This is a genomic window from Rhizobium sp. G187 (assembly GCF_051549525.1).
GTDB lineage: Bacteria > Pseudomonadota > Alphaproteobacteria > Rhizobiales > Rhizobiaceae > Allorhizobium.
In genome coordinates, this window is sequence record NZ_JBPUGM010000010.1 from 1 (window position 1) to 81,689 (window position 81,689).

At 59.1% G+C, this 81,689-nt stretch carries 77 protein-coding genes and 2 pseudogenes; 40 read left to right on the forward strand and 39 right to left on the reverse strand.

The window, feature by feature from the left end; genetic code table 11:
* Nucleotides 1–337 precede the first annotated feature (337 nt).
* The 6 genes from ACSV9I_RS20985 to ACSV9I_RS21010 all read right to left on the reverse strand — a co-directional run bounded on the left by ACSV9I_RS20985 (nucleotide 338) and on the right by ACSV9I_RS21010 (nucleotide 5,821).
* Nucleotides 338–1,648: an HlyD family type I secretion periplasmic adaptor subunit gene (locus ACSV9I_RS20985; protein WP_438330690.1), complete on the reverse strand. Its 1,311-nt coding sequence runs from the start codon at nucleotides 1,646–1,648 to the stop codon at nucleotides 338–340.
* Entirely contained in the window at nucleotides 1,645–3,336 is a 1,692-nt protein-coding gene (locus ACSV9I_RS20990) for a type I secretion system permease/ATPase (protein WP_438330691.1), read from the reverse strand. The genes ACSV9I_RS20985 and ACSV9I_RS20990 overlap by 4 nt, the downstream gene beginning before the upstream one ends.
* A 343-nt stretch (nucleotides 3,337–3,679) precedes the next feature.
* Entirely contained in the window at nucleotides 3,680–4,198 is a 519-nt protein-coding gene (locus ACSV9I_RS20995; protein WP_438330692.1) for a DUF4019 domain-containing protein, read from the reverse strand.
* Nucleotides 4,195–4,416, reverse strand: coding sequence for a hypothetical protein (locus ACSV9I_RS21000; RefSeq protein ID WP_438330693.1), 222 nt, complete (start codon nucleotides 4,414–4,416; stop codon nucleotides 4,195–4,197). The genes ACSV9I_RS20995 and ACSV9I_RS21000 overlap by 4 nt, the downstream gene beginning before the upstream one ends.
* Before the next feature lie 98 nt (nucleotides 4,417–4,514).
* Complete coding sequence (locus ACSV9I_RS21005) at nucleotides 4,515–5,582, reverse strand: hypothetical protein (protein ID WP_438330694.1); 1,068 nt, start codon at nucleotides 5,580–5,582, stop codon at nucleotides 4,515–4,517.
* On the reverse strand, nucleotides 5,579–5,821 hold the full coding sequence (locus tag ACSV9I_RS21010; RefSeq protein WP_438330695.1) for a hypothetical protein: 243 nt from the start codon (nucleotides 5,819–5,821) through the stop codon (nucleotides 5,579–5,581). Before ACSV9I_RS21010 ends, ACSV9I_RS21005 begins: the two co-directional genes overlap by 4 nt.
* Before the next feature lie 621 nt (nucleotides 5,822–6,442).
* On the opposite strand from ACSV9I_RS21010, the pseudogene ACSV9I_RS21015 reads away from it, so the two are divergent.
* Nucleotides 6,443–6,550: pseudogene (locus ACSV9I_RS21015) on the forward strand (transposase); the annotation flags it as partial.
* A 51-nt stretch (nucleotides 6,551–6,601) separates the two neighbouring features.
* On the opposite strand, the gene ACSV9I_RS21020 reads toward ACSV9I_RS21015, so the two are convergent.
* Genes ACSV9I_RS21020 through ACSV9I_RS21035 form a run of 4 tightly spaced genes read right to left on the reverse strand, consistent with a single transcriptional unit; the run spans nucleotide 6,602 to nucleotide 8,655 of the window.
* On the reverse strand, nucleotides 6,602–7,732 hold the full coding sequence (locus ACSV9I_RS21020; protein WP_438330697.1) for a site-specific integrase: 1,131 nt from the start codon (nucleotides 7,730–7,732) through the stop codon (nucleotides 6,602–6,604).
* Complete coding sequence (locus tag ACSV9I_RS21025) at nucleotides 7,729–7,977, reverse strand: type II toxin-antitoxin system Phd/YefM family antitoxin (RefSeq protein ID WP_438330698.1); 249 nt, start codon at nucleotides 7,975–7,977, stop codon at nucleotides 7,729–7,731. Before ACSV9I_RS21025 ends, ACSV9I_RS21020 begins: the two co-directional genes overlap by 4 nt.
* Nucleotides 7,978–7,987: 10 nt before the next feature.
* Nucleotides 7,988–8,365: a type II toxin-antitoxin system VapC family toxin gene (locus ACSV9I_RS21030; protein ID WP_438330699.1), complete on the reverse strand. Its 378-nt coding sequence runs from the start codon at nucleotides 8,363–8,365 to the stop codon at nucleotides 7,988–7,990.
* Nucleotides 8,362–8,655 carry a type II toxin-antitoxin system Phd/YefM family antitoxin gene (locus ACSV9I_RS21035; RefSeq protein ID WP_438330700.1) on the reverse strand — a complete coding sequence of 98 codons (294 nt, stop codon included), beginning with the start codon at nucleotides 8,653–8,655 and terminating at the stop codon, nucleotides 8,362–8,364. The genes ACSV9I_RS21030 and ACSV9I_RS21035 overlap by 4 nt, the downstream gene beginning before the upstream one ends.
* 189 nt (nucleotides 8,656–8,844) lie before the next feature.
* On the opposite strand from ACSV9I_RS21035, the gene ACSV9I_RS21040 reads away from it, so the two are divergent.
* From ACSV9I_RS21040 to ACSV9I_RS21060, 5 genes are all read left to right on the forward strand, one after another.
* The gene (locus ACSV9I_RS21040) at nucleotides 8,845–9,978 is read left to right on the forward strand and encodes an RHE_PE00001 family protein (protein ID WP_438330701.1); all 1,134 of its coding nucleotides are present in this window, start codon (nucleotides 8,845–8,847) and stop codon (nucleotides 9,976–9,978) included.
* A gap of 145 nt (nucleotides 9,979–10,123) precedes the next feature.
* Entirely contained in the window at nucleotides 10,124–10,957 is an 834-nt protein-coding gene (locus ACSV9I_RS21045) for a DUF5131 family protein (protein ID WP_340584193.1), read from the forward strand.
* Nucleotides 10,958–10,996: 39 nt separating this feature from the next.
* Nucleotides 10,997–12,268 carry a three-Cys-motif partner protein TcmP gene (locus tag ACSV9I_RS21050; RefSeq protein WP_340584192.1) on the forward strand — a complete coding sequence of 424 codons (1,272 nt, stop codon included), beginning with the start codon at nucleotides 10,997–10,999 and terminating at the stop codon, nucleotides 12,266–12,268.
* 152 nt (nucleotides 12,269–12,420) lie between these two features.
* Nucleotides 12,421–13,335 carry a TIR domain-containing protein gene (locus ACSV9I_RS21055; protein ID WP_438330703.1) on the forward strand — a complete coding sequence of 305 codons (915 nt, stop codon included), beginning with the start codon at nucleotides 12,421–12,423 and terminating at the stop codon, nucleotides 13,333–13,335.
* 3 nt (nucleotides 13,336–13,338) lie between these two features.
* Nucleotides 13,339–14,046 carry an adenylate/guanylate cyclase domain-containing protein gene (locus ACSV9I_RS21060; RefSeq protein WP_340584190.1) on the forward strand — a complete coding sequence of 236 codons (708 nt, stop codon included), beginning with the start codon at nucleotides 13,339–13,341 and terminating at the stop codon, nucleotides 14,044–14,046.
* 532 nt (nucleotides 14,047–14,578) lie between these two features.
* Here ACSV9I_RS21060 and ACSV9I_RS21065 read toward each other — a convergent pair.
* Together ACSV9I_RS21065 and ACSV9I_RS21070 are read right to left on the reverse strand one after the other, a co-directional pair.
* Nucleotides 14,579–15,469, reverse strand: a complete 891-nt coding sequence (locus ACSV9I_RS21065) for a hypothetical protein (RefSeq protein WP_438330704.1) — start codon at nucleotides 15,467–15,469, stop codon at nucleotides 14,579–14,581.
* A gap of 25 nt (nucleotides 15,470–15,494) precedes the next feature.
* Nucleotides 15,495–16,790 (reverse strand): HEPN/Toprim-associated domain-containing protein, encoded by a 1,296-nt coding sequence (locus ACSV9I_RS21070; RefSeq protein ID WP_438330705.1) that lies wholly within the window; start codon nucleotides 16,788–16,790, stop codon nucleotides 15,495–15,497.
* Between the two features lie 823 nt (nucleotides 16,791–17,613).
* On the opposite strand from ACSV9I_RS21070, the gene ACSV9I_RS21075 reads away from it, so the two are divergent.
* Entirely contained in the window at nucleotides 17,614–18,732 is a 1,119-nt protein-coding gene (locus ACSV9I_RS21075; RefSeq protein ID WP_438330706.1) for an HPP family protein, read from the forward strand.
* Nucleotides 18,733–18,821: 89 nt separating this feature from the next.
* Here ACSV9I_RS21075 and ACSV9I_RS21080 read toward each other — a convergent pair whose 3' ends face one another.
* From ACSV9I_RS21080 to ubiT, 5 genes are all read right to left on the reverse strand, one after another.
* Entirely contained in the window at nucleotides 18,822–21,014 is a 2,193-nt protein-coding gene (locus tag ACSV9I_RS21080) for a methyl-accepting chemotaxis protein (protein WP_438330707.1), read from the reverse strand.
* 493 nt (nucleotides 21,015–21,507) lie between these two features.
* Nucleotides 21,508–22,179: an iron-sulfur cluster repair di-iron protein gene (gene ric, locus ACSV9I_RS21085; RefSeq protein WP_438330708.1), complete on the reverse strand. Its 672-nt coding sequence runs from the start codon at nucleotides 22,177–22,179 to the stop codon at nucleotides 21,508–21,510.
* A gap of 108 nt (nucleotides 22,180–22,287) precedes the next feature.
* Complete coding sequence (ubiV, locus tag ACSV9I_RS21090; protein ID WP_438330709.1) at nucleotides 22,288–23,205, reverse strand: ubiquinone anaerobic biosynthesis protein UbiV; 918 nt, start codon at nucleotides 23,203–23,205, stop codon at nucleotides 22,288–22,290.
* A gap of 2 nt (nucleotides 23,206–23,207) precedes the next feature.
* A complete protein-coding gene (gene ubiU, locus ACSV9I_RS21095) occupies nucleotides 23,208–24,185 on the reverse strand; it encodes a ubiquinone anaerobic biosynthesis protein UbiU (RefSeq protein ID WP_438330710.1) in 978 nt (325 codons plus the stop codon).
* Entirely contained in the window at nucleotides 24,185–24,688 is a 504-nt protein-coding gene (gene ubiT, locus ACSV9I_RS21100; RefSeq protein WP_054149246.1) for a ubiquinone anaerobic biosynthesis accessory factor UbiT, read from the reverse strand. Before ubiT ends, ubiU begins: the two co-directional genes overlap by 1 nt.
* Nucleotides 24,689–24,796: 108 nt before the next feature.
* On the opposite strand from ubiT, the gene ACSV9I_RS21105 reads away from it, so the two are divergent.
* Together ACSV9I_RS21105 and ACSV9I_RS21110 are read left to right on the forward strand one after the other, a co-directional pair.
* Nucleotides 24,797–26,320: a UbiD family decarboxylase gene (locus ACSV9I_RS21105; RefSeq protein WP_110792595.1), complete on the forward strand. Its 1,524-nt coding sequence runs from the start codon at nucleotides 24,797–24,799 to the stop codon at nucleotides 26,318–26,320.
* Complete coding sequence (locus tag ACSV9I_RS21110; RefSeq protein ID WP_110792341.1) at nucleotides 26,317–26,886, forward strand: UbiX family flavin prenyltransferase; 570 nt, start codon at nucleotides 26,317–26,319, stop codon at nucleotides 26,884–26,886. Before ACSV9I_RS21105 ends, ACSV9I_RS21110 begins: the two co-directional genes overlap by 4 nt.
* An 18-nt stretch (nucleotides 26,887–26,904) precedes the next feature.
* On the opposite strand, the gene ACSV9I_RS21115 is transcribed toward ACSV9I_RS21110, so the two are convergent.
* The 8 genes from ACSV9I_RS21115 to ACSV9I_RS21150 form a co-directional block, all read right to left on the reverse strand.
* Entirely contained in the window at nucleotides 26,905–28,095 is a 1,191-nt protein-coding gene (locus ACSV9I_RS21115) for an NnrS family protein (protein ID WP_438330711.1), read from the reverse strand.
* A 1-nt stretch (nucleotide 28,096) separates the two neighbouring features.
* Entirely contained in the window at nucleotides 28,097–29,317 is a 1,221-nt protein-coding gene (locus ACSV9I_RS21120; protein WP_438330712.1) for an NnrS family protein, read from the reverse strand.
* Complete coding sequence (locus ACSV9I_RS21125; RefSeq protein ID WP_438330713.1) at nucleotides 29,314–30,063, reverse strand: ABC transporter ATP-binding protein; 750 nt, start codon at nucleotides 30,061–30,063, stop codon at nucleotides 29,314–29,316. The genes ACSV9I_RS21120 and ACSV9I_RS21125 overlap by 4 nt, the downstream gene beginning before the upstream one ends.
* The gene (locus tag ACSV9I_RS21130; protein ID WP_438330714.1) at nucleotides 30,060–30,866 is read right to left on the reverse strand and encodes an ABC transporter permease; all 807 of its coding nucleotides are present in this window, start codon (nucleotides 30,864–30,866) and stop codon (nucleotides 30,060–30,062) included. Before ACSV9I_RS21130 ends, ACSV9I_RS21125 begins: the two co-directional genes overlap by 4 nt.
* Before the next feature lie 12 nt (nucleotides 30,867–30,878).
* On the reverse strand, nucleotides 30,879–31,916 hold the full coding sequence (locus tag ACSV9I_RS21135) for an ABC transporter substrate-binding protein (RefSeq protein WP_438330715.1): 1,038 nt from the start codon (nucleotides 31,914–31,916) through the stop codon (nucleotides 30,879–30,881).
* Between the two features lie 103 nt (nucleotides 31,917–32,019).
* Nucleotides 32,020–32,703 carry an NnrU family protein gene (locus tag ACSV9I_RS21140; RefSeq protein WP_438330716.1) on the reverse strand — a complete coding sequence of 228 codons (684 nt, stop codon included), beginning with the start codon at nucleotides 32,701–32,703 and terminating at the stop codon, nucleotides 32,020–32,022.
* Nucleotides 32,700–33,176: a hemerythrin domain-containing protein gene (locus ACSV9I_RS21145; protein ID WP_438330717.1), complete on the reverse strand. Its 477-nt coding sequence runs from the start codon at nucleotides 33,174–33,176 to the stop codon at nucleotides 32,700–32,702. Before ACSV9I_RS21145 ends, ACSV9I_RS21140 begins: the two co-directional genes overlap by 4 nt.
* A gap of 10 nt (nucleotides 33,177–33,186) precedes the next feature.
* Nucleotides 33,187–33,342, reverse strand: coding sequence for a hypothetical protein (locus tag ACSV9I_RS21150; protein ID WP_171901537.1), 156 nt, complete (start codon nucleotides 33,340–33,342; stop codon nucleotides 33,187–33,189).
* 124 nt (nucleotides 33,343–33,466) lie between these two features.
* Here ACSV9I_RS21150 and ACSV9I_RS21155 point away from each other — a divergent pair, with 124 nt between their 5' ends.
* The 6 genes from ACSV9I_RS21155 to ACSV9I_RS21180 all read left to right on the forward strand — a co-directional run bounded on the left by ACSV9I_RS21155 (nucleotide 33,467) and on the right by ACSV9I_RS21180 (nucleotide 39,051).
* On the forward strand, nucleotides 33,467–34,012 hold the full coding sequence (locus ACSV9I_RS21155) for a cytochrome c oxidase subunit 3 (RefSeq protein WP_112241173.1): 546 nt from the start codon (nucleotides 33,467–33,469) through the stop codon (nucleotides 34,010–34,012).
* 8 nt (nucleotides 34,013–34,020) lie between these two features.
* On the forward strand, nucleotides 34,021–34,296 hold the full coding sequence (locus ACSV9I_RS21160) for a cytochrome C oxidase subunit IV family protein (protein ID WP_054149254.1): 276 nt from the start codon (nucleotides 34,021–34,023) through the stop codon (nucleotides 34,294–34,296).
* Between the two features lie 155 nt (nucleotides 34,297–34,451).
* A complete protein-coding gene (locus ACSV9I_RS21165; RefSeq protein WP_185812283.1) occupies nucleotides 34,452–34,904 on the forward strand; it encodes a c-type cytochrome in 453 nt (150 codons plus the stop codon).
* 27 nt (nucleotides 34,905–34,931) lie between these two features.
* Nucleotides 34,932–36,278, forward strand: a complete 1,347-nt coding sequence (locus ACSV9I_RS21170; protein WP_438330718.1) for a cbb3-type cytochrome c oxidase subunit I — start codon at nucleotides 34,932–34,934, stop codon at nucleotides 36,276–36,278.
* Nucleotides 36,279–36,339: 61 nt separating this feature from the next.
* Nucleotides 36,340–37,143: a CbbQ/NirQ/NorQ/GpvN family protein gene (locus ACSV9I_RS21175; protein ID WP_110792352.1), complete on the forward strand. Its 804-nt coding sequence runs from the start codon at nucleotides 36,340–36,342 to the stop codon at nucleotides 37,141–37,143.
* 9 nt (nucleotides 37,144–37,152) lie between these two features.
* Nucleotides 37,153–39,051: a nitric oxide reductase activation protein NorD gene (locus ACSV9I_RS21180; RefSeq protein ID WP_438330719.1), complete on the forward strand. Its 1,899-nt coding sequence runs from the start codon at nucleotides 37,153–37,155 to the stop codon at nucleotides 39,049–39,051.
* 72 nt (nucleotides 39,052–39,123) lie between these two features.
* Here ACSV9I_RS21180 and hemN read toward each other — a convergent pair whose 3' ends face one another.
* The gene (gene hemN / locus ACSV9I_RS21185; protein ID WP_438330720.1) at nucleotides 39,124–40,476 is read right to left on the reverse strand and encodes an oxygen-independent coproporphyrinogen III oxidase; all 1,353 of its coding nucleotides are present in this window, start codon (nucleotides 40,474–40,476) and stop codon (nucleotides 39,124–39,126) included.
* Between the two features lie 195 nt (nucleotides 40,477–40,671).
* Here hemN and ACSV9I_RS21190 point away from each other — a divergent pair, with 195 nt between their 5' ends.
* Together ACSV9I_RS21190 and ACSV9I_RS21195 are read left to right on the forward strand one after the other, a co-directional pair.
* A complete protein-coding gene (locus tag ACSV9I_RS21190) occupies nucleotides 40,672–40,953 on the forward strand; it encodes a DUF2249 domain-containing protein (RefSeq protein ID WP_054149260.1) in 282 nt (93 codons plus the stop codon).
* Between the two features lie 87 nt (nucleotides 40,954–41,040).
* Nucleotides 41,041–41,565, forward strand: coding sequence for a DUF2249 domain-containing protein (locus ACSV9I_RS21195; RefSeq protein WP_234905995.1), 525 nt, complete (start codon nucleotides 41,041–41,043; stop codon nucleotides 41,563–41,565).
* Here ACSV9I_RS21195 and ACSV9I_RS21200 read toward each other — a convergent pair.
* Nucleotides 41,529–42,773 (reverse strand): NnrS family protein, encoded by a 1,245-nt coding sequence (locus tag ACSV9I_RS21200; protein WP_438330721.1) that lies wholly within the window; start codon nucleotides 42,771–42,773, stop codon nucleotides 41,529–41,531. The two genes, ACSV9I_RS21195 and ACSV9I_RS21200, sit on opposite strands and share 37 nt — an antisense overlap.
* Nucleotides 42,774–43,003: 230 nt before the next feature.
* Here ACSV9I_RS21200 and nirK point away from each other — a divergent pair, with 230 nt between their 5' ends.
* The 4 genes from nirK to ACSV9I_RS21220 all read left to right on the forward strand — a co-directional run bounded on the left by nirK (nucleotide 43,004) and on the right by ACSV9I_RS21220 (nucleotide 46,450).
* The gene (gene nirK, locus ACSV9I_RS21205; protein WP_166599139.1) at nucleotides 43,004–44,143 is read left to right on the forward strand and encodes a copper-containing nitrite reductase; all 1,140 of its coding nucleotides are present in this window, start codon (nucleotides 43,004–43,006) and stop codon (nucleotides 44,141–44,143) included.
* 69 nt (nucleotides 44,144–44,212) lie between these two features.
* Entirely contained in the window at nucleotides 44,213–45,109 is an 897-nt protein-coding gene (locus tag ACSV9I_RS21210) for an SUMF1/EgtB/PvdO family nonheme iron enzyme (protein WP_165222466.1), read from the forward strand.
* Nucleotides 45,110–45,203: 94 nt separating this feature from the next.
* Entirely contained in the window at nucleotides 45,204–45,905 is a 702-nt protein-coding gene (locus ACSV9I_RS21215) for a Crp/Fnr family transcriptional regulator (protein ID WP_165222469.1), read from the forward strand.
* A gap of 104 nt (nucleotides 45,906–46,009) precedes the next feature.
* A complete protein-coding gene (locus ACSV9I_RS21220) occupies nucleotides 46,010–46,450 on the forward strand; it encodes a pseudoazurin (RefSeq protein ID WP_438330722.1) in 441 nt (146 codons plus the stop codon).
* A 387-nt stretch (nucleotides 46,451–46,837) separates the two neighbouring features.
* On the opposite strand, the gene ACSV9I_RS21225 is transcribed toward ACSV9I_RS21220, so the two are convergent.
* The 5 genes from ACSV9I_RS21225 to ACSV9I_RS21245 form a co-directional block, all read right to left on the reverse strand.
* Nucleotides 46,838–47,473 (reverse strand): helix-turn-helix domain-containing protein, encoded by a 636-nt coding sequence (locus tag ACSV9I_RS21225; RefSeq protein WP_215569669.1) that lies wholly within the window; start codon nucleotides 47,471–47,473, stop codon nucleotides 46,838–46,840.
* Between the two features lie 67 nt (nucleotides 47,474–47,540).
* Entirely contained in the window at nucleotides 47,541–47,921 is a 381-nt protein-coding gene (locus ACSV9I_RS21230; RefSeq protein ID WP_215569618.1) for a hypothetical protein, read from the reverse strand.
* 179 nt (nucleotides 47,922–48,100) lie between these two features.
* A complete protein-coding gene (gene fixJ / locus ACSV9I_RS21235) occupies nucleotides 48,101–48,712 on the reverse strand; it encodes a response regulator FixJ (RefSeq protein ID WP_215569620.1) in 612 nt (203 codons plus the stop codon).
* Nucleotides 48,702–50,183, reverse strand: coding sequence for a PAS domain S-box protein (locus tag ACSV9I_RS21240; RefSeq protein ID WP_438330723.1), 1,482 nt, complete (start codon nucleotides 50,181–50,183; stop codon nucleotides 48,702–48,704). The genes fixJ and ACSV9I_RS21240 overlap by 11 nt, the downstream gene beginning before the upstream one ends.
* Nucleotides 50,184–50,517: 334 nt before the next feature.
* Nucleotides 50,518–51,450, reverse strand: coding sequence for a DMT family transporter (locus tag ACSV9I_RS21245; protein WP_438330724.1), 933 nt, complete (start codon nucleotides 51,448–51,450; stop codon nucleotides 50,518–50,520).
* Between the two features lie 273 nt (nucleotides 51,451–51,723).
* Between ACSV9I_RS21245 and ACSV9I_RS21250 the strand changes: the two genes are divergently transcribed.
* The 7 genes from ACSV9I_RS21250 to ACSV9I_RS21280 are packed head-to-tail and all read left to right on the forward strand — an operon-like array spanning nucleotide 51,724 to nucleotide 60,388.
* On the forward strand, nucleotides 51,724–53,880 hold the full coding sequence (locus ACSV9I_RS21250; protein ID WP_438330725.1) for a 4Fe-4S binding protein: 2,157 nt from the start codon (nucleotides 51,724–51,726) through the stop codon (nucleotides 53,878–53,880).
* A 35-nt stretch (nucleotides 53,881–53,915) separates the two neighbouring features.
* On the forward strand, nucleotides 53,916–55,844 hold the full coding sequence (gene nosZ, locus ACSV9I_RS21255) for a TAT-dependent nitrous-oxide reductase (protein ID WP_438330726.1): 1,929 nt from the start codon (nucleotides 53,916–53,918) through the stop codon (nucleotides 55,842–55,844).
* A 3-nt stretch (nucleotides 55,845–55,847) separates the two neighbouring features.
* The gene (locus ACSV9I_RS21260; protein WP_438330727.1) at nucleotides 55,848–57,176 is read left to right on the forward strand and encodes a nitrous oxide reductase family maturation protein NosD; all 1,329 of its coding nucleotides are present in this window, start codon (nucleotides 55,848–55,850) and stop codon (nucleotides 57,174–57,176) included.
* Nucleotides 57,142–58,041, forward strand: a complete 900-nt coding sequence (locus ACSV9I_RS21265) for an ABC transporter ATP-binding protein (protein WP_438330728.1) — start codon at nucleotides 57,142–57,144, stop codon at nucleotides 58,039–58,041. Before ACSV9I_RS21260 ends, ACSV9I_RS21265 begins: the two co-directional genes overlap by 35 nt.
* Nucleotides 58,038–58,859 (forward strand): ABC transporter permease, encoded by an 822-nt coding sequence (locus ACSV9I_RS21270; RefSeq protein WP_438330729.1) that lies wholly within the window; start codon nucleotides 58,038–58,040, stop codon nucleotides 58,857–58,859. Before ACSV9I_RS21265 ends, ACSV9I_RS21270 begins: the two co-directional genes overlap by 4 nt.
* Nucleotides 58,856–59,467: a nitrous oxide reductase accessory protein NosL gene (locus tag ACSV9I_RS21275; protein ID WP_438330731.1), complete on the forward strand. Its 612-nt coding sequence runs from the start codon at nucleotides 58,856–58,858 to the stop codon at nucleotides 59,465–59,467. The genes ACSV9I_RS21270 and ACSV9I_RS21275 overlap by 4 nt, the downstream gene beginning before the upstream one ends.
* 3 nt (nucleotides 59,468–59,470) lie before the next feature.
* Nucleotides 59,471–60,388, forward strand: coding sequence for an FAD:protein FMN transferase (locus ACSV9I_RS21280; protein WP_438330733.1), 918 nt, complete (start codon nucleotides 59,471–59,473; stop codon nucleotides 60,386–60,388).
* 118 nt (nucleotides 60,389–60,506) lie between these two features.
* Here the strand turns inward: ACSV9I_RS21280 and ACSV9I_RS21285 are convergent, their stop codons facing one another.
* Nucleotides 60,507–61,673, reverse strand: coding sequence for an ATP-binding protein (locus ACSV9I_RS21285; protein WP_438330734.1), 1,167 nt, complete (start codon nucleotides 61,671–61,673; stop codon nucleotides 60,507–60,509).
* Between the two features lie 450 nt (nucleotides 61,674–62,123).
* Between ACSV9I_RS21285 and ACSV9I_RS21290 the strand changes: the two genes are divergently transcribed.
* From ACSV9I_RS21290 to ACSV9I_RS21330, 9 genes and pseudogenes are all read left to right on the forward strand, one after another.
* Nucleotides 62,124–62,300, forward strand: coding sequence for a hypothetical protein (locus ACSV9I_RS21290; RefSeq protein WP_438330735.1), 177 nt, complete (start codon nucleotides 62,124–62,126; stop codon nucleotides 62,298–62,300).
* Between the two features lie 189 nt (nucleotides 62,301–62,489).
* Nucleotides 62,490–63,458, forward strand: a complete 969-nt coding sequence (locus tag ACSV9I_RS21295) for a DUF3991 and toprim domain-containing protein (protein ID WP_438330736.1) — start codon at nucleotides 62,490–62,492, stop codon at nucleotides 63,456–63,458.
* Between the two features lie 119 nt (nucleotides 63,459–63,577).
* Nucleotides 63,578–64,180, forward strand: a complete 603-nt coding sequence (locus tag ACSV9I_RS21300; protein WP_438330737.1) for a DUF1419 domain-containing protein — start codon at nucleotides 63,578–63,580, stop codon at nucleotides 64,178–64,180.
* A gap of 87 nt (nucleotides 64,181–64,267) precedes the next feature.
* Nucleotides 64,268–69,385: pseudogene (locus ACSV9I_RS21305) on the forward strand (DEAD/DEAH box helicase family protein).
* A gap of 671 nt (nucleotides 69,386–70,056) precedes the next feature.
* A complete protein-coding gene (locus ACSV9I_RS21310) occupies nucleotides 70,057–71,733 on the forward strand; it encodes a ParB N-terminal domain-containing protein (protein ID WP_438330738.1) in 1,677 nt (558 codons plus the stop codon).
* Nucleotides 71,730–72,623 (forward strand): DUF7007 domain-containing protein, encoded by an 894-nt coding sequence (locus ACSV9I_RS21315; protein ID WP_438330739.1) that lies wholly within the window; start codon nucleotides 71,730–71,732, stop codon nucleotides 72,621–72,623. The genes ACSV9I_RS21310 and ACSV9I_RS21315 overlap by 4 nt, the downstream gene beginning before the upstream one ends.
* On the forward strand, nucleotides 72,620–73,000 hold the full coding sequence (locus ACSV9I_RS21320; protein WP_438330740.1) for a hypothetical protein: 381 nt from the start codon (nucleotides 72,620–72,622) through the stop codon (nucleotides 72,998–73,000). Before ACSV9I_RS21315 ends, ACSV9I_RS21320 begins: the two co-directional genes overlap by 4 nt.
* Nucleotides 73,001–73,336: 336 nt before the next feature.
* Nucleotides 73,337–73,924 (forward strand): hypothetical protein, encoded by a 588-nt coding sequence (locus tag ACSV9I_RS21325; RefSeq protein WP_438330741.1) that lies wholly within the window; start codon nucleotides 73,337–73,339, stop codon nucleotides 73,922–73,924.
* A 291-nt stretch (nucleotides 73,925–74,215) separates the two neighbouring features.
* Nucleotides 74,216–75,142 (forward strand): ArdC family protein, encoded by a 927-nt coding sequence (locus ACSV9I_RS21330; RefSeq protein WP_438330742.1) that lies wholly within the window; start codon nucleotides 74,216–74,218, stop codon nucleotides 75,140–75,142.
* A gap of 49 nt (nucleotides 75,143–75,191) precedes the next feature.
* Here the strand turns inward: ACSV9I_RS21330 and ACSV9I_RS21335 are convergent, their stop codons facing one another.
* Entirely contained in the window at nucleotides 75,192–75,371 is a 180-nt protein-coding gene (locus ACSV9I_RS21335; protein WP_438330743.1) for a hypothetical protein, read from the reverse strand.
* Nucleotides 75,372–75,816: 445 nt separating this feature from the next.
* Between ACSV9I_RS21335 and ACSV9I_RS21340 the strand changes: the two genes are divergently transcribed.
* A complete protein-coding gene (locus tag ACSV9I_RS21340; protein ID WP_438330744.1) occupies nucleotides 75,817–76,125 on the forward strand; it encodes a DUF736 domain-containing protein in 309 nt (102 codons plus the stop codon).
* 320 nt (nucleotides 76,126–76,445) lie between these two features.
* Nucleotides 76,446–76,616: a hypothetical protein gene (locus ACSV9I_RS21345; protein WP_438330746.1), complete on the forward strand. Its 171-nt coding sequence runs from the start codon at nucleotides 76,446–76,448 to the stop codon at nucleotides 76,614–76,616.
* A gap of 510 nt (nucleotides 76,617–77,126) precedes the next feature.
* On the opposite strand, the gene ACSV9I_RS21350 is transcribed toward ACSV9I_RS21345, so the two are convergent.
* The gene (locus ACSV9I_RS21350; protein ID WP_438330747.1) at nucleotides 77,127–77,528 is read right to left on the reverse strand and encodes a Fic family protein; all 402 of its coding nucleotides are present in this window, start codon (nucleotides 77,526–77,528) and stop codon (nucleotides 77,127–77,129) included.
* Nucleotides 77,529–78,293: 765 nt separating this feature from the next.
* Here ACSV9I_RS21350 and ACSV9I_RS21355 point away from each other — a divergent pair.
* Nucleotides 78,294–78,551, forward strand: a complete 258-nt coding sequence (locus ACSV9I_RS21355) for a type II toxin-antitoxin system prevent-host-death family antitoxin (RefSeq protein WP_438330752.1) — start codon at nucleotides 78,294–78,296, stop codon at nucleotides 78,549–78,551.
* A 106-nt stretch (nucleotides 78,552–78,657) separates the two neighbouring features.
* Here ACSV9I_RS21355 and ACSV9I_RS21360 read toward each other — a convergent pair whose 3' ends face one another.
* The 4 genes from ACSV9I_RS21360 to traC all read right to left on the reverse strand — a co-directional run bounded on the left by ACSV9I_RS21360 (nucleotide 78,658) and on the right by traC (nucleotide 81,522).
* On the reverse strand, nucleotides 78,658–78,915 hold the full coding sequence (locus ACSV9I_RS21360) for a WGR domain-containing protein (RefSeq protein WP_438330748.1): 258 nt from the start codon (nucleotides 78,913–78,915) through the stop codon (nucleotides 78,658–78,660).
* 205 nt (nucleotides 78,916–79,120) lie between these two features.
* Nucleotides 79,121–81,040, reverse strand: a complete 1,920-nt coding sequence (gene traG, locus ACSV9I_RS21365; protein WP_438330753.1) for a Ti-type conjugative transfer system protein TraG — start codon at nucleotides 81,038–81,040, stop codon at nucleotides 79,121–79,123.
* On the reverse strand, nucleotides 81,033–81,245 hold the full coding sequence (traD, locus tag ACSV9I_RS21370) for a conjugal transfer protein TraD (RefSeq protein ID WP_438330749.1): 213 nt from the start codon (nucleotides 81,243–81,245) through the stop codon (nucleotides 81,033–81,035). The genes traG and traD overlap by 8 nt, the downstream gene beginning before the upstream one ends.
* A gap of 4 nt (nucleotides 81,246–81,249) precedes the next feature.
* Entirely contained in the window at nucleotides 81,250–81,522 is a 273-nt protein-coding gene (gene traC / locus ACSV9I_RS21375; protein ID WP_438330751.1) for a conjugal transfer protein TraC, read from the reverse strand.
* Nucleotides 81,523–81,689: the final 167 nt, after the last annotated feature.

Consider the following 81,689-nt stretch of genomic DNA (forward strand, 5'->3'; position numbering starts at 1 on the left):
ACCATCAGACAGCGCCGCTTGAACCACCAAGCCAAAGCGGCTTAAATCAACCCGCAAACCGAGCCGGAAACTCCATTCTTCCAAAGCCCAAAACGTCTCAAATCATTCGACGACGGACAAATTGCCATGAAACGTCTCTTTAGGCTCTAGACCTTCAAAGGGTAGCGTCTCATAACTGGCAAATCAACCCAAATGATACACTGATTTGCGTCTCACGGAGATTGTCTCAGCAGGTATACCCAAAGATACATTTGCTGTGGCTACCAAGCAGCCGCTTTATCGGCAGACCTTGAACGATCACGGCATCTTTTAACGAAACTTGTTAGAAGCCTACTTTTCACTCCTCGTTCATCGCCCGCGCCAGCTGGTCCGATAGTGGCTTGAGCAGATAGGACATCGCCGTCCGGTCGCCCGTCTTGATGAACACCTCCACCGGCATGCCCGAGAGCAGGGTGAGGTTTCCGAGCTTTGCCATCTCATCGGCCGGGATCCGGGTGCGGATCGAATACCAGGCCTCGCCGGTCTGCGGATTGGTGACCAGATCGGCAGCGACCGTTTCCACCTTGGCGAAGACCTCCGGCGTGATACGCTGGTTGAACGCGGAAAAGCGTAGAACCGCATCCTGACCCTGATGAAGCTGGTCGATATCTGCAGGCAGAATGCGCGCTTCGACGACAAGGCTGTCGTTGATCGGAACGATCTGCATCACCGTCTCGCCAGGCGCAATCACGCCGCCGATCGTGTGAACGGCAAGCTCATGCACGATCCCGTCCTGCGGGGCACGGATCTCGACCCGCTTAAGCTCATCCTCAGCCGTGACCTGCTGCTCCTCGAGCTCGGCTAGTTTGTTATCGACATCGCGGAGCTCGGTGACGATTTCGGTCCGCCGATCCTGGTCCAGCTGGAGGATCTGCAATTCGGTCTCCGTGATCCGTGCCCCTGCCCGGGCGATCTCGGCGATCAGTTGTCCGCGCTCGCCGTCGAGCTGCGCCCTCAGCCGCTCCAGCTCGGCAAGGCGGTTGAACTGGATCAGCTGCTGACCGCTGAGGTTGCGCACCCGCACAAGCTCCTGCTCCACCCAGGACAGTTCCTGCTCCTTCGCCCTCAGCCGCACGGTCAGCCCGCCGGTTTCCTGCCCGATCTGCCCGATCCGTTGGCGGAGCTGGCTCTGTTGGCTCTGAAGCGTCTCGCGTCGCGCCGCAAACAGCGCTTGCTCGGCGCAGATGTAGCTTTGACCATCTTCCGTTCTGTCGAGACCGGACGCCTCAGCCGTCGCCATCGTTGCCAATCCATCGCGTTCCGCAATAAGACGCAGTCTGAGGGCTGTCAGTTGATCGACCTGTTTGGTGACTATGGCAAGATTGGCGCGTGTGATCGTGTCATCCATCCTGATCAGCAGATCGCCTTGAGCCACGCGGGTTCCATTGCGGACGAGGATCTCGCCGACGGTGCCGCCAGCAAGATGCTGAATCTTCTTGACGTTGCCATCCACCACTACGACGCCGTGACCTATCACGGCCCCGGAAAGCTTGGCCGTTGCAGCCCAGCCGCAGAAGCCGATCACCAGGACCAGGATGGTGACGAAGGCGAGAAGCGAATAGTTTCGGATCGAACGCGCAATCGGCGTCATGCTTTGCTTGTCGGTCATTTCTCGGCCACCGCCCGCATGGTTGTCTTGCGCAATACCTCGTCACGCGGCCCGAAGGTGACCATCGTGCCCTGCGCCATCACCAGAACCTGATCGACCGCCGCCAGCGCGCTCGGCCTGTGTGCAATCACGATGACGATTGACCCCGCTTGGCGCAGCGCCAGCATGGCGTTTGTCAGCGCTGTCTCGCCTTCCGCATCAAGGCTGGCATTCGGCTCGTCGAGCACAATCAGGAACGGTTTGCCGAACAGCGCGCGCGCAAGCCCAACCCGCTGCCGCTGACCGGCCGAGAGGATCGCGCCACTCGCACCAATCCGCGTGTCGTAACCATCCGGCATCGACAGGATGAGATCATGCACACCGGCAAGTCTGGCCGCCTCGATGATCTGCTCAGGCTGGGCATCAGCAGAAAATCGGCAGATGTTCTCGGCGATCGTGCCGTCGAACAGTTCGACGCCTTGCGGCAGATAGCCGATGGAAGGCCCCAGCGCCTCCGGGTCCCATTGGTCGAGTTCAGCACCATCCAGCCGGACGCTGCCCCTCGCTGGCGGCCAGATGCCAACAAGAGCCCGCGCCAGCGAAGACTTTCCGGAACCACTGGGCCCGATGATCCCAACACCTTGGCCCCCGCTGACGCTGAAGCTGATGTCGCGGATAACAGGCGCATTAGCGCCAGGCGCCATGACAGTCAGGCCTGCAGCAGCAAACGAAGCCCCTGGCTTCGGCAGCGCCATGCGCGGGACATCCTTATGGAACTGCTCCAGAAGCTTGTAAAGTCGATCCCTCGCCTGCCTTGCATTGATGAAACCACGCCACTGGCCAATCGCCTGTTCGATCGGCGTCAATGCGCGTGCGGTCAGGATCGAGGCGGCGATCATCGCACCCGGAGAAGCCATCCCGTTGATCGCAAGCCAGGCACCAAGTGCCAGAACGGCCGACTGAAGGGCCAGTCGGAAGATCTTTGATGTCGTTGAGAAGCTGCTGATCGCATCGCCCGTGCGCTGCTGTTCGGCAAGATACTCCGCATTCGCCCCACGCCAGCGGGCGGTATAGGCCCCGCGCATACCCATGGCCTGCAGGGCCTCGGCATTGCGCCGCCCGGCCTCAAGAAACTCCGCCCGGGCAGCTGAAAACTGCGCAATCCGCCGCATGGGATCGCGCAAGAGAAACTCGCTGGTGATCGTCAGCACAATCAGCACCACCGCGCCGGCAATCGCGAGCCAGCCCAGAAGTGGATGAAAGAGGAAAAGGATGCCGATATAAAGCGGCAGCCAAGGCATGTCGCAAATCGCGACCGGTCCCGGCCCGCCCATGAACTGCCGGATCTGTTCGAGGTCCCGAATCGGCTGCGACACCGCTTCCTTGCGAGACATTCTGAGCGGCAACACCATCACCGCGCGGAACGTCGCGTCCCCGAGATCCTCCTCGATCCGCTGTCCGACGCGTGTGAGGATGCGGGAGCGCAGAAGTTCCAGCACCCCGAGAAACAGGTAGAGCCCGATCGCCAGCAGTGACAGCGCCACCAGCGTTGGCACACTCCGGCTTGCCAGCACCCGGTCATAGACCTGCATCATGAACAGTGGGCTGGTCAGCATAAGAATATTTGTAGCGGTATTGACTGCGCCGATTGTGACGAAGGCTGACCTTACTCTCTTGATGGCGAGTGCGACGATCGATTTTTGGGACACTAAGATGGGGCCTGATGGTTTATTTATTCAGTTTTCTATCTATTTTTTTTGGAAGAGAGCGCAGATTTAGTATGATTTTCCGTCAAGGAAATTGTAAGTTAAGCTCCTGGTTTGGGGAATATTTATTCAACCACTCAGGTTTTCAGCAAAACGGTCCCGACCAGGTGGGAGGACCTAACCAAGTCAGGCTCCGCTTTTCGTGCTAAGTTTTTCCGCCTAAACCTGCGAAAGCTGTAGTCAACGGACTCAATTTCTTCGGTTTAACATGGAAATGCGCAACTGTACCCCAATCGGGGTAGAAGGCGCTTGCGGCCCGCAGCGCGATGGCTGCTCTCTACGACGGTTATGGCGAATTGCAAGGCAGCGTTTTTAGTGCCCTGTCCTCAGCCGGTCCTGACTTGGGGCGCTTCGGATCGTCTGCCAAAAAAATCATCTCTTCTCGCTGGACCTTGTATCCTTCACCCACGGACCAAACTACCAAGCCGCAAAAGTCTTTGAGGCGTTCGAAGCTTGCGCGATAGTCGACGGCAGCATAGAGGCCGGGTTTAGCGTCCATTGGATTTCGATACCATGTGACCTTGCTGATTCTCAGGTGGGTTAGCCTTCCGTACCGTTCACGCAGTGCTGCCCACTGAGATCCAAATTGGGCTAGGGAGACCTGTATCTTTTGCCCATCCGTCAAGAGCATATAAGCTCTCTCGTAGGCTCCCATTTCTCGAAGCTGGAAGTAAATGCTATGGACCTTGACTACGCGCTGATGCGCCTCATGGGCCACAGTTTCTCTTGCGTGAGTCGTGGCCGGGGACATGACGACGATTCCAAGCAGCAAGAATTTAAGAAGGCGACACGAAGCTGGGATCATAGCCTGTCCCGAATAGCACCCAAGATAAAGCACAGCACACCCCAAACGAGTGCGACGCAAGCAGCCATTGCTGTTGGCAACACCTGCGGGACAATAAATGCTGAAAAAAATGGCAGCGAAAAAGCTGATAGATACATCAGCTTTTTGTCCTTGAAAATTAGATTTAATAAAATTCCCAACAACATCGCGGCAGCGATAAAGTCGAGATAACTATTCACTCGATACGCCAATATCAAAATTGACGAAGTGTATATGGCTCCAGCCAATGCGGCTGCAACCAAAGCCCAACACAACCATTTCACGAGGTGAGTAATATTCAAAGGAGTGATTCGTTTGCTGTGCCAAAAATTTCTAAAGCATTTTGATACCATGCGGCGTCCGCCATAATATCGGCGGGCCACTCAACGGCACCTTGCAGAAAGGCGTCACCTTCCCCAAATGTCAAAAGGGAATAGCCATAATCCGCGTCAGTTAAATCATCTGGTGTATTATCATATCGTTGAACCATTCGGGCAACATAACCATTGGCCAGGACATGCTCACCAGCGATCGTATAGTTCACAACGATGTCCGACTGATTTGCATCGGGATTTTCAACGATAAATGAATAGACCAGATTGTCATCTCCATCGAACACCGGACCCAGGTTCCCAGCATCATTGATAGTGCCGTTTATAGTCGCAGCACCGTCGTCACCTGGTGTGGGATTTGAAATCAGCGCATCCTCAAGTGCAGAAAGGCCATCATTGCTGTAGCGCAGAGCTTGATATTCATCCAGCGGTACAGAGGCCGAGGATTCGTAGTCATGGTAAAAAATGCTAGTTGTTGAATATTCGTCTATTCCTGGACGATCTGGAATTGCAAATCTTGGAATAATGTCTGAATTTGGATTTATTAATACAACGCCATTGGTGATATCAATTCCCGGAGAGAATAAAACGTCCCAGGCATTAAAGAAATCGGCCTCTACATAGTCTCCATTCTCATCTACGATGATTACCTCATCTGAAGTTGTGCCGCTTTCGTCCAATTTTGATTGCCCTGAGCTCCCGCGACCGATGGAGTACTCATGAGCGTACATCATATTCAACGTTCCGTTGAAGTGGGAAGCTCCGTTGCTGCTTGTGGATCGAATCTCTATTGTCTCAAGAAACGTTGATCCATCAGGAAGGGTGTCGCCCGCACGATATGTGACGCCATCAATCGTAAACCCATCAGTGTCGGCATCGTCACCATGTGACCCGCCGCTTGACGAACCATCATCTGAACTAGATTCGTCGCTGGTGTCGTCCGGATCTCCCGAAGACTCGCCCTCTGACGCAAGCGCATCGTACCCCTCTTCCCCCAAGAAGATGATCGAGGCATCGGACTTAACATAAGTCACATCTCCCTCAAATACACCTCTTTGCCGTAGCTCATCCGAGACAAATGACCATCGGAACTGTCCACTGACCCGCTAACCAGCATAAAAATTGTAGCGGCATCTGCTCCAGCTCGACCTGAATAAGGAACTGAGTATCCAGCATCCTCAAGCGCATCAAGTATATACGTATCTTCATCGATCACAATTGTTGCATTTGGGAATACACCATTCCCGTTGACCGTCAATTTATACTTAGACATAAAGCGCCCCTGATCATTAAGATTTATGCTTTAATAGATAATATGAATTTATCGGAATTACATCAATGTGTAGATCTATGATTTGACTCAAAAATATACTTTTAGTCTCAATATGATTGTCTTATTTGGGGTTGTGTCACTAATATATAATTCAACATAGAAACAGTGTTAGATAATTCTATCTATCTAAACGCATATATATTCTATAAATATCAATATTTTCAATTTATTAATTAGCCATTTTGAACTTAAGCACATGTATACGCGACGTTGTTTTAAGCAACAAGAATTGTCAAGGCGCGACCGGATGAAATGTCGAATTGGATGGATCGGTGATTTTTTGGCGCCACCGCACGTACGACTGGGCACATCTATCCACATGATAGTGGGCATTGAGCTTGGCTATAATGTCAGACAGGAAAGTCGGGAACTGACGTCCCTCGGTCTAGGGGGGACGGTTGAGTGGTGCGCTGCTTCCAGGCCTATAGGCGGCGTTGCCTTTTACTCTGCTTGGTAGCGCTGTTGAATTGCTCCGATGCCTGCTGGACGGGTAATCCCCCCCGCCAATTAATGGGCTTCAAAAATAGACTTTTCTCGGGCTCTGTATTCGAGCAGATTTTGATTAAGACGAGCAGATTCAGCGAACCCCAAATCCTTGCTATCCAGCGCCATGCAAAGGGCGGCGTTCCTGTGCCGGAGTTATGCCGGGAACACGGGATGAGCACTGCTTGTTGATTATGGGATGGTGGCCCTCCCATAATCAACACGGAGACTTCCAAATCAATCAAGCATACGCGATGCTCTTCCGCTCCGCCGCTGTGCGTGATTGTAGTACTCTGACGCCTGCTGAACGGATCGATGCCTCGACTGTTCCATGGCCTCGGGGAGAGGAATGCCGCGATTGGCGGCTTCGGTCAGATAGCCGGAGCGCAGGCCATGCGCGGAAAACTCCGCCGGATCGAGCCCGGCCAGTTCCGCCCGCTGCTTGACGATGTCATTGATGGCCTTGGGGTCCAGCGGCCGGCGCGAGACATTTCCCCACCGATCAATCGCCCTGAAGACACTGCCCTTGTCGATTTTCGCCGCCGCAAGCCACGCGTTCAGCGCATCGACCGGTCGACCGCTGAGGTAGACCACTTCATCACTGTCGGCACCGCTGGTTTTGGTGCGACCGAGATGAATGGAAAGAGAGAGCAGGGGAGGGGCTCCGTCAATCTGGATCGGCTCTTCCGGCTGCAGCTGCTCGATCCTGAGGCCCGCGATTTCGCTGCGGCGCCGGCCGCCGGAGGCGAAGGCCACCATCAATATCGCACGGTCTCTGACATCACGCAGGCTTGCCGTCGTGCAGGTTGCGATCAGTCTGGACAGGATATCCCCGGTGATGGCCTTGGCGCTTTTACGCTTCCTTGGACGCGGTGTCGCACGCACGGCAAGTCGGATTGCGGATTTGAGGGCAGGGGAGCTGAAAAAGCCATCGAGCCCGCGCCATTTCGTCAGCGTCGACCAGGTCGCCAGGCGGCGTCTTACGGTGTCGGCCGCATGAGGACCGGCTCCCCGCAAATAGCCCTGGATGCGCAGCTTGTCCTCGACCTCAGCCGGCATGCCGTGCTGCTGATCGATCAGGCGCTTTCCCGGATCCCACAGGTGGTGCGCGACAAACTTCAGCAGCAGCGCTTCGGGTGCCGGCCAGGGCAGGGACCTGTCGGTCGCCGCGAGCGACCAGGCCTGCAGATAGGCAAGATCGGAGGTGAGGGCTCGCAAGCTGTTTGCGCCCATGCCCTCATTGACCAGATGCCGCAGCGTCTCGACGTCCTGATCGGTCAATAGCTCGGCCAGCTCGTCGCGGCGCTCCATTGGGAGAACGGCTGCGATCGTGTCGAGATCCCTGACGCGGCGATCAACCGCACTCATTTGGGCAGGCCGTGTTCGTCGTAAAAATCGGAATGGTCGGAGCTTGTGCCGGGCTGCACATTTTTACGCCCCTCCTCCGCCAGAGAGAGAAAATCCTCATGAGAGGTGATCCTTTGAGCGATCGGCGTGAGCATCGCGACGGGTATCTCGTTTCGGCAGATGATGATCTCATCGCCACGGAATGACAGTTCAATCAACTCCTCAAGCCGTTCTGCCGCTTCCGTCACGTCAACGAGAACTCTCACAGTTTTCTCCTCACCAGACCCTATCCTGCAGGACGGCATCGAACACCACGTCCGTCGAGATCAGTGCGCAATGCTCGAGCCGTGTCTGCGCAGCGAGAATCCGGTCCCATGGGTCCCGGTGCTCCCAGTCGAAGGCCGCCGCAAGTTCCGCATGCAAGTCACTGATGGCGAGTGTCTGGAAGCCGCTGGAGGTGATCGCGGCGCGCAGTTCCTGCGGCTTGAGATCAAGCTTCTTCAACCGCATCTTGTTGTCGAGCTCATAGAAGGAGACGGCGCTGACGAGAACGGCGTTACTCTTGTCCTCGATAAGGGAACGTGCATGTGGTGAAAGTCGCGCACTGCCGATCGTCCACCAGTAGACGGCATGACTGTCGAGAAGAAGCTTCAAGAGCGCTTGTCCCCGTTAAGCGCGTCACCTTGGAAGACCCCGACGTCGTCGTTCCAGTCGCCGGCATCGATTGCGGCCTGTTCCGGATCATGCTCGTCAAACAGGTCGTCCGGAAGGCCCCGCCGCGCCAGGAGCCCGAAAGGTCTTTTACCAGCGGGATCTGCCGGACCGATACGGGCATAGATCTCATTGCCGCGCATGATGATGATCTCTTCGCCCTGATTGGCGCGATCGAGAACCTGGGCGAAGTTTTTGCGCGCCTCGCTGATCTTATAGTGCGTCTGGGGCATTGTTGGCTCCGGTTCTTGTGCCTCGACGGCAAGATAGCACTGGAAACGGAAGCGTACAACACGCATGTACAGATAACATCCGATAAGGGTTACTTATCGGCGGTGAGCCACCGCGGGCTCATTAGTGAGAAGTACGGAACCACAATTGTGTTATAGCTTTCGCTTAACGAATCATTTACCATAAATTCAATGACTTACGAACTCGCAAAATTGCCCCTCCAGAGCCTGCTGCGACCGATCTCCGAGGCAGGGGTCGCTCTTGCCCGTCTCGATGAGCGCATCGCCCGCTCTCCTGTCGGCGAAGGCTTTCTTGAGCGCGCGCATTTCCTCGACGCGCATGCCTCACTCTGGGTCGATGGCGAACTCGTCCATCTGGAAGACCTCGTTCTGCATGATGCGCTTCGTGACATCCGTGCCCCCACCCACGAACTCACCATCGCCCGCGACATCCTGAGAACCCGACGCCGCATTGCCGCCCATCCGCCCGCCTGGGCTCTCTCTGATCAAGGCCTCACCTCCCTCCGCGGCCGGCCGTGGGCCGGAGCATCATTGGGTGGAGACGGGGAGGGGGTGCGGGATGGGAATGTTGAGGTCAGCGACACTCGGGCTGGGGTAGGGGAGACCGAAGATCCCGATGCCGACGGTCTGAGTGATGCGTTTGCCGCGATAGATGCGGTGCTCGCCCGCTCCGAGGCCGCGATCAAAGAGGCGAAGAAGCCGGGGCGCACCAAAAGCGCTCCGGACAAAGATCCCGTCGTCTACGATCTCGACTGGGATGAGGACGAGCGCCTGGAGGAGTGGCGGGCCGTGCTGGCGCGGGCCCAGGATCTGCCACCGGTCCTTCAGGCCATCGTGGCGCTCGACGCCTGGAACGAGATTGCCGTTCTCCAGCATGCGCCCTGGCTCGGTCGGCTGCTGGCCGCCTCGATCCTGCGCGAGAGTGGCTTGACTAATGGCGGTCATCTCGCCGCAATCAATGTCGGGCTCAAGGCCATCCCCGTCGATCGGCGCCGGCATCGTGACCGCGAGACACGGTTGCTGGCGATAGCAAGGGCGCTGACAATCTCGGCTGAGACCGGCCTGAAGGAGCATGACCGGCTGGTGCTGGCGCGGCAGATGATGATGCGCAAACTGGAGGGGCGGCGGACGTCATCCAGGCTGCCGGAGCTTGTCGAGCTTGTCATGGCGCGGCCGCTGATCTCGGCCGGCATGGTGGCGAAGACGCTCGAGGTCACGCCGCAAGGGGCGCGGCGGATCGTGCAGGAGCTCGGTCTTCGCGAGATGACGGGGAGGGGGAGGTTTCGGGCGTGGGGAGTAATCTGAACTCACTCGTTCCAGCGAGGGGCCGGGTAGGCCAGCCGGTAATGCTTCCACTAAAGAGCGATCACAACCTTAATCATTTTGTGACAGGAGAGAACGAAAGTAGAATCACCGGGCGATTTGCGGATTTTTGGCGAGGGGTGTCACCATGGCGATGCATTCGACGATCGAATGGACTGACCACACTTTCAACCCGTGGACTGGCTGCACTAACATCAGCCCAGGTTGCGACAACTGCTATGCCGAGGCTTGGGCCAAGCGGTCCGGTCAGGTGAAATGGGGTAACTCACCGCGCAAGCGCACGACAGAGAGCTACTGGAAAGCTCCGCATATGTGGCAGCGCAAGGCCGCAGAATTTGCGAGCGTCCACGGTCGCAGGCAGCGCGTGTTTTGTGCTTCGCTTGCCGATGTTTTCGATAACCAAGCGGATCCCGAGTGGCGTGAAGATCTATTCAAAGTCATCAGTGCCACTCCATCGCTAGATTGGCAGTTGCTGACCAAGCGCCCGCAAAATATCCAGAAAATGCTGCCGGCCGATTGGGGCAGCAAGGGGTATTCGAATGTCTGGTTGGGCTTCACCGCTGAGGATCAATCCCGTTTCGATCAAAGGAAGCGGTTCATCTCTCTCATTCCCGCTCGCGTCTGGTTTGTGTCCTACGAGCCGGCGATTGGTCCGCTTCGGATATCACATGGCGATCCGCGCCCGGACTGGCTTATTTGTGGCGGAGAAAGTGGCCCGCGCGCTCGCCCGATGTTAAGCCAATGGGCGCGAGATATCATCGCCGATTGTCAGGAATACGGTATCGCAGCTTTTCACAAACAATGGGGAGTGCCTGGCAACAATCCGCTTGTGCAAGAGCAAGGAATGTTGCCAGGTCAAGTCAAAGAAGTTGATCCTCATGGAAAAGGGGGAGGTCTTGTTGATGGCAGGTTGGTGAGGCAGTTTCCAAAAGGATGTGAAAAGGTAGAAAAGGCCGCCTGAACTTGACAGTTCTACATGTCGAACGCAACTTAGACTTGGTTGGCATGGGGAGTCGCAACGATCGCCGAATTTGGATGGAAGCTGGGCGGTGAGTTGCCGCCCCTTAGCGCTCACAGCGGCGCAAAATTGCGTCTTATCGAGACCTATCTTCAAAATTATTTCCCAGCAACGCTTGTAAGCCACGCCCAGGAGAGGCAACGCATCACGCTGGTTGACGGATTTTGCGGCGGTGGTCGATTTAGTGATGCTGGTGAGCTTGTCCGCGGCACACCACTTCTCTTCCTGGATGCTGTAAGCAAGGCTCAGGAGCAAGCTAACGTTGGGCGGACAAAGGCGCTCACCATCGATGCCGAATATCATTTCGTTGATAGCGAAAAGGATCATATCGATTTTCTTCGCGAGGAGCTGACGAAGGAAGGACACCTTGCGGCGATCGGGAACTCGATATTCCTTCATCACGCAAAGTTCGAGGTCGTGTTTCCGGACATCTGTCGCAGGATCGAGCATCGCACGCGAGGCGGGGTAGGGCGCTCAATCTTCCTCCTGGATCAAAAAGGCTATTCGGACGTCGCCTTTGAGACCGTTCGAAAGATACTCCAATTCTCAGCGGGCGAGTGCATCCTCACTTTCGCCGTCGGCTGGCTTATCGATTATCTCACTGACAAACCCCATACCGTCAACCGTCTTGCGCCGATTGAGATATCCGAAGATCAGCTTCGGGAATTCCTTCGCCACAAGGGCGAGCATGGTGGACGGTACGTCATCCAACGCCTGCTGCTGCGACATATCTCAGGCATGACAGGCGCGAAATTTCAAAGCCCCTTTTTCCTACGATCAAAAGAAGCTCGGAAGGATTTATGGCTGGTGCATCTCTCGAACCACCTGAAAGCCAGGAACGTGATGGTCGACAGCCATTGGCTGATCAATAACCAATCCCTGCACCAAGGGCATGGTGGATTAGAGATGCTTGGCTTCAATCCGAACCTTGATCCCAGCAATGCTCCGGATTTTTGGTTTGGAACCAAAGACGAGGAAGTCATGAAGGATCGGCTCGCCGACGACTTCATGCGGCGGATTCGCGATGCGCATGGTGACCAACCAGTATCTTATGGTGACTTCGTGACATCGATCGCCAACGAGACCCCTGCTCGCCTAAGCGATATCGATAAGGTTACGGCGCTCCTGGTTGGTGAGAAGGAATTAAGCCTCCGCAACGCGGCGAACTCACCAAAACGCACATCTTCTCCGATCTATAGAGACACGATTGGTGTCTCTCAGCAAACGCGGTTGTGGCCGGCGCGTGCGCTTTGATCTTCGCGATCGCGGGTACGCACAGTCATTCCTCCTGATCTCACAAGGTCATGAAACTGGGGATTGCGCAGCTGAGTTGTCAGCCCATAAACTCGGCACCATTGTCTTCGCCCGGCGGTTGCATTAATTTTCCTCAAAAGGGATGGGGATTTATGAAAGAACGATTTCAGGGCGCCGAAGGGCGCCGTCTTCGTATCGAGGCTTTGGCAGGTCAGAAACTGGTACGTGGAAAAGACGACATTGCGGTCGAGTTGGCCGACCAGTGCACTATCGAGGAGCATCCGGCGGGATATGAGTTGATCCGGCAGGGTGACCACAGCAATGACATCTATTTCATTCTCGACGGAACGCTCCAGATTGTTGTTAATGGCCATCCTGTTGCGACCCGTGGTCCGGGCGACTGCGTGGGCGAGATGGCTGCTATCCAACCTACGCAGAAGCGTTCCGCCACGGTGATTGCACAAACGTCAGTCGTCTTAGCGAAACTGACGGAACCTCAGTTCGACGATATCGCCGGCCGGCATCCACACCTCTATCGCAATATTGCACAAGAGCTTTCCCGGCGTTTGCTAGAACGCAACAAGTTGGTCAACGTTTACCGCGACAAAATCCGCGTCTTCATTATCTCATCGGTCGAAGGCCTGCCTATCGCTCGTGCTATCCAGGAGGCGTTTGAGCACGATCCCTTTACCTGCACGGTATGGACAGACGGTGTTTTCCGCATTGCTAATTACACGATGGAGTCTCTTGAGGCCGCGATTGACGACTCCGATTTTGCAATCGCGGTCGCTCACGCTGACGACATGACGGCGTACCGAGGCCAGGATTGGCCTACGCCGCGTGACAACGTGATCTTGGAGTTGGGTCTGTTTATGGGCCGCCTCGGGCGTGCCCGCTCGATCCTGATGGAACCGCGTGATGAGAAGCTAAAATTGCCAAGCGATATGACCGGGATCACGACCGTGCCCTACCGTTTCGAAGCTGGCAAGGACATGGCTGCCCTCCTAGCGCCGGCGTGCAACAAGCTGCGCGACCACATCAAGACCATGGGTCCAAACAACGGATAACAAATGGGCCTTCTGAAAGACCTTCAAGATCATGCGGCTCAGACGTTTCGTGAACAATGGGCGGCGCGGGCAGGGAAGGTCGTGCCGGCGCCGACCGATCTCAAGCTATCTAATGATGCTGTCGAGTTTGACCGCGCCACGGTTCTCTACGCGGATCTGACTGGGTCCACCAACATGGTGGACACTCTCGGTTGGCAAAAGGCTGCCGAGATCTACAAAACGTTTTTGTTTTGCTCTGGAAAGATCATTCGAGATAGTGGTGGCGTTATCACGTCCTACGACGGTGACAGAGTGATGGCGGTATTTATTGGCAACACTCAAACCTCAGATGCCGCCATTTGCGGGTTAAAAATCAATTGGGCGGTCCAAAGCGTCATCAATCCCGCCCTCACCAACCAGTATTCTGGAAATACATTTGCCGTCAGTCAGGTTGTTGGCATCGATACGAGCCAGCTACGAGCGGCCCGAACGGGTGTGCGTGGCGATAATGATATTGTTTGGGTGGGGCGGGCGGCCAACTATGCGGCCAAGCTTACCGAGATCAAGCTACCGCAGCGGACCTGGATTACGGAAAATGCCTATAATTGGCTGCATGATGAAGCGAAATTTGGTGGGAATCCCAAACAGAACATGTGGAAGAAATTCAATTGGTCGCAGCAGAACAACATCCCAGTATACGGCTCGACCTATTGGTGGGCCATTTCAAATTAGACTTGGACCAATGGACGCCACCGTGCCGATCGGTGGTAGTTGCGCGTCGCCACGCTTGTGATTAGCGCCTCTCACTCTAAGCTGTCCACCGCATCGGAGAGGGTACTTTGCCTGCAGGCAGCGGGATGCAGCCCCAGACAAATCCAACCCGCATTCATGTAGCGCACTAAATTGATTCAACTTTTTGTCTTTAGGACATCAGCGTCCGGCCGGATCGGGGGCTAACCGAAAGGCGATGGAGCCCTCAGAATCCATCAGGAAGGTGAAGAGTTTTCTGTATTCTTCCATGAAGGCTGCGATTTACGGCTAAGGCCGTCTTGCGACAGGGATACTGCCAGCACGAATTTAGAGCGGATCAACGCGGATGACAAAAGATCCTGATTGATAGTCAAGGGTAACCGGTGCTCTGCCCGCGAGCAAGGACGTGGCCAGAGGAACGACTTCGATATTGAGGCGGATCTCGCCCACTTTCAGATTTGCTGAGCCGATGAACACCAGGTCCTTCGCATCCCGTCGGTTGCAGGGCGCGCGACTACGGTCCGGTGACTGAAACGGCGGCGAAGCGCGTACCTTTCAAGGCTGCGATGATCGCGTCTCTATTGCCGCCCGGAGCGACATGCACGCCGGTCAATTGCAGATCGCAAAAGCCATTGGGTTGGTCGATCGGGATCGGCCAGTACTCGGAGGCGCCATCGTTTCGGGCGAGGTCAACACCATCCGGATGCCGTTTGACGAGAAGGCGCACCTCGTCTTCCATTTCAACGGTCCAATCCAGATAAAACGCGCCAGCGCGCGAGATTGTCCAGGGATTGAACGGAGGCTCTCCTGCAGCTCGTAGCGCATCGTTTATTTCTTGTAGGAGTGTCATCGACCCGCTCGTTTCGTAATAGATCGGCCGAAACGCGGCGGCGGGTTTAGGTGTAACCTTGAGTTCGAGACGTACACCGGTGCCTCTGCTAAATGCTCCCCACATCAGCAGTGGATCCTTTGGAGGAATCCGCGTCAGGGAAGCATAAAATAGGTCATCCGATAGGGCCTTATAGAACTCTTCACCCTGTGACGGGTCTAGATAACCGTCAAGTATGTGTGCCTTTGCAAATGCCTCAAGCTCTCCACCCTGGCCAAGCCGGTTGCGGACTGGATAGAGCCGAAGCTCGCCCGATGAGACAATCCCCTGAAATCCGCTGAACCCGGTATAGTGGTAGACCGTGCTCGGAGCGGGTTCATGGGGAAACATGAAATCCAGTACGGTTGCCGAAAGGCGGGCAGGTTGAGACGTGAGTTCGATGATCACTTTCTCGCACAGGTGAAAGTCCATGCGGTTCATGGCCAGCACAATTCCATGACGGGCGAGAACGCGGCGGAAAATATCGACAATATTGTCGCGTCGAGCCATCTCATCAAGAATCGCTGCTGCACTCATATCACGTCCTTCTGACGCCTCCAGGTTAGCGCGGATCTGCCGCGCTTAGCAATGAAACCTCAATGACCATTGCATCAAGGACCTGATGGAGCTTGGAGAGATCATACTTCCCGGACGCTAGTTCGTGAGCATCATGCTTCATGAAATGGCGGTCATACGATTCTTTGTGTTCCAAGGCACCGTGCCACAATGCTATATCGCGCTTGAAATTGCTCCAGATCACCTGCGCCGGCGGATAGCCGGGAAGATTGAGGTCGAGATAGCATTCAATCGCAGCTGCGCGGCCATTGATGTCGCAGTTGGTGAGCCCCTCCGGGCCAAGTGCCGGAAAGCTCCGCAGTTCCTCAACATTCGGCAAAACCATGCTGCGCAGGTTCGCCGGCATATTCAGCTCCTTGAGCTTGCGGTACGCATCCACCCCTTCCGCATCGTTGTCGAGAAGGAACAGCACCTGGTTCTGGATGTCGATCCGAACCAGCCCCTCAGCGAACCGGACCAGATTGCCGGTGCCCCAAAAGTGATGCCGCTCATCGCCGTCAATAAAGCGGAAGAAATCCGCGATGTCGGGCCGAAGGAGGTCGAGCGCACGACGCAGGATACGAGCATCCGACGCACCTTCAGTCGCGACCAAGATCGTCTGCTTTCGGTCCGCGCCGGCGACAAAGTCCCCCCGTGCGGCCCAACCTGCATTCACAATATCGCCGAACTGCCATATCACCTCCGCCTCAGCATTCCGCGGGTCTTGGGCAAAGATCAAGAGCATTGAAGCGGCGCTGAGGATGCAGACTTTTGACGACAGATAGCTCGCCTCGGACCAATACATGTCGGAGTTCTCGGTCCAGGGGACACGGGCAAATCGCTCGGCCTGATCTGCAAAGCGTCCTTGCGAAACGGTGTCGCGGCCTTCGGTTTCATATTCGACATAACCGTCAGCAAGGCTCGTCAGGGGGAAGAGGTTGGCGAGATCGCAAAATTCCTCGAAAGTCAGGTAGTCCGGCTGCAGTCCGTTCGACACCATCTCGAAAATGCTAGCCGCCTCGGACGCGAGTGCCTCATACTCCGACTTGGCGGTCGCCAAGGTGTGGCCAAGGATCTCCAGCCTCGGAACGACACGCGACAGCGGGCGAACGAACGAAAGCTCGCGCTCCGCGAGCTCGTCTTCTTCCTCAGGATGGGCGGCATAGTAGTCGTAGTCTATGCCGTCGCACGGCCGACTCGCCAAATCCTGGCTCTGAAAAAGGTAGCCGTAATCGCTACCCATATTGTTCTTGGCATAGTCGAGGGAGACGCTACTCACCTTCAGTTCAATCGAAGTACCCATAGATCAGATGTTGCCCCCTCCAGAGTCTCTGTGTGTCTTTGACGCCATGTCTTCGATCCCATGCCGCTGCTCGGCGTGTTTCGTGTAGTTTTGCTCCTTCAACTTCTGATACCTTGCAGTTGAGGATCAGGGGCGACCGATAGACACAGCTATAGAAAAGCAACAAAAGTTTCAAATAGCAGTCGACGGTGGGCCGGGAATCTAAATGAAATCAATTTCATGGCTTTCGGATATAAGGGGTCGGAAGTTCAAATCCCTTCAAGGCGAAGACGCCCGAATGGTATTTTCTCGAGCCATATGCGGCTCGTGCGTCACGACCGCTTCGCGCCAAAAGGAGACATGAGCTGCATTGAGGTTGGAGGCTGGAAAGGGGCCGAACTCGGACAGCAGCACCAGATGCATAGATGTCCGCTCTCGCCTTTCGGCGACCCAACATCGGACGGTCTCCTCCCGGCCCCGTTGCGGACACGCTAGACACGCTAGATGATCGAAGTGCCTGATCTGCCCAGTCTATCTGCCAGCCTGCATTTGAACTGACAGGGCAGTGACCCTGACTGCCTTGAGGCGGGGCAGAAATCGCGAAAGATAGGCGATGACAAGGATCGCCATGGTTCCGTAGATCGAGACGCCCACCAGCGCGCGGGAAGCCTAGGCGACGCCGCGATCCTTATCGCGACACTTGGATTTAGGTACGCAATCTTGTCCAGCGCCAGCCCTTTGATACCCCTATTGCTAGTTGAAATTCTGATCATTTGCTGAAAGTTTGTGCTTTCAATCGATCGGGAATATTCAATTGCAGTTTTTACGTTCATTTGGGCCCGCAGTGACTGGCACGGCTCCAAAGGAGGCTCTGCGCGCGGGCCTTGGAGCTTTCATCGGGCTTTGGCTCTCCGGCTATTTCTTGCTGTCTCCCGGCGTCGATCTTGAAAATGGCCTCTACCTCGTCGCACCGCTGGGCGCGACTGCGGTTCTCCTGTTTGCCGTTCCCAACAGTCCGCTTGCTCAGCCATGGTCTGCTGTCATCGGCAATACTGTCGCGGCTCTTGTTGGCGTTGCAATCTCGCTGTTCATCCACGAGCCGACGTTACGGATCGCCCTTGCTGTCTCGATTGCGATTCTTATGACAATCATGCTGCGGGCAATTCATCCGCCGGCAGGAGCAGTGGCCATGACGGCTGCCATGAGCCCGGAAGCTGTGGAGCACCTTGGCTTCTGGTTCGCGCTTGCGCCGATTGCGACGGGCACTGCAAGCCTCGTCCTGATTGCGATCGCCTATGCCAGGCTCACAGGGCGTCGCTATCCATTTCGTCAATTCGACCAGCAGAACAGGCATGGCACCGCTGATCGGATCGCGGTTGAACGGCTGGGCCTTTCCGAGGCTGAGCTAAGCGACATCCTTCAACGCTATCGACAGTCATTCAATCTCGGCGTTGAAGATCTGGCACGCCTTATCGGTGCAGCAGAGCTCCAGGCGGCCGCGCACCAGACCGGCACTCCAACTGCGGGCGCCATCATGTCCTCGAACCTGATCACGGTGAAGGCAAACACGGATTTGGGCACAGTCGCGGATCTCTTCCGGCGTCATCGTTTTACATCGCTACCCGTGGTCGACGATAGACAGCGGTTTCTAGGCATTATCTTCCAGATGCACCTCATCAGCCGCGCAAGAGAAGACGCACTTCGTCTTGATCGAGGTCTCATCCCCGCTCTGCGAAGACTGATCGACCCCGAAAGGGATAAACCAGTCCTGGCAATCGACATCATGAGTGTCACGGTCCCTCGGGCTATTGCGAACACGCCGCTCGGAGCCTTGTTGCCTTTGATGGGCGATACAGATGTCGATGCAGTACCCATTCTGGAATACGGCAAACTCATCGGTATCGTCACCAGAACCGACCTCATCGCCGCGATGGCCCGCGGGATCGCTCGAGCAGAAGTTTGATGGCATCTGCAAGATAGAGCCCGCGCGGGGAACTACGAACGCCATGAATGTCGGCTGCGCACCGCCGTGTCGTCCATCCCTCCATCGACTCAGGCCCTCATCCTTCCTGGCACGATGTTGCCGTCGGAAGGTGAGGTCAAACGGAAGCCAAGAAGCAGGCTCTGAAGAGTGGCGCTTTCGCTGGCTAAGGCTGCGCCAGCAGCGTTCATCTCTTCCACCATGGCCGCGTTCTGTTGTGTCGATTGATCCAGATGGTTCACCGCCACATTGACCTGCGAAAGGCCGACCGCCTGTTCCTGGGCTGCAATGGCGATGGCATCCACATGGCTTGCTGCTTCCTGCACCAGCTCGTCAATCTCGGCCAGTCCGGTACCGGTCTCGGAGACCAGCTCGACCCCCTGGCGAACAGCCAGTTCAGAATTACCGATCAGTCCCGAGATTTCGCGGGCCGCCTGTGCCGAACGTTGTGCCAGCTCCCGGACTTCCTGCGCAACCACGGCAAACCCCTTGCCGGCCTCGCCGGCGCGGGCTGCCTCGACGCCCGCGTTGAGAGCGAGCAGGTTTGTCTGGAAGGCAATCTGGTCGATCACATCGATAATTTGGCTGATCTGGCTCGATGCCTGTTCTATCTTGTCCATCGCCGCCACGGCGTTTCGTACCACTTCACCTGATCGATTTGCCCTTTCGCGTGCGCGCTTCGTCACGCTGCGGGCCAAATCTGAGCGTCTGGACGTGGCTGTCACATTTGCTGTGATCTGTTCCAGTGCAGCGGCCGTCTCTTCAAGCGAGGCGGCCTGCTGCTCGGTGCGCTTCGACAGGTCATCCGATGCTGAAGAAACTTCGGATGCTCCACCGGTGACGGTCGTGACCGATTGGCCAACACCAACCAGCGCTTGCCGCAACTGCACCACCGAGCGATTGAAGTCATGGCGAAGGTCTTCGAACTGCGGCGCGAAAGCCTGGGTCACCTCGCAAAGAAGGTCGCCAGCAGCAAGTTTCCTCAAGGCCTGGGCAAGCGTGCCCGTCGCCTTGTTCATACGCGCTTCGGCCTCTGCCTCTGCTGCGATTTGCATGTCAACTCGGTCGCGTTCGGCCTGTTCGCGCGCACGCTCTGCCTCAAGCTCCAGTTCGCGATTGCGGATCGCAGAGAGCCGGAAGACTTCCACCGCTTTGACCATGTCTCCGACTTCGTCCTTCCGGTCGGCAGACTGCCCCGTTGTCTCAAGGTGCCCCTCCGCCAATCTGCGCATTGACAGTACGAGCGCCTTCAGTGGATGGCTGATGGTGCGTGCCAGGAGCATCGACGAAGCGATGACCAGAACTGCTCCAGCGACACAAAGGAGCAGAACCGTTCCGAGGCGAGTGAATGCGCCTGCGGCGATGGCGCGAGCCTCGCTGCCGAGGCGTTCAAGGCTTGCCGTTTCCAGAGCCTTCATTGCGTCAATGCGCTGACTAGCGGCTGCAAACCAGCGATCAGCACTCAAATCACTGGCCGCTGTTGGACCCATCCCAATCAAGGTCGACCTTGTAGTTTCGATCTCCTGCGACGCTGGAATGGATAGGTGCGAAGCGTAGGCGGATTGCCGTTCCTTCTGTTGCAGGGCGAGGAAGTTATCGATCAACACATTCTGCGCGCCAGCCATGCGGGCAAAGGGAGCAATGCGCTCGGGGTCGATATCCCCGGACGTGATGAAGGCGTTGCCGGTAGCGCGTTCCTGGCCTGCGATCTCCTTTGCCTGCATGAGCAGGTTATAGGCGATCATTTCGGCCGCGATCCTCGACCCGACACCCTGGAGGGACAGTTCCGAGGCGAGGCCCGAGAGCTCACCGATTAGGCCGCTATAGAAGTCGAAGGACTGTTTTCCGGTCATTGACAGATTGTCGATGGATCGCCTGGTGTCGGCGAGGCTTTTCAATGTGTCCTGAGCGAAGCTCCAGCGACGGTTGAGCTCTGTGTTTTCGAATTCCGCCAAGGCATCAGCGAGATCCGGCAACTTTGCCAGAGCCACATCCGTCGATTGACGCGCTGTCACAAGCGGCTGCTTGTCCGCACTTCCCTTTGATCCGATGTATCCAGCGCTCTGCCCGCGCTCTCCCTGAAGGACGTGGATCAGCTCGCCCATCGCCGCGATGTTCTCGCTCACTTTGACCACGGTCTGCATCTGCTGGTAGGAACCCCAAGAGCTTAGAAACTCCATCGAGGCAAGGGTGAGTGCTGCAACCAGGGGGATCATGATCGCAAGCCAGAGGCGTTTGCTGATTGAAAAGTCGGTGATGCGCATCTGCAGGCTGTCCTGAGCTGGGGCATCATGCCGAATATCGTAACATCATGATACGATGTGAATTTTAGCTAGAATTGATGTGATGAGGTAAAAACCTGCCTAACGCATTCTGGCTCGGTTTGACGGATGCCAAGCGTCGAAAAAATAAACCTCAGCGTGCGTCAACCCAATGCAGGTTTGGTGGGGATTTGAAGCGCGAACTGCACATTTACGCGCAAACTCCAGGCGCAATTGAGCGGATGGCATGGAGAGGCCGATCATCGTCTGTCGCCTGTGTATCGAGGATCAAGTGACAGCAGCCGGTCCATGAGATAGGCGACCGTCTCGGGTCCGGCGCAGCCACTGATCACGCATTCATGCATGTCGCAGACGGTGTCACAGACTCGCTCACGCCGCGATCTAAAGACGACCGGAGGAACAAACCTGTCGCGGTCTATGCCTCGGTCCGGCTTCTGGCTCTTCAACATGATTCCTCATCTTCAATAGATTTGTTTTAGAGGGTCCCGCCGGTAAAGCGTGGAAAGAGGACTTCATTTTCCAGATGCATGTGCTGGACCAGATCGTCGGCGAATTTCTTCGCCCCTGCGTAAAGCGCATGCCATGAATTGCATGCGCCGTCCGGCAGATGAAATCCGCCTGTCACGTGCTCGAGTTCTGCCAGATGCCCGGCCTCTACGTCATGTTCGTGGCGCATCTGTTCGATGGGTCTCGTCAGAGCTTGATGGTCGCCGCGTTCCATGAGCGGGAAGAGCATGAGCTCCTCGCGATGCATGTGGCTGTGTAGGTCGCTCTGGATGCGCTCGAGCAGATTTGCCAGGCCGATCGGTGCATCGGGGTGGTCGCCATGCACCCGCTCGACCTTTGCCGCAAGCGGGATCAGCGAGATGAGTTCTGCGCGGTGGGTGTCGTGGTAGCGTGTTCTGAGGTGCTTGATCAGATCGGCAGTTCCATCCGGTGCTTCTGTCGAGGCGGCGTCGACAAGGCCCTGCAATTCGTCCACCAGGGTTTCCGGCGAGAGTCCTGCGGCTTCAGCCGCAACCTCGATGCTATCTGAGCCACCGCAGCAGAAACTGATGCCGTGACTGCGGAAAAGTGCGGCTGCACCGGGGAGGGAGGTCGCAATCTTTCCGACCGTCTGGCTTGCGTCAAGTTCCATCGAGTTCACCTTGCTTTGCGCTTCAATGCGTGATCGCTGTGGTGCCGACTATGGTGAGGAACGCCTATCTGGTCGTTGCGCTTTCGCAAACAAGATGTGCTTGCACTCCCTCGCCCGTTATGGCGCATGGGCATTGCTTTTCGCCCGCGATACCCAGCCAGCTCCCTCTCGCCCGTGATGAAAGCCGTTGGAGAACTTGGCTTTGGGATAAGTATGCCCGATCAGTTCGATGGCCTCTTGGGGTTCCATGCTGCCCGACAGCGTTTCCTGGAAGATGGCGGCGATGCGCGCCATGTCGCAGTCCTGTGGTGAGAGACGGAAGGCATTGACCCCGGCCTCTTGCAAGTCCTTCAGTTCGCTGAGCAGGAGTTGGCACGTATGCGACATTGTCTGCACGCCATTGAGCACCAGGAATGACTGGCGATCGAGTGTCCTGATTGACAGGCCGTCCGGCTCCTCGCCACAGACGAACTGGCAGTTGTCCTTGATCCTGCCCTTGGAACGGGCATGGGCGCAGCGGGCCGATATGGCAAGCGGCATGCGACCGAATACCATCACTTCGAGAGCCACATCCGGCGCGTCGGCGGCGATCCTGGCGATCGAGCTAAAGGGAAGTTCCGGCGGAAGACAGATACGGTCTGCCCCGCGCTGTGCCAGCAAGCGCGCGGTTGGGCCATTATAGACATTGACCAAGGGGCCGACGAGGTGTTGGCGGCCCTTGATCAGGCCGATGGCGGAGAGGTCGTTTACCTCGATGGGGTAGTCCGACGTCTCGATCAGCTCATTCACGATCCGACTTTCTCGCTCCAAGGTGATTAGCGCCAGCGAGGAAAAGGCCACCGACTTTCCCGCCCGTTCCAGGCGCTCCACCACGTCTGCCAAGTATGGCTCGATGAAATGCTGCCGTTTGGAGCAGACAGTCTCGCCGAGGATAATGTGATCCACGGGCGCTTCGTCTGCGATCTGATAATAGAAATCCCGCCATTTCGGGCCGTCCCAGAGATAGTATACAGGGCCCAGTGTCAGTTCAGTCATGCTTATCTCCAGCGCTTCTCATAGGCGCCGACCGTGGTCTTCTGCCCTTCGCTCAGCGCCCTCAGCCGGGTCAACAATGGGCCACGTCCCGAGGGGGCGGTTGCGAGCACTTGGCGCAGCGTTGACACGACTTCGGCCACATAGGCTTTGCCGCGCTGGCGTCCTTCGATTTTCAAGGCGGAGACGCCGGCATCCTTCAAGGCTTCGATTTCGCCCATGACGTCGAGGGACACGGGGTCTTCGAAGGCGTAGCCAAGGGCATCGCCGATGTCGAAGCGTCCCTTGCACAGTGTGGGATAGCCGGCGGCCTCCCCATGGCTGAACCGGTTGATCGTATAAGTGCCGAGCTCCGACACCATGTCGGAGCCGTCCTGTCTGTACCGCACATGGCTCGCCGGGGAGCAGACGCCGTTCATATTAGGCGATTTGCCGGTGGCGTAGGAGGAGAGCGAGCAGCGTCCCTCGGCCATGACGCAAAGCCCGCCGAAAACAAAGACCTCGATCTCGCATTTGACCTTGCGACCAATGCGGGCAATGTCGCCGATCGTCAGCGTTCTCGGCAAGACGACCCGTTTTGCGTCGAAGGCTTCGACGAGAAAATTGATGGCTTCGGGATTGGAAGCAGACGCCTGAACCGAGACATGCAAGCGCTGCTCTGGATAGTGTTCCCGGACATGGGCCATGAGGCCGAAATCGGCCAGGATCAGCGCATCGGCACCGAGCCTTACCGCGTCGGCCGCCGCGCTATACCAGATCTCTTCGTCGCCAGCCCGCATGAAGGTGTTGAGGGCGACAAATGTCATGCAGCCTTTCTTGCGGGCATAGACAATTGCGTCGTGCAGTTCGTCCCGGCTGAAATTGAGGCCGGGGAAATTGCGGGCATTGGTCTCGTCGCGGAAGCCGCAATAGACCGCATCAGCGCCTGCATCGACGGCTTCACGAAAGGCGGCTGGCGTTCCCGCCGGACAGATCAGTTCCATCACTGGATCTCCCTCAGCGACCGGCTTCGGATTTCCACGGCCAGCCTGTGAACGATGGGGGCGGCCGGTCCCCCGATCCGCGCGAGATCACGCGGAAGGTCGATATCGCAGTCATCGAGTGCGTTTCTCATCGCAAGCATGGCCTCCATGTCCCCGATCACCTTCAGGTCGCGGGAAAAGAACAGCGCATCGGCATCGCAGCGCCCCTCAAGGAGCGCCAGCAGCATGACCAGCGGGGCCTCGACACCTGCATCCGCCGTGAAGGTCTCGTCTTTGCGCACCACCTTGAGACGAGGCAGGTCGGGTTCGATCAGGAAGACGAGGGGCAGATCAGTCGGGGCAAACGAAAAGCGGCAGCTTTTGTATGTGCCAAGGCGCTCGAACATATCGCCATGAGCTAGGAGCAGGAGCTTGAAGAGGCGACTTGCCACGAGCTCAATTGATACGAGCGGCATGAGCGGCACGGCTTTCAGCGGGAGAGCCAGAATGGATGTTATCTGCATTGCGCCAATTTGAGTGGTTTGAACCGGCGCAAACCTATGGGAACGGCCGACAATCCAGATTGCTCCAGCGCAAAGACGCAACCGAATTCACAGGTCATAGCGGTCCGCATGACACAGAACGCACCGCCTCGTCGCTACGACGGTCTTCAAGCTTTCATGACCGAACTGGAAAGGCAGGGACGGCTTCTCCGCGTCGCGCAGCCGGTGAGCCTTGTTCATGAGGTAACCGAAATCCACAGGCGCGTCCTGGCAGAGGGAGGCCCGGCCTTGCTCTTTGAGCGCCCGGTCCGGTCGGACGGTGCAGTGTCAGAGATACCGCTGCTTGCCAATCTGTTCGGCACGCGCGAGCGGATCGAACTTGGCTATGGCATCCCTGTCGGCAAGATCGGCGATCTCGCGGACCTTCTGGCCGAATTGCGCGAACCGAGGCCGCCGGCGTCGCTCCGGGATGCCCTGAAGAAACTGCCTGTGCTTCGCTCCGCCATGGCGCTGGGATGCCGCAGGGTCTCTCACGCCGAATGCCAGGATATCGTGTTTGAAGACGAGGCCGTTGATCTCAACCGACTGCCGATCCAGTGGTGCTGGCCCGGCGAACCGGCACCGCTGATCACCTGGGGGCTTGTCGTCACCGCATCGCCCTCCGACCCCAGGGATGTCAATGTCGGCGTCTACCGGCTGCAAGCGCTGGATCGCAAGCGATTGATCACGCGCTGGCTTGCCCATCGTGGTGCTGCAAAACACTTCCGGCAGTGGCAGGCGGTGGGGCAGGATATGCCCATTGCGGTCGTGATCGGCGCTGATCCACAAACAATCCTCTCCGCCGTCATGCCGCTGCCGGAGACAATGAGCGAGCTTTCGTTCGCCGGTGTGCTCAGAGGAAAGCGCGCCCATGTGGTGCGGGCGCTCACCCAGCCCCTTGATATTCCAGCCACTGCAGAAATCGTTCTGGAGGGGACCGTTTCGATCGCGGACACTGCACTTGAGGGTCCCTATGGCGACCACACGGGCTACTACAATTCCGTCGAGCCGTTTCCCGTCATGACCTTGAGGGCGATGACGATGCGGCAGGATCCTGTTTACCTCTCGACCTTCACCGGCCGTCCACCAGACGAGCCTTCGGTGCTTGGAGAAGCGATGAATGCCCTCTTCCTTCCCATCGTCAAGCGCCAGTTTCCCGAGATCATTGATCTCTATCTGCCTCCAGAAGCCTGCTCCTACCGGGCGATCGTCGTCTCGATCGACAAGCGCTATCCAGGGCAAGCGCGTCGGATCATGCTCGGGCTTTGGTCGATGCTGCCGCAATTCAGCTATACCAAGCTCATCATCGTGGTCGATGCCGATGTTGACGTCAGAAACTGGAGCGATGTCATCTGGGCGCTTTCCACGCGGTTCGACGCCTCCCGCGATCTGGTGGTGGTGGATAACACACCCATCGACTACCTCGATTTTGCCTCTCCCAAGCCTGGGCTCGGTGGAAAGCTCGGTCTCGATGCCACCAACAAGCTTGGCGCAGAAACCGATCGGGAATGGGGCCGCGTGCTGCAAATGACGCCGGAGGTCTCGGCGCGCGTTGATGCGATCTGGCGCGAACTTGGACTTGGATCCCTCAAGACAAGGGAAGGTGAGCCATGATGAGGCGTGTCATTCTCGGCATGTCCGGTGCTTCGGGGGCGGCGATCGGTCTTCAGGTCGGCCGGCTCCTGGCGGCCATGGATGATGTTGAACTGCATCTCGTCGTCACGTCAGCAGCGCGCCGGACAATCGCATATGAGGCGGGCAACGAGGCGCTGGGGCGGCTAATCGGGCTCGCCGCTCATTTCCATGCGGAAAGCGATATCGGTGCATCGATTGCCAGCGGATCGTTCCGCACGGCCGGTATGATCGTCGCCCCTTGTTCGATGCGGTCTCTTGCAGCGATCTCGACCGGGATCACAGACAATCTTCTCATTCGCGCCGCCGATGTGCAGCTCAAAGAGCGTCGCAGGCTGGTTCTCCTTGCCCGCGAAACGCCGCTTCACCTCGGGCACCTGCGCAACATGGTGGCGGTGACCGAGATGGGGGCCGTGGTGATGCCGCCGGTCCCCTCTTTCTACCGCAATCCAGCGAGCGTGGAGGATCTCGTCGCTCATATTGCGGCTCGTGCCGTGGATCTGCTCGGGTTGACGGACGCACCCTTGATACCGGAGTGGAGAGGGTGAGGGCGCTCATGGCTCCTCCTATCCCTTTCGCGCTATCAACGGCATGTAAAAGACCACGTAACCCAAGAATGCCACGATCCAGGCAAGACCTGCGATCGGCAATAGCAGCATGGTGTGCTGCGGCCAAATTGCGACCAGGATCCTCAGCAGTGCCGAGAGGATGATTGGTGCATAGATGAGCCAGGTTGTCGAGTGCGGGGACGTCAAAGCCTGGCCCGTATGGCCTCTCGTGGCGCGGGTCATCACCGCCAGCGTCACGACCCCGACCCCACCTGTCGTCCAGGCATGGATGCCTGCCGAAGCGAAGCCGGAGTGGTCCAACAGCATTGACAGGCCGGTCAGCAAAAAGCCTAAGGGAATGAAGAGATAGCCGACATGCAGGATCGTCACGAGGGGCTCCCTGAGCGTGCGCTCGGGGCACCATCTTGCCTGTCGCACGAGATGAGCAAGGCTGGCGACAAGCATCAGCAGCCCCGTGGGAAACCGGAGGCTTTCAAAACCGCCGCCGACAGCGATCCACATCGCCAGTGAAAAGCTTCCAAGGATCATGACGGCGAGATCGAAAGGGGCGAAATTCTGGGGCAGCCGTCCCGGATTGTTCGCCTTCAGCCAGTTGCCGGTAAATGCCGGAATGATGCGCCCTGCGACTAGGGAGATGAGGATTAGGATCGCGGCCAGGGCCAGACGGTCGGCCATCTCGACGCGTCCATAGCGCTCGATCTCGTAATGGAAAAGCATCTGAGCGGCGCTCAGGAGCGCGAGCACTGCGACGATCTTGTAGTTGCGTCGGTTCGAGGCAGCGACAAGTTCTTTCAGAACGAAGATGGCGAGCACTGGCAGGAAGGCCAGCGCAACGAGTGTCGCGCCGAGCATGCCCGTCCATTCAGAGAGACTGATGGCAAGCCGCCCGGCGATCCAGAGAAGAAACAGTGCCAGAAGTGGCATGCCCTTCAAACCGGGCCTGCCGGTCCAGTTCGGCACGGCGGTGAGAAGAAACCCTGCTATCACGGCCGGGACAAAGCCGAAGAGAAGCTCGTGCTGGTGCCAGGCAACCGGGGGCAAGAGGGTCGGAACATGCATGAAGCCGAGGAACCACGGGACCCAGATAGCGATTGAGACGGCGGCCAAAAGCGCGCTGCCCGGGAAGAACAGACGGAACCCGCCAGACAGAAGACGCTGCGGGATGGAGGGGCCGGGAATTGTGGTCATGTCAGCACCTTTCCTGATCCACCGTTGCCGGCGACCAGAGCAGAGGAATATAGGCCTTGGCCCAGAGGAGGAAGGAAAGCGAAAACAGCGCAGAGGAGAAACCGTAAGCGCTGAAGGGCAGGGTGAGCGACGGCGCGAACTCCGAGAGGATCCGCAAAAGAACCGACAGGACCAGAAGCAGGATCGCCATCCGGGTTGTCTTCGAAAAAAGCAGCGGTTGACCGGTATGCAGCAGGCCTGCAATCGAGAGAACCTGCAGGACGCCGAGACCCAAGCCCCCCATTAATGCCAGATGCAGTGCGCCCAGCCACGGCAGGTCCAGGCCAATCAGGGAAAGTCCGCAGACAAGAAGGCCGGTGCCAGCCAGCGCACTCGACAGCCAAAGACCGCCAAGTTCGAAGGAAAAGCCTTCGCGCCCCACAAACCCCTCGGCGACCCGATCGAGAAAGGCTGCACCGGCAGCCAACATCAAATAGCCGCGCACGGCGTCCGAGAGCGTGGCCGCCTCTGCCACGATCACCAGCATGGTCAACCCCGCTGAGAGATGGATCCGGCCCGGATGCGGTCTGTAGGGCGAGGTCTTTTCCGTCGGATCAAGGATCAGATTGGTCACTGGGACGGTGATGCGGGCAAGGGCGAGACCCAGCAGGCCTAGAAGCGAGAGCCCAAGAATTCTGATTGCGCGGTCCGACAGGTCGTAGGCTTCCAAGGCAATCGCGATCCGCAGTAGAGCCGCAGCCGCCGCAAAGGTGGTGACGAACAGGATGAAACCCAGGAGACCGGTGCTTTTCTTGATCCAGGACAGGCGTAGCGCATAGGCGAGCAGGAACAGCATCCACGCCTGATCGAACACGATGCCAAGCAGCCATCCGTTCTCGACGGCGAAGAAGCCCAGCAAGCGGGCACCGGCCCAAAGACCTGCAGCCAAGAACAGGGGGCGTCCACTGAGGCGTTGCGTGTCCGTCCATTCCGGTAGGGCAGAGGTCAGGAAGCCAAAAAGCGCGCCTCCGAAGGAGCCGACCAGCATTTCCTGGGCGTGCCAGTGGCGGGGAAGGGAGGAAACGGCAAAAGGTAGATCGAGAGACCAAACCACGACCCAAAGAAACGGCCACAGTGCTGCATGCAAGGCGGCAAGGGGAAACATCAGTCTGAGGCCTTCGGCGGACATGGCCCTGGCAAGATCGGCCGAGGGAAGCATGCGTATGGCTGGAAGCACACTCATGCCAGCCTCCGCTCGTCATGTTCGTCCACGACGGCAAACAGCGGATGATCGGAAATGAGCCTTCGTGCCGTCTCGAAAATCATTTCCTCACTGCGATGCCCTGGTGTCTCGGGAACAGAGACGCAGTCGAGAATTCCGTGGCCGTAGCGGTCGAGAACCGCGATCCGGTGGCAGATCCGCAGCGCTTCATGGATGTCATGGGTGATGAAGAGCCCGCCCTTGCCGCTGTCTGAGGCCGTGGCGACGACGAGATCCTGCATCCGCCTTCGCAAGGCGGCATCGAGTGCGGTGAAGGGCTCGTCGAAGTAGAGGAAATCGGGGTCGGCGACGAGAGCACGGGCAAGCGCCGTGCGCTGGCGCATGCCACCCGACAACTGCGATGGAAACTTTTGCCAGTCGCTCTCTTCCAGCGATACGCGATCACAGGCCGCTGCAATTCTTGCCCTTCGCTCGGACCGCGCCACGGGGAGGCCAGATAGGCCGAGTGCCACGTTGGCTTCGACCGTCGCCCATGGGAGGAGGCGCGGTTCCTGAAAGACGAAAGCGCAGCGCGCATAGCCTCGCTCGACTTGGCCGTGGCGGGGGATAATCAGCCCGGCGGCGATCTGGGCAAGCGTGCTCTTGCCGCAACCGGACGGTCCGACCAGCGCGACCATTTCCCCCTGGCTGACCTGCAGAGTGACCTGTTCGAGAACGGGGCGGCCGAGATAGACGTGCCCCACGGCTTTGAGCTGAAGGAGGGTCATCGGCGTACGCCCCAGGGTTGGGCGGCTTCCCGCCATGCCTCGGCTTCGGCGCGCAGTGGCTGAACAATTCCATATTCGACACTGATCAGCGCAATGACCGACAGGAGGATCCACGCAAGAGCTGCTTCCACATCGAGTGCGGAACGGGCATTGGCGAGCGCGCCTCCTATACCGCCGGCATTAGCCAGCAACTCGGCCATGACGGCTGCCTTGAAGGCCGTGCCGAGGGCCATTACCAAAGAAGGGAATAGGGAGTGCAGCATTTGCCGTAGGGATATCTGAAACAGGCGGGCCAGCCACGACAGGCCGGCCATACGGGCCATCTCTTCCAATCCCCGGTCTCGTGTCTGGATGCCTTCGGCTGCACCAACAAAGACAAGCGGCGAGGCGGCGATAGCCGCGGTGGCAATGACAGTTCCGGCCCCCATGCCGAACCAGATCATCAGAAGGACGATCCAGGCAATTGGGGGGACGCCGATCAGCAAGGTTACCTGCGGACGCGCAAGCCTCATGATCGCCGGATGGTATCCGGCCACCACGCCTGCCATCGCCCCAAACACGGCGGCGAGTGAAAAGCCGGCGAGCGCCCTCAGGCTCGTCGACACCACCAACATCTGATTGTCGGGGTCTGCTGCTAGCTTGAACAGGGTCTGGATCGTCTCGGCCGGTGCTGGCAACACGAAGCTGCCATAGGCTTCGGCTCCGAGCTGCCAAACGGCTGCAAAGACGGCAAGGCCGCTGAAACCCGCCCAGCCGGACCAGAGGAAGCGCGCCACCCTTCCCGCACGATAAGCTAGGCCCATGATGATCCAGCCCTATAGATAAAGTGACGCGTCCGGCATGCGACCGCCCACCATCTCGGGATGCCTCTCTGCCACGGCTTTGAGCAGGGTCTCGATCGGTCCGTGCGCATCACGCGCGGCAATGGCGACGAGGTTCGAATAGGGGATCGACGCCTCCAGCACAGGCCATGGGAGTTCAAGTGCCGACGCGGCTTGGCTCGCAGCCGCTGCCGGATTGGCGTTCACTTCGACTGCTGCCCGTGCAAGTCCCGCAAGAAGCGCGGTCGCCTGTTCCGGATGATCGTCCAGGAAGTTTTGCGTCAGGGCGAGACCTGCCTGGGGCATGACCGGCGTACTTGCGGTGACCATACCCCATTCCTTCTGCATGTCGATGACGCGGTGAAGCGCCTGACCACCTGTACTGGCCTTGAAGATGGCGGCAGAGACTGCCGGTTCGGGTAGTAGCGCCGTGTCGATACGCCCTGCGAGCAGCATCTGAACGGCTTCGATTGGCGTGCCGGCCCGCTCTACCTTGACCTTGCCGGTCATTCGATGGTGGGCAAGCGCCGCATCGAAGACAAGTTCCGGCGTGTCATTGGGAAATGGCACGGTTACGCTTTGACCTTCGAGATCGGCGAAAGCCGCGATCTTATCGTTGCGCGATACCATATAGAGAAGGCCATTGGTCATTACGCTGGCCAGTTTCAGGCCAAGACCGCGCGTATGGAGATTTGCCGCCGCCGTTGTCGGCATGACTACGGCTCTCATGGATCCGGACGACAGGCCCGCCCGCATTTCATCGGGCGTGCGCCAGACCCTAAACTCCACCTTACCTGCGACGTTGCGCAGCAGGCCTTTACCAACCGCATAGGCCAGCGTGATCGATGGTCCGGCAGGGGGGCCGAAGAGGACGAGGTGGTCGAGGGAGGAAGAGCGTGCCCGTGTGTTGAGGAAGGGAAGGGCAAGGGCCGCTGCGATGCCAGCGCATAAAGTACGACGGGTTGTTGCATAGCCTGCCGCGTCTGCCTCAATGATATTCGCCTTGCTGACCTGTTTCAGGGTGTTGGGCATCCCGCTCTCCGAAAATTGATTTATCTACTCATGTTATAGCCGTCCGCGCGCGGATGTTTGACGTAGAGCAAGTAGCGTGTGGAATTACCGGCTGGAATCGTTCTCAGATGTCGAGCGCGAGAATCGGGTCTGCGCCAAACAGGGCGGCATGGCCTCCCGCGAGCAGCCAAAGTGTGACAAGCAGCGTCACGGCGAGCCCGGCTACCAGATGTCCATCCAGACGCAGCTTGGCGCGTCCGGAGAGCAGGGCGATCAACGGAAATATGGATGTTGATCTCTCGACTGGTAACCAGTCTTCTCCAATCCTGCGTCTCGCGCGCTTTTCCGCGACAAGGATACCGACAGCAGAAAACAGACCGAGGCCACCGAAGACAAGGAGCGATCTGGTATCACCGTTTGCTGCGAGGTGGCCGAGAGACCAGAGGAAAAATCCCCACAAGACCGGATGGCGGGTGAGAGTTGTAATCGCGCCAGGTGTAGTGCCTGTCATGAAGCTGATAGATGCGGGATTGGGACTGATTAGGCCTGCCGTGACCAGAAAGAGCCCGAGTGGCGACAACACGAGATTGGCGAGGATGCTCCGGGAATCCGGCCGCCAGATCTCTACATACTCGGTGTTCCAGGCGGCATGCAGGACCCATATCAGGAGTGCTACGGATGTTGTCGAATAGACTAGAAGGTAGAGCCGTAATCCAAGCGCTGCGGTTAGCCTTCCCCGGATGGTTGGTAAGGCAGGCACCGAATGCAACAACAAGAAGGCTACAAGCGCAAGAACGATCTGGTTCATTTTGGGAACACCTGCGTTTCGGGTTCCACGTTTAGAAGCTGCTGCAGCAGCATCTGCTCCGTAGTGATATGGCGCCGGACAGCTTCCTGAAAACCGCGAACCATATGGGCCACCGTTTCCAGGCTCAGTCTGCATCGTTTGCGAGCGACAGCGGCCAAAGTGAGAGATAGCTCACGGGCCGCGCGACGGTCGACGCGATGTTCGGACTTGACCTGATCGAGAAGAAGAGAGCCGAAGCAGGAGCCGGCATGCAGCTCGAGGTCGGGGTAGAACTTTTGCTCTTCCAGAGTGTGGGCGGCTGCGACCAACGGTTCGATGTGCTTGGCAACCTTCTGGATACCACGTGGAATCTCACCCGTGTCAAAGTCCGCGGCCAATTCCTCCAGCTTCAAGCAGAGAATGAGAAGATCGCGGTGCTTGTTCTCAAGCGCCCTGACCTCGGAGGCCGTCAGGCTGGATCCAGTCGTTTCCATGGTTTTTCCCTTATTGGCCGATGAACAGGATGACGCCGATCGCAAGCGAAGTCAGAACGGCGGCTAGAGTGCCCCCGCCCTGGAGCACCCCCATGCGTTTCAGCATCAGGGCAAAGCCCACGATGACAGGTGTCGCAACGACAAGGCCGATTTGTGCATCCGTCATTTCAGTCGTTTCCTTCTGTTCAGGAAGCACTCTGCCTTGTCTTTCGTCAGTCTTCTTTGCGCTCCCACAAAGAGCGCTTCGGATTTTTCTTTAGAATCGATCCCGACCAACGGGAGATCTGACCATGGCTATGCAAACGAGCCTCCAGGACGAGGCAAAGGACGACCACCTGCTGCTCTGGATACTGGTGTGGAGCGAGCTGATCGCTTTCGGCATCCTGATCCTTGGCTTCCTCGTCGTGTCGACCTTTGATGCCCAGGCCTTCGAACTGGCGCGTCTGCATTTAAGGCCGGGGATCGCCGGCGCGAACACGCTTATCCTGCTGGTCAGTGGGTACTTTGTCGCCGTGGCGATGCGAAGTCGGCTTGATCTTGAGGCGGTGAAACGGCCGTTGACGATTGCAGCCCTGCTCGGCTTCTGCTTCGTGGCGGTCAAGCTCTTCGAATACTGGGGTGAGGTTCGCTACGCTCAGGATGCAACGCTCGACACCTTCTTCGAGCTCTATTTCATCATTACCGGCTTCCATCTGCTGCATGTCTTTTTCGGCGCTATTGCTCTTCTTCTTGTCGCCTGGCGCCCGGCACGGGAAAACCTGGTCCTGATCGCCACACTCTGGCATGTGATCGACCTCGTCTGGTTGGTCATCTTTCCCATTCTCTATCTTGCGTGAGGCTTCTCATGACCCGCAGACAGCACGAGGATTTGGTGGGTGTGCTCGCCATGCTGATGACCTTCGCAATTGGTGGCGCGATTGTTACGGCGCTCGCCGGTCCAACGATCGTACCGATTGCCGCCGTTCTTGCGATTGCCTTTGCCAAGGGACGGCTTGTGGTGCTCGACTTCCTCGAACTCAGGGGCGGACATCATCCCATGCGGATTGCGCTCATATGCTGGTTGAGCATCATTCTGATCGCCGCCCTGTCTCGGTCGCTGGTGGTCCTTCTTTTGGGCTGAACATTCGCGTCGTTGCTTGCCAAAGCGCAAAGAACAACTCCGATCACTCTCTATGAAAAGAACATCCCGCAGAGCCGGCGAGGGGATCGCCGAAGCCTTCGAGGCGGGGAAACCAGGTCGGGCCTTTCAAGCCTGGCAGACGGAAGGACAAGGGCATGGCAGAGCGCCTGACCAAGACCGGAGCGCGCAACGTCTTCTATGGCGGCTCCATATTCTTTTTTGCGATCTTCGTGGGGCTCACCGCCCACAGCCATTACTACATCCGCACTACTTCAACAGATGAAGCGACGCTGACCGACAGCGTCGCGCGCGGCAAGCATATCTGGGAAAAGAACGCCTGTATCAACTGCCACTCGATCTTGGGTGAAGGCGCCTACTTCGCGCCCGAACTCGGCAATGTCTGGACCCGCTGGGGTGGCCAGGACGATCGCGACGGTGCACGCGAGACGCTTCGCTCTTGGATGGCGGCACAGCCCTCTGGTGTCGAAGGTCGCCGCCAGATGCCGCAATTCAATCTGACCGACGAAGAGATCAACGATCTCGCAGACTTCCTCGAATGGACCAGCAAAATCAAGACGCAGAACTGGCCGCCGAACGAGGCTGGCTGAGCCCTTCGTGACCCAAGGAGACACAAAATGAAATATCAAAGCCAGAAGGTCGCGATGCTGTATTTTTACGGTGCGCTCGGCCTCTTTATCGCCCAAGTCCTGTTCGGGGTCGTCGCGGGTACGATCTACGTGCTGCCCAATACGCTCTCCGAGCTACTCCCCTTCAACATCGTGCGCATGATCCACACCAACGCCCTGATCGTCTGGTTGCTGATGGGCTTCATGGGCGCCACCTATTATCTGCTGCCGGAAGAGGCGGAGACGGAGCTCTACAGCCCAAAGCTGGCCATCGTGCAGTTCTGGATCTTCCTCATTGCCGCCGCCGCCGCTGTCGTCGGTTACCTCTTGGGCATTCATGAGGGCCGCGAGTTCCTCGAACAACCCTTCATCATCAAGGTCGGAATCGTCATCGTCGCCCTGATGTTGCTGTTCAACGTCACCATGACGTCGCTGAAGGGCCGCAAGACCGTCGTCACCAACATCCTGATTTTTGGGCTGTGGGGTGTGGCGATCTTCTTCCTCTTCGCCTTCTACAACCCAACGAATCTGGCACTCGACAAGATGTACTGGTGGTATGTCGTCCACCTCTGGGTCGAAGGCGTATGGGAGCTGATCATGGCCTCGGTGCTCGCCTTCCTGATGATCAAGCTCAACGGCATCGATCGCGAAGTGGTCGAGAAGTGGCTCTATGTCATCATCGGGCTGGCGCTGTTCTCCGGCATTCTCGGCACGGGCCATCACTACTATTGGATCGGCGCGCCAGGCTACTGGCAGTGGATTGGGTCGCTCTTCTCGACCCTTGAAGTCGCACCCTTCTTCACCATGGTCATCTTCACCTTCGTGATGACCTGGAAGGCCGGTCGCAAGCATCCGAACAAGGCAGCTCTTCTGTGGTCGATCGGCTGCTCGGTCATGGCCTTCTTCGGTGCCGGCGTCTGGGGCTTCCTACACACACTGTCCTCGATCAACTACTACACCCACGGCACGCAGGTGACGGCAGCCCACGGACACCTCGCGTTCTTCGGCGCCTACGTCATGCTCAACCTTGCGATCATGGCCTATGCCATCCCGGAAATGCGCGGCCGCCAACCCTATAACCAGTGGCTGTCGATCGCGAGCTTCTGGATGATGTGCACGGCGATGTCGGTGATGACCTTTGCGCTCACCTTTGCCGGTGTCCTGCAGGTGCATCTTCAGCGCGTGCTCGGCGAAAGCTACATGGCTGTCCAGGACCAGTTGGCGCTGTTCTACTGGGTGCGCCTCGGCTCCGGCGCCGTCGTGCTGGTCTCGGCCCTGATGTTCGTCTGGGCCGTGTTGATGCCGGGCAAGGAAAAAGAGCCTGCCTTCGGCGGCTATGTCGAGCCTGCCGAGTGAAATAGCGGCCCCGCTGTTTCAAAAAGCGGCGGGGCTCTCCCCAATTTTGAGGATCAGCACCATGAATCTCATCGCCCGCAACATTCAGCCTGAAATCCCGGCCTATTCTCCAGCCGGCAACGAATGCGCCCTGTTCGAAACAGCCTGGACACGGCAACTGCCGCTGCTCCTCAAAGGTCCGACGGGCTGCGGCAAGACCCGTTTCGTCAGCCATATGGCACAGAAGCTCGATCTGCCGCTGACCACCGTCTCGTGCCACGACGATCTGGCCGCTGCCGATCTCACCGGCCGCTTCCTGCTCAAGGGCGGAGAGACGGTCTGGGTCGACGGACCGCTGACCCGGGCGGTCCGGGACGGTGGCGTCTGCTATCTCGACGAGGTGGTCGAGGCGCGCAAGGATGTCGCCGTGGTCCTCCATCCGCTCACCGACGACCGGCGTATCCTGCCTCTGGAACGCACCGGCGAAGAACTCGCGGCGCCGCCGGCCTTCATGCTGGTCGTGTCCTACAATCCCGGCTACCAGAGCCTGCTCAAGGCGCTGAAGCCCTCGACCCGCCAGCGTTTCGTCGCCATTGAATTCGACTTCCTGCCCAAGGCGCGGGAAATCGAGGTTGTCTCGGCCGAAAGCGGATTGCCCGCTGTCACGGTCGAGCCCCTCGTTGAACTCGCCAGACGGCTGCGCGCACTGAAAGGTCATGACCTGGAGGAAGGCGTCTCGACGCGCCTCCTCGTCTATTGCGCCAGCCTGATCGATGCCGGTCTGTCTCCGCGTGACGCCGTTCGCGCCGCCATGATCGAGCCGCTGACCGACGAACCCGACGTGCGCACTGCCCTTCTCGAACTGGCAAAGGCGGTCATCCGCTAGGAGAATGTCATGCTGGACTTTCTGGAGCTCGAGGAAACGGTCGGGCGCGCCTGGCACAGGCTCGCTGGCGATACCCGCACTTGGCCGCGTTACCCAAACGCTGCCGTCATGCTGGAAGAGGTGCTTCCGGTGCTTTCCGTCTGCTTCCGTGGCTTCGGTGGGGAAAAGACGGTGCAACTGGTCCCCGCACGGGGCAAGACCTCGCAACACCGGCTGAAGCTGCGCCAGCGCATGGGGCTCGGCGAGGAAAAGCTCATCCACCCGGCGCGGGACGAAGCAAGCGTGATGTTGCCCCCAGTCTTGGATCTCATGCCGGAGCAGGCGCTCAACCGCGATCTCTATATCTGGCTGGCGGCTGCCATGGCCGTCATGCCGCTTCAGCCAATCACCGAAATCGATCCGCTTAAGGCAGATCTCGCCATGCTGGAGGCGGCGTCGGTGCTTGAAGAGCGGGTGTTGAAGGCTTTTCCCGGTCTCATTGATTGTTATCGCCGGCTTTGCAGCGCCCTCTTGTCGGAGCGCCGGCGTGGCTCTCTGCCAAGGGTCGAGGGGTTGCTGGAGGATCGTATCATCGATCTCCTGCGCCGTGGTGTCGGGCTTGCCCCGCTTTCGGCGGGGGATGATATGCCGGGGAGGGCGCCTCCAGGCTATCTGCCGATGTTGCCCGTGCCGCTTTGGCCGCAAGCCGTCGTCCGGGAAGAATGGGCTGATCGCCAGTACACGGACCAGCCGGTCGGCGCCAGTCAGGCGGATGCACAAGCCGCTGGCCGCTATGTCGCGACGCGCGAAAAGGATTCTGCCGCCAAGGGCGAGCGCAGCCCCTTCATCCTCAACCGCTTCGAAAAGATCCTCGCCATGGCCGAAATGGCCAATGTCGATCGTCCCGCCGATGACAGCGACGATCACGATGCGTCGGCTGCCGATGAACTCGACGAGATGGTGCTTGGCGAACGCAAGGGCCGACCTGCAGCTAAATTTCGGTTCGACCTCGACCTGCCGCCGGAAGTGCTCATCCATTCCGCGATTGAGGCGGAACTCACCTATCCCGAATGGGACTACAGGCGTGGGGTCTATCTCAAGAACCACTGCCGGGTCATTGCAGGTCCGGCGTCTGACGAAGGCCCTTCGCCTATCCTGTCGGCAGAGATGAAAGCGCTGGTTCGTCGTGTGCGGCGGCAGTTCGAGGCGATGCGCCCGCGCCATGAGGTGCTGCGTGCACAGGTCGACGGTGCCGATCTCGATCTCGACGCCGTGGTTCGTAGCCGCACTGAACATGCCGCGAGCGGTGAATGCTCCGACCGCATCCACCTCGCAAGCCGGCCCCAGGCCCATGATCTCGCAGTGACCCTGCTGGTCGACGTCTCATTGTCGACTGACGCCTGGTTCAACGACCGCCGGGTTCTTGATGTCGAAAAGGAGGCCCTTTTGGTGTTGACCGAGGGGCTTGCTGCCTGTGGCGACATGCATTCAATCCTAAGCTTCACGTCGAGACGGCGGGATTGGGTGCGTGTCGAGACGATCAAGGACTTTGACGAGCCGATGAGTGCGATAGTGCGCCATCGCATCGCCGCGCTGAAACCCGGTTACTATACCCGCATGGGGGCAGCACTCCGTCACGCGACGGCCAAGCTTGCTGAGCGCCCCAATCGCAAGCACTTGCTGCTTGTCCTGACCGATGGCAAGCCGAACGATGTCGATCACTATGAGGGACGTTTTGCGCTTGAAGACACGCGTCGGGCCGTGAGCGAAGCAAGGCGACGTGGCATCCATGTCTTCGGCGTCACCGTCGATCAGGATGCCAAAACCTATGTGCCCGCCGTCTTCGGCCATCACGGCTATGCCGTCGTGCCCGATATCCGGCGCCTGCCGGCAGCCCTGCCGCAGATCTACCGCGCGCTCGTTCGCTGATCCGCGATCGCGCAAAGGGAAAGCCCGGACCGAGCAGTCGGACCGGGCTTTCTCGTCTATCGCCGTTTTGTCTCAGGCCGCGGTGGCGTGTGTTCTGCCCGCTTCTCCCAGATAGGCGTCAAAGCAGGACGCTACCGTTCTGACCAGGAACCTGTGCTGTGTGTCCACGCTCAGCACATCGCCACGCCAGGTCACAATGCCTTCGTCCGACAAGGTCTTGAGCAGCAGATTGGCTTTTCCAAAGCTCCCCTCGGGAAGTTCAAAGCCATCTGGCTTGGCTGTAAAATCCACCTGAAAGTCACACATCAACCGTTCGATGATCCAGGCGCGGACGCGGTCCTCCTGTGTGAGGCGGTAGCCTTTCGATGTGGCAAAGTTCCCGGAAGAAATGAGGCTGGCATATCGTCCGATGGCGACATCGTTTTGCGCATAGCCTTCGGCAAGACGTCCGATCGCCGACGAGCCGAACCCGATCAGCGTCGACGCAGTGTCGGTCGTATATCCCTGGAAGTTGCGATGCAGCGCCCGGTGATCGGCGGCAATCGAAAGCTGATCCTCAGGAAGCGCAAAATGGTCGAGACCGATCCGTCGGTATCCGGCTTCGCACAGCGTCGCCGCGATGGCTTCCGCCTGGGCGTGTCGATCATGTGCGTCGCCGAGCGCTGCCGTGTCGATCAGGCGTTGGTGCTTCTTGAAGGCCGGGACATGGGCGTAACCGAAGACGGCAAAGCGTTCAGGGCGCATAGCAGCAGCCATGCGCGCAGTTTCAATTGCAGAGTCTACGGTTTGATGGGGCAAGCCATAGATCAGGTCGAAGTTGACGCTTCTGGCTCCAGCCCTGCGCAGGTTCGACAGGGCCGTTGCCGTCTGCTCTGCCGACTGTATGCGATTGATCGCTTTCTGCACCTTGGGGTCGAAACTCTGCACGCCAAGGCTCGCACGGGTCATTCCCGCTTCTCCGAGTGCTTCTGACATTTCGGGGCTAAGCGTTCTCGGATCGATTTCCACCGCCAGTTCGGTCGCGCCGCCAATACCAAAGGCCGCTGTGAGCGTGGTAGTCAGATCGAGGAACTCCTCCGGCGTCATGATCGTGGGTGTGCCGCCGCCGAAGTGAATGTCGCTGACATCCTGTCGCCGCCCGATGGCTTTTGCTACCAGCCTGATTTCCTGTTTCAGCACGGTCAGATAGTCGAGGATCGGTGCGTCCTTCTGGGTGATCGTGGTGTGGCAGCCGCAATACCAGCACATGGATCGACAGAAGGGCACGTGAAGGTAAAGCGACACCGGTTCGCTTTTGGGGATGTTCGCCAGCCAATCACGATAGGTGCCTGCTCCAATACTGGGCGAGAAGCGGGGCGCCGTCGGATAACTTGTGTAACGGGGCAGGCGGCTTTCGCCATAACGGCGGATAATCTCTGTGTTCATTGTATCGCTCCGGTTCGGTGCCCTAACGATAGTGCCAGGTGCCATCGCTTCGTTGTCGAAAGGCAAACAGGAACACTGCTTTCCTGGTTTTGCTTGTTACAGCACAACGAAGCCTAGGCGCCGGTGCTTCAGTATCCTGCGGTGCAGCTTACGCCGCATGCGACTCCCGCAACTTGCATTGAAGAAAGCCAGCGAATGACTGTTGTTGAAGATCATATTCTCAAGCTCGACGTGCGCGAGATTCCGCGCGTGGAAAGGCATCCCCGTATATTCGGAATGTTGAATTCACTGCTTCCGGATTACCAGTTGATCCTGACCGTCGATCATGATCCGGTTCCGCTCTACTACCATCTCGAGATGCATTATGATGGGATGTTCGGGTGGGAATACCTTTCCCGTGGTCCGGAGATATGGGAAGTCCGCATTCGCCGGAAGAAGCACGAAGGCTGCAACTGCAACTGCGGTGGTGGTCATTGAACTGCATGGGAGCGATCGGGCGATAGCGGTCGCTCCCATGCCGGTTCATCGTGATCAGACAGGTGAAGTTGAAAATTGGGAGGTCAAGTGTCGACAACAGCCAGTTTCAAAGAACTCGACGTCCGGCCCATCCTTCGTGACGGAGGTGAGCCATTTCCCGCAATCATGGATGCAGTTCAGTCGTTAAAGCCAGGGGAAGGCTTGCGTCTGCTTGCGACCTTTCGCCCAGTGCCGCTGTTAAGCGTCATGGCGCGCCGTGGTTATTCGGCCGAGCTCAAGGAGTTGGATGGCGGCGAGTGGGAGGTTCTGTTTATCCCGGCTGCCGAGGCATCGCCAACGGTCCTCGTATCGTTGGGTGCCGAAGAAGCCGCTGCTTGGCCCGATCCGTTGTGGAGGATCGATCTCACTGAACAGGAGCCACCGGCTCCTATGGAGAAAGTTCTCTCGCTTATCGAGCTTATGGAGCCGGGCGAAGTGCTTTTCGCCGTGTTTTCAGAAGAGTCGCGCTTTCTTGGCGCCGAGTTGGAAAAACGCGGTCACCAATGGGTGGGCAATCTCGATGCGTCAAAGCGTGCCTATCGCATGTTGATCCGAGTTGGCGGTGAGGCCTGACGACCTTGTTGCCGCTGAACGTGGCACAGGAGAACTGCATTGTCGCTTAGAAAGCATACAAGGGCGGCAATCCAGAAAAGGCCAGACGTTGCGATAAGTGCCCCATAGTATCCCGGAACGATGTCGGCTGCGGTGCGGCCGCTTGCTGCGAGCAGCAAGAGTGGGACGGACAGCCGTTGACACCAAGAGAACTTTTCATCTCGACCCGTATGAAGCCGGATCGAACGATTCATGATCGCAATCATCATTCCGGTGACGGCTCCGATAGCAAGAAGATGCATTGCAGCGAGCGGGCCGAGTATATCGAGCGCGGTTGCCGCAATTCCCAGCAGGCCGAGAGGGATGAAGCCGTAGCAGACCTGCATCGCTGCGATCATGGACGATCGTAGGATGATTGGCCTGAACCATCTACTTGCGCGGACGAAGTGCGAGCCGGCTGCCACAAGTGCCAAGATTGCCGTGAGTGGGCCGGCCAGCTCAAAGGTCCAGGCCGTCGCAGCAATGAGAGTGGCAATAAGGACGAAACGATCGATCACGCGATTTCCGGGGGCGAGGCGTGGCCTGCCTGCCTGGGCAAGCCAGTTGTTTGTAAAGCTCGGGATGAGCTTGCTCGCGGTCGCCGTGATCAACAGGACATAGACTGAAAGGCCTGCCCGCGCCCAGGCCCCCACATCCCCTCCTGTCATGGCAACGATGTGGAATCCGGCATTGATCAGGGCGAGAGACGTGAGGCAAAGGATTGGCTTCGCATCCGCGACCCTCCTCGCAACCCATACTTCCCTCACGCAGAAATACGCGAAGAGTGGAAGGAAGATCCAATCGATCAGGAGTGTGATCAGGGCAGCTGTGTCTGCGACCATCAGCATGGAGATGCGGCCGGCAATCCAGGTGAGGACGAGGCAACCAAGCGGCTTGCCTGACAGTGGAAAGCGTCCGGTCCAGTTTGGAACTGTTGTCATCAAGTATCCGACCAGAACTGCCGGCATGAAGCCGAACAAAAGTTCATGCGCGTGCCAGACGGATGGACCATAGACTTCCGCCACCTGGAGCCAGCCGTTCATCGCGCAAATCCAGATTGTGACCGTCGCGATGGCCCACAGAGACGCCCCTAGATAGAAGGGCCGAAACCCATAGGACAGCAGGGCGAGACCGTCGCGTTGGAGGCCTCGCGGGATCCCGCGACTGGTCGATTGTTCCTTATGGCCCATGGAAGCGGTTCTCAAAAAATTTTCGATTGATCCTGCCTGAGAGATCTTCAGGCAAAGTAATTGATCTCGATCAAAGGGCTGCAGTAAATCTATTATTTGGTCGGCGGCTGAATGACGCACTGATTACTCAGCAGCTCATTGTTCCAAGTCAAATAGAACGGCGTGTCATGAAGTAAAACAATGTCAACAGTTAGAGCGAAACGCTCGCTGCCGGACAAGGAGAAAAGATCATGACCCAGTGCCTGAATTTGACCAGAAGAACAATGCTTGCGGGGGCTGTCTTTGCAAGCGCGCTTGTGCCCGTTCTGACCGGGACAGTGGCACGCGCCGAAGGCGGCGACATCAAGACCAACGCCGCAGCCGTTGCCGCAGACATCGCTAAGCTGGAGCGAGTGAAGGTCGATCTTATCGCACCTCCCTTCGTCCATGCGCATGCTCAGAAGGCCGAAGGCGGGCCGAAGGTAGTCGAGTTCACGCTCACCATTGAGGAAAAGAAGATCGTCATTGATGACGCTGGCACCGAAGTGCATGCCATGACTTTCAACGGTTCGGTCCCCGGTCCCATGATGGTCGTTCATGAAGGCGACTATGTTGAGCTGACGCTGATCAACCCCGACACCAACACGCTGCAACACAATATCGACTTCCATTCGGCAACCGGTGCGCTTGGCGGCGGTGCGCTGACTCTGGTCAATCCGGGCGAAACGGCGGTCCTGCGTTTCAAGGCCACCAAGGCAGGCGTCTTCGTCTACCATTGTGCACCTCCCGGCATGGTGCCGTGGCACGTCACCTCGGGCATGAATGGCGCGATCATGGTCCTGCCGCGTGAAGGTCTGAAAGACCACAAGGGCAATGATCTGCCTTATGACAAGGTATATTATGTAGGCGAGCAGGACTTTTATGTCCCCAAGGATGCCGACGGCAATTACAAGAAATACGAGAGTGCCGGCGACGCCTATTCGGATGTGCTCGAAGTGATGAACACGCTGACCCCGAGCCACATCGTCTTCAATGGCGCGGTCGGAGCGCTGACAGGCGACAATGCGATGACGGCTGAAGTCGGTGACCGGGTCTTGATCCTGCATTCGCAGGCCAATCGTGACACCCGTCCGCACCTGATCGGCGGCCATGGTGATTATGTGTGGGCGACCGGCAAGTTTGCCAACCCGCCAGAGCTCGACCAGGAAACCTGGTTCATCCCTGGTGGTGCTGCCGGCGCGGCCTACTACACCTTCCAGCAGCCGGGCATCTACGCCTATGTGAACCACAACTTGATCGAAGCCTTCGAAAAGGGTGCCGCCGCCCACTTCAAGGTCACCGGCGACTGGAACGACGATCTGATGACCGCCGTGGTGAAGCCGGAAAGCTGACCCTCGTGAACGCACGGGGTGCTTGTTGAGCACCCCGTGAACTTCCTCTCTAACTCGTTGGAAATCGCCATGCCCGGCGCCGTTCTCACCCCCAGGCCGTCCAATTCTATAGGCTCAGTGCTACTGCCACTTCTGCTCATCAGTGCTCTGTCCACCGCAGTCGTGTTCCAGTCAGGCATCGTCCGGCTGAATGGCGGCGCCGAACTGTCGCCGCCTCCAACCATCTCGGTGGCACCAGGCAGTTTCGTCTATCGTCAGCCTGGCGAATTCTACCGCGCTGGATACGCCGTCGATGGGCCGAAGGCTGACCTTTCCATGACGTCGCCCGTCACCATTATGAAGTATCAGGTCAGCACCCAGGACTACGATGCCTGCGTTGCCGACAGTGCGTGCCCGGCCCGGGAGTCGACCACCCCATCGCGCCCTGACATGCCGGCAACCGGCGTGAGCCATGACGATGCGACACTTTATGCCCGGTGGTTTTCGGAAAAGAGCGGGGGGATCTGGCGCCTGCCGAGTGACGTTGAGTTGGCCTTTGCCGCTGGTGAAAAGTTTCCGGATGACGCCCTTGGTATAGATCCGGACAATAGGAACCCGGCCTTGCGCTGGCTTGCCGACTACGAGCGCGAGGCGGCACGCAAGCGATCCAAAGATCCGGAGCCGCTTCCCTATGGAAGCTTCGGCGAAAGCGAGCATGGCCTTGCCGATTTTGCCGGCAATGTCTGGGAATGGACGACGACCTGCAATCGACGTGTCGATCTCGTCAAGGAAGGGCAGCCAGTCACTACCGAAGCCTGCGGCGTCTACATAGCCGCCGGAAAACACAGATCGCCGTTGAGCTCGTTCATACGCGACCCCAAAAGCGGTGGCTGTTCTGTCGGAGTTCCCCCTGATCATGTCGGCTTCCGACTAGTCGAAGATCGTCGCTGGTACGCTCCTTTACTCTTTTCGATCGGTGCCTTGTGAGGTAGGTTGCCCCTCGATTTGGACACTCGCCACAGCCACTATTGGGTATTCGGGGCCCTGAGAGTGCGCGTTGTTGGCGGGAGAGGGATTTGTTTTGAAACTTGATCGAACGATCATCAAGTCTCTGTCATTATTCGACAAGATGACCGATGACGAGTTGGACGCGCTGCTTGTTCCAGCGCAGACCCGGCGGCTGCCGATCGGGGAGTCCGTATTTGAACAGGGACAGCCCGCCTCATATTTCTTCTTACTCCTGCATGGTCGCCTCAAGGTCACCCAGGTGACGAGCGCCGGTCAACAGATCATCGTGCGTGTCGTTCATCCCGGCGACCTGTTTGGGTTCGCTAAGGCTCTGCAACGACACGACTATCCAGGCACTGCACTTGCCGCTGCTGAAAGCATCGTTCTGTCCTGGCCAACAGAGTTGTGGCCGAAATTCGTAGAGCGAAATCCAAGACTTGCCGTCAGTGCAATGGAGACGATCGGACAGAGGCTAGAGGAAGCGCATGTCCGCATTCGCGAAATGTCCACGCAAGAAGTCGAGAAGAGAGTTGCGCATACCGTGTTGAGGTTGGCGCAAAAGGCTGGTCGCTCGGAGGCTGCGGGAATACGGATCGATTTCCCGATCTCAAGGCAGGACATTGCCGAGATGACCGGAACGACAATTCATACGGTGTCGCGCATTTTTAGTTCATGGGAGAGCAAGGGCCTGATCGAAGGCGGTCGGCAGAAACTCCTGGTGCGCGATATGGCTGAACTTGCGTCGCTGGCGGATTCTCTTCCGGAGCGTCGATAATCAGGTTAAGCGTTGCCGTACTTGATATTGCGCAAAGAAGGCTTGTTCATCCTGGCCTATCACTTCTCCAACGGAACGAGGTGTTCCTGTCCAAGGAGATGAAAATGAAACTGCGTAGTGTAACAATGGCAGCCGTTCTTTTGCTTTCGGCCCCGGCGCTCTCGATCGCTGCCGATTTCGAAGTCAAGATGCTGAACAAGGGTGCAGATGGTGCCATGGTGTTCGAGCCTGCGGGCCTGAAGATTGCCCCCGGTGATACCGTCACCTTCATCCCCACCGACAAGGGCCACAATGCCGAAACCATCAAGGGCATGATCCCGGATGGTGCTGCGGAGTTCAAGGGCAAGATGAACGAGACGATCAAGGTTACCTTCGAGGTTCCCGGTGTCTACGGTGTGAAATGCGCGCCTCATGTCGGCATGGGTATGGTCGCTGCCATCCTCGTTGGGGACGCCCCTGCCGCCAATCTCGACGCCTTCAACGCCGCCAAGCTTCCGAAGAAGGCCCGCGAGCGCATCGACGCTGCTGTCGCCGCAGCGAAGTAAACCGGAAGATTGTTGCAGAATGGAAAATGCCGCCCGGGAGGCCCTGGGCGGCATTTTTTGACTGAACCAGCCTCTATGTGGATCGCGCTTCCGCGCGTTCCGGCAGGCAGAGACCTTCCATGTCGCCTGGGGGGGCGGTGTCGCCTCGGTCACGACGAGCGTCGTGTCGCAAGCGGAGATGAGTGATCTGGTGATCCGTGCGGAGACCGAGCGACGACCGTTTCTCAGGGCCCGGCTTCGGTCCGCTGTTTCGCATATGCCGACGCAGTTTTGCCGGAAAGACTATAGAGCACTTCCGGCGAAAACGGATGCGCCTTCAATGCTCTATCTCTTTGTTTTCACGCAATTTTGGACGCAAAACCGCTTCGCACTTTTGCTGGACTTGCTCTAGTTGCTCAGCATCCGAAGCTTTTCGGGTTTCACGATCTCGATGCTGCGGGCATTGCGCAGCCTGACGATCCCCATATCGCGGAGTTTCGAGATCGTGCGCGAAACGGTTTCGATGGTCAGCCCGAGGTAGTCGCCGATGTCGATACGGCTCATGGGCAGGTCGATCACATCCGCGCCGCCCTCGCGATCGGCGAGGTCCACCAGGAAAACGGCAATCTTCTCGAGCGAACTCTGCCGGCCAACGACCAGCAGGTGCTCCTGGGCGCGAACCATGGCTTTCAAGGCGACGCCGACCAGGCGGTCGTTGAGCTGGCCGCCGGCGTCGCGTTCGATGGAGATCAGACCGGTGTTCACCATGGCCTCGGCATAGAAGCTGTGGGTGTCGTTGATCTCGAAGCCAAAGGTCTCACCGACGAGGTGAAAGGCGACGATCTGACGGCGGCCATCGGCCAGGAGGCGGTAAATGCGCACCGCCCCATATTCGATCTGGTAGAGGGAACGCGTGCGTTCGCCCTGGGCGTAGATCACACAATCCGGCGTATGAAAGGTCACGGGCCTGATATGCGCCTGGCTCCGCGCACGCGGCGGGGCGGAGATACGCGAATTGAGTGTGATCGAAGCGGCGGTCTGCATCGGCATGTCCCCTCTGGTTGAAGAGATCATGTTGGATCGGGGGCTTTGCCGCTATTGAGTTCTTCCACTACGGGTTCTTACGTAGGGCCGATACGGCATTGGCAATATCCGGCCCCTTGAGGGGTTTGGACAGCACACAAATGTCGTCCGGGTTGAAGCCCTCGTAGTCTCTGTCGTCCTCGGCGAGCACGACGACTTTTACGCCGCGGCTGGCCAGGCTGAGGCCGGCCGTCAGATCGGCGGGCGGGAGGCAGGTGTCGAGAATGACGCATTGCGCATGACTGATCGCCTCGGTCGCCATCGTCCAGTCGTTGAACTGCTCCACTGTCTGGCCGTGCGTGTTGAGAGCAAAGCTGATCGACCGCAGCAAGGCCGGGTCTTTGACAACAGCAACAATGGCAGACAGCGTGGACAATGGGATCTCAGAAGCTCGGTCGTAGTCTTTCACCAAGCTTCGTGATCGCATATTGGCAGACGCACGACCTTGTCATGGATCAAGCGTAAGTCGGATTACGCGAGAAATCGGCGGGAGAATTTCCGGTGAAAAGCCGACCACCTGAAATTATATATCTATTTGTTTTTCCGCAGTCCGGATGCAAAACCGCTAAGAGAACTTTGCTGGACAGGCTAGATGCTGACGGTCAGCGACATGCGCACCAGTTCCGGCAGGCTGCGTGCTTTCATCTTCATCATCACATTGGCGCGATGGACTTCGACGGTTCGCGGGCTGATGTCGAGATTGAAAGCGATGGCTTTGTTCGGCTGCCCGGCCACGACGGCTGCCAGGATCTGCCGTTCCCGTTCGCTGAGGCTACCAATGCGTGAGCGGAGATCGTCCACGCTCACCGTGCCCGCAGATGAATCCGCCAGTTTTTCGGCCGCCCGTCGCACCGCTTCAATGATCACGGCCTCTTCGAACGGCTTCTCGATGAAGTCCACGGCGCCGGCTTTCATCGCTTCGACGGCCATCGGGATATCGCCATGCCCTGTTACGATGATCGAGGGTATCGGTGGCGAGATGCTCGATATCTTGCGCACCAGGTCCAGGCCACTCATGTCGGGCATGCGCATGTCCGTGACCAGGACTGCGTTGCGAAGGCTCTGGGCAATCTCCGAAAAGGCGGTTGCGGTCGGATGAAGCCTCACGCCGAAACCGTTCACCGTCAGCATGAACCCCAGCGATTTGCGAAGTGCCTCTTCGTCATCAACGATGTGGACGGTAAAATCGTCAGGCTGCATTCTGGCCCTCGTCGTGCTGCAAAAGGGTAAAACTGAAACAGGCGCCGCCAAGTTCACTTTTGGACACGGTCATCTCTCCGCCATGGGCTTCGACGATCCGCCTGGAGATCGACAAGCCGATCCCCATTCCTCCTGCCTTGGTGGTGGTGAATGGCTTGAAGATATCCTGAGCGACTTCAGGAGATATCCCGGGACCGGAATCCTCAACTCTCACCGTCACCAGTTCCATCTTGTCCGAGCGGACGCTGACGCGGATTTCCTTGTTTTCCGTGTGCTTCATCGCCTCGATCGCGTTGCGCATAAGGTTGGTCAGCACCTGCTGGATCTGGATGCGGTCGACGAAGACCTGATCATTGTCGGAGGTGAAATCGAACACGGTGCGCACGCCCTTTTCCCGTGAGCCGACAAGCGCGAGCGCTCCGGCCTCTTCCACGAGTTGGCGCAGGCTCTCCGCGCGCTTTTCCGTCTCGCCTTTGGTGACGAACTCGCGCAGATGTCGAATGATCTGCCCGGCGCGGATGCTCTGCTCTCCCGCTTCCAGCAAGGCGTCGCGAACCTGGATATCGCGATCGTCAACCGCGTTCTGCAACAAACGCGCACAGCCATGCACATAGTTGGCGATCGCCGACAATGGCTGGTTCAACTCGTGTGCCAGCGTCGATGCCATCTCTCCCATTTCGTTCAATCGGCCGAGCCTTGCGAGTTCGGTCTGGATCTCCTGCAGGCGCGCCGCAGATTCTTCTCGCTCCGTGAGGTCGCGGACAAACCCGGTGAAGAACCGTTTTCCGCCGCGTTTGATCTCGCCGACGGCAAGCTTCATCGGAAAGGTCGAACCGTCCTTGCGCTGGCCGACCACGACCCGGTCGACACCAATAATCCTCTTTTCGCCCGTTTCCATGTAGCGGCGCATGTAGCCGTCATGCTCCAGGCGGTAGGGCTGAGGCATGAGCAGTTTCAGGTTCTGACCGATCGCTTCGTCTTCCGAATAGCCAAACTGACGGACCGCTGCGGAGTTGAACGAAATGATGATCCCGTTCTCGTCGCTGACGATGGTAGCATCGAGCACGGTGTCGAGGATCGACCCAAGCCGCGCCTCGCGGTCGTCCAGTGCTTCTTTCAGTTCCGACTGCGTGTCTCGATTTTCATCTGATCGCCAGGCAAGCCAGACAATAAGCGCGGCTAAGACGGCAAGCGCGCCTGTTTCGAAGCGTGCTGTTTCGGGGAGAGGAAACTGACCGGAAAAGAGCCAACCGGTGAGGCCTAAGATGGCTGCGAGCAGGGCCGGGCCCGCCCCGCCAATCAGAGCTGTGGCGACGACCGAAATCGCCAGAAACAGGGAGAGCGTTTCCGAAGCGGCGTCGCCCATGGCAAAACGTGCGCCACCGATGGCCGCTACCGTTCCGACAACCGCGACGACATAGCCCCGCGCGTTGGGGAGCGATCGGGTGTTCCTCTTTTGCGAGTTTACCATAGCGACCGTGATTTCTAGTTCACTTTACCGAAGCGATTTTGCGCGGGCCGTCATCCGCACCGGTTGCGAACGATTCGCCATTCGTGAGCGGCAACCTAGCCCCTGCCTCCGGTTGATAGAAGTCAAAAAGTGATCCTCATCAGTATTCTCCACCTCCCTTTGCCATGCTGTCCGGTTCGGCAGAGTTGAACGCAGGGGGGGTAACGGGCCTCCTGCATGGACCAGTCAGGATAGTCTTCGCATTGCTGCGCGTCACTTCGATGACATCGTGCTGCGGTGCAAGGTGTGCTCGGTCATCGTTCCGCTGGCGCGGGTAAACAACGTGTCTGCAAGCTCATGGGGTCTTGCTCTTTGAGGGCGAGGCCCGCCGCTTTGCTTCGAGCGCCGCAACGGCGGCCCCCGATAGGACGAGCGGCAGGGCGAGGAGGAAGGGATGCGTCAGCGGCTGACCGAACAGGACGAGATCGGCCAAGATCGGCCACAGGATCGCCAGATATTCGAACGGGGCGAGGCGCGAGGCTTCCGTGTAGCGGAAGGCCAGCGTCATGCAGATATGTGCGAAGCCTCCGAAAATGCCGGCGCCGACGAGACACAGCAATTGGGATAGGCTCGGGACGGCCCAGCCGAAGGGGAGCGTCGCGATGCCGCCGATCATGGATGCCACGACGAAATAGAATGCGATAGCGCCTGGACTTTCCGTCCGGCTGAGGCTGCGCACCATAATCAGAGCGAATGCCGTGAGCAGCCCCATCAGGAGACCGAAGCCGAAGCCGGCTAGACGAGTGTCGTCGACCGTTGTTTGACCAAGTTCCGGCCAGACGAGTGCCAACACGCCGAGAGTGCCCAAGATGACTCCTGCGACCCGCCAGACCGTTGCCCGTTCCGAAAGGATGAGGACGCCTGCAATTGCCGTGAAAACGGGAGAGAGGTAACCCAGCAAGGTTGCCTCCGCGAGTGACAGGCGGGCAATCGAGGCGAAGGACGCAAACATGGCTGCCGCGCCGAGTGCTGATCGCAGCAGGTGATCGAGCGGACGCCTTGTCGCGAGTCCGCCTGGAAACTCTCCTCGTATCCAGAGGAAGCAGACGAGGGGTGCGAGCGCGAATGTCGACCGGAAGAATACGATCTGGCCCACGGGCACATCTGCAGAAACCGCTTTGACGAAAACAGCCATCGCCGCAAAGAGCGCGCCGGAGAGTATGCGCAGGATGATGCCGAGGGCAGGGCGGTCCAGGTGCTGCGGCTTCGCGCTGCTCTCATTCTTCATTTGTCACCGCCACCGACTGTCAAAACGCGAGATGGGATCCGGATCTGCCGGTCGCCGAGGCGTGCAATGTCATTGTTTGCCGGGTAAGTCGAGAGGTTGACCCGCAGTCTGCGGGCCGTCGACAACCGTCGACCGTTGTCGGATCGCGCAACTGATATGCCGCCTTCCAGTCGCCTGCAATCATTCAAGAATTGCTTCAGTGCTTGATCTGGCGCAACGATCCTTAACTCGGAAGACGCCAATGGTCCTGCAACGATTTGCGGGAAATCTGGGATGAAACTCTTCCGTCTGGTTCTTTTGCTCTGTGCCTCTCTCTGCCTGGCTTACTCGGCTAGCGCGGCGTCGGTGCTGCAAAAGTATCTGCCGGCGGCCAAGGTCTCCGATCTCGTGCCGGGGGCAGACGGCTTCGGTCCCATCCGCGCAGATCTGCCGGTCGCGCCCGTACTGAAGGGCGGCGAGACTGTGGGCTGGATCTTCCTCACCTCGGATTTCGTCGGCACGACCGGCTATTCCGGCAAACCCATCCACACCCTGGTGGCCGTTGGTCTCGACGCCAAGATTATCGGCGTGCAGCTGGTGAAGCATTCCGAGCCGATCGTCCTGATCGGTATTCCCGAAGCCAAGGTCAAGGCGCTGGTGTCGGGCTATGCAGGACTGGACCTCGCCGCCGAGGCGAAATCCGGCGGTACGTCCCACGATGTGGATATCATCTCCGGTGCGACGGTCACCGTGATGGTGATCGACGATTCGATCGTGCGCTCCGGCCTGAAGGTGGCGCGGGCGCTCGGGCTTGGTGGCCTGACGCCGGAGAGCGACCAGGCCGGCCCACGCTTCACGGTCAATGTCGATGCGTCTGCGCCGGTCGATTGGACCGAGGCGGAGGGAGACGGGACGATCCGCCGGCTGTCGCTGGACGTGGCGCAGGTCAATGCCGCATTCGCCGAACATGCCGATGTGCGTGCCCGCGAGCGTGCCCTGACGGAGCCGCCTGAAACCACCTTCATCGACATGCATGCGGCGCTGGTCTCGGTGCCTGCCATCGGCAAGGCTCTCCTTGGCCCGGCCGAGGAGGCCAATCTAAAGAGCTGGTTGAAGGAGGGCGAAAGCGCCATCGCCATCGTTGGCAGGGGGCTCTACTCGTTCAAAGGCTCCGGCTATGTGCGCGGCGGCATCTTCGATCGCATCGTGCTGATCCAGGATGACGTTTCGGTGCGCTTTCGCGACCGCGATCATCGCCGCCTGGGCGGGATCGCACTGCCTGGAGCGCCCGAATTCTCTGAGATGGACCTCTTTCGCATTCCTGCGAATGTCGGCTTCGATCCGAGCAAGCCGTTCCGTATCCAGCTTCTGGCGCATCGCGAGGTCGGGCCGATCGAGAAGGTTTTTCATACCTTCGAGCTTGGCTATCAGCTGCCGCAGACGTATCTGAAGGCCGTCGTCGCCCCTCCCGTCGAGGTCAAGGCCGTTGCCGAGCAGGACGAGGGCTCCGCCCAGGCGGATCTTTGGAAGCGTATCTGGCGCGACAAGACGCTGGAGATCACGGTGCTCGGTGCCACGCTCTTCGTGCTGACGGCGGTCTTCTTCTTCCAGACCTATGCCGTCAGAAACGCCCGCGCCTTCTACATCTTCCGGATCCTGTTCCTGACGGTGACACTGGTTTTCCTCGGCTGGTATGCCAATGCCCAGCTCTCCGTGGTCAACCTGATGGCCCTGTTCGGTAGTCTCGTCACCGGTTTCAGTTGGCAGGCTTTCCTGCTCGATCCACTGACCTTCATCCTCTGGTTCTCGGTGGCGGCGGCACTTCTGTTCTGGGGGCGCGGCGCCTATTGCGGCTGGCTTTGTCCCTTCGGCGCGCTGCAGGAACTGACCAACCAGATCGCCCGCAAGCTGCATATCCCGCAATGGACCCTACCCTGGGGACTGCATGAGCGCCTGTGGCCGCTCAAGTACATGATCTTCCTCGGTCTGTTCGGCGTCTCGCTGATGAGTGTGGAGCAGGCCGAGCACCTGGCCGAGATCGAACCCTTCAAGACGGCGATCATCCTGAAGTTCATCCGTGCCTGGCCGTTCGTGGCCTATGCCGGCGCCCTTCTCGTTGCCGGCCTGTTCGTCGAGCGTTTCTACTGCCGCTATCTCTGCCCGCTGGGTGCCGCACTCGCGATCCCGGCCCGCATGCGCATGTTTGACTGGCTGAAGCGCTACCACGAATGCGGAAATCCCTGCCAGACCTGCTCCAACCAGTGTCCGGTGCAGGCCATCCACAAGACCGGCGAAATCAATCCGAACGAGTGCATCAACTGCCTCCACTGCCAGGTGCTCTACCAGTCCGAAACCGTCTGCCCCGTGGTGATCAAGAAGATGAAGTCGCGGGCTAAGCTAGCGGCAAGCCCGGGCGGGGCACCGATCAACCAATCCGCAGCCAAAGTCTAACTGAAGCCAAATCTAACCGAAGGAGGACATCGACGATGAAAACCAAAGAAACCAAGGGCCTGAGCCGGCGAGAGCTGTTCAGCGCCACGGCCGGCAGTGCCGTTTTGGCCGGAAGCATGGGAGCCGGCGCACTGGGCCTCGGAGCCGCCGTCATGGCGACACCGGCGCTCGCGGCCGCGGAAGGCGATGGCTCTGTCGCGCCCGGCAAACTCGATGACTATTACGGCTTCTGGTCCTCCGGCCAGACCGGTGAAATGCGCATTCTTGGCATTCCCTCGATGCGCGAGCTGATGCGCGTTCCGGTGTTCAACCGTTGCTCGGCCACCGGCTGGGGCCAGACCAACGAATCGATCCGCATCCATCAGCGGACGATGTCCGAGAAGACCAAGAAGCAGCTCGCCGCCAACGGCAAGAAGATCCATGACAATGGCGATCTTCACCACGTCCACATGTCCTTCACCGAGGGCAAATATGACGGCCGCTTCCTGTTCATGAACGACAAGGCCAACACCCGCGTCGCCCGCGTTCGCTGCGACGTCATGAAGACCGATGCCATTCTGGAAATCCCGAATGCCAAGGGCATCCATGGCATGCGTCCGCAGAAATGGCCGAAGACCAACTACGTCTTCTGCAACGGCGAAGACGAAGCGCCGCTCGTCAATGATGGCTCGACGATGACGGATGTCTCCACCTATGTGAACATCTTCACGGCCGTCGATGCCGAAAAGTGGGATGTCGCCTGGCAGGTCAAGGTGTCGGGCAATCTCGACAATTGCGACGCCGACTACGAAGGCAAATGGGCCTTCTCCACCAGCTACAACTCCGAAATGGGGATGACCCTCGAAGAGATGACCAAGTCTGAAATGGACCATGTCGTCATCTTCAACCTCGCCGAAATCGAAAAGGCGATCGCCGCCGGGCAATTCGAGGAGGTCAATGGCGTCAAGGTGCTCGACGGTCGCAAGGAAGCCAAGTCACTGTTCACCCGCTACATCCCGATCGCCAACAATCCGCATGGCTGCAACATGGCCCCGGACAAGAAGCACTTGTGCATTGGCGGCAAGCTTTCGCCGACCGTCACCGTGCTTGACGTGACCAAGTTCGATGCCCTGTTTTACGACAACGCCGAACCGCGCAGTGCTGTCGTTGCCGAACCGGAACTTGGCCTCGGCCCGTTGCACACCGCCTTCGACGGCCGCGGCAATGCCTATACCTCGCTCTTCCTCGACAGCCAGGTTGCCAAGTGGAACATCGAGGACGCCATCAAGGCCTATGCTGGCGAGAAGATCAATCCGATCAAGGACAAGATCGACGTCCAGTATCAGCCGGGCCACCTGAAGACGGTCATGGGCGAAACGCTGGATGCTTCGAGCGACTGGCTGGTCTGCCTGTGCAAGTTCTCCAAGGACCGTTTCCTCAATGTCGGCCCGCTGAAGCCGGAAAACGACCAGCTGATCGACATCTCCGGCGACAAGATGAAGCTCGTGCATGACGGCCCGAATTTTGCCGAGCCGCATGACGCGATCGCGGTTGCTCCGTCGATCCTGCCGAATATCCGCTCGACCTGGGATCGCAAGGATCCGCTCTGGGCAGAGACGCGAAAGCAGGCCGAAGCCGATGGCGTCAATATCGATGAATGGACGGATGCGGTGATCCGCGACGGCAACAAGGTCCGCGTCTATCTGACCTCCGTCGCTCCGGCTTTCAGCCAGGAGAGCTTCACGGTCAAGGAAGGCGACGAAGTCACCGTCATCGTCACCAATCTCGATGAGATCGACGATCTGACGCATGGCTTCACCATGGGCAATCATGGTGTGGCGATGGAGATCGGACCGCAGCAGACAAGCTCTGTCACCTTCGTCGCGGCCAATCCGGGCGTCTACTGGTATTATTGCCAGTGGTTCTGCCATGCCCTGCACATGGAAATGCGCGGACGCATGTTCGTCGAACCGAAGGGCGCCTGATCCATGCGGCTGCCCGTCCTCCTGATCAGCCTTGTTCTCGCCTCGCCGCTGGCGGCGGCGGAGCACAGGGTCGCGCCGGGAACGGGCAGCCTTGCCGCCGCCATCGCCGAGGCTGCACCCGGCGATGTGCTGATGCTGACCGACGGGACCTATCTGGGACCCGTCGTTGTCGATCGTGGGCTCGTCGTCACCGGCCCGCGCGGCGCCGTGGTCGATGGCCAGGGCACCGGTAGCGTGATCACCATCACCGCCTCTGACGTCGCCCTCAAGGGCTTTACGGTCACCGGCTCCGGACGCATCAACCAGAACCTCGATGCCGGCGTGAAGATTGACAAGGGCGCAGATCGCGCCCGGGTCGAAGAGCTGCTCGTGACTGGCAATCTGCATGGCATCGATGTGCATGGTGGCCGTGATGCGTTGGTGGCCCGCAACGAGATTATCGGCCTCGATAGCCCCCGCATGAACGAGCGCGGCAATGGCATCTATGTCTGGAACAGTCCCGGCACCTTGCTGGAGAACAATGTCATCCGCTTCGGCCGCGACGGCATCTTCTCCAATGCCAGCTCGAACAGCATCTATCGCGGCAATCTCATGCGCGACCTCAGGTTTGCCGTGCATTTCATGTATACGCGCAACACCGAGGTTTCCGGCAACATCTCGATCGGCAACCATCTCGGCTTCGCCATCATGTTCTCGAACCAGGCGAGGATCCTGAATAATTTCAGCCTCGGCGACCGCGAGCACGGGCTGATGCTGAACTATGCCAACAATGCCGACGTCACAGGCAATCTGGTGCGCGGCGGCACGAAGAAATGCTTCTTCATCTACAACGCCCACAAGAACCTGATCTGGGACAACCGTTTCGAAGGCTGCGATATCGGCATTCACTTTACCGCTGGCTCTGAGAAAAACGTGCTGACCGGCAATGTCTTCATCGCCAATCGCGAACAGGTGAAATATGTCGGCACCCGCAACATGGAGTGGAGCCATGAGGGCAGGGGCAATTTCTGGTCCGACCATCCGGCCTTCGATCTGAATGGCGATGGCATCGCCGACAGCTTTTATCGTCCCAATGACGTGATGGACCAGATCCTATGGTCCCAGCCCGCCGCAAGCCTGTTGATCGGCTCGCCAGCCGTCCAACTCGTCCGCTGGAGCCAGCGGGACTTCCCCGCCACGCTGCCGGGCGGCGTGCGCGACAGTGCGCCGTTAATGCGGCCCCTGACCATTGCCGTTCCCCCCGAAATCCTTGGTTACGAATCCCAGGCCGCCGGCCGCTGGGCCGAAGGACATTACGATGACACCGACGCTGACAATCTCTCGGCTCACTAAGCGCTTCCACTCCGTCGAGGCGCTGAACCAGGTCTCGCTGTCCTTGCAGCCGGGAAAGCGCGCCGCGTTGCTGGGGCATAACGGCGCCGGCAAGTCGACGATGATGAAGATCATTCTGGGGCTGATCCCCTTCGACAGCGGTGACGTCACGGTCTGCGGCGAGGCGCCGGGCTCGGCTGCCGCGCGCATGCAGGTGGCCTATCTGCCGGAAAATGTCGCCTTCCATCCGGCGCTGACCGGCGAGGAACAGATCCGCCATTATCTTTCGCTGCGCGGTGAAAATCCGCGCACCGCGCCGGAGCTTCTGGCCCGTGTCGGTCTGGCCCATGCGGCGCGGCGTCGGATCGGAACCTATTCCAAGGGCATGCGCCAGCGTGTCGGCCTCGCCCAGACCCTGATCGGTCGCCCCCGTCTTCTGGTGCTCGACGAACCGACGTCCGGTCTTGATCCGGTCTCCCGCCGGGATTTCTACGACCTGCTCGATGGTCTTTCCGCCGATGGCACCGCGATCCTGTTGTCCTCCCATGTCCTGACGGAGGTTGAGGCGCGTACCGACACCATCCTGATATTGTCGGGAGGACAACTGGTAGCGGAGGGCACGCTCGGCGATCTGCGGTCACGTGCTGCCCTGCCGATCACGCTCCTCATTCGTCCGGTGGAGGGGCATACCCCTTCGCTTGCTGCGGCCTTTCCGGAAGCCTCTGTGGGTGCCGACGGAATGCTGCGCCTCTGCTGCGCCCAAGCCCAGAAGTTGCCGCTTCTCGCCCGTGTCGCCGCACGCGGCGGGGATGTCGCGGACTTCGATGTGATCCCCCCGAGCCTTGAGGACATCTACAGCCATTTCAGCCGGAGGGACGGTCAATGAGCCGCATCCTCGCCACCGGGATCACCGAATTCCGCATTTCGTTTCGCAATCGCTGGGTGTTGATCGCCACCGGCATGATGGTGCTGTTCGCCCTGGTTCTGGCCGCCGCCGGTTCTGCGCCGACAGGCGATGTCGGCGTTGATCGGCTGTCGGTCACGGTCGCCTCGCTGACGTCGCTGGCCGTCTATCTCGTGCCACTTCTCGCGCTGTTGATGAGTTTCGATGCCGTGGCGGGCGAGGTGGAGCGCGGTACGCTGCCTCTGCTTCTTACCTATCCGGTCTCCCGCCTGGAGATCCTGCTCGGAAAGCTTCTCGCGCATCTGGCAATCCTGGCACTCGCCGTCACGCTCGGTTACGGCGCAGCGCTGGTGGTGGCGATCTGGTCCGATCCGGGCGCGATCCAGGGTATCGGCTCGCTATGGCGGCTGATCTGGTCCTCGGTTCTCTTGGGCGCGACTTTCCTGGGCGCGGGCTATGCACTGTCAGCGCTGGCGCGCCGTCCCTCTGGCGCCGCCGGTCTTGCCATCGCGCTCTGGCTGGTTGCGGTCGTGCTTTACGACCTGGCGCTTCTGGCGCTTATCGTGACGGATGGTGGCGGAGCCTTCACCACGCAAGCCCTGCCTGTCGCCCTGCTGGCCAATCCCGCCGATGCCTTCCGTGTCTTCAATCTCTCGGCAGGCCAAGCGGTCGCCGCCGCCGGCGGTATAGGCGGCGCGGCCGGCGCGATCCCGCTCTGGCAATCGGCCACCTCGCTGTTTGCCTGGCCCTTGCTCGCGATCGCGCTTGCACTCCCCGCGTTTCGAAAGGTCACGCCATGATAGATCCATTGAAAGCACCGTTGAAGGCGCTGCTTCGCCCGATCCTCTTCATCCTTGGGCTGACGCTGTTGGCTGGTTGCCAGCAAAAAACTGCTCAGGATACGACGCCGCAGGATATGACAGCCGAAACGCTCGGTCATTACTGCCAGATGAATCTGCTGGAGCATCCCGGCCCCAAAGGCCAGGTGTTCCTTGAAGGCATGCCTGCGCCCCTGTTCTTCAGCCAGGTGCGCGACGTCATCGCCTATATGCGGGGACCAGAGCAGATGGCGCCGATCGTTGCCGTCTATGTCAACGACATGGGAGCTCGGGGCGCAACCTGGGATCATCCCGGTGACGGCAATTGGATCGCCGTCGACAAGGCCGTCTATGTTGTCGGCTCGACCCGGCAAGGCGGCATGGGCGCGCCGGAGACGGTGCCGTTTTCGAACTCCGAAAAGGCTCAATCCTTCGCCCGCGCCGAAGGCGGCCGGGTCTTGGCATTCGACGAAATCACCGACGACATGGTGCTGACCCCGGTCGATGCCGAGCCCAAGTCGGACGCAGGGAACGGTGATGCCGATCTCCAGAAGCGCTTGCGTGCCCTGCCCAACAAAGCTGGAGGCTGACACATGCCGATAACACGCCGCCGACTGATCACGATTTCTGCCGGATTTGCCTTGCTGCCAGCCGTCACACGTGCCGCCCCACACGCATCGAGAATCTGGACAGGACAGGCGCTCGGCGCGCGTGCCTCGATCCGGATCGACCATCCGGACGGCGACGCGATCGCCGCGCGCGTGATGGCGGAAATCGATCGGCTGGAAAATGTTCTCAGTCTTTATCGCGCGAATAGCGCGCTGGCGCGGCTGAACCGGCAAGGCGATCTCGCCGAGCCGCCCTTCGAGCTCTTGGAATGCCTGTCGCTTGCCAGTGCGGTGAACCATGCCAGCGGGGGACGGTTCGATCCGACGGTGCAACCACTCTGGACGCTCTGGGCTGAAGCTGCCGTGCGTGGCGGGCGGCCGGACCCTGAGGCGATTGCGGCGGCGAAAGCCTTGGTCGGCTGGCAAAAGGTCGAGCTGGATGCGGCAAAAATCGCGCTGCGGCCGGGCATGGCGCTGACGCTGAACGGCATCGGCCAGGGCTATGTCGCCGACCGAGTGGCAGCGTTACTGGAGGCCGAGGGACTGACGGGCATCCTCATCGATACAGGAGAATTTCGTGCTCTTGGCGGCAGTCCAGAGGGGGGCGAGTGGACGGTTCGGCTCGAAGCTGGCGGGTCTCTCGGTTTGCGGCAACGTGCTCTCGCTACTTCGTCGCCACTTGGAACGACATTCGACGCTGCAGGGCGGCACGGCCACATTCTTGATCCAGCGAGCGGAACACCAGCACCGGCGATATGGCGCGCTTTGTCGATCTCTGCGCCCACGGCGGCGGTCGCAGACGCGCTTTCGACGACAGCATGCCTTCAGAAGGATATTGAACAGGTGGAACTCCTTGTCGAATTGTTCCCAGGGGCTCGACTGGAGGCCGCAGATCGACGGTGAAAAATGTTCCATAATAAATCTTATGCCTCATTGTGTTATGAGATAACATTACATATGGTTTCCAGTAATTTTATGATCTCTTGCCTACGTACTCTATCAAAAATGAAGTCGGCCAACGTCACTCTTGATCGCGCAGCAGCATCGCTGCCGCCGCAAGTGACATGGCGCTGATATCATGCTTCAGGGGAAAGACATCCTGTCCGGGATAAATCAGGATCCGCCTTTGCGGCTGGACCTGATCGCAAGCGAGGTAGAAACCTTTCTCGACTTTGGGCGTAAGGCTTCGCTTGATTTCGATTGCCCACAGCGCCTTTCCTGGCAGTGTCAGAAGCAGATCAATTTCGGCGCCAGCGGCGCTACGGTAGAAATGTGCAGATGTTCCTGATGGGGATGCTGCAATCAGTGTTTCAATCACAAAACCCTCCCAGCTTGCGCCGGTGATGGGGTGGCCGAGCAGTTGTTCACTTGCGCCAATCCCAAGCAGGGCATGGACAATGCCACTGTCGCGAACATAGACCTTCGGTGATTTTACGAGGCGTTTCCCGATGTTTGCATGCCATGGCTCAAGGCGGCGCACCAAAAGGAGATCAACGAGGAGATCGAGATAGGATGCCACTGTCTTGCCATCGACGCCAAGCGACCGGGCAAGCTCTGCTGCGTTGTGTAGTCCTGACTGGTGGTGGGCAAGCATTGTCCAGAAACGTCTGAGCGTTTCGGCAGGGATCCTGGGGCCAAGCTGCGGGATATCGCGCTCCAGATAAGTGCGAATGAAATCCTGGCGCCAACGCAGACTGGAGCGATCGTCTGCGGCAAGAAAACTATCCGGGAAGCCACCCCGCAGCCAAAGCTGCTCAAGATCTTTTGACGCGACTTCCAAGCCGTCAATTGGCTGCATCTCAAGGTAGGAGATGCGGCCAGCCAGCGTCTCGCCAGACTGTTTGAGCAGATCTATTGAGGCCGAACCTAGCAGGAGGAACTGTCCGGTGCGTCGGCCGGCGCGGCGGTTTCGATCGATCAGGCCACGAAGCGTCTGAAACAGATTTGGTAGCCGATGGACCTCGTCGAGAATGACCAACTTGTCGGCATGCTGGGAAAGATAGAGCTCAGGTTCGGTGAGTTTCGCCCTGTCAGCCTCGGATTCGAGGTCTAGGTATACGGACGGTCTGCTCTCCCCGACCTCGATTGCGAGTGTTGTTTTCCCAACTTGTCGCGGGCCCAGGAGGGCAACAGCGGGCCCAGAATCGATGAGATTTCGGAGTTCTTTTTCTATTCTGCGCTCAATCATCCCTGCATTTATGGAGTTTAATTCCGAAAATGCAAGGAAAAGATGCTGCTACTGGGGACGCTGCTGTGTCCCAAAGGTAGTCGAAGCGGATCGCCAGACCCGGAACCGGCTCGGGATAATTCACTCTGATGCTTTACCGTGTTCTGCGCTCATGATTGCCGTCAGCATCTGGTCATCCATGTCTCTTGCATGAAGAGATCCGTGCAATCAGCCATAGGCGGCTTGTTCCGACCGAATGGCACATCTGAGCACCAGCCGGAAGCATATCAATCCCGCTCTCATTCGATGGCGTCCTGGCCCAGGTCCGGATCTTCCACGATCAACCCGCAAGGGGTCCGCTAGCCAGCTGCGGCCGCTTTCGGCTGCGCCTTCGCGGTGATCGCGCCCGTTCCCGGGCCTTTTGGGAGCCATCGAGCGGGAATTGACCCGCTCCCGGATGGAGCCCCTGAAATGTCACACGATCTCTCTCTCGCACAGTCCCATGCCTTTCAGCTTTCCCGCGACCTGATGGTCCCCGTCACCGTCTTCGAAGTCGACGGCGAATACGGCGTGCTTCCCTCTGATGAGATTGACTCCGACGACGACCTCGAAATCCTGCATGAATTCTTCCCCTGGCCGGCTCACTGAGCCGGCATTTGCTGTTCCGGGTGCCGCTGGCGAGCTAGCGGCAGCAAGGGAAGCTCCGCCGCGGGCGGTGCAAAACTGCACCTTGCATCCCGCCCCCTTGCCTCCTCTGCTCTTCGCGGCGGCCGGAAGACGACCCGCCGATCATGCGGGGAGTTAAATAGAGGAACGATCGCAGGCGATCGAAAAGTCATGAAAAGAGAAGAAATTGAGAGACTACGGGAGGCGGTCAGTTGCGCTGCCATTCTCGAACAGGCCGGGTTTGCGCCCGACATGAAGGAAAGCACGCGCCGCGCGGTGAAATTCCGCAGAGGCGCGGAAATCATCATCATGACCCATGGCGGTCGAGGATGGTTCGATCCGTTGAGCGACGCAAAGGGCGATGTGTTCTCGCTTGTTGCCACTCTTGAGAATGTTGGATTTGTTGAAGGGGTACGCCGGGTCGCGGCTCTCTGCGGATATTCTCCTTCCTCGCCTGCGTGGCACGATACTGGAGAAAGGATGCCGCAGGCCTCCGTGCTTGATAGGTGGGAGCAGCGCAAGCGCCCCAAGCCCGGCTCCGATACCTGGCGCTATCTCTGCTGGAGCCGTGCCCTTCCGGGCGCCGTCGTTCGCCACGCGGTGCAGGCGGGCGCCCTACGAGAAGGACCGTTCGGAAGCATGTGGGCGGCTCACACGGACAAGGATGGTGCAGTTTCCGGTTGGGAGGAGCGAGGCCCGGACTGGCGTGGCTTCGCATCCGGAGGGGTGAAAATCCTGTTCCGGTTCGGCGCGGTGGCTCCGATTCGGCTCTGCGTCACCGAGGCTGCCATCGATGCGATGAGCCTTGCGGCGATCGAGGGCGTTCGCGGTGGCACGCTTTACGTCAGCACCGGCGGAGGCTGGTCACCGGCAACCGAAGCCGCCTTGAGACAACTCCTGTCCGACACCGGCGCACAACTCATTGCGGCCACCGACGCCAACACCCAGGGAGAGCGCTTTGCCGAACGCCTCCGGGTTTTAAGCGATGAGATGTCCAGCGACTGGCTTCGCCTGCGGCCGCCGGCCGATGACTGGAATGCGGTCTTGCAGGAGAGAAGCGAGGAGAATGCGAAAACGGAAGATGGAAGAAGACGTGCCGCATCTCCATCGACCGCATCAAGGGTGGCTGCGCCCGGCTGACGCCGGCCCTTGACCCGGCCGAGCGGGATGCCGACGGCGCGGAAGATATCACGAGGGACTGAAGAGGAAGATGATCGTACGGTCATCGCTTCGGTCCAGATATCTTGAAGGAGCCGACAATGAACGCTGCAAACTCTGTCCGGAAAGTCTTCGAAGGGGTCTCCACCCGATCGCAGATGTTCAAGCTGTTTGACCGACACAGTCAGCGGCCTGACAGATGGGAGGCAGACCCCGCACCGCTTTACAGCGGTGAGTGGTTCGAGATCGACGAGACGCTCTATGACTACATGCTCGAAATCCTGCCCCCGCTCTGGATGCGCGGACCTATCTTTGCGCTCCGCGAATTTCTGACCGGTTCGGTCACCAGCGTCTTCTTCGCGCTGCGCATCGATGACAGAACGCGCTACTTTCACGGCTACTGCGATGTGTCCGATGGAACTGCGGTCGAGAGAATGCGCAAGGCAATCGTTGAGCGAGAGACCCGGCCTGTTCGCGCCATGACCCGGGCAGAACGGCTTGAGCATATCTGGAGCAGTACAGCCGACGCCTATCGTGGCTATGCCGGCGATGGATTTCCGCAGGCTTTGCGAGGAAGGCGAACCGTCATGTTCTGGAGCGCCGGACATGGCACGCTCCTGAAACTGCTCGACCATCTGACAGACGACGAGATCGCCGCAAAACTGCCGGTTCACATGCGCCATCTCCCGTCCATCGCTGCCTAGCACCAGCCAATCGACCACTTCTCGCGCCCGCGACCCGCCATTTTCTGGCGGGCGGTGGATGGCGCTTGTCCATGAAGGAGATTTAAGATGAGCAACAATACCTATTCGATCGGCCAGCCTGGCACTCTCGACATGTTTGGCAGTTCTGCCCTTTCGTCCGGGCTCGGGCTTGGCCTTGAGGGTCTTGGGGGCTTCGATCCCATCGCCGCCAATGACGGCGATCCGGATCCCACCCCGCCCTCGCCTTCGCCAGCACGTGTGCGTCCAGATGAACGACGGCCCATCCGCAAGCAGAACGCACGTGCCAATTTCTACCTCGATGACAAAGATCGTTCTCTCGCCTCGACCTGGAAGGAGCGAGGGCGGATCAACATTGCAGCCATCCTGACCGCAAACGAGATCGAGCGGAACGAAATACCAGTCACGCGCGAGCATCAGGAACGGCTGATCCGTTTCACCGGCTTCGGCGCGTCAGATCTGGCGAACGGGATGTTTCGGCGCCCGGGTGAGGGCGAATTCCGCGATGGTTGGGAGGATCTTGGTGCTTCACTTCAAACCGCGGTCAGTGAGGCAGACTATGCGTCGCTTGCCCGCTGCACCCAATATGCGCATTTCACGCCGGAGTTTATCATCAGGGCGATCTGGGCCGGGCTTCAGCACCTTGGCTGGCGGGGTGGCCGGGTTCTTGAACCGGGTATCGGCACAGGATTGTTCCCCGCTCTGATGCCGGCGGAGTACCGAGACTGCTCCTATGTCACCGGTATCGAACTCGATCCCGTGACGGCAAGGATTGCAAGGCTCCTGCAGCCCCGCGCCCGGATCATCAACGGCGACTTCGCCCGCACCGATCTGACCGCGATCTACGATCTCGCCATCGGCAATCCACCGTTTTCCGATCGTACGGTCCGCTCGGACCGATCCTATCGTTCGCTTGGGTTGCGACTGCATGACTACTTCATTGCCCGGTCGATCGATCTCCTGAAGCCGGGCGCGCTGGCCGCCTTCGTCACCAGCGCCGGCACCATGGACAAGGCCGACACGACTGCGCGGGAGCATATCGCCAAGTCCGCAGATCTAGTGGCAGCAATCCGTCTGCCCGAGGGCAGTTTTCGGCGCGACGCCGGCACGGATACGGTGGTCGATCTCCTGTTCTTCCGAAAGCGCAAGATCGGTGAGCCCGGTGGCGATGCTCTTTGGCTCGGCGTCGATGAGATCGGGCCAGCATCTGATGACGAAGGTGCGATCTGCGTGAACCGCTGGTTCGTCCGTCATCCTGAATTTGTGCTCGGCACGCACGCCCTGACCTCCGGTCCCTTCGGCGAAACCTATACCTGCCGGCCGCGCGCCGATGATGATCTCGAAATGCATTTGAATGCTGCGATCGCACTTCTTCCCGAGGAGATCTATGACGGCGAGCCGACGCCAATCGATCTCGACCTTGAGGATGAGCTGGGCGCAATCGTCGATTTTCGGCCCGCGGCCTCGCAGGTCCGTGAAGGAAGCTACATGATCGATGCGAGGCATGGCCTGATGCAGTTTGTCGACGGTGCGCCGGTTCCAGTCACCCTCCGCAATGGCCGCAGCGGCGATGGCATCCCGGAAAAGCACATCCGCATCATCAAGAAGCTGATCCCGATCCGGGATGCAGTGCGAGATGTCCTGAAGGCCCAGGAAGCGGATCGCCCCTGGCGTGATGCACAGGTGCAGTTGCGGGTCGCATGGTCGAGCTTTGTTCGAGAGTTCGGGCCGATCAATCATACCACTGTTTCGATCCAGGAGGATGCAGAGACAAACGAAGTTCGCGAAACACATTGCCAGCCCAACCTTCAGCCTTTCCGGGACGATCCGGATTGCTGGCTGGTAGCCTCGATCGAGAATTATGATCTCGACACCGATACGGCAAAACCCGGCCCGATCTTTTCCGAACGGGTCATCGCTCCCCCTGCCCCTCCGGTTGTCACCAGCGCTGCTGATGCGCTCGCCGTTGTTCTCAGTGAGGCTGGTCGCGTCGATCTCGATCAGATCGCAGAGCTTCTCCATTGCGAAAGTGATGCTGTCGTTGATCAGCTGGGCGACACGATCTTCCAGGATCCGGCTGATGGTCGCTGGCAAACGGCCGATGCTTATCTGTCAGGCCAGGTCCGCACGAAGCTCACAGTCGCGGAGGCCGCCGCCAAACTCGATCCTGCCTTCAACCGCAATGTCAGATCTCTGCAAGAGGTACAGCCGGCAGACCTGCGTCCATCCGATATCACCGCTCGCCTTGGCGCACCGTGGATCCCGGCTTCGGATGTCGTCGGCTTCGTCAAAGAGATGATGGATGCCGATATCCGGATTCATCACATGCCGGAACTTGGCTCCTGGACGGTCGAAGCCCGTCAGCTCGGATATTCAGCCGCAGGCACCTCTGAATGGGGCACCAGCCGTCGCCATGCCGGCGAACTGCTGTCAGATGCGCTCAACAGCCGGGTTCCGCAGATCTTCGACGTCTTCAAGGATCTGAACGGCGAGCGGCGGGTACTGAACGTCGTCGATACCGAGGCCGCGCGCGAAAAGCTGCAGAAGATCCGCAGTGAGTTTGAGCGTTGGGTGTGGACCGATCCGGACCGAACCGACCGGCTGGCGCGCGACTACAATGACCGCTTCAACAACATCGCGCCGCGCAAGTTCGATGGCTCCCATCTCCAACTGCCCGGCGCCTCTGGCGCCTTTGTTCTTTATGGGCATCAGAAACGCGGCATCTGGCGGATTATCGCTGACGGCTCGACTTATCTCGCCCATGCTGTGGGCGCCGGCAAGACGATGACCATGGCGGCTGCGATCATGGAACAGCGCCGGCTCGGTCTTATTGCCAAGGCAATGCTTGTCGTTCCCGGCCATTGCCTGGCCCAGGCCGCCCGCGAATTCCTGGGGCTCTACCCCAACGCCCGCATCCTCGTTGCCGACGAGACCAACTTCTCGAAAGACAAGCGGGCCCGCTTCCTCAGCCGAGCTGCAACCGCCACCTGGGATGCGATCATCATCACCCATTCGGCCTTCAAATTCATCGGCGTTCCCTCTGCCTTCGAGCAGCAGATGATCCAGGACGAACTTCAGCTTTACGAGGATTTGCTGGTCAAGGTGGACAGCGAGGACCGGGTTTCGCGCAAACGGCTCGAGCGCTTGAAGGAAGGGTTGGCAGAGCGGCTGCAAGCGCTCTCGACCCGCAAGGACGACCTGCTGACCATTTCGGAGATCGGAGTGGACCAAATTGTCGTCGACGAGGCGCAGGAGTTTCGCAAGCTGTCCTTCGCAACGAACATGTCGACGCTGAAGGGTATCGATCCAAATGGCTCGCAGCGCGCCTGGGATCTTTATGTGAAGTCCCGCTTCATCGAAACGAAGAACCCTGGCCGGGCGCTGGTGCTGGCGTCGGGCACGCCGATCACCAACACGCTTGGCGAGATGTTCTCGATCCAGCGCCTGCTCGGCCATGCCGATCTTTGCGAACGCGGCCTGCATGAATTCGACGCATGGGCATCGTGCTTTGGCGATACGGTAACGGAACTCGAGATCCAGCCATCGGGCAAATACAAGCCGGTCAGCCGCTTTGCTTCCTTCGTCAATGTCCCGGAGCTGATTGCGATGTTCCGCCGTTTTGCGGATGTGGTCATGCCGTCTGACCTCAGGGACCATGTTCGCGTGCCGGATGTTTCGACAGGCCGCCGGCAGATCGTGACCGCCTCGCCGACGCCGATGTTCAAGACCTACCAAAAGCTCCTCGAAACCCGCATCAAGGCAATCGAAGAGCGCGAGGGCCCGGCAAAGTCCGGCGATGACATCCTGCTTTCGGTGATCACAGACGGCCGTCATGCTGCGATCGACTTGCGCCTGGTCATGCCGGCGGTAGACGATGAGCCTGAAAACAAGCTCAATCTTCTTATCCGCAATGCTTTTCGCATCTGGCAGGAGACGTCAGAGAACACTTACACGCGCCCGGACGGCAAGGCGTATGAGCTGCCCGGCGCCGCGCAAATGATCTTCTCCGATCTCGGCACGATCAATGTTGAAAAGACCCGCGGCTTTTCCGCCTACCGCTGGATCCGCGACGAGTTGATCCGGCGCGGTGTGCCGCCCTCGCAAATTGCCTATATGCAGGACTTCAAGAAGACTGAAGCCAAGCAACGGCTGTTCGGCGATGTCCGCGCTGGCCGTATTCGCTTCCTCATCGGCAGTTCCGAGACGATGGGCACCGGTGTCAACGCCCAGCTTCGGCTGAAGGCACTCCACCACCTCGATGTGCCGTGGTTGCCATCGCAGATCGAACAGCGCGAGGGCCGGATCGTCCGACAGGGCAACCAGCATGATGTCGTCGATATCTTCGCCTATGCGACGCAAGGGTCGCTTGATGCCTCGATGTGGCAAAACAACGAGCGCAAGGCCCGCTTCATCGCGGCTGCCCTTTCCGGCGACACCTCGATCCGGCGGCTCGAAGATCTCGGCGAAGGTCAGGCAAACCAGTTCGCCATGGCCAAGGCGATAGCGTCCGGCGACGAACGCCTGATGAAGAAGGCTGGGCTCGAAGCCGATATCGCGCGTCTTGAGCGTCTGCGTGCGGCCCATGAGGACGACCTCTAGGCTGTGCGCCGGCAGATCCGGGATGCTGAGCGGGATATCCAGCATGCAAGGCGGCGCGTTGACGAGATTGGGCAGGATATTGGCCGGCTCATTCCGACCAATGGTGACGCCTTCGCAATAACGGCACTCGGCAAATCCTATACCGAGCGCAACCAGGCGGGCCGAGCGATCATGAAGGAAATCCTGATGCTCGTGCAGCTCCGACAGGAGGGTGAGGTGCATCTGGCCACGATCGGTGGTTTTGATCTTGTTTTCGAAGCCGAACCGATCGGCAAGGATGGCTTCCGCTACCAGACAGTCCTTAAACGCACGGGCAGCGACCATGAAATCGACCTGGCCGTCACCGTCACGCCTCTTGGAGCGATATCGAGGCTGGAACATGCGCTCGGCACCTTTGACGAAGAACGGCGCCGATACCGTCAACAGCTCGATTGCGCAAAACAGCGCCTGAAGTCCTATCGGTCTCGGGATGGAGGCGTGTTTGCATTCGCCGACGAGCTCGCTGAGAAACGCCGGCAGCTGCGGGAAAACGAGACGCTGCTTGCGGCGGATATCGAAGCGGATGCGGGTCAAGCGTCCGTGGCATAGCTGCACTGCGCATATTTTAGGTGCAATGCGATGAGAAATTCATCACAGTGCCTGCAGCTGATGCACATGGCGGCTTCCTCCCAGTTCCGCCGCAGCAGCTGTTCCCCTCTGGAGGTTCAAGATCTCCACACTTTACGGGCCGCGGCTTTTGCCGACGGCCCTTTTTTCTGGCCATCGCTTGGGCTGGGCTCTGGTTCCAGAAACAAGCCCGCATTCGCGGTGCGCAGATGTGCGCGTCATTGTCCAAGATGGGATCGGCGCTTCCGCGCGTCGAAGAGTGAAGCCCCTGCAATGACAGTGCCGCGATCCAGTGCGGCACCTGACCTGTGCTCGTCCAATCTTGAAGCTGTCTCCGTCCAATCCGGAGGCAAGCACCGTCTGTCACAGAGACGATGTTGAGCCAGAAGCATTGGGAGGGAAGGAGGAACAGGGGAGGATAACCGTTCGCAGATCGGTCCTCCGGCCGTCGCTGTCGCTCAACTACCGCCTGCGCGATCCCGGCCGGTCGTCCATCGCAGGGCAGATGCCCCGCTTGTCCTTCCCGGCAGGCATGCTCGGCCGCAGTTGCGGCAGTCCGGCCGCCCCGCGGTCCGGGAGATGTCTTCGGAAAAAATGAAGACAGGAAGGGCTGGCAAGGCGCCGGCTCGCAAATCTCCTGGAAGGACCGTCCCATGCAGATCTTGAAAGTTGACCCGCGCGCGCTGAAGGAAAATCCCGACCGCATGCGCCAGACGACATCGTCACCGCAGGCCGATGCCCTGATGTTGGCCACGATCAAGGCCGTCGGCATTGTCCAGCCGCCAGTCGTTGCGCCGGAAACGGGTGGTGGCAACGGCTACATCATTGATGCCGGCCATCGCCGTGTCCGGCTTGCGATCGCCGCTGGCCTGGAAGAAATCGAGATCCTGGTGGTCGACGCCGCAAGCGACAATGGTGCCATGCGCTCGATGGTCGAAAACAGCGTGCGCGAAGCCTTGAACCCGGTTGACCAGTGGCGCGGTATCGAACGCCTTGTCGCACTTGGCTGGACCGAGGAGGCGATCGCTGTCGCGTTGGCACTACCCGTACGCCAGGTCCGCAAGTTGCGCCTGCTCGCAAATGTTCTGCCGGCCATGCTCGAGCAGATGGCGCTGGGCGACATGCCTTCAGAGCAGCACCTGAAGATCATCGCAGCCGCGAGCGAGTTCGAACAGAAAGAGGTCTGGAAGGCCCACAAGCCCAAGAAGGGCGACACCGCGGCCTGGTGGTCAATTGCGAATGCGCTGACGAAAAAGCGGATGTATGCCAAGGACGCGAGCTTCGGCGACGATTTGCGCGAAGCCTACGGCATTGCATGGGTCGAGGACCTCTTCGCACCAGCCGATCAGGACGGCCGCTATACAACCAATGTCGAGGGCTTTCTCGGCGCCCAGCACGAGTGGATGACGTCCAATCTGCCCAAGCGCGGCGCGATCGTCGAGGTGAACAGCTGGGGGCAGCCGGAGCTGCCAAAGAAGGCCACCCAGGTCTACGGCAAGCCATCCAAGTCCGACCATGCTGCGCTCTACCTGGATCGCGATGGCAAGGTTCAGACCGTCCACTACCGAATGCCGGACGCATCCAGGCAGGACGGTGGACGTGCATCGGATGGGAATGGCGCCATAGAGGGCGCAAATGACGCAGCGCCGAAGGCACGTCCAGATGTTACCCAGAAGGGGCAGGACATGATCGGCGACTTCCGCACCGATGCCCTCCACGATGCGCTCGGCCGCGCGCCGATTGAGGACGACATGCTGATGGCTCTGCTGGTGCTCGCCTTTGCCGGACAGAATGTCCGGGTCGATACCGGCCCGGAAGGCGGCGTCCATGCAGGCAAGCGTTTCACGCGCCATGCGGTCACCCTGTTCGACGAAGACGGCAAACTGACCGCCGACCGGGATACGCTCCGGATTGCTGCGCGCTCGGTGCTGATCGATGCCCTGTCGTGCCGCCGCGGCATGTCCAACAGTGGACTGGTCTCGCGTCTGGCCGGAGAAGCTATTGGTGCGGATGAATATCTACCCAATATGGGGTCTGAGGAGTTCATCCTATGCCTGTCGCGCCAGGCAATGGAGGCATCTTGCGCTGAGGCCGGCGTGCAGCCGCGGCCGAAGGTCCGGGAGACCCGTGCGGCACTGGTCGAACATTTTGCGACGGAACACTTCGTTCATCCGTCTGCCCGCTTTGCACCTGGAACCGACGAAACCCGTGAATGGCTCCGCGCCGGTGCAGGCCCCGGCGAGGTTGCAGAAGATGAAACGGGTGATCAGGTTCCGTTTGTTGATCAAGGCGATGACCATCACGACCTCGAAGAGAGGGCTGCGGCATGAGCGTTTCCCTGGATGTCACAGTCTCTGCCTCCACCCCCGATCTCTCGGGGGTGGAATTTGCAAGGAGCGCCGACGGCCTGACTGTCGCTCGCATCAAAGATCTGGTCATGGCCATGATGCCCGGGCCGGATGGTCTCTTCTATCTCGCGAGTGGATTTACCCGGAGCCGTCCACTGGAAGTGCTGACACGCGCCGATTTTCTCGGTCATGACGGGTGGATCGCTGATGAGGCGGCGTTCCGGCTACGGGTTCTGGAAACTGCCGATCACAGCCGAGAGCTTGCCGAGATGAAGCGTGTCCAAACCCGGATGTCCACCAGCACGCCCTGGGGTGCATCGCAAATGGCGATCCACTATGGCGAAGGGGTGGTGGCGCATATGACGGCTGGCCATGGCGGGTTTCATCTGTCTCCCGACCGCAATGCCAGCGTCCACCCCGCTCTGAGGAAGGAATCTCCCTGGTATGAGGAAGATGTCGAATGGGCTGTTGTTGCGACCAGTTTTCCGTCACTGTTCACGCGCTATGAGCGATCGAACGCGGACAAGACTGTCCGCAATACCTGGCCCGCGGCCTGGGAAGAGATCCATGGCCAATCTCTGGCTGAAGTTGAGAGCCGGGCGAAGGATCGTGCAGCATTCGATGCGATCCACGTGGCCGACCTGGTCGTCACCTCTGCGATCCGGTCTGACCATCATGTGGGAATGACCGAGGTGGTGGCTGCCATAGGCGGTGACCGGACAGGTGATCGCGAGGAGCTCCGTTTCCTGGTGCCCTGCGACGAATATGCGCTCCGGGGCCAGTTCGGGTTCGTGATCGATCCCGCGCGTCATCAAATCTATGAGGGGCCGTCCTCGTTTCTCGGCTGGCATGAGCCGGAGGGGCGGACGTGACCCGGAAATCCGAACTGTCACCGCTGTCACGCGCAATCGTCGCACGCCGGCAGACACAGCAGCATTTTGACCGCCTCAGTCGCCAGATCACAGCAAGCGCCCCGGCGCCAGATACATACGGCGAGAACGACGGGACGGTTGCCTCCCGTCACCGCTCGCGGCTGGTCCCGTCGAACAAGGTGCTGTGGCTGGAGTGTGTCGAATGCCTGACCTTTGAACGGTGGAACGAGTTTGACGCGCTCGCTGTCAGGCTGGTCCGTCATGATCAGTTGATCGACTTACTGCGGCAGAGCGAAATTGGCTGCGAGGGACAGCGGGGAGCCAATGGCGGACACCCACTGGCCAGGCCTGTCCATGTCGAGGGGGCTGACGCTTAAGGTTCACGAATGCAGGCTTGGTCAGGCTGGTTCCATCGGGCTGCGGTTCATGCTCGGTCCCGTGCCGATCTGTCCTTCTTCCGGACTGCGGTTTGAACCGGCGGCCGGTCGTTTCAAGGCCGCTTCGCGCCGCGGGGCGGCCGGCCCAGCCTCTCTGCGCAGGCCAGTCCCGCCGGCTCTGCGGTGCTTCACCCCGCAAGCCCGCAAGCCTGCCCTGCTGGTTCAGCTGGCCCGGACCTGTGAAGCCGTCCGTCCTTTGCCGGTTCTGGTCAACCGCATCGAAGGACAGACCGGCACGGGGCCGGAACTGCTTCGGCAGCCTGAAAGGAAGTCATCATGACCAAGCCCGCCAACACCAGAACTGCATCCTCCCGCCAGCCGCAGCTGCGCCGCGGCGCAACCCTCGAAATGGTCCGCCTCACCTGCCCCGATGGGCCCCAAGCGCTCAAGATCGCGACAAGCTTCGGCACTGCGATCATCGACAGTGACGGCATCCGCAGCCTGCATGAACGGCAGATCGTCGAAGCCGCAGACAGCCTGTCCGAAGGTCTGGGCGAAAAGGCCATGCAAATCCATCTCCAGCGCATTGTCGGGGCTTTCGTCGGATCAGCGCATGGCGCCGGACAATTCTATTCCCGCGCCGTTTCCGAGGCTCGCGACGCCACGGCCAAGGCGTCGAATGACGCTCGCGACGAGGATCTCGATGGTCCGGTCGGCTATGACAGTAGCGCACAGCGCAAGCGCGAATTCGCAGCGGACATGGGCATCCAGTCCCACGCACTGCGCATGGCAGCCGAAGGCGCGGTTGCCGCCTACGAGCACGTCGTCGGCGAGGCTTGGAAGCCCTTCGACCGGCCGGTCGAAAATCCTGGCGCTTCACTGGATCGCAAAGCTGCAGAGACGCAGATGGCGGCCTTCGGTTGATGCCAGCGGCGGGGCTTCGGCTCCGCCATTGCGCATGTTGCAAGGTCGGCGCCCATCGGCGCCGGCCTTTTCGCGTTGTCCTGAATGGATGGAAGAGGAGGAGGCAGCCCCGACACCAATCGCAGCCCGTCCCGGCCGGTGGTCCTCAAGGATCCAGGCTGTTCCAGCAACGGCTTCGCCGTCCTCCACGTTGTTGCGGCCGTTCCGGTGCCTGAACAACCCTTGGCCCCTGTCATCGGACCTCTGTGACGGACTGCGATCGGCGCGGTCCTGGAAATGGAGACTGAAGATATGAGCGGAAAAGCAGAAGCAAATCGCCTGGACATCTATACCCGGATCACCGATCGGATCGTTGCTGATCTGGAACGGGGCGTCAAACCATGGACCAAGCCTTGGAATGCCGCCAACACGGAAGGTCGGATCACGCGGCCGCTCCGCCATAACGGTCAGCCATATTCGGGCATGAACGTGCTGCTCCTTTGGTCGGAGCAGATGGCGCGAGGGTTTAGCTCGCCGATGTGGATGACCTTCAAACAGGCGCTTGAGCTTGGTGCCGCCGTCCGAAAAGGCGAAACCGGATCGACTGTCGTGTTTGCCAGCCGGTTCACCAAGTCGCAATCCGATGGACACGGGAACGAGGTCGACCGGGAAATTCCGTTCCTGAAAGCCTACACGGTCTTCAACACTGAGCAGATCGATGGCTTGCCGGACCACTACCTTCAGACACCTGAACCCGTCATTGATCCGGTTTCGCGCATCGAGGCAGCAGATCGCTTCTTCCGAAACACCGGTTCTGTGGTTCGCCATGGCGGCAATCAGGCATTTTACGCGCCCGGTCCCGATCAGATCCAGATGCCGGCTTTTGAGACCTTCAAGGATCCGGCCAGCTACTATGCTGTGCTTGGACATGAGCATGTGCATTGGACCGCGCAGAAAAGCCGTGTCGGCCGGGACCTCTCACGCTACGCCAAGGATCGCACTGAGCGCGCGCGGGAAGAGTTGATTGCCGAGCTCGGCAGTTGTTTCCTCTGCGCCGATATCGCTCTCGTACCGGAGCTGGAGCCCCGGCCCGATCACGCATCATATCTGCAGTCCTGGCTTTCGATCCTTGCAGGCGACAAACGGGCCATCTTTGAGGCGGCGGCCCATGCGCAACGCGCAGTCGCCTATCTCCACGATATGCAGATGAAGGGCGACATGGGAAGGCAGGCTGCTTGAACAATGCCGGTTGCCAGGCTGACAATGCAAATGCCGGCCTGGTGATCGATCAGGACCGGCCGATCTTGATTGTTGCCGAGGATCCCAGTGGTGCTGAACGCGTGTCAGAATCCGCAGCCGGATCCGGTTTCAGATCCAGCGATCCCCATATCGAGGGCTTTCTGGCATTCGGTTTCGGTTTCCGGGATGGCTTGATCTCGACGATGAACGGCTTTGTCTGCTTTGCCATTGGTCCTCCGGCTGGCGAATCGCAGGTGCCACGATATCGTGCGCGTTGGCGGCGACAAGCGGTCCATGACGCGGGATGTCATCCGCGAGATGGCCAAAACACGGTTGATGCGACTGGACACAGCCGTGGAGCCTTTCCTAACTGATCCCGCAGATAGCTGTTTTCCATGTACCTGTTCTCCCAGTGGCTTGCCGGCGACCCATCCGCAGGCTCGATGAGGCATGTCTGACCGAAGAACGGCTTTGCCTCGAGCGTATTCCCGCAACGGCGCTTCGACACTTTCATCCCCTGCCGGCTGCGCCGTCATTCCTCGCGCATCAAGAAAGCGTCTCCGCGCCGTCCTTCACGATGTTCCGGCCTTCCAGGTGCGGTCCGCTCGTCCCCGGTCTTTACGACTGCCATCGAGGCCGCGATGGGCGGCCCGAAAGCAAAAAGGAACCTGAACATGGCAACCATCGGCACCTTCACCTCGAACGAAAACGGCTTCACCGGCTCGATCCGCACACTCGCCCTCAACGTCAAGGCACGCATCTCCCGGATCGACAATCCCTCCGACGACGGCCCGCACTTCCGCATTTACGCAGGCAATGTGGAGCTCGGCGCCGCATGGCAGCGGGTCTCTGAGCAGAAGGGCCGCGACTATCTCTCGGTCAAGCTGGACGATCCGAGCTTCCCCTCCCCGATCTACGCCAGCCTCGTAGAGATCGAGGGCGAAAAGGAACTCCAGCTGATCTGGTCCCGCCGCAAGGACTGAGGTGATCCACGGCCCCGCCATCAAGCGGGGCCAGCCGATCGGCCGAAACATCAAAGCCGGATCGGGCATCGAGCCCGAACCGGCTTTTGGGGTGCCACACGAAATGGGGTGAGCGGCTCAGATCCTGTCGAGAATACCGGTCGGCGACAACGGCGCCAAGGATGAGCGGTTCCCCCAATTTACTCCAGCTGCCAAAGGGCAGCCTGCGCAAATCGGCTCCCCCACTCCCCGGCTCCGCCGGTCGCGTTCGCGATCCTTGACCCCGCCATCACCTCCCTGGTGCCGGACATTGTCTTTCACGAACTCAAGGAGATGAGACGATGACGTATTGCCTGGAACAGCACATTGAGGAACTGCGCGCCGAGTTCAGGAATGTCATCGACGCTGATGAGCGCGGCGAGATTGCGGCTGAACTCGAACTGGCCCAGGCAGAGATGATGGTTGCCGTGGCAGAACAGCAGGGCATTCTCGACGCCGAGCCGCCCTTCTAAGGGCGGCTCACTCTATTGCCTCATGGGGCAAGCGCGCCAAAACCGAACATACGGTCAGGCGTCACCCCATTTGGGGCCATTGCTGGACTGGCCGGTATCGGCGGGGAATTCGAGAAAGCTCACATCTGACAGGGACTCAGCCCGCGGGGCATTTCGCGCAGGTTTGATCGATACCTGGGTAGAAGTGCAAATCAGCGAGAGCCCTCTGTTATGTGCCTTATTTGGTGAGTTTGCTGGATTTGCTAGGTTTGAGGGACGGTGTATTCCCTGGTGTGGTTTTGTTATCACGGCGGCGCTGATCCGGTTTCCCTGTGGATTTCGCTATCGGCTTTGGTCCTTGTTTAAGTGCCATGAATGCTCTCCATTTTTGATTTGAGAGAATAATCCTGCGCGTACCTTCTGACGGGGTGCACTCAACGAGGGGCTTATGACACAGCAATGCTATTTAGCAGTCCATACTAGTTCTGGCTGAAGTCAAGGCGCACTGGATACTCAGTGATGCGATCTGGGCTATATGCCTACAGGGACGATATATTCAGAGAGATGGGCCTCGAAATCGGCGGTCGTTATGGTTCGCTCGATCAATTCGATGAAGGAGACGGCCATCAGTTTGGTGTCTGCCTTCGGATGGATCGTCAGTCCGTTCGCGCCGAGGAATGCAAAGCCGGCGTCAAAGCCAGTCCGCTTGTTTCCTTGCTCGAATGCGTGGGCTAAGGCGATGCCATGAATGTAGGATACCGCCAAGCTGACGGCGTCTGGCTCTTCGTAGTTCCAGAGGTTGCGAGGGCGCATCATGGCGCCGTTCAACTTCTCAGGAAAAAGCAGCGCGTGATTTTCACCAAGCGCTGCTGTATGGATGAGATTGATCTTTACGACGACTTCAGTCGGTAGCCACCGCGGTTCACTTTGCAAGGATTGCATGCACCGTGGGGAAGCGTTCAATAGCCTGAGAAATCAGGGCATCGTAGTTCACAGGAACCTGCGACGGGCGCACGTCGAAGGTTTTCCGCGGGGTAGTCGTAGCGGTTGTTTTCAATGCACTCACAGCTTACCTCCTTCCGGTCTAGCCTACGATCGAATTTGACGACACCAAATCCATAGCGCGAATTGACGGGCTCGTCAAATAAACGTCGCCACTGGTGACATGTTCCAGCATAGCGGTAAACGGATCGCGTCTCCCGGTATCTATGCCAGCTCCCAGGTATTCACATTCATGGCATCGACGACTGGAATGAAGGCGCGTACCCGCCTATCAGCTCGCGGTCTTCAGTGTCCGCTTCGGACAGACGGCGGTCTTTAGATAGCACCTTAATACTTGACTGTCAGGATAATGCGCCGAGCTCAGGAATGCCGTCGAGGCTGCTGAGCGTTGCGAGATTGCGGCTGAACTCGAACTGGCCCAGGCCGAGATGATTGTTGTCTTTGCTGAACAGCATGGGATTTTCGACGCAGCGCCGCCCTTCTAAGGGCGGTAGACCACACAGATGGGATCGGCGTTTCGCCGTGTCTGGAAAAAGGGGCGGCCACCCCAAATTCGCCAGATCAGGCAATGGACGTCCGGGTCCCATTGCCAAATGGGTGAGATCTGCTGTTTGGCATTTGCAGCGATGTTGTATGTGCCCTTCAGCCACTATCATGGTCTGAAACACTGTGAGTTCACGGCGATGAGATGTCCACATTACCAGCACCAGCGGTTCGTATACCACCAGTGACCTCTCGCGGAAGTCGGGCGACATTATTGCCGCGGCGCTGCGACATCCCGTGATCATTACTCAGCGCAACAAGCCGCGCCTGGTGCTGCTCAATATCGCAGATTATGAACGGCTGAAGCGGCAGTCCGATGCGCACGCCACCGGTACGCTTGAAGCCGTATCGGATACCCTGCTTGCTGAGATTGAAAAGGCTGTCGACGGTTACGCTGACAGTGATGGGTGAGGACGATGACTGAACTAGATCTGCACAGCGGCCGCAATCCGCTCCCCTCCCCAGGAGCTCCGAAGGTTGGAAGGCGAAACCGGGGTCTCTAGGATCCTCTGATGAGTCAGGGATTGCAGTCCGAGAGGGTTCTATAGCCCCGGTTCTGCTTCTGGCGGGTGAGGTCAAGGAATAGCACCACGGCATCCCGTTCCCGCTCGAAGTGATGGATCATGCTCTGGCCCTTTGCACCGATCCGCCCCCATCTCCTCACCAGGCAGGCTTCGCCAAAAAGGTTCGGCTCAATCGACATCGCATAGAACCGGGACATGTTTTTTGTCCGGTCTCTTCGTTCCACATAGAGCTGGTACGGTTGTGCGATCATGGCAGCAGAATCGCGCAGCTAACCGTGAGCGTCTAACGACAAGTTTGAATCGGTCAATGACCATCGATTCATTTCCGTGAAGTGGCGGATGACCGGGCGCTCCGCCAGCGGCGTACGGCTCTATTCGCCTGGCGCGAACGAAGCCCGCACGCGGTCTTCGCACAGACGTGTGACGATCCTCCCGTGAGAGCATCTCTCGAATTACTCAAGGCTTGCCTTGCTGACCAAACCGGCCCTCCGTCACGCACAACTTCATATCCTCCCGCCTGAACCACATCGCGCGTCCGCAACGAAGAGGCGGATTGCCGGCCGAGAACACGATCTGTTCGTCGGCGCGCATCCGCAGCACCTCATGCGGCTGGATGAGCGGTCGAGACGCCAGTTGCTTGGATCGGGTGCGGGATGATCCGCGTGCCTGGAAGCTGCGGCTGACCTGGTCGATCTCGACCGTGGTCATGCCGCAGCGGCGGGAGATATAGTCCGCCGTCTCCGGATCATTGATCGCGGCGAACGAAATCCAGCTGGCGCTCTCGAACCATTTGCTGGACGCGTCACGTCCGCCATAGGTTTCTCTCAACTGGCCAATCGACTGATAGATCATGGTGAGTGTGATGCCGTATTTGCGGCCGGCATCGCGAGCGGTTTCGAGGACCCGCATGTAACCGAGCCTTGCGACCTCATCGAGGAGGAACAATGCCCTGCCTTCCATTTCGCCATTGCGATTGTAGATGGCATTCAGGAATGAACCGATGATGACCCTGGCGAGACCTGCATGGGTTTCCAGCGTCTTCAGGTCGATGTTGATGAATATGTCGGTGTCGCCATGGCCAAGAGCCTCGGTCGAAAAGTCGGAACCGGAAACCAGGCTCGCATAATTCGGATAGCTCAGCCAATGGGTTTCCTTGATCGCATTGGCATAAACGCCTGAGAAGGTCTCAGGCGTCATGTTGACGAAGGCTGCGACATTCTCCTTCACGAATGTCGATCCGGAGCTGTCGTAGATCTCCTGTAGCCTGCCGCGCAGTTTTGGCTCCGGCTCGGAAAGGTTCATCCGAACCTGACGCAGCGTTTGATCCGGTGTGTCAGTGTGCCCGGAGAGACAGACATCGGCGATCATCGCGGTCAAAAGCTGGAGACCGGACGCCCGGAAGAAGTCGTCGCGGACACCCGGCGCCCTGCCCGTATCGCTCATGATCCATGACGCCACGGCCGCGATATCTTCCTCTTTGGCGCCACCATTTCGGCCGATCCAGTCAAGCGCGTTAAAGCCTGATTGAGTATTCTTCGGATCAAGAACAATGACGCGTCGACCCGCTGCGCGCCGATGCTCGATCACCATGGGGGCCACTTCGTTGGACGGGTCGAGCACGATCAGCGAGCCTCCCCATTTGAGCGCTGTGGGCACCGTGACCGAGGTCGTCTTGAAGCCACCTGAGCCGGCAAAGACGATCCCATGCGAGGATCCGAAGGAGCCGTCGAAACACAAAAGCGGAGCCCGGCCGCCCTGCCCCCAGCTTGACCGCTCGCCGGCGCGAAAGGCAGTCAGGCTTGGACTGTCCCTGTCGACACGGTAACGCTCGCCAATGACGATGCCGCCACCTTCGGAAAACAATGCTTCCGCCTCCCGCATGCTCATCCATTCGGCATCGCCATGGAGCGCACGTCGACCCCGGACCCGCTTCGGCTCGCTCATCGGAAATGCTGCATTGCCCATTGTAGCGACGCGCAATGAAAAGGCCGTCGTGAGAAGAGCAAGGCACCCACCAGCGACAGTTGAAGGATCGATAAAGGAGATCGCACTTCCACCGACCGGGATCTGATCGGACAAGCTCAGCAGTCTTGATGCTTCGCGAGCGATCGCGATCACAATGATTCCGAGACCGCCGACCGCAGCACTCCATCCGGCAAGCTTGATGTTGGCCGATCCCTTTGCCGCAAACAGCAACATGGCGCCGGTTGCTGCCGCGAGCACATATGGCAAGGCAAGTCCGATCCGGCCGAGCATGAGCTTTGCATCGGCTGTTGTCGCGATTGATGCCAGCGAGTGCTCGATACCCGATGTCACGATGACGATCGCAATCATTGACATCGCTGGCGCACCGGCGATCAGAAGACGTCTAAGCATCGTCACCAAATGTCTTTGCACCGAGATCCAGCAGGCGCTGTCGCTCTGTCTCATCTGCCTTGAGCCGATCGCAGCCATCGATCAGCAGGCCGAGCAGCAGCGCTCGTTTCTCGTGGCGTAAGCCCGCCTTCACGATCAGGCCACCAAGTTCGATCTTCTCACGCGTGTCTTTCTTTCGCGCTTCAGAAGCTGTCATTCGTACCATGCGTTCAGCCATCAGCAGTCTGGCCTTCAATCTGGCCAGCGGCGTGAGCCGGCGTCTTTGCGGCTGTTCGCCCAGCTGAAGTCTTGTCCCCCCGCCGAAACCTCGATGCGACGTCTTCGAATGCTGCAAGCAGCTCTGCCTCTTCGACTTCGATTTCGCCGAGGCCAGCACGCAGCGCGACGCGACCGATGCGTTCGGCATCCCGTGTTTCGGCAAGTTTCAGCTGCTCCTGCAGACGTGCGATTTCTTGGCGGATCTTCGAGGTCGGTTTTTTCATGGGGGGCGCTCTCCAGGGGCTGACCAGTCAATCGAGGTCGTTGGGATCAGACAGTTTCCGACTTTCCTCCCGTTTGAAAGGTGCAGTTCTGCACCTCGCCAAAGCGCCAGCATTTGGCGGATGATCCCGCCGGTTCGAAGAAGCGGATCTAAGGGCGCAATTATACG

Bases quoted from the DNA above. Each gene is read 5' to 3' on its own strand.
- ACSV9I_RS20985 (WP_438330690.1), bottom strand. From the start codon at position 1,648: ATGACCGACAAGCAAAGCATGACGCCGATTGCGCGTTCGATCCGAAAC.
- ACSV9I_RS20995 (WP_438330692.1), bottom strand. From the start codon at position 4,198: ATGATCCCAGCTTCGTGTCGCCTTCTTAAATTCTTGCTGCTTGGAATC.
- ACSV9I_RS21010 (WP_438330695.1), bottom strand. From the start codon at position 5,821: ATGTCTAAGTATAAATTGACGGTCAACGGGAATGGTGTATTCCCAAAT.
- ACSV9I_RS21020 (WP_438330697.1), bottom strand. From the start codon at position 7,732: ATGAGTGCGGTTGATCGCCGCGTCAGGGATCTCGACACGATCGCAGCC.
- ACSV9I_RS21035 (WP_438330700.1), bottom strand. From the start codon at position 8,655: ATGCCCCAGACGCACTATAAGATCAGCGAGGCGCGCAAAAACTTCGCC.
- ACSV9I_RS21040 (WP_438330701.1), top strand. From the start codon at position 8,845: ATGACTTACGAACTCGCAAAATTGCCCCTCCAGAGCCTGCTGCGACCG.
- ACSV9I_RS21045 (WP_340584193.1), top strand. From the start codon at position 10,124: ATGGCGATGCATTCGACGATCGAATGGACTGACCACACTTTCAACCCG.
- ACSV9I_RS21055 (WP_438330703.1), top strand. From the start codon at position 12,421: ATGAAAGAACGATTTCAGGGCGCCGAAGGGCGCCGTCTTCGTATCGAG.
- ACSV9I_RS21060 (WP_340584190.1), top strand. From the start codon at position 13,339: ATGGGCCTTCTGAAAGACCTTCAAGATCATGCGGCTCAGACGTTTCGT.
- ACSV9I_RS21065 (WP_438330704.1), bottom strand. From the start codon at position 15,469: ATGAGTGCAGCAGCGATTCTTGATGAGATGGCTCGACGCGACAATATT.
- ACSV9I_RS21070 (WP_438330705.1), bottom strand. From the start codon at position 16,790: ATGGGTACTTCGATTGAACTGAAGGTGAGTAGCGTCTCCCTCGACTAT.
- ACSV9I_RS21080 (WP_438330707.1), bottom strand. From the start codon at position 21,014: ATGCGCATCACCGACTTTTCAATCAGCAAACGCCTCTGGCTTGCGATC.
- ubiV (WP_438330709.1), bottom strand. From the start codon at position 23,205: ATGACTGAACTGACACTGGGCCCTGTATACTATCTCTGGGACGGCCCG.
- ubiU (WP_438330710.1), bottom strand. From the start codon at position 24,185: ATGGAACTGATCTGTCCGGCGGGAACGCCAGCCGCCTTTCGTGAAGCC.
- ubiT (WP_054149246.1), bottom strand. From the start codon at position 24,688: ATGCAGATAACATCCATTCTGGCTCTCCCGCTGAAAGCCGTGCCGCTC.
- ACSV9I_RS21105 (WP_110792595.1), top strand. From the start codon at position 24,797: ATGACACAGAACGCACCGCCTCGTCGCTACGACGGTCTTCAAGCTTTC.
- ACSV9I_RS21110 (WP_110792341.1), top strand. From the start codon at position 26,317: ATGATGAGGCGTGTCATTCTCGGCATGTCCGGTGCTTCGGGGGCGGCG.
- ACSV9I_RS21115 (WP_438330711.1), bottom strand. From the start codon at position 28,095: ATGACCACAATTCCCGGCCCCTCCATCCCGCAGCGTCTTCTGTCTGGC.
- ACSV9I_RS21120 (WP_438330712.1), bottom strand. From the start codon at position 29,317: ATGAGTGTGCTTCCAGCCATACGCATGCTTCCCTCGGCCGATCTTGCC.
- ACSV9I_RS21125 (WP_438330713.1), bottom strand. From the start codon at position 30,063: ATGACCCTCCTTCAGCTCAAAGCCGTGGGGCACGTCTATCTCGGCCGC.
- ACSV9I_RS21130 (WP_438330714.1), bottom strand. From the start codon at position 30,866: ATGGGCCTAGCTTATCGTGCGGGAAGGGTGGCGCGCTTCCTCTGGTCC.
- ACSV9I_RS21135 (WP_438330715.1), bottom strand. From the start codon at position 31,916: ATGCCCAACACCCTGAAACAGGTCAGCAAGGCGAATATCATTGAGGCA.
- ACSV9I_RS21140 (WP_438330716.1), bottom strand. From the start codon at position 32,703: ATGAACCAGATCGTTCTTGCGCTTGTAGCCTTCTTGTTGTTGCATTCG.
- ACSV9I_RS21145 (WP_438330717.1), bottom strand. From the start codon at position 33,176: ATGGAAACGACTGGATCCAGCCTGACGGCCTCCGAGGTCAGGGCGCTT.
- ACSV9I_RS21150 (WP_171901537.1), bottom strand. From the start codon at position 33,342: ATGACGGATGCACAAATCGGCCTTGTCGTTGCGACACCTGTCATCGTG.
- ACSV9I_RS21155 (WP_112241173.1), top strand. From the start codon at position 33,467: ATGGCTATGCAAACGAGCCTCCAGGACGAGGCAAAGGACGACCACCTG.
- ACSV9I_RS21160 (WP_054149254.1), top strand. From the start codon at position 34,021: ATGACCCGCAGACAGCACGAGGATTTGGTGGGTGTGCTCGCCATGCTG.
- ACSV9I_RS21165 (WP_185812283.1), top strand. From the start codon at position 34,452: ATGGCAGAGCGCCTGACCAAGACCGGAGCGCGCAACGTCTTCTATGGC.
- ACSV9I_RS21170 (WP_438330718.1), top strand. From the start codon at position 34,932: ATGAAATATCAAAGCCAGAAGGTCGCGATGCTGTATTTTTACGGTGCG.
- ACSV9I_RS21175 (WP_110792352.1), top strand. From the start codon at position 36,340: ATGAATCTCATCGCCCGCAACATTCAGCCTGAAATCCCGGCCTATTCT.
- ACSV9I_RS21180 (WP_438330719.1), top strand. From the start codon at position 37,153: ATGCTGGACTTTCTGGAGCTCGAGGAAACGGTCGGGCGCGCCTGGCAC.
- hemN (WP_438330720.1), bottom strand. From the start codon at position 40,476: ATGAACACAGAGATTATCCGCCGTTATGGCGAAAGCCGCCTGCCCCGT.
- ACSV9I_RS21190 (WP_054149260.1), top strand. From the start codon at position 40,672: ATGACTGTTGTTGAAGATCATATTCTCAAGCTCGACGTGCGCGAGATT.
- ACSV9I_RS21200 (WP_438330721.1), bottom strand. From the start codon at position 42,773: ATGGGCCATAAGGAACAATCGACCAGTCGCGGGATCCCGCGAGGCCTC.
- nirK (WP_166599139.1), top strand. From the start codon at position 43,004: ATGACCCAGTGCCTGAATTTGACCAGAAGAACAATGCTTGCGGGGGCT.
- ACSV9I_RS21210 (WP_165222466.1), top strand. From the start codon at position 44,213: ATGCCCGGCGCCGTTCTCACCCCCAGGCCGTCCAATTCTATAGGCTCA.
- ACSV9I_RS21220 (WP_438330722.1), top strand. From the start codon at position 46,010: ATGAAACTGCGTAGTGTAACAATGGCAGCCGTTCTTTTGCTTTCGGCC.
- ACSV9I_RS21225 (WP_215569669.1), bottom strand. From the start codon at position 47,473: ATGCAGACCGCCGCTTCGATCACACTCAATTCGCGTATCTCCGCCCCG.
- fixJ (WP_215569620.1), bottom strand. From the start codon at position 48,712: ATGCAGCCTGACGATTTTACCGTCCACATCGTTGATGACGAAGAGGCA.
- ACSV9I_RS21240 (WP_438330723.1), bottom strand. From the start codon at position 50,183: ATGGTAAACTCGCAAAAGAGGAACACCCGATCGCTCCCCAACGCGCGG.
- ACSV9I_RS21245 (WP_438330724.1), bottom strand. From the start codon at position 51,450: ATGAAGAATGAGAGCAGCGCGAAGCCGCAGCACCTGGACCGCCCTGCC.
- ACSV9I_RS21250 (WP_438330725.1), top strand. From the start codon at position 51,724: ATGAAACTCTTCCGTCTGGTTCTTTTGCTCTGTGCCTCTCTCTGCCTG.
- nosZ (WP_438330726.1), top strand. From the start codon at position 53,916: ATGAAAACCAAAGAAACCAAGGGCCTGAGCCGGCGAGAGCTGTTCAGC.
- ACSV9I_RS21260 (WP_438330727.1), top strand. From the start codon at position 55,848: ATGCGGCTGCCCGTCCTCCTGATCAGCCTTGTTCTCGCCTCGCCGCTG.
- ACSV9I_RS21265 (WP_438330728.1), top strand. From the start codon at position 57,142: ATGACACCGACGCTGACAATCTCTCGGCTCACTAAGCGCTTCCACTCC.
- ACSV9I_RS21270 (WP_438330729.1), top strand. From the start codon at position 58,038: ATGAGCCGCATCCTCGCCACCGGGATCACCGAATTCCGCATTTCGTTT.
- ACSV9I_RS21275 (WP_438330731.1), top strand. From the start codon at position 58,856: ATGATAGATCCATTGAAAGCACCGTTGAAGGCGCTGCTTCGCCCGATC.
- ACSV9I_RS21280 (WP_438330733.1), top strand. From the start codon at position 59,471: ATGCCGATAACACGCCGCCGACTGATCACGATTTCTGCCGGATTTGCC.
- ACSV9I_RS21285 (WP_438330734.1), bottom strand. From the start codon at position 61,673: ATGATTGAGCGCAGAATAGAAAAAGAACTCCGAAATCTCATCGATTCT.
- ACSV9I_RS21290 (WP_438330735.1), top strand. From the start codon at position 62,124: ATGTCACACGATCTCTCTCTCGCACAGTCCCATGCCTTTCAGCTTTCC.
- ACSV9I_RS21295 (WP_438330736.1), top strand. From the start codon at position 62,490: ATGAAAAGAGAAGAAATTGAGAGACTACGGGAGGCGGTCAGTTGCGCT.
- ACSV9I_RS21300 (WP_438330737.1), top strand. From the start codon at position 63,578: ATGAACGCTGCAAACTCTGTCCGGAAAGTCTTCGAAGGGGTCTCCACC.
- ACSV9I_RS21310 (WP_438330738.1), top strand. From the start codon at position 70,057: ATGCAGATCTTGAAAGTTGACCCGCGCGCGCTGAAGGAAAATCCCGAC.
- ACSV9I_RS21315 (WP_438330739.1), top strand. From the start codon at position 71,730: ATGAGCGTTTCCCTGGATGTCACAGTCTCTGCCTCCACCCCCGATCTC.
- ACSV9I_RS21325 (WP_438330741.1), top strand. From the start codon at position 73,337: ATGACCAAGCCCGCCAACACCAGAACTGCATCCTCCCGCCAGCCGCAG.
- ACSV9I_RS21330 (WP_438330742.1), top strand. From the start codon at position 74,216: ATGAGCGGAAAAGCAGAAGCAAATCGCCTGGACATCTATACCCGGATC.
- ACSV9I_RS21335 (WP_438330743.1), bottom strand. From the start codon at position 75,371: ATGGCAAAGCAGACAAAGCCGTTCATCGTCGAGATCAAGCCATCCCGG.
- ACSV9I_RS21340 (WP_438330744.1), top strand. From the start codon at position 75,817: ATGGCAACCATCGGCACCTTCACCTCGAACGAAAACGGCTTCACCGGC.
- ACSV9I_RS21345 (WP_438330746.1), top strand. From the start codon at position 76,446: ATGACGTATTGCCTGGAACAGCACATTGAGGAACTGCGCGCCGAGTTC.
- ACSV9I_RS21360 (WP_438330748.1), bottom strand. From the start codon at position 78,915: ATGATCGCACAACCGTACCAGCTCTATGTGGAACGAAGAGACCGGACA.
- traG (WP_438330753.1), bottom strand. From the start codon at position 81,040: ATGCTTAGACGTCTTCTGATCGCCGGTGCGCCAGCGATGTCAATGATT.
- traD (WP_438330749.1), bottom strand. From the start codon at position 81,245: ATGGTACGAATGACAGCTTCTGAAGCGCGAAAGAAAGACACGCGTGAG.
- traC (WP_438330751.1), bottom strand. From the start codon at position 81,522: ATGAAAAAACCGACCTCGAAGATCCGCCAAGAAATCGCACGTCTGCAG.